The sequence below is a fragment of the Saccharibacillus sp. CPCC 101409 genome (assembly GCF_030518235.1).
Classification (GTDB): Bacteria; Bacillota; Bacilli; order Paenibacillales; family Paenibacillaceae; genus Saccharibacillus.
Window position 1 is genome coordinate 115344 of the sequence record NZ_JAULSA010000010.1, and the last position, 93577, is coordinate 208920.

Annotated in this window: 73 protein-coding genes and 2 pseudogenes (1 of these 75 running past the window's edge); 17 read left to right on the forward strand and 58 right to left on the reverse strand. The window is 59.4% G+C overall.

Features of this window, described 5'->3' with window-relative positions; genetic code table 11:
• The 5 genes from QWJ34_RS19355 to QWJ34_RS19375 all read right to left on the reverse strand — a co-directional run.
• Window positions 1-2240 carry the 5' portion of a putative Ig domain-containing protein gene (locus QWJ34_RS19355; RefSeq protein WP_302730491.1) on the reverse strand. It extends 1042 nt beyond the left edge of the window, so 2240 of the gene's 3282 nt are visible here — the first part of the coding sequence; it begins with the start codon at window positions 2238-2240; its stop codon lies off the left edge, out of view.
• A 314-nt stretch (window positions 2241-2554) separates the two neighbouring features.
• Complete coding sequence (locus QWJ34_RS19360; protein ID WP_302730382.1) at window positions 2555-3514, reverse strand: diacylglycerol kinase catalytic domain-containing protein; 960 nt, start codon at window positions 3512-3514, stop codon at window positions 2555-2557.
• Window positions 3511-4548 (reverse strand): SPFH domain-containing protein, encoded by a 1038-nt coding sequence (locus QWJ34_RS19365; RefSeq protein WP_302730384.1) that lies wholly within the window; start codon window positions 4546-4548, stop codon window positions 3511-3513. The genes QWJ34_RS19360 and QWJ34_RS19365 overlap by 4 nt, the downstream gene beginning before the upstream one ends.
• A gap of 158 nt (window positions 4549-4706) precedes the next feature.
• On the reverse strand, window positions 4707-5465 hold the full coding sequence (locus tag QWJ34_RS19370) for an alpha/beta hydrolase (protein WP_302730386.1): 759 nt from the start codon (window positions 5463-5465) through the stop codon (window positions 4707-4709).
• 78 nt (window positions 5466-5543) lie between these two features.
• Window positions 5544-6929 (reverse strand): HEAT repeat domain-containing protein, encoded by a 1386-nt coding sequence (locus QWJ34_RS19375; protein WP_302730387.1) that lies wholly within the window; start codon window positions 6927-6929, stop codon window positions 5544-5546.
• Window positions 6930-7266: 337 nt separating this feature from the next.
• Between QWJ34_RS19375 and QWJ34_RS19380 the strand changes: the two genes are divergently transcribed.
• Complete coding sequence (locus QWJ34_RS19380; protein WP_302730389.1) at window positions 7267-7737, forward strand: hypothetical protein; 471 nt, start codon at window positions 7267-7269, stop codon at window positions 7735-7737.
• 125 nt (window positions 7738-7862) lie between these two features.
• Here the strand turns inward: QWJ34_RS19380 and QWJ34_RS19385 are convergent, their stop codons facing one another.
• Window positions 7863-9362 (reverse strand): MDR family MFS transporter, encoded by a 1500-nt coding sequence (locus tag QWJ34_RS19385; protein ID WP_302730390.1) that lies wholly within the window; start codon window positions 9360-9362, stop codon window positions 7863-7865.
• A gap of 138 nt (window positions 9363-9500) precedes the next feature.
• On the reverse strand, window positions 9501-10289 hold the full coding sequence (locus QWJ34_RS19390; protein WP_302730391.1) for an SDR family oxidoreductase: 789 nt from the start codon (window positions 10287-10289) through the stop codon (window positions 9501-9503).
• A gap of 139 nt (window positions 10290-10428) precedes the next feature.
• Between QWJ34_RS19390 and QWJ34_RS19395 the strand changes: the two genes are divergently transcribed.
• Complete coding sequence (locus tag QWJ34_RS19395) at window positions 10429-10980, forward strand: helix-turn-helix domain-containing protein (RefSeq protein ID WP_302730393.1); 552 nt, start codon at window positions 10429-10431, stop codon at window positions 10978-10980.
• 46 nt (window positions 10981-11026) lie between these two features.
• Here QWJ34_RS19395 and QWJ34_RS19400 read toward each other — a convergent pair whose 3' ends face one another.
• The 5 genes from QWJ34_RS19400 to QWJ34_RS19420 form a co-directional block, all read right to left on the reverse strand.
• Entirely contained in the window at window positions 11027-12292 is a 1266-nt protein-coding gene (locus QWJ34_RS19400; protein ID WP_302730395.1) for a DUF418 domain-containing protein, read from the reverse strand.
• Window positions 12293-12436: 144 nt separating this feature from the next.
• A complete protein-coding gene (locus tag QWJ34_RS19405; RefSeq protein WP_302730397.1) occupies window positions 12437-12859 on the reverse strand; it encodes a MaoC family dehydratase in 423 nt (140 codons plus the stop codon).
• Between the two features lie 387 nt (window positions 12860-13246).
• Window positions 13247-14677 carry an NAD-dependent succinate-semialdehyde dehydrogenase gene (locus QWJ34_RS19410; RefSeq protein WP_302730399.1) on the reverse strand — a complete coding sequence of 477 codons (1431 nt, stop codon included), beginning with the start codon at window positions 14675-14677 and terminating at the stop codon, window positions 13247-13249.
• A gap of 158 nt (window positions 14678-14835) precedes the next feature.
• Window positions 14836-15990 (reverse strand): saccharopine dehydrogenase NADP-binding domain-containing protein, encoded by a 1155-nt coding sequence (locus QWJ34_RS19415; RefSeq protein ID WP_302730401.1) that lies wholly within the window; start codon window positions 15988-15990, stop codon window positions 14836-14838.
• Window positions 15987-16952, reverse strand: a complete 966-nt coding sequence (locus QWJ34_RS19420) for a class I SAM-dependent methyltransferase (RefSeq protein ID WP_302730403.1) — start codon at window positions 16950-16952, stop codon at window positions 15987-15989. Before QWJ34_RS19420 ends, QWJ34_RS19415 begins: the two co-directional genes overlap by 4 nt.
• Window positions 16953-17149: 197 nt before the next feature.
• On the opposite strand from QWJ34_RS19420, the gene QWJ34_RS19425 reads away from it, so the two are divergent.
• The gene (locus QWJ34_RS19425) at window positions 17150-18244 is read left to right on the forward strand and encodes a helix-turn-helix transcriptional regulator (RefSeq protein WP_302730405.1); all 1095 of its coding nucleotides are present in this window, start codon (window positions 17150-17152) and stop codon (window positions 18242-18244) included.
• Between the two features lie 142 nt (window positions 18245-18386).
• Here the strand turns inward: QWJ34_RS19425 and QWJ34_RS19430 are convergent, their stop codons facing one another.
• The 4 genes from QWJ34_RS19430 to QWJ34_RS19445 form a co-directional block, all read right to left on the reverse strand.
• On the reverse strand, window positions 18387-19571 hold the full coding sequence (locus tag QWJ34_RS19430; protein WP_302730407.1) for an acetoin utilization protein AcuC: 1185 nt from the start codon (window positions 19569-19571) through the stop codon (window positions 18387-18389).
• Between the two features lie 22 nt (window positions 19572-19593).
• Window positions 19594-20226 (reverse strand): GNAT family N-acetyltransferase, encoded by a 633-nt coding sequence (locus QWJ34_RS19435; protein ID WP_302730409.1) that lies wholly within the window; start codon window positions 20224-20226, stop codon window positions 19594-19596.
• A gap of 446 nt (window positions 20227-20672) precedes the next feature.
• Entirely contained in the window at window positions 20673-22190 is a 1518-nt protein-coding gene (locus QWJ34_RS19440) for an extracellular solute-binding protein (protein WP_302730410.1), read from the reverse strand.
• Between the two features lie 186 nt (window positions 22191-22376).
• A complete protein-coding gene (locus QWJ34_RS19445) occupies window positions 22377-24659 on the reverse strand; it encodes a helix-turn-helix domain-containing protein (RefSeq protein WP_302730412.1) in 2283 nt (760 codons plus the stop codon).
• A gap of 450 nt (window positions 24660-25109) precedes the next feature.
• Between QWJ34_RS19445 and QWJ34_RS19450 the strand changes: the two genes are divergently transcribed.
• Together QWJ34_RS19450 and QWJ34_RS19455 are read left to right on the forward strand one after the other, a co-directional pair.
• Window positions 25110-26039: an ABC transporter permease gene (locus QWJ34_RS19450; RefSeq protein ID WP_302730414.1), complete on the forward strand. Its 930-nt coding sequence runs from the start codon at window positions 25110-25112 to the stop codon at window positions 26037-26039.
• A 196-nt stretch (window positions 26040-26235) separates the two neighbouring features.
• Entirely contained in the window at window positions 26236-27108 is an 873-nt protein-coding gene (locus QWJ34_RS19455) for a carbohydrate ABC transporter permease (RefSeq protein WP_302730416.1), read from the forward strand.
• A 369-nt stretch (window positions 27109-27477) separates the two neighbouring features.
• On the opposite strand, the gene QWJ34_RS19460 is transcribed toward QWJ34_RS19455, so the two are convergent.
• A complete protein-coding gene (locus tag QWJ34_RS19460) occupies window positions 27478-30609 on the reverse strand; it encodes a beta-galactosidase (protein ID WP_302730418.1) in 3132 nt (1043 codons plus the stop codon).
• A 91-nt stretch (window positions 30610-30700) separates the two neighbouring features.
• A pseudogene (locus QWJ34_RS19465) lies at window positions 30701-32136 on the reverse strand (alpha-L-fucosidase).
• A gap of 278 nt (window positions 32137-32414) precedes the next feature.
• Between QWJ34_RS19465 and acsA the strand changes: the two are divergent.
• From acsA to QWJ34_RS19480, 3 genes are all read left to right on the forward strand, one after another.
• Window positions 32415-34175, forward strand: coding sequence for an acetate--CoA ligase (acsA, locus tag QWJ34_RS19470; protein WP_302730420.1), 1761 nt, complete (start codon window positions 32415-32417; stop codon window positions 34173-34175).
• 261 nt (window positions 34176-34436) lie between these two features.
• A complete protein-coding gene (locus QWJ34_RS19475; RefSeq protein ID WP_302730422.1) occupies window positions 34437-35033 on the forward strand; it encodes a hypothetical protein in 597 nt (198 codons plus the stop codon).
• Window positions 35034-35236: 203 nt separating this feature from the next.
• Entirely contained in the window at window positions 35237-36106 is an 870-nt protein-coding gene (locus QWJ34_RS19480; protein WP_302730424.1) for a hypothetical protein, read from the forward strand.
• A gap of 33 nt (window positions 36107-36139) precedes the next feature.
• Here the strand turns inward: QWJ34_RS19480 and QWJ34_RS19485 are convergent, their stop codons facing one another.
• From QWJ34_RS19485 to QWJ34_RS19545, 13 genes are all read right to left on the reverse strand, one after another.
• Window positions 36140-36514: a hypothetical protein gene (locus QWJ34_RS19485; protein WP_302730425.1), complete on the reverse strand. Its 375-nt coding sequence runs from the start codon at window positions 36512-36514 to the stop codon at window positions 36140-36142.
• 146 nt (window positions 36515-36660) lie between these two features.
• Window positions 36661-37395 (reverse strand): Bax inhibitor-1/YccA family protein, encoded by a 735-nt coding sequence (locus QWJ34_RS19490; RefSeq protein ID WP_302730426.1) that lies wholly within the window; start codon window positions 37393-37395, stop codon window positions 36661-36663.
• Between the two features lie 124 nt (window positions 37396-37519).
• A complete protein-coding gene (locus tag QWJ34_RS19495; RefSeq protein WP_302730427.1) occupies window positions 37520-38272 on the reverse strand; it encodes a MerR family transcriptional regulator in 753 nt (250 codons plus the stop codon).
• A gap of 186 nt (window positions 38273-38458) precedes the next feature.
• Complete coding sequence (locus tag QWJ34_RS19500) at window positions 38459-39301, reverse strand: endonuclease/exonuclease/phosphatase family protein (protein WP_302730428.1); 843 nt, start codon at window positions 39299-39301, stop codon at window positions 38459-38461.
• Window positions 39302-39501: 200 nt separating this feature from the next.
• Window positions 39502-40203, reverse strand: a complete 702-nt coding sequence (locus tag QWJ34_RS19505; protein WP_302730492.1) for an ABC transporter ATP-binding protein — start codon at window positions 40201-40203, stop codon at window positions 39502-39504.
• Window positions 40204-40238: 35 nt separating this feature from the next.
• Window positions 40239-41357, reverse strand: a complete 1119-nt coding sequence (locus QWJ34_RS19510) for an ABC transporter permease (protein WP_302730430.1) — start codon at window positions 41355-41357, stop codon at window positions 40239-40241.
• A gap of 120 nt (window positions 41358-41477) precedes the next feature.
• Window positions 41478-42875, reverse strand: coding sequence for a sensor histidine kinase (locus QWJ34_RS19515; protein WP_302730431.1), 1398 nt, complete (start codon window positions 42873-42875; stop codon window positions 41478-41480).
• Complete coding sequence (locus QWJ34_RS19520; RefSeq protein ID WP_302730432.1) at window positions 42872-43549, reverse strand: response regulator transcription factor; 678 nt, start codon at window positions 43547-43549, stop codon at window positions 42872-42874. The genes QWJ34_RS19515 and QWJ34_RS19520 overlap by 4 nt, the downstream gene beginning before the upstream one ends.
• Window positions 43550-43575: 26 nt before the next feature.
• Window positions 43576-44355, reverse strand: coding sequence for a TIM barrel protein (locus QWJ34_RS19525; protein WP_302730434.1), 780 nt, complete (start codon window positions 44353-44355; stop codon window positions 43576-43578).
• 210 nt (window positions 44356-44565) lie between these two features.
• Window positions 44566-45552, reverse strand: a complete 987-nt coding sequence (locus tag QWJ34_RS19530; RefSeq protein WP_302730435.1) for a glycoside hydrolase family 43 protein — start codon at window positions 45550-45552, stop codon at window positions 44566-44568.
• Window positions 45553-45914: 362 nt separating this feature from the next.
• Entirely contained in the window at window positions 45915-46811 is an 897-nt protein-coding gene (locus QWJ34_RS19535; protein WP_302730436.1) for a carbohydrate ABC transporter permease, read from the reverse strand.
• Between the two features lie 36 nt (window positions 46812-46847).
• A complete protein-coding gene (locus QWJ34_RS19540) occupies window positions 46848-47726 on the reverse strand; it encodes a carbohydrate ABC transporter permease (RefSeq protein ID WP_302730438.1) in 879 nt (292 codons plus the stop codon).
• Between the two features lie 165 nt (window positions 47727-47891).
• The gene (locus QWJ34_RS19545) at window positions 47892-49154 is read right to left on the reverse strand and encodes an extracellular solute-binding protein (protein WP_302730440.1); all 1263 of its coding nucleotides are present in this window, start codon (window positions 49152-49154) and stop codon (window positions 47892-47894) included.
• A 276-nt stretch (window positions 49155-49430) separates the two neighbouring features.
• On the opposite strand from QWJ34_RS19545, the gene QWJ34_RS19550 reads away from it, so the two are divergent.
• The gene (locus QWJ34_RS19550) at window positions 49431-50333 is read left to right on the forward strand and encodes an ArsR/SmtB family transcription factor (RefSeq protein WP_302730441.1); all 903 of its coding nucleotides are present in this window, start codon (window positions 49431-49433) and stop codon (window positions 50331-50333) included.
• Between the two features lie 142 nt (window positions 50334-50475).
• Here the strand turns inward: QWJ34_RS19550 and QWJ34_RS19555 are convergent, their stop codons facing one another.
• The 4 genes from QWJ34_RS19555 to murQ all read right to left on the reverse strand — a co-directional run bounded on the left by QWJ34_RS19555 (window position 50476) and on the right by murQ (window position 54982).
• On the reverse strand, window positions 50476-51342 hold the full coding sequence (locus tag QWJ34_RS19555; RefSeq protein WP_302730442.1) for a MurR/RpiR family transcriptional regulator: 867 nt from the start codon (window positions 51340-51342) through the stop codon (window positions 50476-50478).
• A gap of 101 nt (window positions 51343-51443) precedes the next feature.
• The gene (locus QWJ34_RS19560) at window positions 51444-52511 is read right to left on the reverse strand and encodes a MupG family TIM beta-alpha barrel fold protein (RefSeq protein ID WP_302730443.1); all 1068 of its coding nucleotides are present in this window, start codon (window positions 52509-52511) and stop codon (window positions 51444-51446) included.
• A gap of 61 nt (window positions 52512-52572) precedes the next feature.
• Complete coding sequence (locus QWJ34_RS19565) at window positions 52573-54075, reverse strand: PTS transporter subunit EIIC (protein WP_302730444.1); 1503 nt, start codon at window positions 54073-54075, stop codon at window positions 52573-52575.
• 19 nt (window positions 54076-54094) lie between these two features.
• Window positions 54095-54982, reverse strand: a complete 888-nt coding sequence (gene murQ, locus QWJ34_RS19570) for an N-acetylmuramic acid 6-phosphate etherase (protein ID WP_302730445.1) — start codon at window positions 54980-54982, stop codon at window positions 54095-54097.
• 205 nt (window positions 54983-55187) lie between these two features.
• Here murQ and QWJ34_RS19575 point away from each other — a divergent pair, with 205 nt between their 5' ends.
• From QWJ34_RS19575 to QWJ34_RS19585, 3 genes are read left to right on the forward strand one after another with little or no spacing between them, the layout of a single operon-like run.
• Window positions 55188-55739, forward strand: a complete 552-nt coding sequence (locus QWJ34_RS19575; protein WP_368046897.1) for a sigma-70 family RNA polymerase sigma factor — start codon at window positions 55188-55190, stop codon at window positions 55737-55739.
• On the forward strand, window positions 55736-56089 hold the full coding sequence (locus QWJ34_RS19580; protein ID WP_302730446.1) for a hypothetical protein: 354 nt from the start codon (window positions 55736-55738) through the stop codon (window positions 56087-56089). The genes QWJ34_RS19575 and QWJ34_RS19580 overlap by 4 nt, the downstream gene beginning before the upstream one ends.
• Window positions 56079-58385 (forward strand): hypothetical protein, encoded by a 2307-nt coding sequence (locus QWJ34_RS19585; protein WP_302730447.1) that lies wholly within the window; start codon window positions 56079-56081, stop codon window positions 58383-58385. The genes QWJ34_RS19580 and QWJ34_RS19585 overlap by 11 nt, the downstream gene beginning before the upstream one ends.
• Before the next feature lie 145 nt (window positions 58386-58530).
• Here QWJ34_RS19585 and QWJ34_RS19590 read toward each other — a convergent pair whose 3' ends face one another.
• Window positions 58531-59481, reverse strand: a complete 951-nt coding sequence (locus tag QWJ34_RS19590) for an AraC family transcriptional regulator (protein ID WP_302730448.1) — start codon at window positions 59479-59481, stop codon at window positions 58531-58533.
• Window positions 59482-59722: 241 nt separating this feature from the next.
• On the opposite strand from QWJ34_RS19590, the gene QWJ34_RS19595 reads away from it, so the two are divergent.
• Together QWJ34_RS19595 and QWJ34_RS19600 are read left to right on the forward strand one after the other, a co-directional pair.
• Window positions 59723-60469: an SDR family oxidoreductase gene (locus QWJ34_RS19595; protein ID WP_302730449.1), complete on the forward strand. Its 747-nt coding sequence runs from the start codon at window positions 59723-59725 to the stop codon at window positions 60467-60469.
• A gap of 807 nt (window positions 60470-61276) precedes the next feature.
• The gene (locus QWJ34_RS19600; RefSeq protein ID WP_302730451.1) at window positions 61277-62086 is read left to right on the forward strand and encodes a MurR/RpiR family transcriptional regulator; all 810 of its coding nucleotides are present in this window, start codon (window positions 61277-61279) and stop codon (window positions 62084-62086) included.
• Window positions 62087-62247: 161 nt separating this feature from the next.
• Here the strand turns inward: QWJ34_RS19600 and QWJ34_RS19605 are convergent, their stop codons facing one another.
• The 5 genes from QWJ34_RS19605 to QWJ34_RS19625 all read right to left on the reverse strand — a co-directional run bounded on the left by QWJ34_RS19605 (window position 62248) and on the right by QWJ34_RS19625 (window position 67899).
• On the reverse strand, window positions 62248-62964 hold the full coding sequence (locus tag QWJ34_RS19605; RefSeq protein WP_302730452.1) for an N-acetylmannosamine-6-phosphate 2-epimerase: 717 nt from the start codon (window positions 62962-62964) through the stop codon (window positions 62248-62250).
• 6 nt (window positions 62965-62970) lie between these two features.
• Entirely contained in the window at window positions 62971-64557 is a 1587-nt protein-coding gene (locus tag QWJ34_RS19610; protein WP_302730454.1) for a maltose/glucose-specific PTS transporter subunit IIC, read from the reverse strand.
• A gap of 130 nt (window positions 64558-64687) precedes the next feature.
• Window positions 64688-65518, reverse strand: a complete 831-nt coding sequence (locus QWJ34_RS19615) for an energy-coupling factor transporter transmembrane component T family protein (RefSeq protein WP_302730456.1) — start codon at window positions 65516-65518, stop codon at window positions 64688-64690.
• The gene (locus tag QWJ34_RS19620; RefSeq protein WP_302730458.1) at window positions 65518-67221 is read right to left on the reverse strand and encodes an ABC transporter ATP-binding protein; all 1704 of its coding nucleotides are present in this window, start codon (window positions 67219-67221) and stop codon (window positions 65518-65520) included. Before QWJ34_RS19620 ends, QWJ34_RS19615 begins: the two co-directional genes overlap by 1 nt.
• Before the next feature lie 117 nt (window positions 67222-67338).
• Window positions 67339-67899: an ECF-type riboflavin transporter substrate-binding protein gene (locus QWJ34_RS19625; RefSeq protein ID WP_302730459.1), complete on the reverse strand. Its 561-nt coding sequence runs from the start codon at window positions 67897-67899 to the stop codon at window positions 67339-67341.
• A gap of 255 nt (window positions 67900-68154) precedes the next feature.
• On the opposite strand from QWJ34_RS19625, the gene QWJ34_RS19630 reads away from it, so the two are divergent.
• Window positions 68155-68988: a CPBP family intramembrane glutamic endopeptidase gene (locus tag QWJ34_RS19630; protein WP_302730461.1), complete on the forward strand. Its 834-nt coding sequence runs from the start codon at window positions 68155-68157 to the stop codon at window positions 68986-68988.
• 160 nt (window positions 68989-69148) lie between these two features.
• Here QWJ34_RS19630 and QWJ34_RS19635 read toward each other — a convergent pair whose 3' ends face one another.
• From QWJ34_RS19635 to QWJ34_RS19665, 7 genes are all read right to left on the reverse strand, one after another.
• A complete protein-coding gene (locus QWJ34_RS19635; RefSeq protein ID WP_302730462.1) occupies window positions 69149-69643 on the reverse strand; it encodes a GNAT family N-acetyltransferase in 495 nt (164 codons plus the stop codon).
• Window positions 69640-70323 carry a DUF1266 domain-containing protein gene (locus QWJ34_RS19640; protein ID WP_302730464.1) on the reverse strand — a complete coding sequence of 228 codons (684 nt, stop codon included), beginning with the start codon at window positions 70321-70323 and terminating at the stop codon, window positions 69640-69642. Before QWJ34_RS19640 ends, QWJ34_RS19635 begins: the two co-directional genes overlap by 4 nt.
• Complete coding sequence (locus tag QWJ34_RS19645) at window positions 70320-72989, reverse strand: tetratricopeptide repeat protein (protein WP_302730466.1); 2670 nt, start codon at window positions 72987-72989, stop codon at window positions 70320-70322. Before QWJ34_RS19645 ends, QWJ34_RS19640 begins: the two co-directional genes overlap by 4 nt.
• 3 nt (window positions 72990-72992) lie before the next feature.
• Complete coding sequence (locus QWJ34_RS19650; protein ID WP_302730468.1) at window positions 72993-74690, reverse strand: molecular chaperone HscC; 1698 nt, start codon at window positions 74688-74690, stop codon at window positions 72993-72995.
• Between the two features lie 101 nt (window positions 74691-74791).
• Entirely contained in the window at window positions 74792-75709 is a 918-nt protein-coding gene (locus QWJ34_RS19655; protein ID WP_368046906.1) for a metal-dependent hydrolase, read from the reverse strand.
• 141 nt (window positions 75710-75850) lie between these two features.
• The gene (locus tag QWJ34_RS19660; RefSeq protein ID WP_302730472.1) at window positions 75851-77587 is read right to left on the reverse strand and encodes an ABC transporter ATP-binding protein; all 1737 of its coding nucleotides are present in this window, start codon (window positions 77585-77587) and stop codon (window positions 75851-75853) included.
• A 147-nt stretch (window positions 77588-77734) separates the two neighbouring features.
• Window positions 77735-79168 carry an amino acid permease gene (locus tag QWJ34_RS19665; RefSeq protein ID WP_302730473.1) on the reverse strand — a complete coding sequence of 478 codons (1434 nt, stop codon included), beginning with the start codon at window positions 79166-79168 and terminating at the stop codon, window positions 77735-77737.
• Window positions 79169-79480: 312 nt separating this feature from the next.
• Here QWJ34_RS19665 and QWJ34_RS19670 point away from each other — a divergent pair, with 312 nt between their 5' ends.
• Window positions 79481-79918 (forward strand): PH domain-containing protein, encoded by a 438-nt coding sequence (locus tag QWJ34_RS19670; RefSeq protein WP_302730475.1) that lies wholly within the window; start codon window positions 79481-79483, stop codon window positions 79916-79918.
• 105 nt (window positions 79919-80023) lie between these two features.
• Here QWJ34_RS19670 and QWJ34_RS19675 read toward each other — a convergent pair whose 3' ends face one another.
• From QWJ34_RS19675 to QWJ34_RS19710, 8 genes are all read right to left on the reverse strand, one after another.
• Complete coding sequence (locus QWJ34_RS19675) at window positions 80024-81094, reverse strand: Gfo/Idh/MocA family protein (protein WP_302730496.1); 1071 nt, start codon at window positions 81092-81094, stop codon at window positions 80024-80026.
• Window positions 81094-81819: a ThuA domain-containing protein gene (locus QWJ34_RS19680; RefSeq protein ID WP_302730477.1), complete on the reverse strand. Its 726-nt coding sequence runs from the start codon at window positions 81817-81819 to the stop codon at window positions 81094-81096. The genes QWJ34_RS19675 and QWJ34_RS19680 overlap by 1 nt, the downstream gene beginning before the upstream one ends.
• 49 nt (window positions 81820-81868) lie before the next feature.
• Window positions 81869-83014, reverse strand: a complete 1146-nt coding sequence (locus QWJ34_RS19685) for a Gfo/Idh/MocA family protein (RefSeq protein ID WP_302730497.1) — start codon at window positions 83012-83014, stop codon at window positions 81869-81871.
• A 358-nt stretch (window positions 83015-83372) separates the two neighbouring features.
• Entirely contained in the window at window positions 83373-84359 is a 987-nt protein-coding gene (locus QWJ34_RS19690; RefSeq protein WP_302730479.1) for a LysR family transcriptional regulator, read from the reverse strand.
• Window positions 84360-84643: 284 nt separating this feature from the next.
• Window positions 84644-85669 (reverse strand): FecCD family ABC transporter permease, encoded by a 1026-nt coding sequence (locus QWJ34_RS19695; protein WP_302730480.1) that lies wholly within the window; start codon window positions 85667-85669, stop codon window positions 84644-84646.
• Window positions 85659-86672 carry a FecCD family ABC transporter permease gene (locus QWJ34_RS19700; RefSeq protein WP_302730482.1) on the reverse strand — a complete coding sequence of 338 codons (1014 nt, stop codon included), beginning with the start codon at window positions 86670-86672 and terminating at the stop codon, window positions 85659-85661. The genes QWJ34_RS19695 and QWJ34_RS19700 overlap by 11 nt, the downstream gene beginning before the upstream one ends.
• Window positions 86672-87724: an ABC transporter substrate-binding protein gene (locus tag QWJ34_RS19705; protein WP_302730484.1), complete on the reverse strand. Its 1053-nt coding sequence runs from the start codon at window positions 87722-87724 to the stop codon at window positions 86672-86674. Before QWJ34_RS19705 ends, QWJ34_RS19700 begins: the two co-directional genes overlap by 1 nt.
• Before the next feature lie 159 nt (window positions 87725-87883).
• Complete coding sequence (locus QWJ34_RS19710) at window positions 87884-89521, reverse strand: AraC family transcriptional regulator (RefSeq protein WP_302730485.1); 1638 nt, start codon at window positions 89519-89521, stop codon at window positions 87884-87886.
• Between the two features lie 349 nt (window positions 89522-89870).
• Between QWJ34_RS19710 and QWJ34_RS19715 the strand changes: the two genes are divergently transcribed.
• Complete coding sequence (locus tag QWJ34_RS19715) at window positions 89871-90737, forward strand: alpha/beta hydrolase (RefSeq protein WP_302730487.1); 867 nt, start codon at window positions 89871-89873, stop codon at window positions 90735-90737.
• A 19-nt stretch (window positions 90738-90756) separates the two neighbouring features.
• Here the strand turns inward: QWJ34_RS19715 and uvsE are convergent, their stop codons facing one another.
• Window positions 90757-91758 (reverse strand): UV DNA damage repair endonuclease UvsE, encoded by a 1002-nt coding sequence (gene uvsE, locus QWJ34_RS19720; protein ID WP_302730488.1) that lies wholly within the window; start codon window positions 91756-91758, stop codon window positions 90757-90759.
• Window positions 91759-91935: 177 nt separating this feature from the next.
• Window positions 91936-93577 (reverse strand): annotated as a pseudogene (locus QWJ34_RS19725) (DUF5704 domain-containing protein); the annotation flags it as partial.

A 93577-nucleotide genomic window follows, 5' to 3' on the forward strand; every position in this document is an offset into this window, starting at 1 on the left:
GTATGTGTTCGATCGACCGCATTGCCGTAAAAAGCAAAAGTGTCAGGCGCTCCGTCAAGCAGCTTCGGAAGCTCGCTGCCGACCGTTGACGAGGCCACCAGGTCCGAATAATCCATGCTGCCGTCTGGCAGAAGCGGCGTCAACTGGCGCAGCTCTTCGGCAGCCTGACGCAGTTCCGCCAGCTTGAGCAGGAAGTCCCCGTCTGCGGCGCTTCCTGCAAGCACACCGGCTTCGCCGTGAATGCGCAGAAACTTCTCGCGGGTCGCAGATACATAGCTTGTATGTTCCGAGTACAGCGAAGCGGCCGCTTCGATCGCCGCTTGCCGATTCTCGCTTACGCTCAGCAGTACCGAGCGGGCCGTGACCGACACCCCGTCCGAGACGCTCACCGTGAACGCATGCACGCCGGAATGAAGCGGCTGCCAGGATAAGATACCGCTTGCCGAATCGAACGAAGCCCCGTCGGGCAGATCATCAACGTGATAAACCAACGCATCTCCCTCTCCGGCATCGTCCGCCGCAAAATCATGGATTAGCGGAATCTGCGAATCAGCGTATGTGAACAGTTCAGTCTTCCCGCCTCCGTCCCGGAATACCGGTGGGGTCAACACCTGACCGGCATTCAGGCGGATATGATCGAGATCGACCTGCGTTCCCGGGCCGGTTACGTTCAGATACGTCAGATCGCCCAGTCCTCGGAACGCATTCATTCGGTAAACGACTGTCCGCCATTCGCCCTCCGTATTCGGCAGTACAAGCGCATCGTCGCTCCAGTCGTTAACCTCAAGCTTCGCCGGACCATTCGTGCGAATACGGAACCCAATGGTCTTCTCCGCCGTCGCTGCCGCGACCAGCGCAACACGGCTGCCTTCTTCTGCTGCCTGTATTCGCACGTAGAAGACGCCTCCTTCTTGCTCAACCGAGGAACGACCGTCCAGGCTTGTCGCCCGATATTCGACTTCGTTCAAATTGGAATCGGTGGACATTCGGGGCAGCGTCTGCGTGCCTTCGGATGCCGCTTCCGCCGGAATAAACAGCCAATAATCGGCTCCGCCGTCCGGCGACTCCCAGTAGAAAGGCAGCCGCTTGTCGAACATGTCCGCGAAATAAGGCGCTTCCGCTTCAATATTCAGGCCCGCTTCGTATTTATAATGATAATATTGGCCGTACACATTCCCGCCGATCCGGCCTCTGTAGCCCGACGCCGGCGCTTTGTATACAATTGTCGGATTGCCCGCCGGGTCGGTATGTGCAGCAACCGGCGTCCATGGAATATCGTAGCCCAGCATGAAGCGAGCAAAATAATCCGAAGCCGCCAGAAGGCGATGGTCCAGAAACTCATACGCATCGACAGCGTTATGCGCCTCGGATACCGTTCCGTTCGCCGGATCGACTCGGGTTCCCTGGGCCTGAAGTAGTCGGGCCAGAATCTCCGCGTTGGTCAGATCGCCCGCACCGTGTGCCTGATCGCGTCCCATCTCCACATGCTGCACGCGCGGCGGATCAACCGGCTCACCGGTCAGAATATCTTCATCCACCAGGCGGAACAGCTGCTTGATCGAACCGTTCTGCCCCTGGTCAACGGCCGATTCATTAACCGTAAACCATTCGACACCTTCCTCATAGCGTTCCTGATTACCTGTGAAGATATAGCCGGACATCGCCCCGAGCAGCGGGTATAGATGCTGATTCATGAAATACCCGTTATGATGCAAAAAAGTTTCCGTGGTCGGTACGATCAAATTGTCCGTAAACTTCTGTGTATCTTGATCCGTCCACTTCAATTCCGCCTGGTTCGTATCTGTATAGCGCAGAATTTCCGCCGCGACGACCATCCGATTCAGGGGAATGCCCATATGGATATGGGAATCGGCAAAATACGTATATTTAGCCGGATCCATCTGTTCCCAAATGCGAATAATTGCCAGCGCATTCGCCCGGTAGACCTCGTCACCGCTCAGTACATACATCAGAGCCTGCGTATAGGCCTTGAGACCGTCCGCCACAAATGCGCCCTTGCTGTTGACGGCGTCCGTCTTGGGCCGAGTCGAATCAGCCGGGTCGGCATTGCTCGACGCCGCACTGCGAGCGGCCGCTGGCGATTGACTCATCCGCTCGAAATAACTCGCCCACGGCTCTTTTCCTTCGGCAACCTGGGTTCTGGCATTCTCCAGCACATCCTTCGTTAAACCGATGCCCGGATGGATAAAGCCAGCTGCATCCACTTCTTCGCGGATCACCGGCAGCAAAGCGGCTTCGTTCCTCTTTGACGAAAGCGGTGGTTCATCCTGAGCGTAAGCCCTCGCATCAATGACAGTCATACTTGCAGCCAACGCAAAAATTAACCCTGCCCGAACCATCTTTCTTAAGTAGAACGCTTTCATTTTTCTCAAGACTCGATTCACCTCTTTTTCGATATTGGCGGTGTCGCCTTATCCAACATCGCAGATATGGAAGTGAATTTCCATTTCAAAATCATTCGATTTTGTGTATTCCTTTTCGAAATCGATTGGGGAAGCTTTGTTTGGGCACTATCGTCATGGGTTTGCACCTCCTATACGACAATCCTCCCCCGCCGCTCCGCCAGCTTAATCGTCGCTTCCACGCCGGAGCCGAATTCCAGATAATCGCTTTCTACGCCGTCGCTGAAGATCACGCCGCTTTCCGGCATCTGCGATACGATCTTGAGCGGTCCGCCTTCGTCGATCCGGCCGAACACCAGATTCGCCGCAGTCGAGCGGCTCGGATACGGTTCGCGCACCGTAAAGTACAAATACGGCGAGTCCCAGCCGAACGAAGCGTCCGGCGCAAGCGGCGCCGCCGGCTGCCCGGCCGCGCCGGAGGCGATGCCGGCCGCGCCGGCGAGCACGCTGCGCAGCCAGCCCGTGGAGCCCATGCCGGTCGAGACGATAATCCCGCTCGACGACTGCTGCTCCGCCGCTCCGTTCAGGCGCAGCACGTACCGGGCGGACACATGCGTCCGCCGCCCGATAAACAGGTCGTTGACCGCGACGAGCACCTGTCCGTCGTTCAGCTCGGCCTGCGCCAGCCGCACCTCGCGCAGCGGCCGCCGGCCGCGCAGCAGGTCGCCCACCACCGCGCTCAGATCGCGGACGGTAAACGGCAGCAGCGCGCCGTCCCAGCGCTGCGGATCGGGATTGACGCCGATCAGCGGCTGATCGGCCGCATATTTCAGCGTATTCGCGACCAGACCGTCCTGGCCGAGCACCACCACCAGATCCCGTTCGCCGAAGATGAAGTTCGGCACGAATTCCCGATCCACCTGCTGCACCCGTCCGATCCGGCCCAGCACTTCCGCCGCTTCGGCCAGAGCGGCCTGATATACCCGGTCTTCGCGCACATAATCGCCGAAGTCCGCTCCGAGACGCTCCACGTAGAATTCGGCCTGCTGAATCGTATTGTAACGGATCACCAGCTCCTGCAAACGCGTCTGCCGCTTCACCAGCACGATCTTCGTTTCCGTGGACGGCTCTCCGGCTCCTATCCTGCTCATCTGCGTTCCGCTCCTTTCGCTCCCGATCCGCTCATCAGGCCCTGCAGCAGATCCGGCGTAATATTCAGCTGGCCGATCTTCTCGGCGTTGCCGGCCATTTCCTGGAATGCGATCGCGATCAGCTTATCCGGCTTCATATCCATATTCGCCATCGCTTGAAGCACGCTCGGTTCGACGCCTTCGAGCGATTTCATCACGGCGGTCAGCTCGTAGGCTTTGGCGTCCGCGGCGGTTTTGAGGTTCGACGTTTCCAAACCGATCAGTTCCTGTCTGCGCTCCTCCATCCCGATATCGAAGCGCAGCTGCTCGTCTTCCATCTCGTGCTTCTTCTGGTTTACCAGCCGTTCCGCATTCAGCTGGGTTTCGCGGATCTGGCGTTTCTTCGTTTCGACGGCGATCTCCGTGTTGAGCTCGTTTTCCTTGACCAGACGCTCCTGCTCGATCGACGCGTTGCGGCGGCGGTACAGCGCTTCGTCGGCATCCTGCAGAATTTCTTCGCGCGCCCGCGCTTCGAGCGCCCGCATTGTGTCTTTGTTCGGCAGAATCGCCAGAATCGACAGTCCCATCAGTTCGACGCCGAGCGCCGACAGTTCTCCGTCCTGCGTAAGTTCCTGCCGCATCGTCTGGGCGAGACGTTCGCTGGATTGGATCGCTTCGCGCAGCGGCATCCGGGCCAGATCGCGCTTGATGCGCACTTTGACGATATTGACGACCCGCTGGCTGAGCAGGGCGGGGTCGTCCGAGAGGTACCGGTTTTTTTTGAGATCGTAGGTGTAGTTCAGCACTTCGGTCATCCGGCGGTATTCGGCGATCCGGTAGATCAGCTGTCCCTGTACGGTGATCTTCTGATAATCGCTTGTCATCTCGTCGAACATAAACGGCACGTCGATCGACGAGATCGGCACCACCACGACCGACGTGGTCGGCGCGTAGTAGTGAAAAGCCAGGCCGACTCCTTCTTTGACGACCCGTCCGTTCTTGATCTTCATAACGTATTCGCTGGGCTGGAATTTGGCGAATCGGAATCCGAACATATGGCGTTCCCCGCTTTCTTTTTCAATATTGTCATTTCGACTTTAACGAAACAATAACATATCAATTCGATATTTTCAATACGACATTTATAAAAGATCGAATTTTTTCTTCGCGCACAGAAAAGATCCCGGAATCGACGCGATCCCGGAATCCGCTTTTAAACTTTTTCGATTTCGATCGGGCGCTCCCGCTCCGATTTATATAAAGACGCCGTCTCGCCCGCCGCGGGTACGGCCGCTTCATGGGAACGTTCCTGCGACGCCGTCTCGATCCGCTCCTGCACCGCTTCGAACAGCCGGAGTTGGTCGGGCGAATGGCAGACGAGGTGGCCGCTCAAAGGCAGTTCCAGCAGAATCTTGTCGGACGAACCGAGATGTTCGCGCAGATAAGCGCCGCTGCGGCGTTTGACGAGATGATCTTTCATTCCCTGCACGATCAGCGCCGGCGCTTTGGCTTCTTCGTACCACTCCAGCGACTCGTCCACGATCCGGTAAAACTCACGCGCAGCCCTCGGCGGCACCGCGAACAAATTGCGGATATAGCGTCCGACCATTTTCGGCTGCGCAAGCGTTCTTGCGATCGCCGGGGGATTAAGCGGAAACACCGGAGTCGACAGCAGGGACAGGGACGCGATCCGCTCGCCGTAAAAAGCGGCCAGCCGCGTGGCGATCAGCGCGCCCGTGGAGAAGCCGATCAGATGGACCCGGTCGTGTTCGGCCAGCAGCAGCTTGAGTTCGCGCTCCGCGCTCGCGATCCATTCCCGGCCGCCCGCTTCCTGCATCTCTTTCCGGCTGCCTCCGTGTCCGCTCAGGGTAAACGTTTGGACTCGATAGCGCTTGGCCGTCAAGAAATCGGCCAGCGGCGCCACCTCGTGCACATCGCCCGTAAAACCGTGAATCAGCAGGCAGGCTTCCATGCCTCATCATCTCCCGTCCTTTTCGTTTCCGTGCTTCCTTTTATTATACAGCGGAAACCGGGCATCGGGAAACCGTATTCACGGCTTGTTCACTTTCGGTTCGGTCTCGCTCAGGATGCGCCGTACCTCCCGCCGGATCTCCGGATCGGAATCGGCGGCGGCCCGCTTGAGCAGCGACTGCGCTTCCGCGCCGAATTCCCTCAGGCGGCGCAGCACCGCGCGCCGGACGGCCGGTGTCTCGTCGGCGTCGGCCGACAGCATCCGTTCGTAGCGCGGCAGCAGTTCGGCGTTGGGCAGTTCTTCCAGCGCGCCGACGGCGGTCTCGCGCACCGAAGCGTCTTTGTCGTCCAGCGCCTGCCCCAGCTCGCGGATATACGCTTCGCGGCCCGGCAGCCGGCCGGCATGGAAGACCGCTTCGCGGCGCAGATCGCGGTCGGGATGCGCAAAGAAAGGCACCAGCAGCTCCAGCGGATTGTCCGGTCCCCGTTCGAGCAGCTGCGTCATCAGTCCGAATACGCGGGCGTCCCACTCCAGCGGAAGCAGCTTTGCCAGCAGCGGCGCGAACGCGCCTCCGCCCGGTTCCCCGCGCTCTTCGATCAGGCGAAGAGCGTTCAGCCGTTCTTCCGCCAGTCCGCTGTGCAGCGCGCGCTCCAGAAAAGGCGCGGCATGGACGTATTCTTTTTGCGCCAGGATCTCCAGCGCCGCCCGGCGCACCGTGGACGAAGCGTCCGAACACTGCTCCCGCAGGAAACCGATTCCTTCGGGCTTGAGTTTGGGCAGTTTATCCATTCCCCGAATCGCGCTGACTTTCACTTTCTCTTCCAGCGTCGACAAATACAGATCGGCCGGAAGCCCGCTTTCGCTCCGCCGCTCCACCGCAAACCATCCGGTATCGTAACCTCCGATAATCTCGTCCAGCCAGTGCTCGTACCATTCCAGAAAATTCGCTTCGTATGTAAAAAAAGGAACCTGGTGGCTGCGGTCGATATATACGACTCTGCCCCGGTGGCGGCCCGTTACGACCAGCATCATCTCGAACGTCCAGCCCATCGGGCCGATCTTCAACATCCCCCGGTACAGCTCTTCTTCCAGAGTCTTTTTCTCTTCCGCGCCGAAACCCGGATCGCCGAGAAAAAACGTCATCGCGCTCCACTCGTCCTGCGGCATATTGGGATACAGCCGGCATTCCCGGTCGATCCCGCGCAGTTCTTCCGACGCTTCCGGCAGTCCGATCCCGTAATAAGGTCCCGCTCCCCCCGCGCCCACCGTCAACAGAAAAGCCGCGAATTCCGCCGGCAGCGTCGCCTCCATGCGACGTTCGAACGCCGACAATTCCTCTTCCGTCATCGGCTCGTTCATTCGGTAGCGGTGTCTCGCCGCGCCGAATTCCTTACATTTGTCGTCTTTCCTGGCGGCCATTTTGAGCTTCCATACAATCCGCTCCAGCTGCGCCTGCTTAATCACTTTCCGATCCCTCCTTTTAATGACGGCTTGTCTCGTTCCGATATCCGGTTTCGTAAGACAAGCTGCCGGTCTGCCCTGCTTCGCGTTGTCGCAACCGGTTTCCGATGTATGCTATAATGGCAAATCGAACTCGCGCCGCAAATTTAAATTTTTTCCTGCCTGAATTTGATTGTAACTCGTTGGCGTCTTTTATGCAAAATTCCATATTTCCTTTTTATCTCATTCGACCAAAAGGAGAAAATGCTTAGAATAAGCAACCTTTTCCTGTTCGATCTCGTCTGAAGGTTAAACAGGGGCTGCCGAAAACTCCGGGCGGCTCGAACGGGAGGAATAAAGAATGAGCAAAATGATTGCCGGGTTGTCCGCGCTGCTGGTCGCGAAGATGCGAATCGAAGACCCGTACCGGTCGGACGGCAAGTATCCGCGCGGAGTGGTCGGCGCAAGCGTGCTCGATGTGCTCAAGGGCGGGCAGCCTCGCAGCACCATCGGAATCGTTCAAAGCGGCGCCGATCTCGAAGACCGGACGGACGTCGGTTCGTCCGGTGCCGGCCCGTATTTGCACGAAGGCGACGAAGCGATCGTTTTTCTGAAAAGCGTATCGTCGGGGACGCCGGGCATGCTGTACTACACGTCCGGCGAATACCAGGGACGCTTCGGCATCGCGGACGGCAAAGTCCGGGCGCTGTCCGCCCTTTACGGATCGAGCCTGCTCGAAGCTTCCGGCGAGAAAGTTCCGCCCGAGCTTCGCTACGAAGACCGCGAAGAAGTGGACTCGTTCAAAGCGAAAGTTCGGGGCATGTCGCGGTAAGATTCATCGAGAAAAAGCGGCGGTTTACCGGCATGCAAAAAGGCTGTCCAACGTCATAATGAATGACGGGGACAGCCTTTGTGGGTTCGTGCGCCTGCGAAGCGTTAAGCCGCCGGGCAGCGGAATCAGTGTCCGCCGTCCGAGCCCGCTTTGGCTCCGCCCATCAAAGCGACGGCGACCGCGGCCAGCGCGATCGGGATCAGCGCGACGAGGAACATGCGCGTGATCGAATCGGACATCGCGTTCACGATCTTGTCGAGAATATCCGGCGGGATCTTCGCGCGTACATCCGCCTGGAACACCTGACGCAGATCGCTTCCGCCGAACTGCGAAGCCGAAGCCTGGCCCGCAAACGCGTCTTTGAGCCGGTTCGCCATCACGCTGCTCTGGATCGCGCCGAACACCGTGATTCCGAGCGTCATGCCGAACGAGCGCAGGAACGAATTGGTGGAGTTGGCCGTGCCGCGGTACTGCAGCTCCAGATTGTGCATCGACGCCGTCGGCAGCATCGAGAACGAGAAGCCGACGCCGAAGCCGGCCAGCATCATATAGATCGTCAGCAGCACGCGCGACGTATCCGGCGTCATAAAAGCAAGCAGCGCCATGCCGGCGAAGAACGCGATCACGGATACGGTCATCAGGCGCCGGAACGGAACCTTCGTCTGGAAAATACCGCCGAGCGCGCTGCCCGCCACGGATCCGAGCATCATCGGCGTCAGGATAAAGCCGGCATTGGTCGCCGACCCGCCGTACACCGCCTGCACAAACAGCGGGATATAGACGGTCAGGATAATAAACGTGCCGCCGTACAAAAACGCGAGCACCTGCGACGAAGCGAACAGCCGCCGCTTGAACAGCCAGAACGGCAGAATCGGGTCCGCCGCTTTGCGTTCGGCGAAGACGAACGCGATAAAGAATACCGCAAACGCCGCGAACAGCAGCAGGATCTTCGGCGAAGCCCAACCGTAGTCGCTTTCGCCGCCGAGTTCGAGCGCGAACATCAGCGACACGATCGCGACGACGAGCGTAACCGCTCCCGTCCAGTCGATCCGCTGTTTGCGGTGCACGGCCGATTCGTGATAAAAGCCGAGGATAAGCGCCAGCGACACGATGCCGATCGGCACATTCACGTAGAACACCCAGTGCCAGCCGATCGTATCGGTGATATACGCGCCGAGCAAAGGTCCCAGCACGCTGGACAGGCCGAATACCGCGCCGAGCATCCCGGTCATCTTGCCCCGTTTCTCCGGCGGGAACATATCGAAGATGATCGTAAACGCGATCGGCATCAGCGCCCCGCCCCCGATTCCCTGAACCGCCCGGAACAAACTGAGCTGGGTCATCGTCTGCGCAAGTCCGCACAGCGCCGAACCGAGCAGAAACACGATCAGCCCGAATACGAAAAACTTTTTGCGGCCGTACATATCGGACAGCTTGCCGAAGATCGGCATGCCCGCCATGGTCGCGACCATGTAAGCCGACGTGACCCAGACGAACTGGTTCAGCCCGCCGAGATCGGCGACGATGGTGCCCATCGCGGTCGCGACGATCGTGTTGTCCATCGCGGACATCAGGATGCCGAGCAGCAGCCCCGTCACGACCCATTTTGTATTGGTTCCTTTCATTCAAGCACCAGCCTTCTCTTGTTGTCACCGCTTCCGCGCGAAGGATTTCCGTTCCCGCAGCCGAAGCAGACTTTATGATAATAGTGGAATATAAGCCGGTGCGCAAGCTTTTTCGGAACGCTGGATTCCCTTGTCCATTTACAGGGCTTTGACCATTCCTCCGTCGACTAGCAGCGACTGTCCGGTGACATACGTATTGGCGAACGAGCCGTAAAAAGCGGCGATCCGTCCGAACTCGTCGGGCTCCCCCAGACGGCCAAGCGGAATCTGTTTGACATTGTCTTCGCGGACGGTTTCAACCGGCCTGCCCAGCTTCTTCGCCCGGTCTTCGTCCAGCTCGCGGATCCGGTCGGTCGCGATCTGCCCCGGCGCCACCGTATTGATCAGGATACGGTCCGCCGCAAGTTCCGACGCGAGGCTTTTGGTCAGCGCTTGCACGCCGGCACGGAATACGTTCGACAAAATAAGCCCGTCGACCGGCTGCTTGATCGAAACGGAAGTCACGTTGACGATACGTCCTTCGCCTGCGCGCCGCATGTACGGCAGCGCTTCGCGGATCATCCGGATCGTGCTGAGCAGATTGAGTTCGAATGCGCTCTGCCAGTCTTCGTCGGACATATCGCCGAAGCCTCCCCCGGGCGGCCCTCCCGCATTGCACACCAGCACGTCCAGTCCGCCGAACCGCTGCGCCGCTTCCGCAATCGCCCGCCGCACCTCTTCCTCGCTGCGCACATCCATCACCGCGGCGGTGACGGCCGTTCCCGTCTGTTCGCCTATCATCCGTTTCGCTTCCGACAGTTGTTCCTTGCTGCGGCTGGCGATCGTCACGTTCGCGCCTTCGCGCGCAAATTCCAGCGCGGTCGCGCGCCCCAGTCCTTTGCTGGCCGCGGCGACGAAGACCGACTTGCCTTTCAGCCCCAGATCCATGTGCCATTCCTCCTTTTTCCTTCTATTCTCTTATACCCGGACGCTGGCGGAATGTTCGGAAGATTGATACGATGAGACCGGGTTTTCTTTTGCAAATAACGGAGCATCGACCGCCAACCAAGAAAAGGAGAGCGCTCATATGGATATCGGTTCCTCGATTAGGACGATTCGCAAACGCAAAGGGATCACGATCGCCTCGATCTGCGCCGCCACCGGTTTGTCGCAGGGGTTTATGAGCCAGGTGGAAAACAATAAAACGTCGCCTTCCATCTCCACGCTGGAGCAGATCGCCGCCGCGCTCGACGTTCCGCTCGCCTATCTGCTGCTGAGACAAGAAGAGCGCATGAAGGTCACCCGGAGGGAAGAACGGCGTGTGACCTCCGGCGGCGCGGAACCGTTCAGCGTTTCGCTTCTCGGCCGGACGCCCCATCTGCGCATGACGCTGGTGGAACTTGCAGCCGGATCTTCGACCGGCGAAGCCGCGCACGCGCACGAAGGCGAAGAAGTGCATATGGTCGTGCGCGGCGAGATCACGGCCCGGCAGGGCGAAGACGTGTACGAGCTGCGCGAAGGCGACTCGTTCAGCTGGAACGCGTGCGTGCCGCACCGCGTCTGGAACAGCGGGAACGAGCCGGCCGTTGTGCTGATCGCCGTTTATACCGATACGCGGCGGGAGCCGGAAAAGATTTGATCGGTTTTTGATGATAGGCAGGCAGAAGTCCGCGCTTGCGGCAAACTCAGACCGTTCCGCCGATGTCCGGTCTTTCCGCCACTGTCCGCCCGGCATCCGTTCGCCGGATCGCCGGCAGTTCCAGATTGGTGCCGATGCGCCACAGCCATTCGAACGGACCGTAGCGGAAGCGCCGCAGCCACAGATGACTCAGCGCCATTTGAAGCGCAAAAAACAAAACGGCCGCCGGCAGCAGCACACTGTACGGAAGCGGGTCGATCCAGCCGAACGCGGAGAAGATCGTCCGGCCGGACTGCGAGAAAATCGAAACGAACACCAGCGACTGGAACAAATAATTGCTGAACGCCATACGGCCGGCGGCGGTAAACGGTTCGAGCAGCCTTTTGCCCGGTCCGTTTCCGATCAGAATAATCGCCATCGCCGCGCCCAGCGTCACCGCGAAGCAGGCAAACTGATAGATTACCGATTGCGTATCGCCGAAATAAGCGTTCACATACAAGCCTTTGCCGAGCAATCCCGCGAGCAGCAGCAGAAGCGACGTCGTCCAGCCGATCGCCGGATGTCTCGGCAGCCCGGCAAACAGTCCTCCCCGGTAAGCGGCCATGCCAAGCAGGAAGAACGGCAGATGCTCCAGCGCAAGCGCCAGTTCGCCGAGCGCTTCCACCAGATGCGGCTGAGCGAACAAAACCTCGGGATCGATAATCCTGCCGAGTCCCGCGAATATCCAATAGCCGGGATCGAGCACGACTCCGCCGATATGCGGCAGGAGCATCTGCGCGATCTGCGGCACCAGCGCAAAGCCGAGCAGTCCGAGCGCAGTTAGAACAGGCGCCGGCAGCCGGACAAAAAGCAGAAGCAGCAGACCGTCCAGCGCATACATAAACAGGATATCGCCTTCCCAGACGCCGTACAGATGCGCCGCGCCGATCAGCAGCAGCATCAGCATCCGGCGCAGCAGCGTCCATTGCGGGCTGCGGCCCGATCGTCTGCGGCTGTCGTAAATCAGCAGCATGCTGATGCCGAACATAAACGCAAACAGCGGGCGGCTGCTGTTGCCGAAGAACAGCCGGACCAGGCTGTGCAGTTCGTTGCCAAGCGTCGTATCGCCGATCAGCGTCAAACCTTCTCCGTACTGTCTCCCCGTCAGGCCGGGCAGATTGCACAGGAAGATAGCCAGCAGCGCAATGCCCCGCATCTGATCGAGCACCCGGATACGGCCGGGATCGCGCCCGGTTTGCTGCGGCTGCGGCCGCTGCGCGGTGTGAAGTTCTCCGGATTCTGCCGGAGCGGAACTGGAATCGAATAACGGCACGGAATCCCTTCTTTCGAATAAATGGTCAGGGTGCTTTTATCGTTTGGGAAAAACAACCTGTTCTTTCTTACCCGATAGACGCGCTGTTTTTGCGATTCGTTGGCTGGGATTCGATGTTTTTCGAAAAAGAACCGCTCTCGGCGGCTATACTTCGACGAGAGCGGACAGTTCGCCGGTGAACACTTTCTCGTTTGCGGCGTTGAAGGTGGACAGACGCACGGTCACGATGCCGCTGCGTCTTCTCGGTTCCAGCCGGATTACTTCGACTTCTACATGCAGTTCGTCGTTCGGGTAGACCGGCTTAATAAAGCGGATATGGTCCATGCCCGTTCCGGCCACGACTTCTTCGCCGTAAATGCCTGTTTCCACCCACAGTTTGAACGATACGGCCATGGTTTGAATACCGGAAGCGATCAGACCTTTGAAGCGCCCGGCGGCGGCTTTGGTTTCGTCCAGGTGCATGTACTGGGGATCGTATTCGGCGGCGAAACACATGATATGGTCGCGGGTCAATGTCAGGGAAGCGGTATGGAAAGTTTGTCCGATAAAAAATTCGTTGAATTTCATGAGGTCACCTCTTGAGTGTGAATATTAAAGAAAACGGAAAAAAGCGGCTTCTTGGGTGAAGCCGCAGTAAGTCCTATTCGTAAACAAGCCTGGTAGGCTGCGAAGAAAATTCGTTAGCGTAGGCTTACGAGGTGTCTTTCTTCGAAAGACTTTAGGTCGCGTGTTGAAACCAGGAAGATCGATTGGATTCCAGTGGAATCTTCCCGGTTTCAAAGGCGAACGCTATCGCTCCTACACTGAATTTTCTCCTCCGCCAATCGGCTTTTTTAACAAGACTTTTCACGGCTTCGAGGCGAAGCCGCTTTTTGCGTTTAAGTGGGCGTGGTAGTGCGTGCCGGGTTCTTAACTCCCGGCACGAGTACGAAAGATCGTTAAAGTCTCCAAAACTTAAAGCCCCAGGGAAATATACTTCACTTCCAGATATTCTTCGATCCCGTAACGGCCGCCTTCGCGGCCGAGGCCGCTTTCTTTAAAACCGCCGAACGGGGCCTGGGCGGTGGAAGGAAGAGGATCGTTCAGGCCGACGATGCCGAATTCGAGACGTTCGGCGATACGTACGGCTTCGCCGATATGTTCGGTGAACACGTAGGCGGCCAGGCCGTAAGGGCTGCGGTTGGCGCGTTCGACGGCTTCGTCGATCGTCCGGAACGAAGCGATCGGGGCCAGCGGGCCGAACGTTTCTTCGTTCATGCACAGCATATCGTCGGTCGCCCCGGCGACGAGGGTCGGCTGCACGAAGTGTCCGCCGCCCGCTTCGGAAGCGCGGCCGCCGCCGGCCAGCACTTTCGCGCCTTTGGACCGGGCGTCTTCGATCTGCGCAAGCACTTTGTCGGCCGCCGCAGCGTTGATCAGCGGCCCGATCTCCGTGCCTTCTTCCAGTCCGTCTCCGACTTTGAGTTCGGACACGCGCTGCGCGGCAAGTTCCGAGAAGCGCTCGAACAAGCTTTCGTGCACGTAAACGCGGTTGGTGCAGACGCAGGTCTGGCCGCCGTTGCGGAATTTGGACGATATCATGCCGTAGACGGCTTTTTCCAGATCCGCGTGTTCCGTCACGATAAACGGCGCGTGTCCGCCGAGTTCCAGCGAAATCTTTTTCATGGTATCGGCCGCGCCTTTCATCAGCTCTTTGCCGACGCGGGTCGAGCCGGTAAACGACAGCTTGCGCACGCGCGAATCGCTCTGCCACGCTCCGGCGATCTCCGCCGGATCGCCGGTGACGACGTTCACGACGCCGTCCGGAATGCCGGCTTCAACCGCCAGTTCGGCGAGGCGCAGCGCGGTAAACGGCGTTTCTTCCGACGGCTTGATAACGATCGTGCAGCCCGCCGCCAGCGCCGGCGCGGCTTTGCGCGTAATCATGGAAGCCGGGAAATTCCACGGCGTGATCATCGCGGCCACGCCGACGGGCTGCCTGGTTACCCAGATGCGTTTGTTCGGCGACGAAGCGGGAATCGTTTCGCCGTAAACCCGTTTGCCTTCTTCGGCGTACCATTGAATAAAGCTGTTGGCGTAAGCGATCTCGCCGGCGGCTTCTTTGAGCGGCTTGCCCTGTTCCAGCGTCATGATGCGCGCCAGCTCGTCTTGATGCGCTTCGATCAGCTCGTGCCATTTCAGCAGGAGTTTCCCCCGCTCGATTGCCGGCAGCGCCGCCCAGTCCGGAAATGCGGCATAAGCCGCGTCCACCGCCGCTTCCGCGTCGGCCGCGTCCGCTTTGGCGGTCGTTCCGATCGTTTCTCCGTTCGACGGGTTGACTACGTTTATCTGTTCGGCCGTTTCTTTCCAGGAACCGCCGATCAGCAGTTTGCCATGCTTGTTCATCTTTCTCACGTCCTTATCGGGCAGGTTGATGGAACACAGACAGGGCCGGGCGCTCCCGCCCGGACCCTCTCTTCTTCATTATACATGACCGGGCGCGCCGGCCCAAATCGGCTCCGGCTGCAGGCCCGGAATGGATTCGGAACGCAGCCGGCGCCTGCTCAATGGTTTTCGCGTTGATTTTGCGTTGAAAATGCTGGGGGTTGAACCGATTGGTCGGCACTGTCCGCCCGGCCGCACCGTTCGAATTCAAGCGCGGACGAAGCTTCCGTCCGGACAGCGGACCATACCTCGTCCGCGTCCAGCCACTGCTCGATATGCAGCACGCCGCGCAGGTCGGGGCGCGCAAGCATCTTCTCGGCCGCGTAGGCCGCGACGCGGGCGGTGATCTCCGATTGGCGGATACCGCGAATCGTGCACGATGCTTCCGCCGCTTGGCCGCCGAGCCGGCCGTAGGCTTCGACGCGAGCGGCGAAGCGCTCGCTGCCCGCGTGCAGCGCGCCGGCGAGACGAACGGCCGCGCTTTGCGCGGACGGGCGGCGCAGCAGCCGGAAGAAGCCGGCCCGCCGCAGGCCGGCGGCCGTGCGGGCGACGCCGTTTACATCGAATCCGAGACGGGTCGAGACGCTGCGCACGCCGAGCGTGCCCGGCAGCGTGCGCTGGTCGGAAAACGGAAAGCGGTAAACCCGCTTGCGGCCCGTATCGCCGCCGAAGTCGGCGGTCCGCCCGCCGGTCATGCTTCGAACCGTGCGCGGCGCCCCGCTGTCGGCAAGCTCGAATTCGGCCCCCATCTGCCGCAGCGTCCATTCGATCGCGGCCCGGCCGTGATGCTCGCCCAGGCCGAGCATCAGCGAAATCTCGATCCGCTCCGTTTCGTCCAGCGCCCGCGCCGCTTTGGCGGCCAGCAGATTGGTCAATCCCGGCGCCAATCCGACGCTGAGCAGCGCCGCCGAGCGCACAGGCTGCGTACTACCGGTTGCGGCGGCCCACAGCAGGAAATCCGTTTGCGCCGTAATATCGAGATAATGCGTGCCTTCCTCCAGGCACTGCCGCAGCAGATCCGGTTCCGCCTGATCCAGGCACATCACAATCAACGCAATCCGGCTCAGATCGCGGCGCGGCGCATCCGGTCCGATCGTCCAACGCATCGCTCCGACCGCCCCGCCCGTCGCAGCGGCAAAGCGTTCCGCCGCTTCCAAATTCCGCCCCGCCGCATACACCCGGCCCGGCAAACGTTCCGCCAGCAGGCGGCAGATCTCGCCGCCGACGCTGCCGTAGCCGCCGATTACGACAATATCGGTTTTGTTATTCGTCATCGAGTATCCGCCTCCCGTTTGAAAGTGATCCAGCCGCCGACCAGGAAAGAAGCAAAGAACGGCGCCGGGTCGTAAAAACCGCATTCTTCGAGCAGCTGCAGCACCACCGGTCCCGGCAGCGGATCGGACGAACGTCCGAGCGAGTCCGCAAAACGCAGCCATTCCTCCTCCGAAATACCGCCGCTTAGCATATGCAGTCTCCAGGCTTCCATCCGGACGGCAAAAGCCGGAGATTCGTAATCCGCATTCACGGAAGCGATCAGCAGCGGCGCACCCGGCGGCAGCCGGTCGGCGATCGCCCGAAGCAGCGATTTCTTTGCTTCGATCCCTTGCACAAAATGCAGCACAAGCAGGCAGGTCGCGCCGTCATGCAGCCGGGGTTCGAGAGCCGGCAGCTTCTCGATTTCCCCGCGCACCAGCGCCGCGCGGGCTTCGATGCCCGTTCCGGCAATCCGCCGGCGCGCCGCCTCCAGCATCCTCTCCGACGTATCGACGCCGGTGAACCGCCAGCCGGGCTCCCGGCCGCCCAGCGTTTCCAGTTCCTGTCCGCCGCCGGCGCCGACGATCAGGATATGCGCGCTTTGCTTATCCAGCGCCGCTTTCAGCAGACCGGCCGCCATTTCGTACAGATGGAGATAGCCGGGGATTTTCGCGGCAATCGCACCGCTGTAGTTCGACGCCTGCGGATGCTCCCAGTGCATCGGATCGTTCTCGCTTGCGCCGCGGCCGGGAACCGGCTGAGCGGAATTGTGCTCGAACGATTTATCGTATAAGCCCGGACTCGCTTGTTCCGGTTCCGTTGTCTGTGCGCTTTGCCCGTTCTGCGCCGGGCCGTTCTCGGCCGGATCGTTCTGCGCCGAATCCGTCTGCACCGAACCGTTTACGATCGAACCGTTTATAATCGAACCGCCGCTTTTCAAGCCGCTTTGTATCGGGCTGCCCGGCATCGAATCGTTTCTCATCGGATATGACCCCCTTCCCGTTGTTTCGTTCGCGGCCCGCTGCGTTCCGCCTGCGCCGGGCTTGGTTCGGCGCGTATTTGAAAAGTCGCCTTCATATCGCGGATAATAGAAGCAGCAGGCCCGGAACACTCCTTCATTATAGGCAGGTTCGGCGGAATGCCCATCCCAGAAATCGGGGAATTGCAAGGAGGAAGATTATGGAGCGTACGATCATCAACCGCCTGGCGGATCGGCTGCGCCGGCTCGCGGACAAGCAGCCATCCGCCCGCGCCTACCGAAGCGCCTGCCTGTCGCTGCTCGCCGAAATGGTACCTTTCGACGGCGGCTGCTTGACCGGAGTCGACGGAGATACCGGCCTGAGTACGGGTTCGGTCACCGATATGGTTGTCGAGGCGATTCACCCCCGCCTGTTCGAATACGAATACCGCGGCGAAGACTTCAACCGCTACGAAGCGCTGGCCGCCGCCGAGCCGCCGGCCGCCGCGCTGTCGCTGTCCACGGGCGGACGGCCCGAGCTCAGCGAGCGCTACCGCGATATCCTGTCGCCGGCGGGCTTCGGCGACGAACTGCGCGCCGTGCTGATCGCGCGCGGCCGCCGCTGCGGCCAGCTGTCGCTGCTGCGCCGCCAGGATCATCCTCCGTTCACGGAGGATGACGTGCGCCGCGTCGCCGCGCTGCTGCCGCAGATGGCCGCTTATCTGCGGCAGGCGCCCGGCTCCGAAGACGAAGCGGAGCTGAGCGCCGGGGTCCAGCCGGCGCCCCTTCCATCCGAAGCCGGCGTCTTCGTCCTGTCGGACCGGCTGGACCTGCTGGCCGCGAGTCCCTCGGCCGAAGACTGGCTCGCCGTGCTGCGCGGCGCCGAGCGGATCGAACCGGACATCGTGCCTCGTCCGGTCCGCGCGGTCTGCACCCGCGCGCTGTCGCCGCCGCGGCCGGGCGGCTCTCCCGCCGAAAACGCCGCACGGGTCTGCGTCCCCGTGCCCGGCGGCTTCTACATCGGCATCCGCGCCAGCCGCATGGAAAGCCTCTCCGGCGGCGTGCAGCTCGCCGTCACCGTCGAGCGCGCCCGCCCGGCCGATATTCTGCCGGTGCTGGCCGAAAGCTTCGGCCTCACGGAGCGCGAGCGCGAAGTGGTGGACCGGATCGTCCACGGCCTGTCCAGCAAAGAAGCCGCGCTGTCGCTGTGCGTGTCGGAGTACACGCTGCAGGACCATCTCAAATCGGTCTTCCGCAAGACCGGCACCAAAAGCCGCCGCGAATTGGTCTGGCAGCTGTACTCGCGGTTCAGCTGAACAGCCAGGTAATCGGCGATTCGAAATTTGCCATCCCGGCTTTCCCATACACGCAAACCACTCAAAAAAGAGCCGTCCCAACCGCCGTAAACGGCGGGGACGGCTCTTTTCTTTTTCCGCATTTCCCGTATTCTCCACGCTTTCACCGCAAATACATCGACGCCAACTCAGCCGCTTGACGATTCTTCGCTTCGATCTCCGCGCGCCGCGGCATCGGGGTCCACAGCGACGTGTCGTCGAGCCAGGTTTCCGGCAGTTCTTCGGGGCTTTCCGGCGTCCAGCGGTCCAGCCATTCCTGCGGCAGGCGCAGATGCGGATCGGCGTCGAGCCGCTTCAGCAGCGGATTTCCGGTCATCTCCATCCACAGCAGCGCCCAGGCCCGCGGCACCACCCGCCAGATATCGTAACCGCCTCCGCCGAGCGCCACCCAGCGTCCGCCGCAGTAGCGGTGCGCGGCTTCGTGCAGCATTTTCGGCATCTCCCGGTAAATCCGCATCGAGCAGTGGACGTGCGCCAGCGGATCGAGCGCGTGCGCGTCGCACCCGTGCTGGCTGATAATAATGTCCGGCTTCGCTTTGCTCAGCACATCGTCCAGCACGCTGCCGAAGCATTCCAGCCAGGAGTCGTCTTCGGTATACGGCTCCATCGGCAGATTGACGGTGCAGCCGAAACCTTCGCCTTCTCCGCGCTGCTCCACCAGCCCCGTGCCGGGAAACAGATATTTGCCCGTTTCGTGAATCGAATACGTATAAACCCCGGGATCGCTGTAGAACGACATCTCCACCCCGTCCCCGTGGTGCACGTCGGTATCGACGTACAGCACCCTTGCGCCGTAGTGTTTGCGGATAAACGAAATCGCGATCGAGGCGTCGTTGTACACGCAAAAACCCGAGCCGCGCTGCGGCATCGCGTGATGCAGGCCGCCCGCCAGATTGACCGCGTGCCGGGCTTCGCCGTCCATCACCAGTCTGGCCGCTTCCACGGAAGCCGCCGCGATAATCTCCGCGCTCTGGTGCATCCCCGGAAAAAACGGCGTATCTTCGGAGTCCAGCCCGTATTTTTGCGCGTCGCTGACCGCCCGGTCGTCCGGCAGCGGCTCGCTGAGCGCTTTGACCCGCTCGACGTACTCGGGGATGTGCACCGCATGCAGCAGTTCTTCGTCCAACCGGTCTTCGACGGGCAGAATTTCGGCGGGGGTCGGGAATGCGCCCGCCGTCCGCAGCAGATCGCGCGTCAGGGTAATCCGGCGCTGATCGAACGGATGGTCTTTGTGGAACACGTAATTCAGGCTGTTCGGATGAAACAAATAAACCGCATCCCGCGTCATCGGGCTCTCCTCCTTCCCATTTTCAGTACATAAACCGCTGCCGGAACCGGAGACGGTCGAACGCCTCCACCGATTCCTGCGGCACCTTTTTACCGACCCGCACCATCAGGCAGTTGGCGGGATGGCTGCAAATCTCCGGGTCGTCCGTGGCGAACCAGACCATATCCACGTTCTTCATCAAGTCTTCCATCATCTTGCGGTAATCCCAGACGCTGAGGCCCGTGCTTTCCAGGTCCCAGTGCCAGTAGTACTCCGTCGTAAACACGATCGCATTGTCGAGCTGGCCGCCGAGAAACGCGACGTCGAGCAACTTTTTGCTCAGTCCCGCGCCTCTGTAATCGTTTGCAACTTCGATCGCGCCCAGTTCCACCAGATCGTCCATCTTCCCTTCCGACCAGCGCTCGTATTCGTCGGCGTAGTGGAAAGTGACGTAACCGACCACCGTGTCGCCGTCCGTCGCCGCGATAATCCGCCCTTCGGGCAGCTCCGCGATCTCCACCAGCGCCTCGTGCTGCTCTTTCGGACGGCGAAAAGCGTCGAGCTGATCGTGCAGCGTCATATTCTTGAGCGTTTCCGGCGGCACCGGTCCCTGTACGATCAGATTTTTTCCGTTTTTGACGACCGTTTCTTCATGAAAAAGTTTGAGATGCTCCATGCGGCCTCCTTTTGACCGGAACGGCATGTATTTGAAAAAGGCGCCCGCCGGATGATCCTCCGTTTCCGAAACGGCCCGCCCGCTTGTTCTTTTCTTATCATATCTTTTTTTACCTGCAAAAACCATCTTTTCACTTCGCTCGGAGACGGCCAATCCTGCATATCCGCATCAATTTGCGCACAATTCCTCCACTCCTTCGTCATTATTGCAAATCCGCACAAAAAAAGCGGCTAAGTCCGAAAATAACGCCTGTTCGGATCCTCCGCTTTGAAAATTGATGCCAATATGCAGCAATGCGGGCGTCTGACGCGCAAACCGGCCGAACATACTGCCGATTCGCACAATTGCCCGCCTGCTCCATATTCCCTGCCGGATTATCGACTGCTCATTGCCCGCTGTTATGCCCGTTCGCGTGCAATTTATTGCTTCACCTTCTCGCTCGCTTCTTACTGCTGGCTGCTTCTCCACGCGTCGAACTGCTTCTTGTACTCCTCGACCACCGTGTCCAGACCGGCGGATTTCATATTCTGGATCGCGCCGGAGAAGCCGCTTTCGTAGGGCACCACGCCGTACATCAGCGGCAGGATGCTGGTTTGCAGTTCCGCGACGCTGTTGGCGTAGGCGCTCGCGACCGGCGTCGGATCGAAGCTGAAGCCGATCGTCACGCTGTTGACCGCGTCTTCGGCGACCGTCGTTCTACGCTCCAGGCGGCCCGGGTCGATCGTCGAATTGTAACGGTTCATCTCGACGTTGCCGAGCAGCCAGGTGGACAGCTCGTACTTGGGACCGCCGGCGTCGGTGAACGCGAGCGTTTCTTTCATATTCTTGCCGGCGTCTTTCCAGTGCGTGCCTTCGATGCCGCTCTGCACCAGGTCGAAGTTCTCCTGGCTGGAGAAGACCCAGTTCAGGAACTGTACGCCCGCTTCCGGATGCGGCGAAGTCGCCGAGATGCCGTTGGAATTCCGGATCGCGTACGAGCGGAATTTTTTCTGGTCGCTCAGGAAATAGATGCCGACTTCCGCGCCCGGGAACGTTTCGCGGATCTTGTCGTCGATCCCCACATCGCCCGGACGGTACAGATAGCGTCCCGCCAATTCTTCTTTGTTGAGCACTTCGCCCGGCGTGGTCAGCACGTCTTTGAGGATCAATCCTCTGGAATACGCTTCGTTCATGTATTCGACGTCTTTTTTGAACTCGTCGGTTTCCAGCCACGACTTCACATTGCCGTCCTGATCGACGTAGATCAGGTTGTCGATCACCGCGAACGGATACGTGTCGTACGTCGTATGCAGGAACGTCGCCGGCTCGCCGAGCAGCTTGATATAGACGTTCTTGTTATCCTGCGGCCAGTTCTTCTGGAACGTCTCGGCGACGTTCAGCAGATCTTCCGGCGACTTCGGCGCGTCCAGCCCGTTCTTCTCCAGCAGGTCGGTGCGCAGCGTGACCATGCCGTCGTTGAACGCCGTATCGAGCCAGAAATTCGGGACGTAGTAGATTTCGTTATTGATCTTGGCCGAATCCCAGATCCAGTCCGGCATCGACTTCTTCAACTCCGGACCGTATTCGTCCAGCAGCTTGTCGATCGGCAGCAGCGCCCCGTTGCCGGCCAGCACGTTCGGTCCTTTGATATCGTGCATGATCGCGATCAATTCGAATTCCTCGCCGGTGGACATCATCAGGTTGGTCTTCTGATCCCAGGCGTCGCCGGGAATATACGTCGGTTTGTACTCCAGATTCAGCCCGTCCGCTTCCAGCTTCTCGTTGACCGCTTTGACGACGGCGTCCAGGTCTTCGGGCGCGTTGCCCGGCAGCAGATACCGCACCGGCAGCTTGCCGCCCGAATCTCCGCTTCCTCCGCTTGTGCCCGTGTCTCCCGCGGTGCCGCCGCCCGAACAGCCGGCCAGCATGCCTAACGCCAGAACCGGCGCTATCCAGCCCATCGCTCTTTGCTTCCATGTCTTCATTCGGACATCCCCTCTCGATCTGAATTGATGCTCGGTTGAATCGACGCTTGAATGCAACTGACGGTTCAAGCGTAAACGGAGGGGCCTGCGCCGGGATAGTGCAATAATAAGGAAAGCGCGGATTTGAACGGCCGAACGCCCGCCCGGCCGCGCGTCCGGCATCCGAATGCGCAATATCGAAGACGATTACGCTTTGCGTTTCTCCAGCAGCATCCGGCTGCGGTACTGGGCCGGCGACTGCTGGTTGTATTTTTTGAACAGGGTATAGAAGTAAGTCGTATTGAAAATGCCCACCTGTTCGCTGATCGCCTGGACCGGTTCGTCGGTGCGCAGCAGCAGTTCCTTCGCTTTCTCCAAACGCACCGCGTTCAGGTAATCGTTGAAAGACGTTTCGCAGTGCGCTTTGAACAGCTTGCCCACGTAGCTTCTGGACAGCTTCACCTCGCCCGCTACCAGCTCCAGCGACAGGTCCGGGCGCGCGTAATGCCGGCCGACGTATTCCTTGATAAATTCGACCACTTCGGCGTGGCGCTCAGCCCCGCCGGCCTCCCGGTCGATCGACAGCTTGTCCGCCAGTTCTTTGAGCGCTTCCTTGAATTCCTGCATCGTCTCGAACGACGAGATGCGCCGGGTGAAGGCCAGAAACAAATTGTTGATCTCCTGGTTCTCGGACCGCGAAACTTGAAGCTGTTTGTACAGGCTGCTGACGAACTGGTTCATGCAGAACAGCGCTTCGTGATAATCCCCCGTCGACATTTCTTTCACCAATAATTCGATCTCCCGGTTGATGCGCGCGCGCTGCCGCAGCCGGATGGCGTCGATGACCAGCTTTTCCTGTTTGGACGGATAAACGAGTTCGCGCCCGCCGGATACCGTTTCGGCAGGGTCGGCGCAGTCGAACACTTTTCCTTTGCCCGCAAAAAACCGCTTCTGCACGCCCGCCTGCGCCCGTTCGAACGACAGCCGGACGCCTTCGTGCGTGCGCTCCGCCTTTCCGATGCACGCCGTCAGCGACAGCCGCAGCGTATGGCGCATGCTGCGCTGAAGCTCCTGCAGCAGCGACTCGAGCGGCATGTAATCCCGCGGCTCCGCCGTTTCCGGTACCGGCAGGATCAGCGCGATCAAGCCTTCTTCGATCACCGCCGCTCTCGCGCCATGCTGCCCGAACAGCTCCGATGCCGCGCGCAGAATCGCATCGTGCGCGAAAGCCCGCGTCGGCGCGTCCACTTTGGCCCGGAATTCGTCCAGTCCGTCGATTTGCAGCGCGACCGTGGTATAACGAGGGCCGGGACAGTTCTGTACAAAGCGCTCGAACGCGCCGGGTTCCCCGCTTTTGAGCAGCTGGAGCACTTCCGTTTCCTGCCTGCGCGCCGCCACGCTTTCCAATGAAGACAGCTTTTCCGTCATTTCCGCGTACGAGACGTTCAGCAGCTCGAATTCGTTGACCCGGCGCGAGCTTTGCTTATGCCGCTGCATCGCCGAGATCTTCTCCAGCACGCCGCGGATCGGATTGTAGGCATTGTTCGTCAGCCACACCGACAGCAGCAAACTCGCGGCGAAGATCGCCAGCGCCAGGCACAGCGACGACCAGCGCAGCGCGCTCATATTGAATAGCAGATTGCGGTATTCGCTGTGGCTGACGAAGATCCAGTCGAGATCGGCGGATTTGACGTAGGTAATCACGTTTTTATGCCCGTCGATCTCGTCCATGAAGTAGCCGCTGCTTTTCTGCGAATCCAGGATCCGCTGCACATAAGGCGTCGACGAAATATTTTGCATGAATTGAGACGAATCCGAGTGCGTCAGCACCGTTCCTTTGGAGTTCAGCACAAACAGCGAATCCGCCGTATCGTTCTTGTAGCCGCCGATCAGCTTCTGAATATAATCCGTATCCATATTGATGACCATCGCGCCCTGGGCGGGCAGCAGCGCGTAATATCCCGGCAGCAGCACGAAAGTCAGCACACTGCTTTCCCTGGAGTTGCCGGGATCGACGATCCGCCGCGGAAACAATTGAAAGTAACTTTTATTTTTGGCTCCGATCTGCTTGAGCAGCGGCTGCTCCTGTTCCAGCGTCGCCCCTTTCGTATCGAGATAGGTCCCCGTCAAACCGTTATAGATACCGATCGATTCGATAAAAGGATACGTGGTCTGCATATTGCGCAGCACCCGCGAAGCGTGATACTGCTTGATCAGGTCGTCCTCCCGGTCGAACAGCGCGGCTACCACCGTTTTGTCGTTCAGCATCAGGCTGCCGAAATTGTACACCTGGTCTTTGATCACGTTCGCCACTACGCTGTTTTGCTTCAGCATCGATTCGGAGATCTTGCCGACCTCGCGGGCCGTGCTCCAGGAAAACAAAGCGTACAGCACGATCGTCACCAGCGCGATGATCACGGCGGTGAGCAGCACGAAACTGAGAAACATATTCCGGTATACCGTGTAGCGCAGCAGTCGATTCTTGAGCATTCGATATCCCCCCGATTCGTTCGTACGTGCCCAATACACATGATACGTCTGCAAAAGTAAGCTTCCCGCTTTTTAAATGTTCGTTTTTATATCGCGGTCTGTTATTAGTTAACGCTTACATCTCAAACCTACAGGTTATTCCCATTATAAATAATGACAGAAAGATATCAATACCTGCCGTATTCTGTCGAAAAGGCGAACAACCTGCCATGAGTCTGACGAATTCGCAGCCGCTTCTTGATTTATAAAGGACGAACCCACTCAGCCGGCGGCTCTGCAAAAGTTTCGATTTGGCGCCATGTCGAAGCTTTTCGCCAATTTTGAAGCCCGAAATTCCGGTTTAATCCGACGCCGCGCCATTTTCGAAGTTTACCGCGCCCTTCCGCGCTCCTTACACTGGGATGGACAGAAGGAGCATTTACAAACGAGCGAAAGGACGTGCCATTTGCGATGAAAAAGAAAAAGAAAGGCTCCATGCTGCGCGAGCTCAGACAGAACGGCTCCGCTTATCTGCTGGTGATACCCGCGGCGCTGTATACGCTGGTCTTCGGTTACTTCACGCTTCCCTACATGCTGATCGCTTTCCAGAAATTCAATTTCAAAACGGGCATCTTCAACTCGCCCTGGGTCGGCCTGGACAACTTCGAGTTTTTCTTCTCCTCGCCGAGAGCCTGGGAAGTCACGTTCAACACCCTCAAGCTGAACTTCCTGTTTATCGTCGTCGGCACGCTCGCCGCCATGGCGCTCGCCATCTTGTTCAACGAACTGCGCAGCAAATTGTATTCGCGGCTGACGCAGTCGACTATCTTGTTTCCGCATTTCCTGTCCTGGGTCATCGTCAGCTATATTCTGTACAGCCTGCTGTCCACGGATTACGGGATGATCAACCAGCTGCTGGAGCGTCTGCATATCACGCCGATCAACTGGTATTCGTCGCCGCAGTACTGGACCACCATTCTCGTCATTACCGCGGTCTGGAAAGACATCGGCATGAACCTGGTCATCTATCTCGCCGCGATTACCGGGATCGACGACAGCTATTACGAGGCGGGACGGATCGACGGAGCCACGCGCTGGCAGCTGATCCGCCATATCACGATTCCGCTGATGATGCCGACGATCATGATCCTGTCGCTGCTTGCGCTCGGCAAGATCATGTACGGCAGCTTCGATATGATCTACGCCATCATCAAAGACAACGGCCTGCTGTATCCGACGGTGGACGTTATCGATACCTACGTGTTCCGCTCGCTGCGCACCATCGGCAATCCGGCGCAGGCGATGGCGGTCGGCCTGTATCAGTCGGTCGTCGGCTTTATCCTCGTCTGGGGAAGCAACAAGATCGTGCGCAAAGTCAATCCGGATCATGCGCTGTTTTAGTACCCTTTCAACTCTTAATCACAGGTTTACGTTTTCCTAAAACGCACACGCTTTAGGTGCGATTTAGGAGAGCGTATTCCTACCTCTAGTGTTGACAAGGTACTAGACTTGACGCCGTAAACGGTATACCCGCGGCGGAGCGCAGGATTGTATGCAGGTCTGCGTCCGCCGCTTATCCGAAAGGAGGAGTCGGCTTATGAATAAATCCAGATTGTTCGAGACGGCCAACGCGATCTTTATCGGCTGTATCTCGCTGCTCTGCCTGGTTCCCATGCTGCTGGTGCTGATGGTGTCGTTCACCTCGGAAGCCAGCATCCAGCAGTACGGCTACCAGCTGCTGCCCAGAGAATTCTCGCTCGACGCCTACAAGCTGCTGCTCGGCACGTCTCCGCTGTATCGCAGCTATCTGGTATCGATTATCGTGACGGCGGTCGGAACGTTTTTCGCCGTGCTGATTACCGGCATGGCCGGCTACACGCTGGCCGCCAAGCATATCCGCTACCGCAACGGTCTGGCGATCTTCTTTTTTATCACGATGGTGTTCAATACCGGCCTTGTGCCGTGGTACCTGATCAACCTGGAGCTGGGCCTGCGCAACAATATCTGGGCGCTTATTATCCCGTCGCTGATCTTCAGCCCGTTCAACCTGTTTCTGGTGCGCAACTATATGTCGCAGATTCCGGGTTCGCTGAGCGAAGCGGCCAAGATCGACGGCGCGAACGATATCTATATCGCGTTCCGGATTTATTTCCCGCTGTGCATGCCGGTGCTTGCGACGATCACGCTGTTCTACGGCATCGGCTACTGGAACAACTGGTTCAACGCGATCATGCTCGTGGACAACCAGAATCTGTACCCGCTCCAGTATCTGCTGTTCAAGCTTAATTCGGAGATCAACATGATCCAGCAGATGCAGAGCTCGGGCGTGCTGGTCAGCGACGCGGTCATGCCGCAGGAATCGGTGAAGATGGCGACCGCCATTCTGACGATCGGGCCGGTCGTGCTGTTCTATCCGTTTCTCCAGCGCTACTTTGTCAAAGGCCTGCTGATCGGGTCGCTGAAAGAGTAGGGCGAATCAGGAGGAAGAACTGTATACGCCTCTATTCCGATTCGCGTTCTCCTGTTTGCCTGAAACCGATGCTGGAGTGCAGAAATCCATCTTATCCGGTCATTTGACGCTTCCTGCCAAACATCTAATGCGAAAATCCACTTTACTCTCCCGCGGAAAGCCCTAAAAGGCCGAAACGCGGGAATAAAGTGGATTTTCGCATTTGTTTGGTCGGTTTGTATCTTACTCGGAAAAATAAAGTGGATTTCTGCACGATAAAAAAGCGAGGGCAGAACGGACGGGTTGCACGGTCCGTTCGCCTTCGCTTTTTTTCGCTTCGTCCCTTTTCGGTTCGGGGATCGCAAAGCGGTCATGCTATTCTTATACTTTCTATCCAATTATGCGCACGCCGCCGTCTTCCGGCCGATAAACGGTGCGCAGCGCGCCGTCCTTGTCCACCGTGAACATCGCGATGCGGCCGCGGGGCAGCTTAAAGCCGTACGCTTTGCCGGTCGACACGTCCCGAAAGGAAATATCGGTATCGGCTCCGTATTCCGAAACGAAAATATACAGACTGCCTTCCCGGAACTCCAGCTTGCGTCCGTACACGCCCGGCAGATCGCCGCCTTCCAGCCAGTCCAGCGGAGCTTCCACTTCCGCGCGCCGCAGCGCGTAGTCGTACAGAGCGCGAATGGGTTCCCGGCGTTCGTTCAGCTCGACCGGCAGCGGGCAGTAGATAAACCGTCCGCCGCCGAGCGGGGCTTCCAGCAATTCGACTTCGCCAAAGTTCCCTGCCGGCCGCTCGATCTCCAGGGTGTCGATCTTGCGCTCGTTGAAGCCCGCATGATACTTGTCTTCGCCGATCTTCAACGTTTCCTCGCGCAGCACATTGCCGTTAGCCAGATCCCCGAACTCTTCCGTCAGCCGTTCCCGGGCCGGTCCCCAGTGGGCGTCCAGCCGCAGCGGTCCGGTCCACAGCACCGTGCTGCCCGCGCGCGCCAGCTCCAACAAATGCTCGAACGCCTGGTCGTCGAAGTTGTGGGCGCTCGGCACAATCACCAGGCGAGGCGGCCCGGACGCCGCGCCCCGCTCCGCGTCCGACAGCTCGCCCAGATGATACTCCCCGATTCCGCGCGGGTGCACGTTCATGCCGAGCGTCAGCACCCGCGCCGCCCGCGTCGTCGCTTCGAACGCCAGATTGCGGTTGGAGAAGTCGTTGGAGAACGGGTAAACGATCGCCACGTCTTCCGGTTTGCGATCCTCGAACAGTCCGGCGGCTTCCGTCATAAAGCGGCCGAAGTCGTACGACACGTCCGCTTCCGGTTTCTGCGTGCCGTCCGCCCGCAGCGCGCCGATATTGGATTCGTTGGCATTGTTCATAAAATAATTCGTATTCCAGATCCACTGCACCGCGCCGGCTCCGCCCGTGGAGAAGGCATACGCATACTTCCGCTCCAGGATATCGCGCAGTTCTTCTTCCGTCCGTTTGGCTCTCCCGTCGGGATGCTGGACGTGCATGATGCCGGTTTCCTGGATCAGATTCGGTTTATGCGGCGTTTTGGTGAAGATGCCGTCCCAGGCCAGACTGTCCATCTGCCACCAGCTGTGCACCGTGGTATAATCGACCGCTTCGGCGTAGAAAAAAGGCGACGGCCGCTGCGAAGCGATGCCTTCGTCCTGTCCGACCGTGACCATCTGCTTCGGATCGCCGCGCCGGATCGTACCGATCAGCTCCGACGCCCAGCGGTTGTGCATAGCCGTGCTGAACAGCGTATAATCCAGCCAGCGCAGCCACTTCTTGGGCTGGACGACGCTGCGGAAATACTTGTCGTCCGGGTCCGGGGCCTGCGCGGACTCGAACGACGGAAGCTGCTCGGGCGTCATGTTCCAGCGCTCCTGGAGACGGCGGATATCGCCGCCGAAGCGATCGCGCAGCCATTCGCTCCAGGCGCGGCGCTCGAAGTCGTCCCCGGCCGTAACCGGACCTTCGAACACGCGCCGCGGGTGAAACAGCGACGGCTCGTTGATCAGGTCCCAGTGCACGCGGGTGCTGCCGCGATGCCGGGAAACGATCGACGCGATGAAACGCTTCTGCGCTTCCACCGAACGGGGATCGAGATACGGATTGTCGCCTTCCCACGCTTCCGGCGCGAACGAGAAGAACGTAAACGTCACTTCCAGATCGTGCCGCGACGCCGTGAGCACAAAAGCGTCGATCGCCCGCAGCGCGTCTTCGGCGGCATGGCCGTCGGCGAACATCATCATCCGGTAGCCGGTCCAGACGCCCGTGCGGATCAGATTGATGCCGGCCCGCTTCATCTCGGCCATATCTCGGTCCCAGCGCTCCACATTCGGCAGATGCAGGAACTTGCGCGCCACGTCCGAGGTCATATACGTCATGCCGACGATCGGAACAGGTTTGCCGCCGCGCCGGAAATAATCGCGCCCCGCCGTCAAAGGCTCCCCGCTCGTCAGCAGTTCGCGATCCATGCCCCAGAACGCCTGCGTCAGCACCCGCCGCTCGCCGGCGTCCGATGCGGCTTCGCACACAATCCGGTACAGTCCCGGTTCGACGCGCAGCGGAATCGGCAGCCGCACAAACCGCAGGTCCGGCGAAGCCGGTCCGGCCGCAAGCTGGGCTTCCCCGCTCCAGAGCGCCGAAGCCCCTCCTTCTCTCTGGACTTCAAACCGAAAATTCCAATTGGCCTCCGGCGCCGACGTCCGGCCGAGCGACTGCAATTGCAGCGTGACCGACGGCTGTTCGCCCGGCTCGTAAGCGGCAAACGTGTTTTTGAGCCAGATCTCCGCCGCGCCGCGCGCCGTATAATCGGCCAGCTCCAGCAGCAGCTCCGCGCCGCCCCGCCGCCAGAAGTTCTCGTCCAACTGCTGGTTGACCAGAATCCATCGTCCGCCGGCATATTCGCCTTTATAAGATTCCAGCAGCACGACCGGAGCCGAGCGCTCCCGTCCGTCTTCGTCCACGCCGGTCAACAGCGGATAAATAAACAGGTCCATCGGACCGCTCGAACCCATTTCTTCGGGAATATCGCTTTTCTTCGACGGATGCAGGGTCAGCCCCCAGGTCGGCGCGGCGCCGAACAGCGACTCTTTTCCTTTCAGCAGCGGAAACTCGTCCGACGCTTTGAAGAAGCGCACCGACGAAGAATCCACTTGCAGCGCGTCGTGGATATTCAGGTTCTGATGATACGCGACCTGGGGACGCTCGATGCGCAGCCCGCTTTGCGCGGCGTCTTCGCTCACCGGCTCGCGGTAAGGCGCGCCGCCCGCGTTCACCAGCCCGCCGCCTGCGCTCAGGTGCGTGCGAACAGCGCTCCAGGCGTTTTTGGGAAAATAAGAACCGTGCAGCTGTACCAGCGCGTCCCATTTCCGCTCCCGCAGGCGCTGTTCCAGATTCGAGGCGTCCGCAAGCTCGGCCCGGCCGGTCAGCGCGTTCAGCGCATCGGCCGACGGACGAGCGCCGGCGTAAGGGAAATCGGCATCGTAAAAAACGAGAATATTCATGGGGACGATTCGCCTCCTGTTTTTTTGTTGCGTCTGTTCGGATGAATGCGTTGTGAACGGGAGTTCCGCTTTCGGCGTCCGGACGGTTCGTTCAGCGCTCGCGCCCGTCGGCAAACACGGACGTTCCCCGCCGGCGCGCCCATTCCGCCACTCTCGACGGGTCGCCTTCCCACAAACGCTCGCGCCCCCACTGATTGGCCGCCGGACGGCCTTCGCATTCCACGCGGATCACCGGAAACAGCCGGGTCGGCGCTTCCGCCGGCAGTCCGTCGATCACCAGCTCGCCGCCGGTCTGCTCGAAGCGAAGCTTCTGGCCGGTGGTCAGCAGCGTCACGCTTTTGACCGGCGTCGTCAGGTCGGCCAGCCTCATCTGCGGACGGCCGTCCCAGAAGCGGATAATGAGATACAAATGATTCCCGCTGACGGTCTGCCGGCCCCGGGTCACGAATTCCGTCACCGAACCGCCGTCCGAGCCGTATACCGCTTCCCCGTGCACATCCAGCCATCTGCCGATTTCCAGCGCGCGCTCGACAAACTCCGGCGGAAGCTGGCCGTCGGCCGTCGGGCCGCAGTTGAGCAGCAGATTGCCGCCGTGCTCGCCGCCTTTTTCCGCGCATTCGCACAATAAATCCAGCAGCACGTCCGCCGGACGCCAGCGCTCGCCGATCACATGGCTCCACAGCCTCCACGTACTGACCTGGCACGATTCCCACAAACGCGTGCGGTCGGTCTCGATCAGATGCTCCGGCGTGCCGAAATCGCCCAGTGTATCGGAATCGCCGGCTCCCGCGCCGCCGTCCGCCCGGTAACCCTGACGCTCCATCGAATAGCCGAGCCGATTGTTGACCAGGATATCCGGCTGAAGCCGGCGCATCTCCTCCACCAGTTCCACGCTGCGCAGCTCGTCCGCGTTTCTCGGCCAGACGCCGTCGAAAAAGAAATGGTCGATCCGGCCGTAATTGCTCAGCAGCTCTTTCACCTGATTATGCAAATAGTCCCGCGTCTTCTCCCAGCCTTCGGGATCTTTGGCCGGACCGTCGAAATAAGCGGGCAGACGCCAGTCGATCCACGAATAATACAGCCCGATGCGCAGGCCCGCTTTGCGGAAAGCTTCGACGTATTCGCGCACGAAATCCCGCTGCGGAGCCTGCTTGGCGCTCGAATAATCGGTAAACGCGCTGTCCCACATGCAATAGCCGTCGTGGTGAAGCAGGCGTATTTGAAACCCGCCTTTTTGGCGGTGTCCGCCCACAGCTCGGGATCGAAATGCGCAGGATTCCAGGCCGAAGCCCGCTCCGCGTACTGCCGCTGATCCAAATGTTCGCGGAACAGCACTTGTTCGCCGCGTCCGTACTGCGCATAAGGCCCCCAGTGCAGAAACAGGCCGTAGCGGCTTTCGGTAAACCATTTCCAGCGATCCGGGACGATAAATGTTTGTGTGCTCATATGTCGCTCCTTTCCGATCTTGAACGATTCGGCTTTTCTGCGGCGGCGGTGCCGCTTCGTGCTCACCGGCCATTGTAGCATCGGGCGCCGAAGCCCCGCGATTCACTTTTGGACACTGCCCCTTTTCAAAGTCCATAAAAGCAAAAGGCGGAAAATTGATTTCGATTGTGCTATACTACAGAAAATTCGACGGTTTCCGCTTTGGAGCGCGCAGACCGGTTTCCGGATGCCTGCCCGGGAGCGGCGCACTGTCGAAGCTTTCTGTTTGACCGTTTTTCTTGTAAGCGCTATATCTGTAAGACGGGTAAAGTTTGCGGCTTGGCGAAGCACGTACTTCTCTTATGCGACTGGAGGCTCTTATGGAAAAGGACACGGTGGAAATCATTGGCGTAGAAGCGAAGCAATCGAATCTGGGCGATTACGAAGAGGCCCGGCGCGCATTCGATTGGGCGGAAGAGGAGAAACGCTTCAGTTGGCACGAAAGCGGCCGGGTCAACCTGGCGTACGAAGCGATCGACCGGCACGCGAAGTCGGGACTGGCCGACAAGATCGCCCTGCTCTACAGCGACCCCGAACGGGACGAATCGTACACGTTCGAGCAGCTGCGGCAGGAATCGAACCGGGCGGCCAATATGCTGCGGTCCTTGGGAATCGGCCGGGGCGACCGCGTATTCATTTTCATGCCGCGCACGCCCGAGCTGTATTTTACGCTGCTGGGCATCGTCAAGATCGGCGCGATCGCGGGGCCTTTGTTCGAAGCCTTCATGGAAACAGCGGTGCGCGACCGGCTGCAGGACAGCGGCGCGGTCGCGATCGTCACGACGCCCAAGCTGGCCGAGCGGGTGCCGGCGCACGAACTGCCGGAACTGAAGCACGTGATTCTGGTCGATACTTCGAAGCAGGAAGGCAAGCCGGCGGAGAACGACAGCCTGCTGCCGGACGATTCGCCTTTCGCCGACTTCAACAAGCTGATGAGCGAAGCGTCGACCGAAGCGGAGATCGAATGGGTCGACCGCGAAGACGGCCTGATCCTGCACTATACGTCGGGCTCGACCGGCAAGCCCAAAGGCGTGTACCATGTGCACGGCGCCATGATCCAGCAGGGTTATACCGGACGGATCGTGCTCGATCTGCGCGAAGACGACATCTACTGGTGCACGGCCGATCCGGGATGGGTCACCGGTACTTCGTACGGGATCTTCGCTCCGTGGATCAACGGCGTGACGAACGTGATCCGCGGCGGCCGGTTCAGTCCGCAGGACTGGTACCAAACGATCCAGCGCTATAAAGTTACGGTCTGGTACAGCGCGCCGACGGCGTTCCGCATGCTGATGGGCGCGGGCGACGAAGCGGTCAAAGACTACGATCTGTCTTCGCTGCGGCATGTGCTGAGCGTCGGCGAGCCGCTGAACCCGGAAGTCATCCGCTGGGGATACCGCGTCTACGGCCACCGGATTCACGACACGTGGTGGATGACCGAAACGGGCGCGCAGCTGATCTGCAACTATCCGTCGATGGAGATTCGTCCCGGCTCGATGGGCAAACCGATCCCGGGCGTCGAAGCCGCCATTATCGACGATCAGGGCAGCGAGCTGCCGCCGCTGCGCATGGGCAACCTGGCGATTCGTACGCCGTGGCCGTCGATCATGCGCAAGATCTGGAACAATCCGGCCAAGTTCGAGGAGTATACGCGCATTCCGGGCTGGTATATCTCCGGCGACTCCGCCTACATGGACGAGGACGGCTACTTCTGGTTCCAGGGCCGGATCGACGATGTCATCAATACATCGGGCGAGCGGGTCGGCCCGTTCGAAGTCGAAAGCAAGCTGGTCGAGCATCCGGCCGTCGCCGAAGCGGGCGTGATCGGCAAGCCGGACCCGGTCCGCGGCGAAGTGATCAAAGCGTTTATTTCGCTGCGCGAAGGCTACGAAGCGTCCGACGAACTGAAAGCGGAGATTACGAAGTTCGTCAAAGAAGGCCTGTCCGCCCACGCCGCTCCGCGCGAGATCGAGTTCAAAGACAAGCTGCCGAAGACCCGAAGCGGCAAGATCATGCGCCGGGTACTCAAAGCCTGGGAGCTGAAGCTGCCGGCGGGAGATTTGTCGACGATCGAGGATTGACGGACGGAGAATCGCAAAATCGCTGTATGGTGCACGACGAAAAGCCCGTTCCGCCGATGGCGGATACGGGCTTTTGGCGTTATCGGGCGCATTTCCCGAATGAGGACACAATCCGATCGCGACGAATACCGGTTCGTTCATTCGGTGCAGCGACCAAACTGCCAAAATGTAAAATATTTTTATTTAAACCTTTTTGTGTTTCTAAAAAAAGCCCCCTGTTTATTAAAGCACTAAAATACATATTTCAGGAGGAATGTCCAATTGAATAGCCGTGGAACCAAAATGCTGCTGAGCTTTGCTTCGGCCTCGTTGGCTGTGCCGCTTCTGCTCGCTCCGCTTCCGTCCGCTTTTTCCGATGCTTCCGTTTATGCCGCCGTCAATGAAGCGCCTGCTCCGATGGAAGATCCCGTTCGCGCGCAGCTGCTGTATGAAATTGCAGTCTTTAAAGAAGGCGCCGAGTTAATGACTCCGTCCTCCAACCATGGAAACCTGCCCCCTTTGTTTGAAGAGAAATATAAAAATCGAATTATCGCCGAGACGACTGCTATCGCTCAGAACGAGAGCTCTACACCGACGCAGTTGGCGAGAGCGCTCCACTACGTAGCTTTTTCCTTTCACGACTTTTTTGACAAAGGTAATCCGTACACCTCGTATATCCTGAGTAAAATGAGCGGCTATTTTAATATGAATTTCCCAAAAAGTGATGAACCCGGCAGATATTCTGAAGAAAAAGTAAAAGCTTTGGTCGATAAATTTGTAGCTTTAAACCAAAGACTCGGTACTGGAGAAGACGAATTTACGATTTACAAAGAGTTTGTTGAGACCCGGATGGACTTCTACGCTCATCCCAATCCTTGACCAGGGAGGTATATCTATTGAATATGTTCAAGCGTCAAAAAAGCGTAAGAGCTTTGCTAGTGATTCTTGCGGTGTTGCTTTGTTTCGGCTCTTTACCGGTATTTGCTCAGGCGGAAAGTCCTTCGGCTGCGGTCAATCGGCTGCCTTCGGGTATTGGTCTTCAGGATGCCGACCGCAATCTTATTTTGCAAAAAGCAAGAGCGATGTATCAGTTTAACGAATTCCCCAAGCATGCCGAAGACTACTCGGAATCTTATGCGCGCTTCAAGAAGACCAGTCTTGCCACGTTCAACGCGGCTTTCGATCCCGCTTCGACGCGCGTCGATCTGACTTCCGCTTTGAAGCAGATGGAAGGCTTCCCTCCGTACGATCTCTACAGCGGCGAATATAATGTCACTGTCGACGAACTTCTTTTCGAACAAGAATTACAGCTTCATCTTTATACCGAATTCGGAAACGAGCCGGGTCAATGGACCGAGGCGAACGCCGAAAAGCTTATGAACAAAATCGCGCTTGTACGCGACGACCTTTTTCCGCTGATTTCATGGGATGGTTGGAAGCCGGCTGTGTGGCACATCTTCTGGGACTATTTGAATGCCATGGCGGACTTCGAAGACCTGCGCAACGGCCGGACGGAACTTCTGGAGCAAACGTTCCAATACCGTACCGACGTGCTGAACCGTATCGCGGACGGACGGCTCACTTCGCAGCAGGCCGCAAGCTTCGATGCCGCCGTGCAGGAATTGGAGACGCTGCTTGCAACTTCCGCCCAACCGGAACCGATCACTTCGGCGTTCGCCAAAGTCAAAGCCGCTTACGAAGCGCTGCCGCAGGGCGGCAGTTCGTCTTCGGCCCTCGCCGCCGATATCGCCGCCGCGCGCGAGCTCCTGAATCTGCCCAAAGGCATCCGCTCGGGCCAGTATCCGGCTTCGGCGTTCGGCGATCTGAGACGGGCGATCAACGAAGCGAGTCTCGTGTTGAATCGTAAAAGCAGCACAAGCGCCCAGCTGGAGCAGGCCCGGACCAAGCTGGTCGCAGCCGTTGCGCAATTCCATAGTCGGAAAAAGCCCTGAGAGAAGCCGCGTTTTTATCGGACTCGTCCTGTCTCAACCCAGCGGAGGGAAGGTGAATCTTGCAACGACGGAACACACCAGCAGAAACGCCAGCAGCAGCAGCGATACGGCGTACTGCCGCGATCCTTTTAAAAATCTCCACTCCAGCCACGCCTGCAGTCCCATTTGAGCCGCCCAGTAAGCAATAAAAAACCAAAAAACGAACCAGCCCGACGTGATATCCGCTACGAAATACAGCATATACAGGACGCCAAGAGCCAATACAGTCAGCAGGAGCAGGCCGATCTTCTGGACTCGGACCCCTGGCGGATCGGAGATTGCCACACTCCGGCCGCCCAGCAGCCAATGACTCAGTCCAAAGTAAAGCAGGATAAACAAAACGCCAAACCCGATAACCCATACGATCATGGTCTTCCTCCTTATCCCGATCATGATTCCAATAAGCCGAAAGCCCGGAGCAATCGCTCCGGGCTTTTCTTATACCTGTTAAACGCCGAATCCGCACATTTCGTTTTGCCGAATCAGCAAATTTTGTGAATTCTCTTGTATCGTTCTTACCGCTTCGCCAGCTTCGACAGCAGCTTCAGCACTTCCAGATACAGCCACACCAGCGTGACCATCAGGCCGAACGCGCCGACCCATTCCATATACTTCGGAGCTCCGCCCCGCGCGCCGCGTTCGATAAAGTCGAAGTCGAGCAGCAGGTTCAGCGACGCAATCACGACCACGAACAAACTGATGCCGATGCCGATCAAGCCGGATTCGTGGATAAACGGAACGTTTACGCCGAAAAAGCCGAGTACAAAGTCGAACAGATACACGAGCATAATCGAAAACGTCGCCATCATAATGCCGGTCCGCAAACCCGGGGTGACTTTGACGATCCGGGTAACGTACAGCAGCAGCATCGCAAACAGCGTCCCGACGGTAATCAGCACCGCGTTCAGCACAATGCCGGGATACTGAATTTCGAACGCCGCTGACACCGCGCCGAGCGCCAGGCCTTCAAATATTGCATACAGCGGGGCGGTGATAAAAGCAATCTTCGGCACGAAGATCGTGACCAGCGCCGCGATCAGCGCAAGCACAACGCCCGCGATCATCATGCCGTACACGCTCGCGCCCGATTCGAAGCGGGACCAGGTATAAGCCGCCCCGCCGAGCATCAAAGCCAGCAGAATAAACGTCCTGTACACCGTGCCGCCAAGCGTCATCGCTCCCGTGCCGACCAGATCTTCGCGCGCCCGATCGAATAGTTTTTGCCCGAATACCGGATTCCTCGATTCCATCTTTACATCTCATCCTTTTTCGCAGAGTAAGTCCGGGCTGCCTGTTCGTGCATCGGTCCGGATTTACCGGTAATACGCGATCCGGAGCGATAAGGTGGCAAAAATATTAAAAAAAGAGAAGCGATCAGCCCGGTTTGCGTTCCGAGAAAATCGTCATCGCTTCGCTCATCCAGGCCGCCAGTCCTTCGCCGCAGCGATCGATATTTTGCGTAAAACGTTCGTCCTGCACATACATTCGGCCGAGGCCGGCGAATGCTTCATGCGAGTAACTGCCGAAGGTTTGCAGATAGTCGTACCATCCCCCGATCAGCTTCTGCGCGCGCGGGGAAGCGGGGTCTTCATGCCGCGCCTGCGCCATCTCGTTCATGCGGCGGTCCCATTCTTCCTGCAGATCGGCGCGCATTTCCGGCGTTTGCGTCCGCTGCTCCAGCCTGCGGTTCGCATCGTCGACCGCCGCGTCTCCCCAGCGCTCCCTTGCTTCCTGTTCGTACGGATTATGCGTAAAGTCCATGCCTTCGAATCGCTGCTTCTGCGTCATCTGTATCTCTCCTCTGGCGTGCCGGATGGTCCGGCCGATATTTTCGATCATGCTGCGCGTTTGCTCCAGCTTTTCTTCCAGCATGCGCCGCTGAAGTTCCAGCGCTTCGATCCGGTCGAACGAAGGGCTGTCCATCATCCGCTTGATCTCTTTCAGTCCAAATCCCAGCTCCCGGAAAAACAAAATTTGCTGCAGCCGCTCCAGGTCCTCTTCCGAGTAAAAACGGTAACCCGATTCACCGACCTGGGCGGGCTTGAGCAGGCCGATCTCGTCGTAATGGTGCAGCGTGCGAACGCTGACGCCGGCGAGCTTCGAGACTTCTTTGACTTTAAACGACACTTTGGTTTCCTCCTTTCGAGTTGAGCATAAGGGCTCACGTAACGTGAGGGTCAAGACGTTTCGATAAAAAAATCTTCCGGATTTACGCAAAACTCGCATAAATCCGGAAGACTCGTTTTCAGTATAGGAGCTTGCAGCTTGTCTTCCTTCAATAGAAAGAAGAATCCCATTCGGCCAAGCCGGCGGTTAAATGCCGGGCAGCACCAGTTCGGCGATAACCGGATAATGGTCCGACGGATATTTGCCCGAGAAATCGCGACGGTCGACCACGGTACGGGAAACTTCAAGCGGCGCTTCGGCGAAAATGTAGTCGATCGGTTCGCCTTCCAGCCCGCCGAGGAAATCGTGGAACGTGCGGCCGACTTCGCCCGGGAGCGCGGTGTACGCGTCGACCAGGCCCGGCGCAAGGCCGGCTTCCGCCAGCTCGCCGCGCAGATAGCGCAGCGGAGCGTCGGACGGTCCTCCGTTCATATCGCCCATCAGGATGCCGAAGCTGCCCGGACGCTGCTCTTTGTGCCGCAGCATGGCCGCCGCGACCAGCTTGGCGCCTTCGATCCGCGCCGTCTCGCCGATATGGTCGAGATGCGTGTTGTACACGCGAATCTCCGAACCGGACGCGAGGTGCCGGAACCTTCCCCAGGTGCAGATGCGCGGATAGTCGCTGTCCCAGCCGAGCGAGCCGACCGACTCCGGCGTTTCCGACAGCCAGAACTGCCCCTGCTCCAGCGGCTCGAATTCGTTTTTGCGATAAAAGATTGCGCAGTGTTCGTCTTGGATTCCCCCGAGCCGCCCTTCGCCGATCCGGTCGTACCCCGGCAGCTCGCGCTCCAGCTCCTCCAGCATAATCAGATAGCCTTCCTGCACGCCTGCAAAAGACGGCGCGTGCGCCGCGATCGTTTCCGCCGCTTGGGATGCCCGGTGCAGCCATTCGTTCCCCGCGTCGTTCGCCGTATGCGTGCGCAGATTGAAGGTCATGATCTTCAAACCGTTCTCCCCCGCGTTTCCTGTCGTGCCTGCTTGTTCAGTCATTGTCCAGTCCTCCTGTTTACTGCGGTCCAACGCTCCGGGTATTCGTTTCCGCCGGAAATCCGGCTTTGTTCGAAACGTTTCTATACTCTTGATGATAACCCTTTCACTTTGATTTGGACAGCTTATTTTTATCTATGGTAACACAAAAAGAGCAAGCGGTTTCGTGACGAAACGCGCCGCTCCGGGTTGATGCAGTGCCGTTATTCCTGCCGCAGCTTTCCGCTCTCCAGGCGCAGCACCCGGTCGCAGTACGGCAGAATCCGCTCGTCGTGCGTCACGATCACGCCTGCTTTGCCTTCGGCTTTGACGCGCTCGGCGAGCAGGCGCGTCACGTCGCGGCCGCGGTCCGCGTCGAGGCTTGCGGTCGGCTCGTCGGCCAGGATGACCGACGGATCGTTCATCAGCGCCCGCGCGATCGCGACGCGCTGGCGTTCGCCCCCGGACAGCTTGTCCGGGTAATACCTGCGCCGCTCGCTCAGGCCGAGCCGCTCCAGCAGCTCGGACGCGCGGCGCGCGGTCTGCGCTTTGTCGGCGCCGCCGAGCTTCGCGACGAGGCGCAGCTGCTCTTCGACCTTCAGGTAGGGCAGCAGATTCGCCCCCTGGAAGATAAACCCGATCTGCCTCAGCCGCAGATCGGCCAGCCGCCGGGGATTCAAGCCGGCCAGATCGCGGCCGCCGACCGCCACGGCGCCGCGCGTGGGCGTCAGCAGCGCGCCCGCGATCGAGAGAAACGTGCTCTTGCCGGAGCCGGACGGCCCGACCACGGCGACCAGCTCGCCGGCCGAGACCGCAAGGGACAATCCGTCCAGCACGGTCAGCACCGCTTCCCCGTCGCCGTAAGTATGCGTCACCGCGTCGAGCAGCAGCCGGGTTTCCGCACCGTGCGGAGAATTTGCGGACATCCCGGCTAAATCGGTTCTTTCCATCGTGTCCTTGTTCATGCTCCGGCCCTCCCTATGGCGTCAAGCGCGTCCGTTCTGGCTACTTTGACGATCGAGACCAGGCCGCCGAGCAGCGCCACGCCGAGAAACAGCGCGCAGCTCAGCAGAATCGTTCCCCCGCTCAGGGCGAACGGCATGGCCGCCGGCAGCATCTCTTTCATGACCAGCACCAGCGCGACGCTCAGCGCCAGACTGCCCGCCGAAAGCACCAGCACCTGTCCGGCGACGCTTCCGGCCAGATAAGCCGTGCGGGCGCCGATCGCTTTGAGAATGCCGAACTGGCTTGTTTTCTGAATCGTGATGACGTAGAAGAAGACCGCCAGCACAAAAGCCGAAATGATATACAGAAATACGATCATCATCAGCAGCGAAGACTGCTCGGCTTTGTGTCCCGGAATCGCGGAGATCGCCTGCGCTTTGGTGATGATATCGGCGTCCGTCAAAGACGCGGCCAGTTCGTTCGCCCGGCTGCCGGAGCTTCGCAGCGCGATCGCGTTGAACGCCGTATCCGGTTCGCCGCCGCGCGCGGCCATCAACTCCGAGCGGTAAGACGCCCAGTCCGCGGCGTTCATCCAGACCGCGGGCATATGGCTGTAGGAATTGTTTTCGATAAAGCCGTTTACCCGCCACTTCAAGCCGGTCGTGCCGTCGACGATCGTGTCGCCGATCCCGACGCCGGAATCGGCCAGGTCTCGATCCACCACGACATCGCCGGTTTCCGATGCGTCCAGCGCGCCGCCTTCGACGGTTTCCGGCATCAGCCAGCTTCCCGCTTCCGCGCCGAACAGCGCAATATCGATCTTGCCGCTTTGTCCGTCTTTGGTCACCGTCGTCATCTGCACGCCGAGCGGTTCCGCGCTGTCCGCTCCGACAATCGCGCGCGCATCCTCCACCTGCTGCGCATGCAGCTGCGAACGCGCAAAGCGGTCGTCCGAATCTTTTTGCACGGCAAAATGATCGGCTTTCATGCTCCGCACCGCCGAAGACGTCGCGCTGCCCAGGCCGTTGGCCAGTCCCGTCACGAACAGTACCAGAAACGAAACCAGCAGCATGATTGTGACGATCAGCACATAGCGGGTCCTGGAAAAGCGTATTTCCCGAAGCGCCAAAAACATATGTTTACCCCTCCCCGTTTTCCCTTCCGGTTGCATCCCCAGTCTAGGAAGGGAAAATGAACGGAGTATGAACGTTAAATTACAATTGCCGCCTGCCGGCCCGCCGCTCTGCTGCTTCGTTCAGAGCCGGGGAAGTTTGACGATAAACGTCGAACCCTGGCCGGGCTCGCTCTCGGCCGAGATCGTTCCGTCGTGCAGCTGCACGATCTGGCGCGAGATCGCAAGACCCAGCCCGGTTCCCCCGCCCGAACGCGCCGGATCGCCGCGGTAGAAGCGCTCGAACAGCAGCGGCAGCTTCTCCGGCGGGATGCCGTCTCCGGTATCGGCGAAGCGGACCTCGCACCAGCCGTCCCGGGCTTCGGCCGCGACCGAGATCGACCGTCCTTCGGGAATATGCTTGACCGCGTTGGACAGCAGATTGATCCAGACCTGGTCGAGCAGCGTCGCTTCGCCGAGCACGAGCAGGCGGTCCGGCACGGCAAGCTTCAGCGCGATGCCTTTCTCGTCGAGCTGCCAGTCCAGCACTTCGGCCGCGCGGCGGATCTCGGCGCGCAGGTTGAGCGGACTGCGCACCAGGCCGTCTTCCATCCGGTCGAGCGAAGACAGCAGCAGAAGCTGGCGGCCGAGCGCGGACAACCGGCGGCTTTCTTCGCCGATAATGCCCGCGTAGCGAACCCGTTCTTCGTCGGGCAGCCGACCGGCCGCCAGTTCCTGCGCAAAGCCCTGGATCGACGTCAGCGGCGACTGGATCTCGTGCGACACATTCGCGACGAATTCGCGCCGCGATTGTTCCGCCCGTGACAGGCTGCGGCTCATCGTCATAAAGTGTCCGGCGAGCTGCCCGATCTCGTCTTGGCGCCGCGTCGGCAGCTCGATCCCGTAGCGGCCGTCCGCAATCTGCTGCGTCGCCGCCGTCATCCGGGTAATCGGTTTGACCAGATAGCGCGTCGCAATCAGGAAGATCGCAATGCTGAACGCGACCGTAAGCAGCCCGATCATCGCGAAGAAGCTGCGCAGCTCGCCGAACTGCAGGATCACGTCCGGGCGCAGAAACAGGGCCGCCGGCTTACCGCCGATCGTCAGCGGCACGCCGACCGTATTGCTGAGCCGGTTGTCGAAGAAGCCGGTAATAAACGGCCGGTTCGGAAAGGCGGCCACGCCGTGATACTCGCCGCCGTCCAGCACTTTTCGCGCCGCCGCTTCGTCCAGATCCCGCTGACGAAAATCCCTGCCGTAGAACCGTTCTTCGCCCGCCCCGTCGGTGACGTACAGCTCGTAACCCAGCGCCGCCGCGCTCGCCAGATAAATATCCGCGTCGCCGGGACGAAGCTCCGCCGTGCGCTGGATCTCGTAAGCGATCCCGGTCAGCTTGGCGTCGTTGTACGGCTTGAGGCTCGCGTGATAATACACGTTCGACACCAGAAAGCCGAGCAGCGCGCTGACCGCGACGGCCAGGATCGTCGTCAGGCACACGCGGATATACAGGCTGCGGTTCAGCCGCGCAAACCGGTTCTTCACGGCCGGCCCGCTTCCAGCTTGTAGCCGATTCCGCGCACGGTACGGATTGCAAAGTCGTCTCCGTAGTCGGCGAACCGCTGGCGCAGCCGTTTGATATGGACGTCCACCGTGCGTTCGTCCCCTTCGTAATCCGCTCCCCAGACAAGGCGAATCAGCTCGCCGCGCTCGAACAGGCGGCCGGGATACTGCGCAAGCTGGGCCAGCAGCTCGAATTCTTTGAGCGGCAGCAGCAGCGTCATGTCCCCGTCGGTCACTTCGTGATTTTTGCGGTCCACGGTCAGCCGGTTCAAGCGGATCTTCTCGCTCGACGCGAGCGAATACCGGCGAAACAGCGCGTTCATGCGAAACAGCAGTTCTTTCGGCTCGAACGGCTTGGTCATATAATCGTCGGTCCCGCTATCGTAACCGGCTTCCTTGTCCGTCAACTGTTCGCGCGCCGTCAGCAGAATCACCGGAATATCGTAGCGGACGCGAATCAATTCGCACAGCTCCAGCCCGTCTTTTCCCGGCATCATCACATCGAGCACAGCCAGATCGACCGGCGATTCTTGCAGTTTGCGCGCCGCTTCGTCGCCGTCGCGGGCTTCGATCACCCGGTACCCCTCCTGGGTCAGCACCGTACGCAGCAGCGCGCGAATATGGGCGTCGTCGTCGGCAACCAGCACCTTTTTCATCTTCCGTCCCTCCCGTTTACAAGCGTTCAATCCTCGATTCCGGCAAAGTAACGCGCGCTGTCCATCATCGGCGAGCAGTCCGTATGGTCTCCGCCCAGCTCGATTTCGAAAATAAAATCTTTACCGCGCACCAACGGCTTGACCATGCGCCAATCGATCAGCCCCGCGCCGAGCGTCAGCGAGTCGTGCCGTTGTCCCATGCTGTCCACCAGATGATAATAGCGCGCATACGGGGCGGTCCGCTCCAGCACGCCGCGCAAACGCTCGTTGTCCCCGCGAAACCCGATAAACGCATGGCTCACGTCCACATTGACCGGCAGATTCAGCGGCTCGATCAGCTCGTCGATCAAGTGCGGATTGCCGTAACAGAACAGTCCTTCGGTCGAGTCCTCCCACAGCAGCAGTCCGCTGTCGTATCCCGGAACGGCGCGGATCGCTTCGCGCAGTTCGATCGTCCGCTCCCGGTTGACGGGCAGATCGCCCAGTCCCACATAATGCGCGTGAATCACGCATTTGGCGCCTTCTTCTTCGCAGATCCGCAGCAGATCGCCGGTCGATTCCCGATAAAAGCGCCGCATCTCCGCGTTTTCGCTCAAAATATCCAGAAAAGCGCCGCGGTATCGGGAAGGATGGTGCATATAGGCTTTAATACCGCGCCGATTCAGTTCCCTCACCCGCCCGCGGATCAGCTCCGTGCGCTCCATATCCTGTTCGGTCAAAAACAGTTCCAGAATTTCCGGTTCGCAGCCCAGGCGGTTGCCGAAACTTTTGTCGTCGATCCCGCCTTTTAACCTGATGTAATCCATGCGTTTCTTCGATCTCCTTTCGCCTGCCGGTCCCGGGGCGCGTATTCGGATTCCGGTGCCAATCCCAAAACGCGCCCCAAACACCCGTCTTCCGTATTTTAACGAAAAGCGCGGCGGCAGACAAAGAAGGATTTTCGCCCATCAAAAAAAGCTTTCCGGAAACCGTTTGTGCGGCGTTCCGGAAAAGCTTCGTTGTCAACTGTCTGGTCGTTATGAAGAAATCCGATCGAGCTCGCCGCAACCTGTATCCGGCCGCGGCAATCCGAAGTTCGGCGTGCCGTCTTCGTTCCATTCGATGATCTGCACGCGCGCGTGGCGGTTCGGATCGTAGAGCGGATCTCCGACCACTTCCTTGTAGCTTCTGCCGTGGTAGACGAGCAGATCGAGCGTCCCGTCTTCCGATACGGTGAAGCTGTTATGCCCCGGTCCGTACTGGCTGTTGGCTTCCGAGGTGGCGAAGACCGGAATCGGCGTTTTGACCCACGAGTTCGGATCGAGCAGGTCGCTGTCTTCGTCCGCGGTCAGCAGTCCCATGCAGTAGTTGAAGTCGGTCGCGCTGGCCGAGAACGTCATAAAGATCTTTCCGCTGCGCTTGAGGATTGCCGCGCCTTCGTTGACGAGGAAGCCGATCTTCTCCCACTCGTATTCCGGCTGCGACAGGCAGACCTGCTCGCCGCGCAGCGTCCACGGATTCTCCATCTCGGAAATGTACAGGTTGGAGTTGCCCGGTACTTCGGGGTCTTTCTGCGCCCAGACATAATAGCGGGTGCCGCGGTGTTCGAACGAGGTCGCATCCAGCGCGAACGTTTCCCACCAGGTGACGATCTGTCCTTTTTCGATCCATTCGCCTTCAAGCGGATTCTCGGAATCGGTTTCGAGCGCGAACATGCGATGGTCGAACAGCCCTTCCTTGGTTTCCGAGGTATGGGCGGCCGCAAAGTATACGTACCATTTATTGTCGATGTAATGGATCTCCGGAGCCCAGATATTGGCGCTCATCGGTCCGCTGTCGTGCTTGGTCCAGATGACCTTCGCTTCCGCTTCGGCCAGCCCGGCCAGAGTGCGCGAGCGGCGCAGTTCGAGCCGATCGTATTCCGGCACGGACGCGGTGAAGTAATAGAAGCCGTCGGTATGTTTGTAGATGAAGGGATCGGCCCGTTGCTCGATCAAAGGGTTGGGAAGGTCGAATGTCGTCATGGCTTGCAGCTCCTAATCGGGAATTTGAATTCCGGGTTTTCCGTGTTGCTTCGCAGATGCGCGCGGGACGGTGGTGGTGGTGGTGGTGTCGCTGCGCGTATTGAAGGGCTTTCGATCGCTTGTTGAATCCGCTCCGCTACAGTTCCGTCGGCGCATGGCGATAAGGGAAGAACTCGGAATTTTTCGGTGTGGTTGGGGTGAAGATCGAGTTTTCTTCTATTAGAAAACTCAAGAAAGATCAGGTAAGCAACAGGATTGTGCGTAAAGCGGGATTCATGTCGGATTGTACGGATTTCTTCGGGAAATATTAAGTATGAAATACCGTCTATCCGTGACTCCGCTCAATCATCGGGAAGCTGACATCAGCCCTTGATACCGGAGTTCAGGTTGATGGACTGGACGAAATATTTCTGCGCGAACAGGAACAGGGCCAGGGTCGGGATGATCGCGAGGATCGCGGAGCCCATCAGCTGTCCGATCATGCGGTAGTTGCCGTAGATATCCTGCAGCAGCAGCAGGCCGGCGGTGACGGGCATCTTGTCGACGTCGGTGTAGACGATGACCGGCCACAGGAAGTCGTTCCACGAACCGGTGAACGAGAACAGGGCGCAGACGATCAGCACCGGCTTGATCAGCGGCAGCATGATCGAGAAATAGATGCGGAAGTCGCTGGCGCCGTCCACTTTGGCGGATTCGTCCAGGTCTTTCGGGATGCCGAGCATGAACTGCCGCACAAGGAAGATATTGCCCATGCCGGCGAGGCCCGGGATCACCATGGCCCAGGCGGTGTTGACCCAGCCGAGCGCGTCGATAATCTTGTAAGCGGGAATCAGGTTGACGACGCCCGGGAAGAACGAGATGCCGAGCAGCGTGAAGAACATGACGTTGCGGCCTTTGAAGTTCATGCGCGCATAGCCGTAGCCCGTAATCGAAATCACGACGACGACAAGAAACGTATGCGAGGTCGCGATAAAGATCGAGTTCGTCAGCCAGCGCAGAATCGGCGCGGTCGACGTGTTATCCAGAATCGCTGTGTAGTTGTCCATAATCCAATTGACGGGCAGCAGCCGGAAGCCGGTGCTGACGACTTCGGTCTGCGAACGGAACGAAGTCGTAATCCCGAACACGACCGGAACGATCCAGATCAGGCACAGCGCGGCGAGGAAGACGTAAGCCACGACCTGCGAAACGCTGATCTTTGCGCGCTTGCGGCCGACGGCCACGGCGCTTTTATCCAAATTCATTACCTGGTTTGACATGATTGCACCACCCTTTTCCGTTTCCTGCGATTCAGGTCAGTTCGTATTGCGGTTCATGACGTAATACTGCAGCGCCGAAATGACCAGAATGACGAGGCCGAGCAGAACCGCCATCGCCGAAGCCATCCCCGCGATCGATTCGCCGCTGCCGAAAGCCAGCTGGCGGATATACATCATCAGCACCGCCGTGCTCTGCTGCGGACCGCCGTCGGTCATCATCAGCGGTTGGCCGAATACGTTGAACGCGCCCGCCGTCGTCATGACGAACGTGTAAATCAGCGGGAAATTGATCGAAGGCAGCGTGATGCTGAAGAACTTGCGAATCGGGCCCGCTCCGTCGAGCTCCGCCGATTCGTACAGCTCTTCCGCCACCCCGCTGATGGAAGCGCGATAGATAATCATGTTACCGCCGATTCCGCCCCAGATGGTCAGCACGATAATGGTGATCCAGGCGTAAGGCTGGTGAGTCGCCCAGGCGACGGTGGAGCCGAATACATTGCCGGTGATGCCGAGCTGTTTGTTGAAGATCAGGGTGAAGATCAGCGCCGCGGCCGAAATCGAGATCAGGCCTGGCACGTACAGCACGGACTGGATAAACGTTTTGCCTTTGACTTTCTTGTGCGACAGCGCCACCGCGATCATCAGCGGCAAAATAATAAGCGGCGGTACGGTGAGCAGCACGAACAGCAGCGTATTTTTCAAACCGTTGAAGAACTGGTTGTGGAATGTCGAGCTGGTATCGAACAGAATCGTATGGTAATTGGCGAAACCGACCCAGTTCGGCGCGCCGGACAGATTCCACTGCGTAAACGAAGCATATATCCCGTAAACGGTCGGAATCACGACAAACACCAGGAACAGGATCAAATGCGGTCCCACGAAAAAGGCCGGGGCCAAATTCAGCTTTTTCTTCATAAGCGTTCAGCTCTCCTCTCATAACCGCCAAGATGCGGATCGGCGGCGCGCATTTGAAGCGCGAACGCCGTCCGCCTCCCGGAAAAAGCAATATGCCCGAACCGGGCATATGCTTGTTTCCTGCTTTGCGGCTCGCTCAAGCGCGTCTTTTGCGCTTGCAACCGTTTATTTGCCGTCCGTTTTCGCTCCGGAATTCGCTTCCGCGATCTTGTCTTCGACGGTTTTCTGCATCGTTTGCAGCCCTTCGTCGATCGGCGTATTTCCGCGGACCAGGTCGTTGATGTATGTGTCGAACGCTTCCGCTACGTACGGATAGTACTCGTAAGTATAGATGTAGAGCGATTCAATCTCTTTTTCATCCGTTGTGAAGAACGACTGCATGTAGTTTTTGAAGTCCGGGCTTTCCACGACTTCCTTACTTGCCGGAATCTGGCCGGCTTTGGCCCATTCGATCGAGTTCTCGCGGATGAATTCCAGGAAAGCGGCTACACCCTGTTCTTTCTCGTCCGAACGTTTCTCGTTATTGAACATCGCGAACAAGTGCGACGAAGCGCGGTTGGTGAACTTGTCCGGGCTTACGGAGTAGACGTTGGTCACGCCGAAGTTCAAACCTTCGACCGACGCGTGCGCCGTGGAACTCCAGGTACCGTCCGTCGAGAACAGCACGTTGCCGGATTGGAACATCAGGTAACCGTCTTCGCCGAACGGAGTCATCAGGCCGGCGTCGTTCACCTGCTTCACGTCTTCGATCGCCGTTTTGATGATATCGGTGTTTACCGTCGGCTTGCCGTCCTGCTGGATATCACCGCCGAGATTCTGCACCTGGGCCAGCATGACCCAGCTGAGCAGCGCGTCGTTGACGGCGAAATCGCCTTCGGCCAGCTTGCCTTTGAGCGAAAGGAGTTCGTCGACCGTTACGTTGCCGTCGTCGAGGAAGCTTTCCGCGTCGTATTTTTTCAGCAGGTCTTTGTTGTAATACATCACGTTGCTGTGGATGTCGAGCGGCACGGTGTACTGCGTTCCGTCGATATTGCCCGCTCCCCAGGCTTGAGGCAGATAGTTGTCTTCTTTCAATTCCGGCTGCGCCTGCATCACCGTCGACATGTTCTCGAGCTGGTTCTGCTTCACGTAACCCGGCACGCGGTCGGCATGGATGATCGCCAGATCCGGCACGCCTTTGCCCGAGCTCAGCACCGTCGAAATCTTCGTGTACATATCGGCCGTTACGACGTGCTTGACTTTGATGTCCGGATTGGTCGCGTTATACTCTTTGACCAGATTATCCATGTACGCCCCGTCTTCGCCGGTCAGCGGCGTCCAGAATGTGATCGTCTTCGGATCGCCCGCGTTGCTGTTGCCGCAGCCCGCCAGAACCGTGGCCGCCACCGCGATACCCGTAATTAATGCCCCCAATTTTTTCTTCAACATATTCTCCTCCTGTCTTTGCAAACCCTTGGATCGGGTTTAGTATATCCCCTATCTGAAAGCGGTGTCAATAACTTTTTAATAAACCTAAATCAATTTTATCATACTTGATTAACTTTTTTATTTACTTAATATCACGTTGTAATCGGTATCATGACAGGAGAATATCCTATACACTAATTTATGTACATGTTAATAATCTTTATGGTATTATATTCACAACCTTAACGCTCTCGCGGCGTAAGTCCATGAAACCAAGCGAAAGAAGTGGGATAAAAGATGCAGTTGGAAATCGATCAGTCCTCTCTCGTCGTCTATGAAGCACTGGCCAGCGAAGTACGTATCAAGATTATTCAGCTGCTGTCCAAAAACAAGATGAACATTAAAGAGTTGGCGGAAGCGTTGAAAATCAGCAGCCCCATCGTGATTAAACACATCAAGAAACTCGAAGACGCCGGCATTATCAAGACGGAGAAAATTCCCGGCAAGTCCGGTCTCCAGAAGATTTCCATCCTGAAAGTGGACCATATCGAAATCAATTTCCCGAAAAAGATCTTCCATTCCTTCGATTCTTACGAAACGTCGGTCCCGGTCGGCCATTATACCGATTTCGATCTCAAACCGACCTGCGGCCTGGCGTCGGACAAAGACTTTATCGGCCCGGTCGACGATCCCAAGTATTTTATGGACCCCAAGCGGATGGACGCCGAAATCCTGTGGTTCACCCAGGGATTCGTGCAGTACAGCGTCGCGAACTTCCTGAAGCCGGAGGAAAAATTGCAGCAGTTCGAGATCAGCATGGAGCTGTCGTCGGAATTTCCGTTCTCGAACGATGTCTGGCCGTCCGATATCACGTTTACGCTGAACGGAATCGAGCTCGGCACCTGGACCAGTCCGGGCGACTTCGCCGACACGCGCGGCAAGCATACGCCGGACTGGTGGCCGCACAACCTGAATCAGTACGGGCTGCTCAAAACGCTGCGGATTACGGGCCACGGCACGTACGTCGACGGCGATCCGATGTCCGACGTATCCGTCGCCGACCTCGATACGAGCTGCGACCGCTGGACGCTGCGCATCGAAGTCAAGGAAGACGCCAAGAACGTGGGCGGCGCGACCATTTTCGGCAAAAAGTTCGGCAATCACAATCAGGATATCGTGTTTAAAATGTATTATTTATAAAATCTCCCGGCATCTTTGCAGAACGCACGAAAAAGCCTTTCCGTATGCAGCCGCATCCGAAAAGGCTTTTTCGTATTCCGATTGTTCGGTTTGCAAACAAATTCTTCCGCCGCTCAAGTCCTCCGCGCCAGCGCGTCCCGCTTCAGTCCGCCGAGTCCGATTCGTTCACTTCTTTCACCGCGCGCCGCGTTTTCTCGATATAATCGAGCGACGCATCCACATGCTGCGAGGCGTACACATAATACAGCACATCGATAATAAAAAATTGGCTGTGCTTGGAGCTGCTTGCGGTGCTGCGGACTTTGGCTTCCGGAGCGAGCGACGTGAACAGGCTGATATCGCTGATATCCGACATCTCGCTGCGGCCGAAACCGGTGAAGCTGATCGTGACCAGACCGCTGCTTTTGGCGAATTTGAGCTGACGCAGCACTTCGCGCGTGCGCGCGCTGTAGGAAATCCCGATAAACACGCTGCCGGGCGGCGCGGACGCCATGCTCATGGTGAGGATATGCGAATCCTGGAACGCGTAGGCGTTCTTGCCCATCCGCAGCCACTTCTGCGCGATGTCTTCCGCCACCAGCGACGAAGCGCCGATTCCGTAAGCGAAAATAGCCGGGGCTTCGTAGAGCTTCCGCGCGGCCAGCTCGATATGCCCGGTATCGACCTGGCTGACCGTATCGCGCAGCGACTGGATCGCGTTGGACAGAAGCTTATCCACCAGATCCGTCGTGTTCTCGTTGCGGTTCAGATCGTAATAGCCGGATTTCCGCTCCTGTCCCAGATCGGCGGACAGCGCCACTTTGAGTTCGGGGAAGCCTTTGAGTCCGAGCGAGCGGCAGAACCGGACTACGGAAGCGCTGCTGGAATCGGACTGCGCCGCAAGCTCCTGCACCGACATAAAGACCACGCGGTCGGGGGCGGACAGCGCGAAGCGCGCCACTTTCGCTTCGGACCGCGTCAGTTTGGGCAGGATGCTTTCGATTCGGGACAGGATCTGGCTGACTTCCATCTGCAACGCCTCCATTTGTGCGGGCCGTCCGGGATGGGGCCGAAGAGATCGTCCCGCCATCCCGGCGGCGCCGGATTAACCGTCCTCTCCATGGTACCATATTATTCGCGCGGTTCGCCCGTTCCGCCGGCGGGCCGGCCGAGCTCGAACGCGAACGGATGCCCGCTGCGCTGCAGGAAGCGCAGCAGCGGCAGATCGCGCTCCGCCACATAGCCGAGCACATTCACCCGTTCGTCTGCGGGCAGGGGATTCAGCACGATCTGGAATTCGCCCGCGTAGCGCGCGTACAGATCGTTGTCCACCGTGATCGCGCCTCTCGGCCGCTGAATGCAGCGCCGCGGCTCGATCGGCTCCCTCGCGCGCCGCCGCGCTTCTTCCGAGCGAATCGCATCTCGGGCGATATCCGGCCGGTTACGATGCGTGTCCGCCCACAGCGGCGAATCCAGCCAGTCCTCCGCTTCGAGCAGTACGCGGCCTTCGTTCAACGCTTCGAACCGCCGCCGCGTGCGCTCCGATACGGACAGATCGGCGACGATCACCCGGTCCGCTTCATTTTCGTGCTTCAGCTCCAATGCCGCCGCGAACGGCGACATGCCGCGATGCCGTTCCAGCGTGGGCAGTCCTTCGCGCAGCGGGCCGCGCAGATTGCCGTCGCCCGCGACGAACGCCGCCACTTTCAGTCCCCGCTCGCGCAGCCACCGATTCCTTTTGCGGAAATCTTCTTCGTCCAGCCCCGTTTCCGGTCGCGGATAATAATTGTGCCAGGCTTCGAGGGCGTCGAAGTTCGCGTCCAATCTGCGCAGATCGTCCAGAAAGTCGTCCCCGATCGTACTGGCATTGAACGCGACCGTCCATTCGCGCGACAGCGCCGCGATCTGCGCGTTATCCAGCCCGTAATCGATCCGCAGACCCGTTACCCCCGCTTCCCGCAGCTTCCCGGCGGAAAAGTGCTTGAACGCCCGCGGCGACACATCGGCCATCAAAGTCATTCCGCGCTCCCGCGCAAAGCCGCCGATCCGCTCCAGCGGAGACAGCAGCCCCGCCGGATCTTCTTCCGGCATTTGCAGGGAAGTGAAGATCGTATCGAATCCGATGCTCCGCATCTCCTCCAAGTAATCCAGCGTTTTCTCCACGCTTTGTTCCGTCAGCGAGACCAGCACGCCGTCCATATTTCATCCTCCTTAAACAACTTGTCTTTTTTTGCAAAAACGAATCTCGGCTGTCGGCCGCTCAGGCTTCTTTCGCTTCCCTCGCTTCTTTCGGCACCCCGAACAGGAACGTCCAGAGAAAGCCGAAAATATACGCGGTCACCAGGCCGAGCAGGTAAATCCACCATTTGCCGTTTGCGATCAGCAGCAGCATTTCCACGCCGGAAGCCCCGATCGCGATCGCGCCCACATTGCCGAAATACCCCAGCACCGCGCCGCCGAACGCGCCGCCGATACAAGCGGTGACGAACGGCCGGCCGAGCGGAAGCGTCACGCCGTAGATCAGCGGTTCGCCGATGCCCAGCACGCCGACCGGCAGCGCGCCTTTGATCAGGTTGGCGAGCGGTTTGTTGCGGGAGCAGCGCACCCACAGCGCCAGCGCGGCGCCCACCTGTCCGGCTCCGGCCATCGCCAGAATCGGCAGCAGTACGGTTACGCCGGTCTGGTTGATCAGCTCGATATGAATCGGCGTCATGATGTGATGCAGGCCGAGCATGACCATGACCAGCCAGATCCCGCCGAGCACGAAGCCCGACAGCGCGCCGCCCACTTCCAGAATCCAGTTGACCGCGATGAGCAGGTAATCGGCCACGAAGCCGGCGAACGGCATAATCAGGAAAATGGTCAGCAGCCCCGTAATCACGACGCTCAGAAACGAAGTCACGATCAGGTCGATGGAATTCGGAATCACGCGGTGCAGCCGTTTCTCTACTTGAGCCAGAATCCAGACGGCAAGCACGACCCCGATAATTCCGCCCTGTCCCGCAATCAGCGGTTCGCCGGTAAACAGATTGAGAATCGGCTGTTCCGGCTTCATGCCGGTCAGCAGCGTCGCGCCTCCGATCAGGCCGCCGAGCGACGGACTGGCCCCGAATTCGCGGGCGGCGTTGATGCCGACGAAGATCGCCATATACGAGAATACCCCGTTTTTGATGACGCCCAGGATCAGATTGAACTGCGTCCACACGTCGCCGGTAATATATCCGCCCGTGATCAGATTGCCGATGACCGAGGTGATCCCGGCCAGCAGGCCGGCGGCCACGAATGCGGGAGCAAGCGGAATAAAGATATGGGAAATCGATTTCAAAAACCGTTTGGCCGGCGTGTCGCTGCGCTTCTTGTACTTATCCCGGTTCTCGGCCGCGATCCGCGAGACTTCTTCCCGGTTCGAACCGCCCGGACCGACCGCCGCTCCGGCGCCGGACGCGCCGGAACCTTCGCCGCTGCCCGTTTCGGCTTTTCTCGCGGCCTCAAGCGGAATTTCTTCTCCCAGCGCCACGCCGCTGGCCGCAACGATCTCGCCCGCCACTTTGTTGACCGTGCCGGGGCCGACGACCACCTGGAGCGTCGAGTCTTCGATCACGCCCATGACTCCGGGCACGCGCTTGAGCCCTTCCAGATCCGCGGCGGCATCGTCGCGCAGCGTCAGCCGCACGCGGGTCATGCAGTGCGTGACCGTTTTGACGTTATCGATTCCGCCGATATGATCCAATATCCCCTGCGCCAGTTCTTTTTCTTTGCTCATCTCCCGATTCCCCTTTCGCTTATTGAAGCGCCCGGCGTATAAACCCTCCGGATTCTTCCAGTTTGCGGTCCGCTTCTTCGGCGCTCAGGCCCAGCAGCAGCATGACGACCGCGTGTTTGACCCGGTGTCCGCTCGCTTCGTAATACCGCGCCGCGGTATCTTCGTCGCAGCCGGCAAGCTCGGCGATCATCGCGCAGGCGCGCGCTTCGAGCTTGACGTTGGTCGGACGGACGTCCACCATCAGATTGCTGTACACTTTGCCGATGCCGATCATCGAAGCGGTCGAGATCATATTGAGCACCAGCTTTTGCGCCGTGCCCGCTTTGAGCCGGGTCGATCCGGTCAGGATCTCCGATCCCGTCTCGATCTCGATTGCATGATCGGCATGCCGGGCGATCTCCGACTCTTTGTTGCACGAGAACGCGATCGTATAAGCTCCGGCTTCGCGCGCCGCTTCCAGCGCCCCGATTACATAGGGCGTGCGTCCGCTGGCCGCGATGCCGATGACCGTATCCGCCGCATTTACCGCCAGCCGCTCCATATCGCCGCGGCCGAGCTCCAGCGAATCTTCCGCGCCTTCCACAGCCAGCCGGATCGCCGTTTCGCCGCCCGCGATGACGCCCTGCACCATATCCGGCCCGGTCCCGAACGTCGGCACGCATTCCACGGCATCGAGAATGCCCATCCGTCCGCTCGTGCCCGCCCCGGCGTAAATCAATCGTCCTCCCTGCCTGAAACTGCGGATTGCGCCTTCCACCGCCCGCTCGATCTCCGGCAGCTTTTTCTTGATCGCCTGCGGGACCTTTGCATCCTCCTCCTGCATCAATTCCAGCACTCCGCGAATCGGCAGCGTATCCAGCTCCCGCGTACGCTCGTTTCTTTGTTCCGTCGACAGTCTGTCCAACACAGGCAGCGCCTCCCTTTCCCTCTCCGTTTGAAAACTTTTCTTTATGCCTACAGTCTAACCGTATCGTAAAATAATTTCAATATATTTAATTTATTTTGTAATTTAATTTCATGATTGATTTTGTATCTGTTCTTTTTCGAAAAAAATATTCTTCCTCCTGCAACCATCTTCCCGCTGCCCGCATCCTATCTGTATAAAGGGGGAGTTGCACCTGGACCTTATAGACAGAATCAGGAACAAGGAGGAAGCCGCGCTGCGCGAGCTGATGGACGAATACGGCGACCTGCTGCTGCGCACGGCCTGCCTGCTGGTCCGCGACCGGCAGACCGCCGAGGAAGCGGTGCAGGACGCGTTCGTCCAGGCGTACACGAAGATCGACCAGCTCCGCGAACGGGAAAAACTGAAATCGTGGCTGTTGACCATCACCGTCAACCGCTGCCGGATGCGGCAGCGGTCGTGGAGCTGGCGGAATATTTTCCCCGGCGGCGGCGCGGACGAACTGCCGGAAGCCGGACGCAATGCGGCGGCCGGAGCGGACGAGATCCTGCTGAAAGATTGGGAAGCCGGCAGTCTGACGCAGGCGGTGCGCGGTCTCGATTATCTCTACCGCGAAAGCATCGTCCTGTATTATTTCCACGAACTGACCACCCGGGAGATCGCGGAGCAGCTGAACGCCAACGAAAGCACGATCAAATCGAGGCTGTCCCGCGGGCGAAGCCTGCTGAAAAACATACTGGAAAAGGAGGAGCGGAGATGACCGTGCAGGGCAACGAACAACACGAACGCGAGACCGTCAAACGAAAACTGGACGAAGAACTGAACGCCGTGAACTTCCGCGCGCACGACAACGTGCTGCGCCGCACCCACCCCGCTTCGCTGCGGGCGAGATTGTCGGCGCTGTGGAACCGGGAAGTGGAAATTCCGCTGCGTCCCGCCGGTATCGCTTTCGGCGCGGCGGCGCTCGGTCTGGCGCTGATTCTGCCGTATGCGGCCAGGCCGCCCCGCGATGTACAGACGACTGCGCCGCAGCGGCAGATGATCGAAGCGGGCGGAAGCTTTTACTGGAAAGATCTTTACGAAAAGGCGGTGAGCGAACATGACCGTTAAGCTGAAAATTAAACACCTCGTTTTGTATATCCTGGTCCCGCTGCTTGTGCTGTCGGCCGCGGCGATCTGGGCGCCGGGCGCCGTGCAGCGCTATCGGGCGGCGCAGGAACCGGAAGCGGTGCACAGCCGAATGCTGGATGAGATTCAAGCAGCGAGCGGACAGGCCCGGTTGAAACTGATCGGAAGCGAGATTGTACAAAACGGCGAGTACGATCCGTACCGCTTCAACGTATATGCCGGTTCGAGCATGACGCAAAGCTCAAGCGAAGACGAAAGTCTGCTGACGCCGCAAGAACGGCTTCCGCTGCTGGAACAGTACGTCCGCGAAGCCTCGCCGGACTCCGGTCTCGGCCGGGCGGCGGAGCAGCTGGCGTACGAGTACGACGCGCTGGGACGTTCCGGCGACGCCGACGCCATGCTGGCCGAAGCGGAGCGGCGCATGAGCGAGTATTCGTACGAACGCCGCTCGCTGGCGCTGACCCGGGCGGAGCGGGCGCTCGCCGCAGGCGACGCGGCGGCGGCGGAAGAACTGCTCGACCCGCCGGGCCGTCCGCACGAAGCCGACCGGTCCGAGCCCGAACTGCTCGGACGGCAGAGCTGGGTTCGCGCGCGGCTGCTGTTTGTGCGGGGACAGCCGGAAGCCGCGCTTGCCGAAGCGCAGCGCGGGCTGAAAGAGTATAACGAGCTTGAACGCAAAGCGATGGGGCTGGCGCAGCCCGAAGAAGAGAGCGGCGCAGAAACGGCGGAAAGCGAGGAAGAATCGTTCGGTCAACGTTTCAATGCGCTGACCGCCAATCAGCTCGACGCTTTGGCGGGCGCGCTGCGCACCGCGATTGGGCGCGGCGGCGATCTCGCTCCGGCCTCGCTGTCCGGTACGCTCAAGCGCAGCGACGGCACGCCGGTCGCGCGGGCGGGAATATTCCTGCGCAGCGCGCGCGAGGTTAACCATAGTGAATGGGAAAGCGAGCCTTACCATGTCGTGACCGACGATGAAGGTCGGTTCGAAATCCGCAATCTGGTGCCGGGCGCTTACCAGATCCAGCTCGGTTTCGGCTACGGGCAGGTGGACGGCTGGAGCTGGCCGGTCGAATCGGACGACTGGCTGCAATTTGCGGGCGGCGGCGATCAGGAACGCGATATTACCCTGCAGCCGCTGATCCAGTTGAAGTCGCCGGTCAACGATCAACAGCTGACCGACGATTCGATCGAATTCAGCTGGGAAGCGGTAAAGGGCGCCGCTTATTACACGTTGACCGGAACGATTCCCAGTTCGGACGGCGGCGGTTCATCCAGTATAACGATCCGCGAGCATATCAGCGGCAGCCGCATAACGCTGAGCGCCGAAGACCTGTACAGCATTCAAAATATTCTCTTCTTCTCGGGAAGCGGGGAAGATTGGGAAACCGCCGATACGTCTTCGCTGCTGGGCTTCCTGAATCCGCAGGCCCGGTTCTCATGGAGCGTGCAGGCGTACGACAAGACCGGAAACCGGATCAGCCAGAGCAACGGCTACCGGCTGAATCCAGGCAGCATGGGCAATCTGCCGTTCTTCTACATGAAGCAGCGGCAGTTGAGCGAAGCCGACCGGCTTGTATTGGACGGCAAACTGGTCAAAGCGCTCGAAGCTTATCGGGCAAGGGTCGAGGCCGATCCGCAGGACGTCGAAGCGCTGCGCATGCAGCTGCGGCTGACGCAGGCCGAAAGCTCGCCTTCCGATACCCCGTTCCCGAGCCGAGAAAATATCGCGCTGCTGGAACGCTTGATGGAGCTGTCGCCGTCTTCCAATACCGCATCGCAGCTGGCCGATTATTTTTACGAACAAGCCGATTGGAAAGAATACGACCGTTATTACGGGATTTATCTGGATTCCGCGCCGGACGACTCGGAGGCTTACGCTCTTGCCAAACACGCCTCCTCCCTGCTGTATCGAGGGGATCCGGGGGGAGCCCACAGCGAATTCGCCGCGGCGATGGCAAAAGACGACTCCCACCGTTTTATCGGCGCTTATCTATTGGCCGAGCTGGCGGCGGATCGTGCGCTTGCTTCGGTGCGGGAACTGGCGCAGCGCTATCCCGATCTGGATACCCCGACGGACAGCGACCGCTGGCGGCGCATGCTGGACGCGATGGACAAGGAGCGTTCGGCCGAGCCGGCCGCGTTCGACAAGTCGCTGCGCAAAGCGCTGGACCTTTATCTCGCAGCGCGCGCGAAGGACCCCCGCAGCGGAGCTTCTTCGCAGAAAAGCGGCTTCGCTTCGATCGACGCTTTCCTGCTCGCGGCCGGAGAAGTGCGCTAGAGTTGGACCGGAATCCGCGCCGCCGGAGTCAACCAAACCTGGACGACAACTATTTTTCAAACACAAAAAGGAGGCCGGAACCCAATCAGGTTCCGCCTCCTTTTTCTATTTTCCGCGATAAACAAACGATTGAGCCGCCCTGGCGTCAACCGCCCGCCAGCTCCTCGCGCATCCGCTTCATATCCCGCGCCGGCGGCAGTCCGAACATGCGCGAATACTCGCGGCTGAACTGGGACGGGCTCTCGTAGCCCACGCGAAAAGCCGCTTCCGCCGCTTCGCTCGTTTCCGACAGCAGCAGACGCCGCGCTTCCTGCAGCCGGATGCGTTTCTGGTACTGGATCGGGGTCAGGTTGGTCACTTCTTTGAAATGGGCGTACAGCGACGATTCGCTCATATGCGCCTGCTCCGCCAGTTCGTCCACGCGCAGCGGCTCGGCGTAATCGAGCTGAATCCGGCGCACTACGCCCGCGATCCGCTGCGACAGTGTGCCGGCCGCGGCGAAGCGCCGCACCTGTCCGCCCAGTTCGCCCCGCGTCACCCGGTACAGCAGCTCGCGGATCATCAGCGGCGACAGCGCTTCGATATCGTCGGGCGTATCCAGCAGCCGGAGCAGACGCAGCAGCGAATCCAGCAGCATTTCGTCCATTCGTCCCACGCCGACACCCCGGCGCAGCACGGATGCTTCCGGTTCGCCCTGTCCGGGCTGCTCCGCCCCGCCGCCCGCGCTCACGATCTGATCCGCGGTGAAATACAGCTGCGCGCTCAAATAAGGCTGCTCCGGCGAGGCCTGCACCACGCGCCCTTTGATCGGCAGCTCCACCGAAGTGACCAGATAAGTCGCGGGATCGTACGTAAAGCTTTCCCGGCCGACCAGCACTTCCTTGGCTCCCTGCACCACAATGCACAGAGACGGCCGGTACAGCGAATGCGTCGGTCCGTTCGGCCGGTCGGCGCGGATCAGGTTGAGCGAAGGAATCGCCGTGCGCTGCGGCCCTTCCACCGATGTATGTTTGACGATCAAACGGGCCAGCTCGCTGCGTTTGGCTTCCAGGCCGTTATCCGGCATCGTTTGGATTGCGGAATCCTTTTCTTTCATTGTCCTCGTCCTTTCCGGCTTTATTCGATCTGTTCGTGCATCTCACTGTCTTTATCATGCCCTTTTTTACCGCTTTTCGCTACTTTCCGCTGCACAATTGGAGAATTAGGCAAGGATGCTCCGGCATCGGTCTACCTTTCAAACGACTGAAAAAGGCATAATAAAGCTACAGCATCCGTATTCTATCCCACCTGCTTTTCCGATTTGCACATTCTTCCGAACCTAAAAGGAGCGATCATCAATGACACATTCCGATTTCAACGCAAAAACAGTTCTGGTTACCGGCGCTTCCCGCGGCATCGGCCGCGAAATTGCCCTGGCTTTCGCCGAGCGCGGCGCTCAGGTCGTCGTCAACTACAGCGGCAGCCGCGATAAAGCGGAAGACGTCGTCCGGCAGATCGAATCCGGCGGCGGCAAAGCGATCGCGGTTCAAGCCGATATCGCCCGCGTTTCCGAGATCGGCTCGCTGTTCGACCAGGCGATCGAAGCGTTCGGCGGCGTCGATATCCTGATCAACTGCGCCGGCCTGATGACTACCAAGCCGCTCGCGCAGATCACCGAAGACGACTTCGACCGCCAGTTTGCCGTCAACGCCAAAGGCACCTTCTTCGCCTGCCAGGAAGCGTTCCGCCGACTGAACGAGCAGGGCCGCATTATCAATTTCTCGACTTCCGTCACCGGCGCGATGTTCCCCGGCTACAGCGTCTACGCCGGCACCAAAGGCGCGGTCGAACAATTCACCCGCCAGCTCGCCAAAGAATTCGGACCGAAAGGCATCACGATCAATGCCGTCGCTCCGGGTCCCGTCAACACCGAACTGTTCATGGAAGGCAAATCCGAACAGCAGATCGCCGGCATCGTCGGCATGAACTCTTTCGGCCGCCTGGGCGAAACGGAAGATATCGCCGGCACCGTCCTTTTCCTCGCCAGCGAACAAGCCCGCTGGATCACCGGCCAAACCGTCCGCGTCAACGGAGGATTCGTTTAAGCCGCTTTCCTTTTCTCTCAGTCCGTATACTTACGCCGCTTCGCTGCCGGCAGAAGATTTATCCGTTCTATGTTATCGAGTCTATATTGGAAAATAAAAACCAACAGCCGCCGTATGCCATATACGGCGGCTTAATTCGTTGAAAAAGTTCATTTCTAAAAAGGCATAAGACCGAGACAAAATCCCACGTAACACGCGCAGACTCCTGAAGAAACCTACTTTAGAAATGTGCAATAGACTTTCGAAAAAAATCGTAAATTTTCTTCGAAAGTTTTAGGTTTTTGAAGAAAACTGACTTTGCAAGAAGCTAATAAGTCATAGATGTCGAGAAATTCCGGTTTTAAAAAGAGCCAATAAGCGGAGGGAGAAATTCAGTGAAGTCAAGACTTTCGGAGAAAGTCACTTCGGAAGCATATGCTTGTCAGCGTTCGCCTTTGAAATCGAGAAAATCCCACTTTAATTTGATTCCTTTTCTCGATTTCAACACGCGACCTAAAGTCTTTCGAAGAAAGACACATCGAAAGCCTACGCTAACGAATTTCTCCCGCAGCTCTTAATCTGATTTTGCGAATAGGACTTTCTCGACAACCTGAGTCTTTCGAAGAAAGACTCCTCGCAAGCATAGGCTAACGAATCTTCCCCGCAGCCTTTACAGTCTTTTACGAATAGAAATTTCTCAAATCCCCCCTCAAATTGCCACCCTCGCCCGCCTGGCTTTATAATAGTCGTAGCGTCATATTCCCGGAAAACGCGTACATAGTCTCACCATCGTCTATTCCCGCAGCCCCCGAAGGAGGACACGTCAACATGGCACTCAGCGCGCTGGACGAACTGCAGCTGAAATATCAGCAGCTTTCTGCCAAAGAAAAAGAAATCGCCGATTACGTGATTCGTCACAAGAATTCGATCCACAATATCAATATCCGCGATCTGTCCGGCTTGACCCAGGCTTCCATGTCCACCATCACCCGCTTCTGCCGCAAGATCGGCTTTGCCAGCTTCGTCGATTTCAAGATCAGCCTGAACCGCGAAGCGGACGAGCCCAGCGGCGAACAGAACTTTTTTGCCCGGACCCAGCATATTTACAACGAGATCATCAACGCCACTACCGAACTGATCCGCCCGGAAATGATCGAAGAAGTCGTCCGGCTGATCCGGCGCGCGAAGCGTATTTACGTGTACGGTCTCGGCAACTCGGGCTTTTCCGCGCTGGAATTCAAATACCGTTTGATGCGGATGAATATCCTCATCGACGCCGTCAACGATCCGCATATGATGCTGATGAACGCTTCCCTGATGAACGAGCACGACCTGGTGTTCGGCCTGTCCAACTCGGGACGCACCGAGGAAGTCAACGCGGGACTGCGCCAGGCGAAAAAGCTCGGCGCGACGGTGGTCGGCATCACCAACTTCGACCGGACGCCTTTTACCGAAACGACCGATCTCTGCCTGTTCACGCCGGCTTTGCAGCGAATCGGCGACGTTCCGTTTATCAACAGCCAGCTTGCGATCATCTATGTACTCGATATGGTGTCCATGCTGCTGCTGGAAGACGAATCGCTGCTGGAAGCGAGACGCCGGACGATCGACGCGCTGTATCCCCCGGATAAAAAGTAACCGGAAGCGGACCGAACGGCGGAGACGCATACGCACGAAAAAAAGGCGGGAAGTCCGGCCGCTTGTCTTATTCCATTGAATGGAGACAAGCTGCGCGCTTCGCGCCTTTAATATATCCGTTATTTATTCCTGCCGCTTATTTATCCCGAAACTTCCGCCGTTTACCGCCCCGCCGAAGACAGGCCGCTGCCGCGCTTCATCTCCGCCACGAACCGCTCCGTGATCTGCTGCGGACGCGTGATCGCGCCGCCCACAACTACGCTGTATACGCCGATTTCCAGGCAGCGGGCGGCCATCTCGGGCGTCATGATATTGCCTTCCGCCACGATCGGCGTTTCGATCTCGCGCACCATTTCTTTCAGAATCGCAAAGTCGTCGGCGTACAGCTTCTGTGCCTGCGTTTCTTCCGTATAGCCGACCAGCGTCGCCGAAACGAGGTCGAAGCCCAGCCGCTGCGCCTGCGCGCCTTCGCGCACGTTCGATACATCCGCCATCAGCAGCAGCTCGGGATACCGGGCTCGGATCTGCCGGACCAGTTCGTCCAGCGCCATGCCGTCCGGGCGCGGCCGATCCGTCGCGTCGAGCGCAACGATCTCGCAGCCCGTCGCGGCCAGCTCGCCTACTTCGCGCAGCGTCGGCGTAATAAACACCGGGTTCTCGCCGTAATTGCGCTTCACGATCCCGATCACCGGCAGATCGACCCGGCGGCGGATCTCCGTCACGTCTTCTGCCGTATTGGCGCGGATGCCGGCCGCCCCTCCCTGTTTGGCCGCCACGGCCATTTTGCCCATCGTCTCGGAGCCGTGCAGCGGTTCGTGCTCCAGCGCCTGACACGATACGATCAGACGCCCCGCAAGTCCCAGTGTGTCCAGTTTCACGTCGCCTCACTCCGTTTCCATATATTCTTCGATCTCGTTCTTGATGACGCTGACCTGCGGACCGTAAATGACCTGTACCCCGCTGCCGTTGACGAACACGCCTTTGGCTCCGGTCGCTTTCAACCCGTTCTGGTTTACCCGCTCCGGATCGTTGACCGAGACCCGCAGCCGCGTCGCGCAGCAGTCGAGGTCTTTGATATTATCCATCCCGCCGAGCGCGTCGAGGATCACTTTCGAACGCGGCTGCGCTGAAGAATCCGATACCGCCGCCGCTGCCGGAATACCCGCGCCCGCCGCTTCCGCCGCTCCGTTTTCCACGGCTGCTTCGTCTTCGCGCCCCGGCGTTTTCAGGTTGAATTTGCCGATCAGGAAGCGGAACGTGAAGTAATACAGCGCGAACCAGACGGCTCCGATCACGGGCACGTACATCCAGTTCGTTTTCGCTTCGCCCTGCAGAATGCCGAACAGGATAAAGTCGATCAGGCCGCCGGAGAACGTTTGTCCGATCGTGATCTGGAAAATATGCGCCAGCATAAACGCCAGACCGTCGAACGCCGCGTGAATGACGTACAGGAAAGGCGCGACGAACAGGAACGAGAATTCCAGCGGTTCGGTAATGCCGGTCAGGAACGAAGTCAGCGCCGCGGACAGCATCAGGCCGCCGACGACTTTTTTGCGTTCCGGCCGCGCCGTGTGGTAGATCGCCAGCGCCGCGCCGAGCAGACCGAACATCATGGTGATAAAGCGGCCCGACATAAAGCGCGATGTGCCGATAAAAAACTTCGACGTCCCGGGATCGCCGAGCTGGGCGAAGAAAATATTTTGCGTGCCTTCATACACTTTACCCGATACTTCGAGCGTGCCGCCCAGTCCGGTCTGCCAGAACGGCAGATAGAAGATATGGTGCAGGCCGAGCGGTCCCAGCATCCGCAGGAAGAAACCGTAGAACAGCGTTCCCGCATAACCGGTCGCATCCACGATGCCGCCCAGCTTCATAATGCCCAACTGGATCGTCGGCCAGACCAGGTACATCAGCAGACCGACGAAGATCGCCGCAAACGACGACACGATCGGGATAAAGCGCGAACCCCCGAAAAAGCCGAGAAACTGCGGCAGTTCGATCTTGTTGTAGCGGTTATGCAGGAAAGCGGTGACAAGACCGATCACGATGCCGCCCAGCACGCCCGTTTGCAGCGACTGGATGCCGAGTATGACGCCCTGCCCCGCGGCGGCCAGATTGTCTTCGGCCAGCCTGCCGGAGTTCGCCAGCATCGCGTTGATCGAAGCGTTCATGACCAGATAAGCGAGCGCCGCCGCGAGTCCGGCCGTACCTTTATCCGAACGCGCCAGTCCGACCGCCACGCCGATCGCGAAGATCAGCGCCAGATTGTCGAACACGATGCTGCCCGCGCTGCTCATCACGGTGAAGATATGCTGGAGCCACGCGATCTGAAGGACCGGGTACGTTTGGACCGTATTGGCGTTCGACAGCGCGCCGCCGATACCGAGCAGCAGCCCGGCTGCCGGCAAAACGGCGATCGGGAGCATAAAAGACTTGCCGAAACGCTGGGCTTTTTCAAAAAAGGTTTTCATTGTTGTTTCACCACCAGAAATTATTTTCTTTTAAATATACTTTTAGAAAATAGTTTTCGTCAAGATCATTCTTTTGAAAACACAAAAAAACATGCCGCCGGAGTCGGCTCCGGCCGGGCATGTTTGCAGGTTATACAAAAATATTGTAAAAGCGCGATCCGTCCCAAAACGTGACGGTAAACGCCGCTGCCGACAGCAGAACCGCCGCGGTCAGAACGGCTGCATCGGTTGTCGTAAGCGGACGCGTTTTGTACCAGGTGCGCCGGCGCCCCCGTCCGAAGCCGCGCAGCTCCAGCGCCGCGCTGACTTTCTCGATCCGTTCCAGCGTCGAGAGCACAAGCGGAAACAGAATCGAGACTGCGTTTTTCAATCGCCGGCCCGGCTTTTCTTTGCGCGACAGATCGATTCCGCGCGCCTGCGCGGCGGTCGAAATATTGACGAATTCCTGCTGCACATCCGGAATGTAGCGCATGGTCAGCGAGATCGCGTAAGCGATCTTGTAACTCACGCCGATCCGGTTCAGCGAGGAAGCGAATTCGCTCGGATCGGTCGTCAGCAGAAACAGCAGCGCCAGCGGGACGACGACGGCGTACTTCAGCATAACGTTGAACTGGTAAAACAGCTGCTCTGCCGTCAGCGAGTAATGTCCGGCGATATGCAGCAGTTCGTGGCGCGTGCCGTAGATCAGCGTGCCCTGCTCCGGCGCAAACAGAAAGATCGCCAGCTGATTGAGCAGGGAAAAGATCAGGATCAGATACAGGACAAACGAATACTGTTTGAACGGAACTTTCGACAAGTAAAAAGCGGTCAGCGATACGGCCAGCAGCGCCAGCAGACAGCGCGTGTCGTAAATGACCATGCCCGTCACCGAGCCGATTATAAAGCAGAGCAGCTTGGTGACGCCGTTCAACCGGTGGACGGGCGAAGCGATATCGGAGTACGCGAGGAGTTTAACCGCCATCAGCTTGTCAGCTCCTTTTCCGATCGGATGAACCGGGCGACGAACTCGTCTTCCGGCGATATGCCGGCCCGGCGGGCCAGAAGATGCAGCGACGTTTCGCTCAGATGCGCTTCTTCCACGAGCGCGGCGTCGCCGAGAATACGGGCCGGCGCGGCGTCGGCGATCCGGCGTCCTTCGGACAGAACGATCGCGCGCTGTCCGTATTCGAGCATCAGGTGCATGTCGTGCGTAATCAGGATCAGCGTCATGCCGCCGCGGTTCAGCTCCAGCAGAAACCGCATCATCTCGTTGTAATGGCGAAAGTCCTGTCCGGCCGTCGGTTCGTCGAGAATCAGGATATCCGGACGCAGAACGAGAATCGACGCGATCGTGGCGCGCTTCTTCTGTCCGTAGCTGAGCGCGGACACCGGCCAGCCGCGAAACGGATACAGGCCGCAGACGCGCAGCGTTTCGTGCACCCGCTCGCGAATCTCTTCCGCCGGCACGCCGCGATTCAGCAGTCCGAGCGCCGCTTCGTCGTACAGCAGCGGCTTGGACAGCATATGATTGGGATTCTGCATCACAAAGCCGATCCGCTGCGCGCGTTCGCGAATCGAGTCGTCGAGCAGATCGCGCCCTTCAAGGCGAATCGAACCTTCGATAGGCTTGTGGAAGCCGCAGATCAGGCGCGAAATCGTCGATTTGCCCGCTCCGTTGCGTCCGGCGATGCACAGAATCTCGCCGCGGCCCACCGACAGCGATACATCGCGCAGCACCGGGCGGGCGGGATCGTAGCCGAACGTAATTCCGTTCAGCTCCAGCAGAGGCTCCCGTACGGCAGTCTCGGGCGCGGCCGCATTCGCTTCGTACCAGCTTCGCAGCCGGCCGGCGCCGGGCTCAAGCTCGATAGTCTCGACGCTGCGCGGGCGCATCTCCGGCGTCACTTCGCAGCCGGCATAGCGCAGCGCGGTCAAATGCAGCGGCTCGCGAATGCCTTTTGCCCGCAGCAGATCCGAGCACAGCAGCTGTTCCGGCGGCAGATCGGCGGCGATGCGTCCGTCGTCGATCACGATCACCCGGTCGACCGGACAATGCAGCATCTCTTCCAGCCGGTGCTCGATAATCACGATCGTGCGCTTCGATTCGCGGTGCAGCCGGTCGATCAGCTCGACCGTCGACCGGCCGGCGTGCGGATCGAGGCTGGCCAGCGGCTCGTCGAACAGCAGAATCGGAGCGCCGCCGACCAATCCTCCGGCCAGTGTCGTTTTCTGCTTCTGGCCGCCCGACAGTTCCTGCGGCGAAGCGTTCAGAAAGTCGAGAAAATCGACTTCCGCCGCCGCTTCTTCCACCCGCCGCACCATCTCCGCATGGGCAACGCCGTCGTTTTCCAGCTTGAACGCGATATCTTCCGCCACCGTCAGGCCGACAAACTGCCCGTCCGGGTCCTGCATCACCGTCCCGATCCGATCGGACAGCTCCGCGATGTTCCAACCGTCCGCGGGTTCGCCCATGATCTTCAGACCGCCCGAGCGCTCGCCCGGATAGAAATGCGGCGCCAGACCGTTGATGCAGTGCGCAAGCGTGCTTTTGCCAGAGCCCGACGGACCGACAATCAGCACCTTTTCTCCTTCATAAATGCTCAGATCGATTTCATGCAGCGTAGGTTCGCTCTGGGCGCGGTATTGAAAAGTAAAACGTTCGAATTCGATGACCGGTTTTCTCATGGGATTCCTTTCTGCTTCGTCGTGCTCGTTATTTCGCGTCGTCGCCCGCGGGGCGGACACAGGAAAAAGCCGGCTGCGAACACCGGCTTTCCTCTATTCCGCCTCAATTTTCACATGCTACGCTTCTCGCGTCAAGCTTCCCCGCTTGGTGCGCGTTTTGGCGTAGGCCGCCGCGAGCAGCGTCCCGAGCACGGCCACGACGAGAATATTCAGACCGCCGGCCACCAGGCCCTGCGTGAACACTTTGTCGCCCGGTTCGGCATAGATCAGAATATCGAGCACCGGAGCCGCGACGAACCAGGATACCGCGTTGGCAATAATCTGCCCGATATTGAAACGGATGATTTCTTTGATGCCGAACTGCCCTTCTTCGATCCGGGCGCCCCTGTTAAACAGCCCGTACAGCAGCCCCGCGATGCCGGAAGCGATGACCCAGCTGAACCACGGCGCGCCGTAGGAAATCAAATCCGCCAGCGTATGCCCGATCAGGCCGATCAGCAGCCCGGCCCACGGACCGTACAGCAAAGCGAACAGTGCGAGGATCGCATAGTTCGTTTGCAGATTGGTATTCGCAATACCGGTCGGAATCGAACCGAAGCGCGCCAGCACGATAAACAGTGCCGCCCCGATCCCGATCGCGACGATCGTGCGTACCGAAAATCCTTTTGAAGACCGCATAATTTTCCCTCTCTTTCGTAAACGTATCGAGCCGCCTATCCAGGTCTTCGTCCTACCCGGGCGTTCGGTCTTGTTTGCGTTGATTATAACGGGTGACAACCCGCAAAGCTATAGTTTTTTCAGCGAAAACATATTTTATTTATCGGAATTGTTTGTTTTGATTGATATTCGTTTTTTCTATAGACATCATTTTCAACAAAAGCTAAAATCAAGTTGGCTTACTCGGTAACTTTTTATAAAAGGAGAAGATAAAAAATGAATGCCAAAGCAGCCGCCTTTTTCCGCTACCCGCTTGTGTGGGCGATCCTCGGCTTTCTGCTGCTGGTGCTCTGCAACGGCCTGCTCGCCCCAATCCCCGGCTCTTCCGGAGGAGCGGCGCTAATCGTTCTGCTGTCGCTGTTAAGCATCGCCGCTTACTCGGCCGTCTACCTGCTCGTCATGAAAAAAATCGCCCGCCGGCCCGTTCCCGAACTTTCGACGCAGCGGGCCGGACGCGAAACGCTGCTCGGGATCGGAACCGGCCTGCTGTTTATCGGGCTGTCCGTGCTCGTGATCGCGATCTTCGGCGGCTATTCGTTTCGCTGGGCCCCGGCGGACGCCGCGGGCAGCCTGATCGCCGGATTGGTCCTGTTCGCGAGCGCGGCGCTGTTCGAGGAAATGATATTCCGCGGCCTGCTGCTTCAAGCGATCGAACGCATCGGCGGCAGCTGGATCGCGCTCGCGGCGACTTCGCTGTTCTTCGGCGCCGTCCATCTCGCCAATCCCTCCGCCACCCTGCTCAGCGCGGCCGCAATCGCCGTCGAAGCCGGCCTGCTGCTCGGCGCGGCTTTTCTGTGGCGCCGCAATCTGTGGTTCGTCACCGGACTGCATTTTGCCTGGAACGCTTCCGAAAGTTTGCTGGGCATCCAGGTTTCCGGTCTGGACGTTTCCGGCCTGTTCGAAGTCCGCGTCGGCGGTTCGGCCTGGCTGACCGGCGGAGACTTTGGCCTCGAAGGCTCGCTCGTTCCGGTTGCGATCGGGCTGCTGCTGGCGGTCTTCATGCTGTCTCGCGCCAAAAGAGCGGGGCAGATCAAGCCGATGCGCCGATAAAAATATTTTTCCGTTATAAGGAATTCGAAATGTAACCGGCGAAGACGCATCAATGGGCATACATCCGCAATAAAAGACAAAGCAGGCCCGAAGAGCTTCGTTAGAAGCTTTCGCGCCTGCTTTTTCACGACGTTCTTTTTACCGATCGGCTTTGCCCGACTTAACCAAGCGCCAACCTGTAGAACTTCTTATCCACTTCCATCACCGGAAATCTTTCCGGCAGTTCGCCGCGCGGCACTTCGGCAAAACCGTTCTTCTCGTAAAAACGGTGCGCCGCTTTGAACGCCGGAGTCGTTCCCAGCCAGATCTCCGATATTCCGCGTTCGGCGGCCCAGCTTATCGCGCTTTGCAGCAGCTGCCGCGAAACCCCGAGTCCGCCGCCGCGAAAATCTTCCGCCACGAACATTTTGCGCAGAGCCGCGCGGCCGTCACCGATATCCAGCAGCGCAATCGTGCCGACGACCCGCTCCCCGTTCAGCGCCGTCCAGAAGTTTCCTTTGCCCCGCCGGTAAAAGTTCTCGATCTCCAATAGGTCCGGCTGATCTTCCAGGGTGATCGGGATGCCGTATTCGTCCTGTTGAATACTCAGGATCAGGTCGGCGACCAGGCTTTGATTGACAGACGCGTATTCACGGACTTCGACCCGGGTCTTCATCGTTCATCCCTCCCGTACTCCGGCAGATTCGGCGGCTCCGGCAGGTCGATCTCCCATTCCAGCTCCCGCCACAGGCTGCGCCTGCCGATCAGCAGGCTGCGCAGCTGGCCCAGATTGATCTCGGACCATTCTTCCGAAATATCCCGGCGCCAGAACTGGCGGCCGGCCATATAAGCGACCGCGTAGTCGGGCCAGCTCCGGTACGCAAAGCGCGCGCGAAGCGCGGTATTCAGCAGATAAGCATTCTCTTCCGCTTCGCCGATCAAGCCGGTCATCCGCGCGCAGCGGACATAGAACGCAAGCCGGCCCCAGTCCCAGGCGGCGATGCCGGCCGGCGGCAGCCGGTCCATATACAGATTGACCGTATAGAAATCGGCGTAACGATCGGTATTCCGGTCGATCCGGCCGATATAAGCGCGGCGCTCGGCCAGGGTCATGCCGCCGAGCAGCAGCCGAATCTCCTGGAAAGAAGGATTGTGCATCCCGGCCCACATCCGTTCCGCCAGATTCCGCACATCGTAGGCTTCGGTGACGCCCCACTGTTCTTCCAGCATACCGCCTACGCCGAAGTCGCAATCTTCGAACGCATAAGGAGGCTCGGCATCGTTCGATTCCAGCAGCGGCGCGCCAAGCGCCATTGCCCACTGCAGGGCACGTTTGTACGCAGATTCGTCCATCATGTCCATACTACCTCCGTATCGTAAGGCGGTTCGTCTCGCGGGGCGAACAGCAGCGGGCGAAGCTTGACGCTGAACGGCCAGGATTCCCGGTTCGGCCGCCCCTGGAGCAGCCGCAGAATGCCGGAAGTTTTACTTTTGCCTTCCATGCGCTCCAGTCTCGCCCGATAATCGGCGTGTTCCGGCTCGGCCGCCAGAACTTCACGCGCCAGACGAAGCGCTTCGTCCGCCATTCCGGTCTCGAAGCGGGCGATCGACAGCAGGCTGGCGGTATCGTCGCGAAGTCCCGCGTCGTACGCGTATTGAAGCTGCTCCGCCGCCTGCGCGTATTCCCTGCGGTCCAGCAGCAGCGTGCCGGCATAATGCCGGATATACGGATGCACGCCGCCGGGCGAAACGCGGTCCAACATCTCCGCCAGCGCCTGCCGCGCTTCGGCGGTCCGTCCGTATTCGAACAGAATGCTCAAGCGCCGCATCTGCGTCTCGATATCGTCCGGCGAAGCCTCCAGAATGCGCTCCGCGTAAGTCAGCGCGGCGATGTCTCCGCCTGCCGCCAGTTCGTCCAGCGCAAAGCGGGCGGCGCGAAGATCGCGCGGCGCAAGATTCGCCGCGTCGACAAAGCAGCGCAGCGCGTCGCCGCGCCGGCCCAGCTTGCGGCAGGCATAACCCAGCAGAAGCAGCAGCGCGTCGTCTTTATTCGGCACGTCTTGAAGTTCGGCCGCCGCTTCTTCGTACCGTTCAAGCCTTATATACAGCTCGGCCAGCCGGTAGCGCACGGTGACCGAATCGTCCAGGCTTCTCGCCCGGCTCAGATATTCCATCGCTTCTTCGTACTGTCCGATCTTCATATGACAAACGCCTTTCATCCAGAATACGGGCATCGGCTCCTGTTCGAAATCGAGCCGCAGATCGAGCGGCGCGATCGCTTCCTCGTAACGCTTCAGATCGTACAGGATATGCGCCCGGAAATGGTGGTACCGGCTGTCGGGCTTGCCGTACAAAGCCTCGTCGATATAAGCCAGCGCTTCTTCGCAGCGCCGCGCGCTGTGCGCGCAGACCGCCAGGCCCGCCGCCAGTTCGTGACCGCCGGCGCCGAGCGAAGCCGCCGCAAGAAGGTCGGCTTCCGCCCCCTGCAAATCCCGCAGCCTTAACCGGAACAATCCGCGGCGCAGCTTTGCGTAACAGCCGTCCGGCCTTTCGGAATCCGCCGTTTCGACCGCCTGGTCGAACAGCGGCGCAGCTTCTTCCGCACGATCCAGCTCAAGCAGCGCGCGGCCGAGCAGCGCCTTCATCCCGCTCGTCAGCCCGTACAGCGGAGCTTCCGTCATCAGCGCCTCGCATTCTTCGTAGCGCTCCAATTCGAGCAGCAGTTCGCCGGCGGCGAAGCGCGCTTCCCGGTCGCCGGGATACCGCTTCAGGACCCGCAGCAGCCCTTCCAGCTCCAGCTCCCGGAGCTCCAGCAGCCGGATGCGCAGCTCGATATCCGACGGCTCCAGCAGCAGGGCAAGCTCGCAGCTCTGACGCGCTTCCGCGAAGCATTCCAGCTCCCGCAGGCAGCGCGCCAGCGCCAGCAGCGCCGCCGGATCGTTCGGCAGCAGATCCAGCGCACGCCGGATCAATCCGAGCGCTTCGGAAGCCCGCTCCGTGTCCAACAGCCGGTCCGCCAGACGCAGCAGCGCGTCGCGCTCGCCGGGATAGCTGTGCAGAATCGCGCGCCAATCTTCTTCGGCCCGCAGATCTTCACCGAGCAGATGCAGCGCGGTCGCCCGCAGCCGCAGCAGATCGGGGTCGAAGCCGAACATTTCGCACGCCCGGTCGAAATCCTCCACCGCTTCCCGCAGCCGCCCGCTTCTCAGCAGACTCGCTCCGCGCGATCTCAGGCCGAGAAACTCGTCGGGATCGAAGTCCGGCGCGGCCGGCAGGAATTCGAACCGCAGCTCCGAAGGCTGACGGATCGAATCGATTACGAAAGCGGCGAATTCCGGCGGAACGAGACGGGTTAGTCCGATCTCGTCTTCGGTCCAGTAGAACAGCCGGTCGAGCATGCGCCAGACCGGAAGAGGCAGCTGGTAATGAGCCGCCAGAAAGCGCAGCAGTTCGGGCTGAATCTCCTGTTTGAACGCCAGATCCTGCAGCTGCCCGCTTTCGAGCAGCTCGCTCCACGCCTCGATGCGGATGCGCGAAGCATAATCGTTATAGATCGAATGAAGACGCCGCATAAACGTTTCGACTTCGCCGCTTCGCCCGGCGCCCGGGGCTTCCGGCGAAGAAGCCGTGCCGGACGCCCCGGGCTGTTCTTGCCGCCGGGTCGCGGGCTCCGACGGATCGCGCTTTTCCGTCCGCTCCGATTCCTCCGGCGCTTCCCGACTTTTGCGGCGCAGCGCCAGACGGTTGGCTTCTCCCCAGGCGGGAAGACGCGCCCCTCTCTCCGGCCGACCGTCCTGCGCTTCTTGTCCGGCCGCTCCGTCCGCTTCGCCCGTGGCATCCGCGGCGATCGCTTTCGCCTGCTTCAGCGCTTCGTCATAAGCTTCTCTTAGCCTTTGAAATCCTTCCGGGTCGTCTTCCGGACTCGTCTGTTTGAGCAGCGCCGCATACGCCCGCTTGATTGCGCGGGCGTCTCCCGTCGGCGCGAGGCCGAGGACCTGCCAGACTTCCGTATCCATGCTCATGTTTCAGTACCGGTTCCGCTCGAATTGATTCAAAAAATGCTCCAGCCGCTGCGCTTCTTCTTTGATCTCGTGCTCGTCCTGGCGGTTCAGCGCCGCTTCGAACCGCTGCATGGCGAGCCCGATCCATTCGCGCTCGTCGCCGAGCCGTTCTTCGTACAGCCGGTCGCCGCGCGCCAGCAGCAGACGGTTGCGCTCCTGGTCGCGCGGGTGCATCTTCAGCGCGGCCAGCCCCGCCAGTCTGCGTTCGATCTCCTCGCGGCTCATCACGCCCGGATTCTCTTCGATCACGATCCGGTGCACATCGTCGATGCCGACGGTCTTGACTTCGACTTCCAGAATGCCGTTGATATCGTACGTATACCGGATATCGACTTCGCGAATCCCCGTCGTATCCGGCGGAAATTCCACTTCCAGTTCGCCCAGCAGCAGATTGTTCGCGGCCATCCGGTTCTCGCCCTGATAGATTTTCACGATAATCTTGCGCTGCTCTTCGTTCATGGTGGAAAAGCGCTTCACGCGGCTGACCGGAACAAATGTATTGCGATCGATAATCGGGCTGAAATGCCCGCCTTCGTATTCGCCCGTCGTGTGCGAGATCGCCACTTCGGTGCCCAGCGTATACGGGCAAACGTCGGTCATCACGATATCCTGCAATTCCTCGCTGCGCTCTTTCATGCCCGCCTGCACGCCCGCTCCGGCGGCGACCGTCTCGTCCGGATCGATATTCGCGGCCGGCAGGCGGCCGAACATCCGGCTCAGCATGGAGTAGACGACCGGCATGCGCGAAGCCCCGCCGACCATCACGATTTCGTCGATGGACGCAGCGTCGATCGAGGCGTCGAGCAGCGCGCGTTCGATCGGCCGGCGCAGCCGGTCGACCAGAGGCTGGACCAGCTGCTCGAAGCGGTCGCGGTCGATCCGCAGCTCTTTCGTTTCGCCGCCGATGCCCGCTCTCATGACGATCGGCTGCCGGCGAGACAGATTCCGTTTGCCCGCTTCCGCCTGATCCCGCAGGAAAGCCAGCGTTTTGCGCTCCAATTCGGACGACTGCGTGCCGAAAGCGTTCAGAAAATGCTCGACGATCGCATTTGTAAAGTCCTCGCCGCCGAGATAGTTGTCGCCCGCGATCGCTTTGACTTCCATCACGCCGTCGAACAGCTCCAGGATCGACACGTCGAACGTTCCGCCGCCCAGGTCGAATACGAGAAACTGCGTTTCCGGCCGCTGCTGATGCAAACCGTAAGCGATCGCGGCGGCCGTCGGCTCGTTCAGCAGACGTTCCACCTGGAGTCCCGCCAGTTCGCCGGCCATCCGGGTCGCTTTGCGCTGCGTGTCGTTGAAGTATGCCGGGACGCTGATTACGGCTTCCGTTACCGGTTCGCCCAGATAGCTTTCCGCGTCCGCTTTCAGCGCCCGCAGCACCAGCGCCGACAGCTCTTCGGGCCGGAAGCGGCGGTCGCCGAGACGGATTTCTTTAGCCGTGCCCATATGACGCTTGAACGCGCCGGCCGTCAGCAGCGGATGCGTAAGCAGCCGTTCCTGCGCGATCCGCCCCACCAGAATATCGCCGTTGTCGTCGACTCCGACGACCGAAGGCGTCAATTTATCGCCCAGCGCGTTGGGAATCAGCAGCGAACGGCCTTCTCTCCATACCGATACGGCGCTGTTGGTCGTGCCCAGATCGATTCCGATAATGGTCATTTGTTTTCTCCACCGTTTCTTTTAGGTCTGCTCGTTGTGTTCTCAGTTTAACAGGAGACGAGCAGACGGGACAAATCCGCGTGGACGTTTCGAGCGATTGCCTATAAAAATCCCCATTTTCCCTTCCTGAATATGAACCAACGACGGTTCCCCTCCCTGTCGCGCGCCACGATGAGAACGTCATTTCCATCCTTTTTCTCTTCCAGCACTTCCAAAAGAACCTCGTTTTCGGAAGACGGCCGTCGATAGACGACTTCCAGTCCGTCTTTGCCCGTCCTTTCGACAACCACTTCCCCTTCCGCCCGATAGATTCCGTTCAGGTTCCAACGCATCTGCCCGCTCCAGACCGGAACGGTCCCTCTGACGATTCTTTGCGAATCCGTCGCGTCGAAACCCAGCGTCCAGAAATCCGCAAACGTCTTCATCTGATTCTCCTCCACCGGATGAACCTGCACGACCGCTTCCGGCGTAAAAGTGAACTCTCGCGCAAGCTTTTGTTCAATTTGGCCAACCCGAACGATTTTCAGACCCAGATAAACAAGGACAAACAGGAGCAGCAGAACGTTCAACCCCGATCTGCTTTTCATTTTTACCGGAAACATAAACGCCAGCGTCCCGAGCAGCATCGGCATCCACAGCGTGGGGTCGCCCAGGTAGATTAGCGGCAGGGTATAGGCTTGCGGGGAAAAAGGATAGATCAGATGCACGCCGTGCCCCAGATAATCGACCAGAATATGCGCAAAGACGCTTCCCGCAAAGCATACATACAATTCGATATAAGAGCGTTTTTTGAAAAAAAACCGGAGTAAATAGACAAGCGGAAGCATGAGCGCCCCCATGACAATCAGCGAATGCGACCATGGCGAAGCATCCCGCGGCCCCAACAAATCGGGCAGAATCCCGAAGCAAGACGAAGCGCCCAAAATAAAGATTTTCTCCATAAAAGAAATTTCTTTACGCGCAAGCGCAAGCGATGCGACAAAGCAGCCTGCGATCAAGTGAGTGAAAATATGCATCATCAATATAAGCGGCAATCGGGACGCCTCCTTTTAAGTAAGACAGGCTGCCTGGACGAGCAGCCCGTTTGCCAAATTTGCGGCAGGTCGCACGCAAAACGCGGTTGGCGTTATCCTCTTTAACAAACGGGGAGGCCGATCGGTTCACTCCGATTTTTCCCTGCGCTCGATTCCGGCAATTCTCCCTTCGCGCATCTGCACAATCAGATCCGCTTCCGCCGCTTCTTCCGGCCGGTGCGTGCTGACGATTCGCGTGGCTCCGTTCAGCGTCCGGATCGTTCGCCAGACGGCGGCCGCGTTGGCGGGGTCGAGTCCGGCGGTCGGCTCGTCCAGAACCAGCAGATCCGGCCGGCCGAGCCAGGCGCGCAGCAGGGCCAGACGTCTCCGCTCGCCGCCGGAAAGTTCTCGGCCCGAGCGGCTTTCCGCTATCGGAGCGTTTTGAATACCTTGAGCGCCGATACCCGGCAGCCCTTCCGCCTGCACCGCCGCCGCGGCGAGCAGCAGTTCGCCGCGCGTAAATCTGCGGCCGAGCTTGGCGTTTTCCTCCGGACCGACAGCGAACAGATGCGGTTCCTGCGCGACGAAAACGGCGGGGCCGTTCAAGGCGGCGTTTCGAATATCGACCGTTCCTTCCGTCGGCGCGTACAATCCGGCCAGCACATGCAGCAGCGTCGACTTTCCGCAGCCGCTTGCTCCGACCACGGCAACCAGCTCGCCCGGCCGCACCTCCAGATCAACCTGCCGCAGCGCCGGCTTTTCGCTGTTTTTATAAGTGAATCCGACTCCCCTCAGACTCATCCCCTGCGTCCTTTGCGTGTCTTCGATCGCCTGCGTCTCATTCGTCTCCATGCACGCCTTCTCTGCTGCAGGCTCATCGAGAAACGCCCACATTCGCCGCGCCGAAGCGGCGGACCGGTGCAGCTGCGCCAGAAGATCGCTTCCGTAGCGGACGGGGAAAAAGATCAGCTCGATCGTCCCCAGAAAAGCAACCAGTTCGCCGATCTCCAGCTTCCCGCCCGACACCTGCGCGCCTCCGTAAACGACTACAAGCACGTAAGCGCACACTTCGGACGCGCCGCCCGCAATCCGCAGCAGCGAACGGGCCCGCGCGGAAGAGACTTCCGCCGCTCCCGCTTCTTTGCACGCCGCGCTTAACCGGCGCTCCGCCCATGTCTGCGCGCCCGCGCTCAGCAGTTCCTTGATTCCGCGCGACAGGTCCGCCGCGCATTCGGAAACCGAGGACGCGCGGTGCTGCGCTTCCCGGCCTAGCGCAACCAGCCTGCGGCCGCTCAGAACGGGAATCGATCCGCTCAGCAGCAGAAAAGGAAGTAGCAGCAGCGCAAGCGTGCGATCCAGACCGGCCAGCGCAAGCGCCGCGCCGGCAAACTGCGCCGACGCATGCACGACTTCGGCCAGCAGCGTTCCGTAGAGCCTGGCCCAATTCGGCAGGTCGGACAGCAAATGCGATTCCAGCCGGCCCGCTGGAATCGTTTCGCTGCGCTTCACCGGCAGCTTCAGCAGATGGCGGAACGTTCGCATCCGCAGGTTCAGCAGGATCTGCTGCTCGGCCCCGGCCGATACCCGGTCCAGGGCGTACGACATCAGCCAGGTGCCCAGCCAGCTCAGCAAAAACAGCCCGGCGGCGATCCGCCATCCGGCTTCCTGCGGCCGCGCGGTCAACCCGCCGACAATCATGCCCAGCAGCACCGGCCGCGACAGATTCAGCAGCGCCGACAGCAGTCCGATCAGCACGGACAGCGCCGCCCCGAACGGTTCGGAAGCCAGCGGTTCTCCCAATCTTCGCAGCGTCGATAGAGGCCCGGCTTGGTTCCTCCTTGCCGTTTCCGTCCGTTTGCCCGGGCCAAAGTGTTTTTTGTTCATGATTCGCTCCTTCCCGAAGCATCCGAAAGCACACCAAAAAGGACAGCCGCTGAGCGGCTGTCCTTTTGATCGTGTTTCGTTCTTCGTATACGGTTGTTTGTCACCCTGCGGCTGTCCGTTTTCGTTGGTACCGATCGATCCATGCCGTTACGAAACTTTCCGGTCTCCGGCCGCTTCCGTTTCCGACGCGCGAAGCTGCCTGCGCAGCAGAGGATAGAACACGATACCGCTCGCCAGCAGCAGCACGCCGAACAGGAACGTTTTCCAATCCGACGTGCCCGCGTAAATGACCCAGACGGAGTACACGGTCGCAAGCGCCGCCACGGCGCCGTCCATCCGGCGCTCCCGCAGCCGTGCGTAGCTTTCGCCGGTCAGCGTCAGCTTGAGCTGGTAGACCGAAGCGATCAGGTATGGGACCAGATAGGCAAGCGTCGCCACCACGATAATAAAATCGAACGCCTGCGAGATCGAGCCCGACACGGTCGAGAAGATCAGCAGCTGGCCCAGGCCGTTCGAGATCCACAGCGACAGCTTCGGCATGCCGCGGCCGTTCTCGCGCCGGAACGGCTGGAGGAACACCCGCTGCCGGGCCGCTTCGTACGGCACTTCCGCGCTGAGCAGCACCCAGCCGATCGTCGATCCGATCAGGCTGACCAGCCCGAGGCCGGCCAGCAGATAGCCGCCGTACGAGCCGAGCACCGCCGTCATCGCGTCGACGAGCGGATTCTGCGAGTTCACCAGATCGGCCTGCGGCAGCAGGCCCATCGTCAGGATGCTGATGCCGACGTACAGCACCAGCGAGATCGCAAGCCCCGCCACCGTCGCCCGGCTGACGTCGGCTTTGCGCTTGGCGCGCGCCGCGAATACGGTCGCCGATTCGACGCCGATAAACGCCCACAGTGTCACGACCGCCGCGCCGTTCACCTGCGACGGCAGCGCTGCCGCCCGCCCCGCTTCGTTCAGGTGCGGTCCGGCGAACGGACCGATATTGGAAGCGCGGAACGCGAACAGCGCGATCCCGATAAACACCGCGAAACCGATCACTTTGGTCGCCGTCGCGATCAGGTTGATACGGCCCGCGCCTTCGATCCCGCGCAGCGCCAGGAAGTGCGTCGCCCACAGCAGCAGCGAACAAACGGCGAAGTTCAGCGCATGTCCGATCGTCAGCTCGAAACTGCCGAGCGTCAGCAGCACGCCGCCGTCGTTCATCGCCGGCACGAACGTCGACAGATAGCTGGCGAACGTCGTGACGACCGCGACAAAGCCGGCGATATTGCCGATCCAGTAGCCCCAGCTCGACATAAACCCCGACAGCAGCGACAGCGCCGGCCGGCTCGCGAACAGCTCTTTGGCGTAAATCTGCGGCCCGCCGTTCAGCTCCGGCTTGCGCAGCGCCAGATTGCCGAACACAAGCGCCAGCATCAAGACGCCGAAGCCGGTCACCGCCCAGGCCAGCACCGTACCGGCCGGACTGGCCGCTTCGGCCAGCGATCTCGGCAGCATGAAAATGCCCGATCCGACCATATTGCCGACGACGAGCGCCGTCAATATCCAAAATCCCAATTTATTTGCCCTGCCCAATTGAATGTCTCCTCCCGCTTTGCAATCCGTTTATTTATCTCTTTACCAGGGAGTCGCGAAAAAGCGCCCCGATCCCTTACTATACTCTTTTCTCTGGTAAAGCGAAAGAGTAAACCGCACTTTCTTCTATTCTTTGCTTTTGAGGTATGGGTTTTCCCGACGGGATTCTGTAGAATAAACGGGAGACTAATACTTTGTCAACTCTTAATCAATGGTTTATGTTCGCCTGAAACGCACACGCTTTAGGTGCGATTCAGGCAAGCATAACCTTACCTTTAGCGTTGACAAGGTACTATTTATTCGGAGGCGGGTATGCACAAATACAAAAGCGACAAAGATCCAATTTTCTTTATTTTGCACTGGGCGACGGTTCTCGTACTGCTGATTCTCGTCTGGATGGCGCTTTCCGCCGGTTCGCTGCTGTTTATTCCGGTCTGGCTGCTTATTCTGATGTTTATCGTTTCGACCTGGTATTTGACGCGCTACGAGATCCAGGGCGGCCACCTGCTGATACGCTCGGGCCCGCTGAACTGGAAGATTCCAATCGACCGGATCGAGACGGTCCGCCGCAAGCGGAGCCTGAGTTCGGGTCCGGCCCATGCGCGCGACCGCCTGGAGATCGTGTATGCGGGCGGAAGCGTGCTGATTTCACCGGAAAAAGAACAACAGTTTTTGTCCGATATCAAGTCGGCGAACCGCAAGATCAAGGTAGACGTTCCTATTGTAAAAAAAGATCCCGCGTCCAAGTAAAAAAGACCGTCTTCACCGGTCAAAATGTCAAAGCGCTCGACAAACAGCCTCCGGCGGATAACCCGTCCGAGGCTGTTGCCGTTTCCGAAGTCGTCGTTTCCGCAGCTACAGCGGCATCGCTTCCGGCCGCTTGCAGGTGCTCCGCATCGTATAATGCCGCCCTTCGGCCGAAGCGTCGTGGATGCCGTGCATCGCTTCCAGCACATGATACGCCAGTTCGCCGCTTGCCCGGTGCGGACGGTCCTCCTCGATCGCCTGCGCCAGGTCGATCACGCCGATGCCGCGGTTGTTGTCGGTAAACCCATAGCGCAGCGGCACGCTCGTCCAGTTCTCTTCGCCCGCCCGCTTGAGCTTGACCTCGCCGCCGAAATGATTCGGGTCCGGCACCAGCAGCGTCCCGGCGCTGCCCTGGATCTCCAGGTTCGGCAGGCTGGTGCCGGCTCCGGTGTCGAAGCTGGTCACGAGCGTCGCTACCGCGCCCTGCGCGAAATCGAGTACGGCCGCCAGATGCGTCGGCGTCTCCACGGCGATCTTCTGCCCGCGCTTCGGTTCACTCGTAATCGTGCGCTCCGCATGCGTAATCACGGCCGAACCGGTCACCCGGCGCAGCGGGCCGAGCAGCGACACCAGCGCCGTCAGGTAATACGGGCCCATATCGAACAGCGGACCGCCGCCTTTGGCGTAGTAGAATCCCGGATCGGGGTGCCAGCTTTCATGCCCGCCCGACAGCATAAAGCCGCTGGCCGCCACCGGCGTCCCGATCGCGCCTTCGTCGATCAGCGCGCGGCAGGTCTGGAGCCCGCCGCCCAGAAACGTTTCCGGCGCGCCCGCCACTCTCAATCCGCGCTCCCGCGCTTCGCGCAGCACCTCAAGCCCTTCCTCGCGCGAGACCGTCAACGGCTTCTCGACATAAACGTGCTTGCCCGCCCGCAGCGCGCGCAGGCAAATATCGGCGTGTGCCTGCGGCACGGTCAGATTGACGACGATATCGATTTCCGAATCGTCCAGCAGCTCTTCGACCGTGTACGCTTTGCCGATGCCGAATTCGTCCGCCCGCTCCCGCGCGCGCTTGACATCCAGATCCGCGCAGGCTTCGACCTTAACATCCGGCGACTTCGTCAAATTTTCCAGATAGATCCGGCTGATGGTTCCGCAGCCGATCAGACCGATCTTCATCACAGCTGATTGTCCCCCATTCCCGTATACGCAGCCTGCTCGATTCCGGCTTGATCCGCCGCTTCTTTGCCCGCGGCCGCCCACAGGAAGCCGCGGCGCATCATTTCTTTCACTTCCGGCATATCGACGATATTCGCCACGTGCCCGAGCGAATTGTAGTAGACGCGTCCGGCGCCCCAGCGTTTGCTCCAGGCGACCGGCATATCGACCGGCCCGTTCGCCGCGTGCGGCCCGGGCACCGTCGGAAAGCGCGTCGTCGCCAGCACTTCCACCGCCGGATCGACATGCAGATAATACTGTTCCGATTTCACTTCGAAGTCCTGCATGCCGGACACAAGCGGACTGGTCGTATTGCGGATATTGACCGTGTACGCCACGCCGTCGTTGCCCGGATGCGCCACCCAGTTGCCGCCCGTCATAAACTGCCAGTCCACATTGTCGCGAAAAGCGTCGCACATCCCGCCGTGGCAGCCGGCCAGTCCCGTTCCCCGCTGCACCGCGGCCGATACGTTGTCGACCAGCTTCTGCTCGATCCGGTCCATCGTCCATACCGGGATAATCAGGTCCAGCCCGAGCAGTTTGTCGCCGTCGGCGAAGACTTCAAGCTCGGCGGCCGTTTCCACTTCGAAACCTTCTTCTTCCAGAATGCCGCGAAAAATCTCCGCAACCTGCTCCGGCTCGTGCCCGAGCCAGCCTCCCCATACGATCAAAGCTTTTTTCGTCATTGCCGTTCTCCTTCCGACCCGTTCGTCTATTGGATTCAAATTTCCGGATTCAAGCATCGAACTCCGCCAGCTTCACCCAACGTTTCTCCGCCGCCGAACGCTCGACCGCTTCGAGCACCGCCTGGCATTTCACGCCGTCGACGAAGTTGGGCGCGGGCTGACGGTCTTCGCGGATCGCGTTCATCAGCTCGTGCACTTCGTGCGTGACCGTATGCTCGTAGCCGATCGTATGTCCCGCGGGCCACCAGGCGTGCATGTAGTCGTGCGCCGCGTCGGTCGCCAGCACCCGCCGGAAGCCCTGCACGTCTTCGGCGTCGTCCGAGAAGTACACCTCCAGCTCGTTCATCCGCTCGAAGTCGAAGCGCACGCTCCCCCGGCTGCCGTTGATCTCGAACGAGTTGGTGCTGCGATGGCCGTTGGCAAAACGCGTCGCTTCGAACGTGCCGAGCGCGCCGTTTGCGAACCGGGCCATAAAGACCGCCGCGTCGTCCACCGTCACCGGCCCGCGAGGCCCGTCCGCGTTTCCTTTGGCGGTCAGCCCCGTCATCTCGGTCGGCAGCGGACGCTCTTTGATAAACGTCTCGCTCATCCCGACCACCTCGTCGAATTCGCCGACCAGATAGCGGGCCATATCGATCGAATGCGCGCCGAGGTCGCCGAGCGAACCGGAACCGGCGACTTCTTTTTGCAGCCTCCAGACCAGCGGAAAGTCCGGGTCCATAATCCAATCCTGCAAAAAAAGCGCGCGGAAATGATAAATGCGGCCCAGCCGCCCGTCTTCCGCCAGCTTTTTGGCCAGGCGCACGGCCGGCGCGAAGCGGTAATTGAAGCCGACCATGTGCTTGACGCCCGCATTCTCCGCCGCTTCCAGCATCTCGCGTGCATCATTGAGATTCAGCGCCAGCGGTTTTTCGCAGAAGATATGTTTGCCCGCGGCGGCCGCGGCCAGCGCGATTTCTTTGTGCGCGTCGCTCGGAGCGTTGATATCGACCAGGTCGATATCCGGCCGCGCGATCAGTTTGCGCCAGTCGGTCTCGACGTCTTCCCAGCCGAACTGGACGCCCGCCCGGCGCACCGCTTCTTCGTCGCGGCCGCAGATGACTTTCATAGCCGGCTTCGGCGCGTCCGGCAGAAACATCGGCAGCGCCCGGTAAGCGTTGCTGTGAGCTTTGCCCATAAATTTGTAACCGATCATGCCCACGTTGACGAAATCGTTGATCCTTTTCTCCAAAAGTTTGTCCACCTTTCATTAAGATGCGGCGCCGATGTCGATCGCAGCTTTCGGAAGCTTATGCTTTCGGACCGCTTTCAGAGCCATTTTATCGGAATGCGCTTTCAAAAGAAAGCCGGGCCTATAAAAGGAACAAAATACAGGGCTTGCAGCCTGCTCGGGAAAACACAACAAAAAACGGCTTCCGCTATGGAAAGCCGCCAGATGCGAAGCCGATATCAACCTGAACCCGGCATACGCCGCCCGCGCCGGCAGCAGATTCCGTACGACTCGGGTGAAAATCGCGTTCGGATTCGCCCCGCCAATCACGAGCCCGGCTTCCTCACCGCGAAGCCGCTCTCGCCAAGCGAATATATTTTTCCGTCACGAGTTTTTCCGCGACGCGTTCTTCCCCAATCTTCGTTTCCAGCGGCGACAGCGCGAATTCCCGCTCCCGCACCAGCTCGCCGAACACTTCCGCCAGATGCTGCGTCACCTGGGAATCGTCCTGCCTCAGCGCGACCAGGCTCGTTTGCAAAGTAAACTCGGCCAGTTCCCGCACACGCACCGGAAGCAGACGTCCGCTGCGCACCTCGTCCCGCACGCACACCGCCGGCAGGAAACCGATCCCCGCGCCGCCGAGCACAAGCTTTTTCGCCGTTTCCGAATTGTCGACGTGGAACGCGATCTCCGGCGGCGAGTCGAGCGCTTCGAACGCCCGGTGAATGCGCAGCCAGTCCAGCGTGCCGCATTCGAAAAAGACCAGCCGGCGATCCTGAAGTTCTTCGATCGATACCGATTCTTCCTGCGCGAACGGATGATCCGCCCGAACGTACAGATGAATCGGGTCTTCGTAAAAAGCGGCCGTTTTCAGCGACGGGTGCATGACTTTGCGGATAAAGCCCAGATCGATCTCGCCCGCCAGCAGTCTGCGCACCACTTCGTCCGTTCCGCCGGTGCTCAGCTTGACGTGCAGGCCGGGGTAGCGTTCCTGCAGCCGGGGCAGCAGTTCCGGAATCAGGTAGTTGGACACGGAGATGGTGCTACCGATCCGCAGTTCCTGCGGCAGCTTCTCCGAACGGCGGATATGCTGCCTGCCTTTTTGCAGCGTTTTGAGCATCTCCTGCGCGTACGGGAGAAATTTGCGCCCTTCTTCCGTCAGCACCACCTGCTTGCCGATCCGGTCGAACAGCCGGCAGCCCAGCTCGCGTTCGAGCGTCTGGATGCGCGCGGTGACCGAAGGCTGGGACAGAAACAGAGCTTCCGCGGTTTTATTGAAACTTCCGTAATGGTTGATGTAGACAAAAGACTCGATGTTTTCGATATTCACACGTGCGCCTCCGTCCATTCGCTGATTTATCCGATTAATTAGGTCGGTTTAATGTATCATAGTGTGCTTATTGAAGGAATGTCAATCTATTTCGGCGCAGCGAACACAGCGAATTTGGAATCGGGAGAAACAGTCGGTTATCGAAAAAATCTATGGATCGAATCTTTTTGCGGACAAAAATGCGGACAAAAATCTTTAAATCTTTATTCCAAAAGACTTTCATAGGGATAGTTTTTTTCTATAGGTTTTTCGTCACCGGCGAAATCGAAGAGATCTTCGCTGATTTACATCTTGGTTTTGAACAGCAAATAAACGAAATACGGCACGCCGATAATCGAGATCACGACGCCGGCGGCAAGCTGCGCCGGAGCGAAGAGGGTCCGCCCGATGAAGTCGCCGGCCGCGACCATCGCCATTCCGACAAGACCCGCCACCGGCAGCATGCGCCGGTAGTGCATGCCGACTAGCCGCCTTGCGATATGCGGCGCGATCAAACCGACGAAGCCGATGCTGCCGGAGACCGACACGCAGGCGGCGACAAGGCCGACCGCCGCGAGTACGAGCCGCTTGCGCTGCCGGGCCAGCTCGACGCCGAGGCCGAGCGTGCTCTCGTCGCGCAGCTGCATCACATCGAGCACATGCGACTTGAACCAGACATACGGCGTCAACAGCAGCAGCCACGGCAGCATGGCGGCAATGTAGCGCCAGTTCGAACCGTGCAGGCTGCCAGCCAGCCACACGGCCGCCGCTTCGAAATCGTTCGGATTCATCTTGAGCGACAAATACAGCGTGATCGCCCCGAAGCCGGAACTGACCGCGATCCCTACCAGGATCAGCTGCTGCGGATCGAGCCGGCCGCGCGACTGCGCGAACAGGAAGATCAAGGCGGCGGCGGTCAGACCGCCGGCCATGCCGAGCAGCGGCATCATCATAAACGACAGCCAGCCTTCGGTAAAGTCGAGCCGGTCTTTGAGCACCAGCATGAACAGCACGATCGCCGTTCCCGCCCCGGCGTTGATGCCGAGCAGCCCGGGATCGGCCAGGCCGTTGCGCGTAATCCCCTGCACGACCGCGCCCGCGATGCCGAGGCCGAAGCCGACCAGCAGCGCGATCACGATGCGCGGCAGCCGGAAATCGAACACGACCAGATCGTGTTCATGCCGGGGATCGATGCGCAGCAGCGTTTTCAGCACATCGGCCACCGACATATCGAACGTGCCGTTCGTAACGCTGACATATACGACGGTCGCGATCAGCAGCAGGACCGCCGCCACGACGAGCGCCAGACGGCGCGGCGAATCAGACGGCATGCGTTCGCCCTCCTTTGCGCTTGATCAGATAGAGGAAGAACGGCACCCCGATCATCGAGGTTACGACGCCGATCGGCGTTTCGAACGGCGCATTGACGAAGCGGCTTCCGATATCGCACCACGCAAGGAACAGTCCGCCCAAGAGAGCGCTGCACGGAATCACGAAGCGGTAATCGACGCCGACCAGAAAGCGCACGATATGCGGCACCAGCAGGCCCACAAATGCGATCTTGCCGGCCAGCGCGACCGATACGCCGGTCAGAATAACCACGCACAGCATCGACAGGCCTTTGACCAGCATCGTCCGCTGGCCGAGCCCGGCCGCGATCTCGTCGCCCATCGACAGCAGCGTGATCGACTTCGACAAGCCCAGCGCCAGGATCAGCCCAGCGGCGGCAAACGGAATGACCAGCTTGATCAGCGCCGGGTCCATCTGGTTCAGCCTGGCGTTATACCAGAAGCTGACCGACTGCGAGACCTGGAAATACATCGCGGCCGCTTCGGCGGCCCCGCCGAGAAACGTGCCGACAATCGTTCCCAGAATCGCCATGCGCACCGGAGAAGTCCCGTTCGGCAGCAGCCAGGCTAGACCGAAGACCAGCAAAGCGCCGAGCGCCGAACCGGCGAGCGAACACAGAATCAAGCCGAGCTTCGACGTCGCCGGCAGCAGGATCAGGCAGAGCGTCACCGCGACGACCGAACCGTCGGAGACGCCCATAATAGAAGGCGAAGCGAGATAATTGCGCGTCATCCCCTGCATGATCGCGCCGGAGACGGCCAGGAAAGCGCCGATCAGCAGCGCGCCGACAGCCCGGGGCATGCGGGACTGGGTGACAATCTGATGATCGATATCGGACGGATCAAAATGAAAGACCGCCTCCACGATTGTGGAGGCGTCGATGTTTTTGGCTCCGTACAGAATCGATACCGCCAGTGTAACGGCAATCAGAACGGGCGCGACCGCCATCAGCGCCAGCGGATGGATTCGTCTTGTGCCGCGCATTATTCCGACAGCTTCTCGGCCGCCGTCTGCATAAACAGATCGCGGCTCCACGCCGGCCCGCCTTCGGACAGCGGGTCGATGACGTTGACGAAGACATGCCCTTCTTTGAACGCGGCCGTCTGCCGGATAATCGGATTGTTCTCCAGATCGTTCAGCGCTTCCGGCGTATCGGCGTTCTCATTGCCGGAGAACTGGACGAATACGTAATCCGGATCGATCTCGGCAAACTGCTCGACCGAGATTTCCTGCTGGGCTTCGGTCGATTGAATCAATTCCGGCACTTCGATGCCCAGATCGCCGTACAGCGCAGCGTTGACGAAGACGTCCGACGGGTACACGCAGATCGCGCCCTGGCGAATCCGTACGGCCAGCAAAGTTTTGCCGTCCAGCTTTTGCCCCAGAGCCGTTTTGGCCGCTTCGACATCCGCATCGTATTTTTCGATCGCCGCTTCCGCTTCGGACGATCTGCCGGTCAGTTCGCCCATCAGGTTCAGGTTATCCCGCCAGTTGGACGAAATATGCGAAACGAGGATCGTCGGCGCGATCTTTTGCAGCTGCGAAACCACTTCGTCGCCGAATTTGGTCGTGCCCAGAATCACGTCCGGCTTGAGCGACAGAATCGTTTCGAAATTGGGTTCCGTTTTCTCGCCGATCGACCGGGCGTTATCGGTAATCGATGCAAACTGCTTCGGAAATTCTCCCGCGTATGTAATAGCGCCGACGGGATGCACGTCCAGCACGAGCGCATCTTCCATCGCTTCCATCGAACCGGTAATCACGATGCGCTCGGCGGATGCCGGCACCGTGTATTCCCGGTCCAGATACGTGATCGTGCGCTCGGCGGAATCGCTCGGCGCGTCCGAAGCCTGTTCGTCCGTTTGCGAATCCGCTTCGGCCGCGGCGGCCGTGTCCGAAGAATTTGCCGTCTCCCGAACCGCGCTTTTCGTTTCCGCCGAAGTTTTCGACTCCTGCGCTTTGCCGCAGGCGGCCAGCAGTCCCACGGTCAGTACCAGAATAAATAATACGGATAGCGTTTTGAACCCTTTCTTCATTGCAAATGCTCCCCTTTCAAACCCTGTGTATTTGATAACGATTCTCATTACCAAATCATAAAGGTTCGCCGCCCGACCGGCCATAGACGATTCTACGGAAAAAGATGGACGATCGCATACTGAGCCGGAATATTGTCCATCGAAGCGGCCGCGGACGATTCAGAATATGCGCGCCGCTTCCCGCAAAATGCGTTTATGCGCGCTGGGCGAGCATTCCCGCCAGGGATCGGAAGACAGCAGATGCAGAAGGCCCGAACGGACGGCGGGCAGTTCCAGCCATCGTTTGCACTGCCGCACGGCTTCCCAGCCCGGCAGCGTTTCGTTTTCCTGGCAGACCATCAGCAGAATACGATCCGCCCGCGCGGCTTCCAGCTCTTCGAGCGGAATCGGAACCCGGCTCCAATCGGCGGGACCGCGCAGCGCGGCCAGATGGATGCCCAGATCGCCGCTCAGCACATCCGCGGCCGAAGAATCGCCCGCCGAATAGAAGTGTCCGCGCCGGAAGCGCAGCAGCAGCGTGCGTTCGCCGAGACGGCGGCGGCCGATCGAACCGCCGATCGTCGACGCGGCTTCGGCATAGGAGTCCAGCCAGCTTTTCGCTTCGGCCTCGGCTTCTCCTCCAAGCGCGGCGGCTATATTCCGCAGCGAAGTCCGCCAGTCGTCGGACGAACGAATATAGCAAACGCGCGCAATCCGCTCAAGCCCGGCTTTCTCCTCCGCGGAGACGCGGTCCGAACAAACGATCAGCTCCGGACGGCTGCGTTCGAGCCTGTCGAGATTGCCTTTCCAGTCCTGCCCGAGCTTGTAACCGTCCAGATGGACCGGAATATCGCCGCCGTAACGGCTGTGATAATAGCCCGCCCATTTGGGATGCAGCGGCGCCGCATGCGGGACGATGCCGAGCGCCAGCAGATAGCCGGTCGAAGCCTGGCAGTAAGCCGCGATCCGCCGGGAACGGCTTTTGACGTAAGCGCTCGGCGTTACGCCGGTTTCTTTCTTGAAGCGGCGGCTAAAGTAAAACTCGTCGTTATAGCCCACCTGCTGGGCCACGTCGCGCATCCGCAGTCCGGGATTGGTCATCAGCCGTTTGGCGCGGCGAATACGCAGGCCCGTCATATATTCGACTACGCTTTTGCCGTAGCGCTTCTTGAACAGATCGACGTAATAGTTACGGCTCAGCCCGGCCATTCCGGCCAACTGCTCAAGCTTGATCGGCTCGCGATAGTGCTCGTCGATAAATACTTTGGTTCTTTGCAGCAGAGCGAGGGAATCGCTTTCCGGCGTATCTTCGCAGGCGGCCAGTTCGCCCAGCAGCTCCAAAAAATCGGCGCCCGCTTTCATCCGATCCGCCGGATTTGTTCCGTTCCAGCGCCGGTTCAGCGATTCGCAAAGCGCCTGCAGCCTTCCGGCGGGCAGGTACGCTTCGCCGGCATGGCGCCAGATCTCTTCCGATACCGCGTTCAGCCGCGCCGGATCGTTTTTCTCCTCGCGAAAAGCTTCGAAAGCGAGTACAAACATCTCGAATCCGTCCCGCGTTCCCGGCTCGATGCCGAACGCCCGGTCCGGCGGACAGAGATGCAAACCGTTTGCGCGCAGCGGCACAAGGCCGTTCTCGCGCACCACGGTGCCTTCGCCCGAGGCGCACGCAATCAGCACGTACGAGGACGTGTTTCGCTGCGGCAGTCCCGCTTCCGGCTCGCAGGCGATCCGTTCCACGCTTCCGAGCCGGAACGTCAATTCAGCGGGATCGGCGGCGAAGCTTTCGTGCGACGGTACGGCTTCTGTTGTCCATGTCATGATCATTGTTCCTCCCCGATCGCCGAGTATGTTGATCGAAAAATCTTTTCCGCGGCCGGCTTTGAAGCCCGCCCGGCAGATTGTTTACTCTGCATATCCCAAATGATAACTATTCTCAATTGAACCTGCTTTTACTGTACCCCGCAAAACCCGCTTCCGTCAACGCCTCGCAGATTTTTTTCGTGGATCGTCCATTTTTCGGCTGAATATCGTCCATGTCGCTCGGCCCGCTGCGGCGATATACTCGAAGTCACGGACCGCGTTCGACGGCCGGATGTGTTCCGGCTCAAAGAACCCGTCCTGAGAATATCGATTTTTCCATCCAAAACGACAAACAGGAGGCTCCCCCTTGAATTCTTCCCACTCTTCACACTCTTCCGAGCATACGGAACCGGGCCGCTCCGCCAAAAAACGGCCGTCCGAAATCTCGCTGCCCGGCACCCGCCGCTTTGCGCTGCATTCCGCCGAAGGACGGCAGTATGAGATTCTGCTGTCCCTGCCGGAAAACGATCCGCCTCCGCAGGGCTATCCGGTCATTTATCTGCTCGACGGCCACGCGCTGTTCGCCACCGTGTTCGAAGCCGAGCGCGCGCAGTCCAGACGCGCCGAAAAGACCGGCGTCGCTTCGTCGGTCATTGTCGGGATCGGTTATCCGTCGGGACTGCCTTTTTCGCCGGAGCGGCATTTCGATTACACACTGCCCGTACCCGTCGAGAATTTGCCGGCTTCGCGCGACGGACAGCCGTGGCCCGAACACGGCGGCGCCGATCTGTTCCTGGAGTTTATCGAAACGGTGCTGAAGCCGCGCATCGAAAGCGAACTGCCGATCGACCGCGGACGGCAGACGCTGATGGGTCACTCGTTCGGCGGATTGTTTACGCTCCATACGCTGTTCACGCGTCCCGGCGCTTTCCGCACGTATATCGCCGGAAGCCCTTCGCTGCACTGGGCGCATCCGCAGATCGGGCTGGAGGAAGAAGCGTTTGGAGCCGCTCTTCAAGCCCGGTCCCGCACGCTGAATCTGCTGATTGCGCTCGGCGAGCTGGAAGACGACTCCAGATTTCGCATGGTCAACAACGGCCGTATGTTGGCCGAGCGGCTCGAAAAGCTGCGCGATTGCGGTTTGAACGTACAGTTCCGTTTGTTCGAAGGCGAGAACCACGGTTCCACACTGCCTTCGCTCGTCAGCCCGGCGCTGCGCATGGCGGTCCTTTGACGTTTTTACCGCCCGGGTATTAAGGCGCGACCTCGATGCTCGCTCCGTCCAGAATCTTCACGCCGTCGCCTTCGTAAGCGCGCAGGTCGTTCATCAGGTTCAGCAGCGCGCGGTCTTTGTGCTTCGCTTCCAGCATCACGTCGATCCGTTCGGACGTCCGCGCCGCCTGCCGCAGAAAATCGAGCAGCGGTCCCGCTTCCACGCCGTCGGCATGGCTGCGCCGGTCGCTGTCGCTTTTCGGACTGGATGCGTGCACTTTGGGCGGCAGCGTCTCCCCGTCCGGCACGTCCGCGCGGGACAATGGCGATTCCCACGTCTTCGCGACTTCGGGCCACCAGTCCGACGCCGGTTCGCCGGCGCTGTTGACCCAGTGATGATGAATATCCAGCACCATGGGCAGTCCGGTCCGCCGCGCGGTGTCCAGCGTTTCGCCCGTCGTAAACGTTTTGTCGTCGTTTTCCAGTGTCAGCCGGCATTGAATATCGGGATCGAGCTGCTCGAAATGTTCCACAAACCGATCGGCGGCTGACGGCTTGTCTCCATACGCGCCTCCGATATGGATATTGTTTTTCGAGCGCGCATCCAGTCCCATCGCTTTCAGCATCTTCACATGGTAGCGCAGATCCCGCACCGACGAGACCAGCACTTCGGGCCGGGGCGTGCTGAGCACGGTATAGTGATCGGGATGAAAAGAAACTCGCAGATTGTGCTTGCGCACATATTCCCCGATCTCCGCAAAAGGTTCGGCCAGCGCGGCGAACGGGTCCCAACCCTGCAGGTCGGCATGCGTGGCGAGCGGAATCAATTTGGATGAAAAACGATACATTTGAATACCTTCGGCAACGTTATGACGCAGCAGCCGCAGCGTATTATGCAGATTGACGGATGCAATCCGTTCCAGCGCCCGCAGCCCTTCCTCCCGATCGGGAAGTTTGGCGAACCGGGCCATCGTCATCGTTTTGGACGGCGACGAATCCGGGATTTCAAGCGACATAGCGACATATCCGAAACGTACGATCATGATGTAATACTCCCTCTCTTTCGGTTCTCCTTCAACACATACCGCAATCCGGCGCGCGGTAATCAGCTAGCGGAGCGAAAGAAAGTTTTCTCGATTAAAACACTAAAAAGAAAACAGGGCGTCCCCGCCATATTTGTGGCTTTCGGGGACGGCCCTGCTTTATGCTGCTGATGCTTTTTAATGCGGCACTTCCACCTGGAAATCGTCTTTGTACGACTTGTCGGCGTTGAAGAATACGATATCTCCATCTTTCAAAGAGAAGGCATTTCCCCACGAATCTTTTACGCTGCGCTTGAAGCCTTCCAGGCTCCACTGGTTCATCAGCGGCGCGTTGATGTACTGCAAATGCGGATCTGCGAGGTCGCCGTTTTGGATGCTTTCGATATTGAAGTTCAAAATAATATAGCCGTCGCGCAGGAAAATCGGGTCGCGCTTGGTCAGTCCGCGGTGCGTCCGGCCGTATTCGGCCAGGTTGGTGCCTTTCGCCACCACATACGGATCGCCCGGCAGACTGTATTCCCCGTACCATTTCTGCACCGACGCGTTCGCCCGGGCGTAATCCACCGAAGCCGGCAGAACGCTTTTCGGTCCGATCAGCGTGCGGATCTGCTCGGGGAGCAGCAGCAGATCGAAACCGCCGACCGGCGTTTTGAGCTTGGTAAAGCGGCGGATATAGTCGCTGATGTACATCTCCCGGCTGACGCCGTTCATTTCCGCAAAGCCGTAATCGTGATCGTATTTGTACCGCGCCGTGTCGGTCAGCTCGATCTCCGGGACGTTGCGCAGCCGATCGTTCAGAATGACGTAGCGCTCCTGCGTATCTTCCGGCGAACCGACCTGGATAAACGTTCGATGATCGTCGTTGTAATACAGATTGACCGGGGTTTTCGTTTTTCCGTCCCTGCTGACAAAGGTAAAGCTCGGTTTGACGCGGATTCCGTCCTGCTTGCCGAACATATTCCCTTTCGTTTTCAGGTCGAATTTGATGTGGTAGCCGGTCTTGACCGCAATATTCTTCATTCCCTGGAGCGGATTGCTGCCCGGCAGGATCGGGAGCGTGAACGGAGCGGCGCTGCCGCGCGCATCGCCGTCGATGCCGAGCAGCCCGGTCCAGTAGGTACTGCCGGTGTGCGTCGCGCTGCCTTCCATGGTGCGGAAAACACGTTCCCAATTGTAATCAGCGATATCGGTGATGTGGAAATCGTACAATCGGCCGATGACTTCGACGTCCACCGTGTCGGTTGCGGCATGATTGTTCAGATCCAGGTTGGCATCCTGCTGATACGGCAGATTGTCCGGCGCGTTTTCGGCAATATTGCGGAAATAGACCGTGTAGTCGCCTTCGTCGACCCAGGCCGGCAGGAAGAACGTTGTGTCGAGCTGGTTCACCGGGATATCGATCCAGGTGTCTTTGGGATAGAACGTCGATTGGTCGGCGGTATACACATCGAACGGAAAGCGTACCTGCTTGGCTCGGAAGTATTTTGCATAATCGCGACTGCCGTAGCCTGGATAATTCGTATGCTGTCCGGCGGTTGGGACGGTGACGGTAAACGGTCGGTCCAGGATAAAGGCCATGCGGCCGGCATTCGGCTGCGTTTTCTGGTTGTGCGCCCGGTCATCGGCAGCAGAGGAGTAGTTGACGACCGGGGTGTGGACGGTGACGGGATTGATATCGTTGATCGGGTACGTTTCCCCATCATCCGCATTGACATTGCTGCTTAAAGCACTGTAAGTAATCGTTCCGCTGCTTGGTGCGCTCTGCCGATTGGTTTTGGTATTCGAGATCCTGTTGTTCGGACTGTAAAGGACATCCCGG

Excerpts from the sequence above, each read along its gene's own strand:
- QWJ34_RS19360 (WP_302730382.1), bottom strand. The coding sequence starts at position 3,514 with ATGAGCAGGATAGGAGCCGGAGAGCCGTCCACGGAAACGAAGATCGTG.
- QWJ34_RS19365 (WP_302730384.1), bottom strand. The coding sequence starts at position 4,548 with ATGTTCGGATTCCGATTCGCCAAATTCCAGCCCAGCGAATACGTTATG.
- QWJ34_RS19370 (WP_302730386.1), bottom strand. The coding sequence starts at position 5,465 with ATGGAAGCCTGCCTGCTGATTCACGGTTTTACGGGCGATGTGCACGAG.
- QWJ34_RS19380 (WP_302730389.1), top strand. The coding sequence starts at position 7,267 with ATGAGCAAAATGATTGCCGGGTTGTCCGCGCTGCTGGTCGCGAAGATG.
- QWJ34_RS19385 (WP_302730390.1), bottom strand. The coding sequence starts at position 9,362 with ATGAAAGGAACCAATACAAAATGGGTCGTGACGGGGCTGCTGCTCGGC.
- QWJ34_RS19390 (WP_302730391.1), bottom strand. The coding sequence starts at position 10,289 with ATGGATCTGGGGCTGAAAGGCAAGTCGGTCTTCGTCGCCGCGGCCAGC.
- QWJ34_RS19395 (WP_302730393.1), top strand. The coding sequence starts at position 10,429 with ATGGATATCGGTTCCTCGATTAGGACGATTCGCAAACGCAAAGGGATC.
- QWJ34_RS19405 (WP_302730397.1), bottom strand. The coding sequence starts at position 12,859 with ATGAAATTCAACGAATTTTTTATCGGACAAACTTTCCATACCGCTTCC.
- QWJ34_RS19410 (WP_302730399.1), bottom strand. The coding sequence starts at position 14,677 with ATGAACAAGCATGGCAAACTGCTGATCGGCGGTTCCTGGAAAGAAACG.
- QWJ34_RS19415 (WP_302730401.1), bottom strand. The coding sequence starts at position 15,990 with ATGACGAATAACAAAACCGATATTGTCGTAATCGGCGGCTACGGCAGC.
- QWJ34_RS19420 (WP_302730403.1), bottom strand. The coding sequence starts at position 16,952 with ATGAGAAACGATTCGATGCCGGGCAGCCCGATACAAAGCGGCTTGAAA.
- QWJ34_RS19425 (WP_302730405.1), top strand. The coding sequence starts at position 17,150 with ATGGAGCGTACGATCATCAACCGCCTGGCGGATCGGCTGCGCCGGCTC.
- QWJ34_RS19430 (WP_302730407.1), bottom strand. The coding sequence starts at position 19,571 with ATGACGCGGGATGCGGTTTATTTGTTTCATCCGAACAGCCTGAATTAC.
- QWJ34_RS19435 (WP_302730409.1), bottom strand. The coding sequence starts at position 20,226 with ATGGAGCATCTCAAACTTTTTCATGAAGAAACGGTCGTCAAAAACGGA.
- QWJ34_RS19440 (WP_302730410.1), bottom strand. The coding sequence starts at position 22,190 with ATGAAGACATGGAAGCAAAGAGCGATGGGCTGGATAGCGCCGGTTCTG.
- QWJ34_RS19445 (WP_302730412.1), bottom strand. The coding sequence starts at position 24,659 with ATGCTCAAGAATCGACTGCTGCGCTACACGGTATACCGGAATATGTTT.
- QWJ34_RS19450 (WP_302730414.1), top strand. The coding sequence starts at position 25,110 with ATGAAAAAGAAAAAGAAAGGCTCCATGCTGCGCGAGCTCAGACAGAAC.
- QWJ34_RS19455 (WP_302730416.1), top strand. The coding sequence starts at position 26,236 with ATGAATAAATCCAGATTGTTCGAGACGGCCAACGCGATCTTTATCGGC.
- QWJ34_RS19460 (WP_302730418.1), bottom strand. The coding sequence starts at position 30,609 with ATGAATATTCTCGTTTTTTACGATGCCGATTTCCCTTACGCCGGCGCT.
- acsA (WP_302730420.1), top strand. The coding sequence starts at position 32,415 with ATGGAAAAGGACACGGTGGAAATCATTGGCGTAGAAGCGAAGCAATCG.
- QWJ34_RS19480 (WP_302730424.1), top strand. The coding sequence starts at position 35,237 with ATGTATCAGTTTAACGAATTCCCCAAGCATGCCGAAGACTACTCGGAA.
- QWJ34_RS19485 (WP_302730425.1), bottom strand. The coding sequence starts at position 36,514 with ATGATCGTATGGGTTATCGGGTTTGGCGTTTTGTTTATCCTGCTTTAC.
- QWJ34_RS19490 (WP_302730426.1), bottom strand. The coding sequence starts at position 37,395 with ATGGAATCGAGGAATCCGGTATTCGGGCAAAAACTATTCGATCGGGCG.
- QWJ34_RS19500 (WP_302730428.1), bottom strand. The coding sequence starts at position 39,301 with ATGACTGAACAAGCAGGCACGACAGGAAACGCGGGGGAGAACGGTTTG.
- QWJ34_RS19505 (WP_302730492.1), bottom strand. The coding sequence starts at position 40,203 with ATGTCCGCAAATTCTCCGCACGGTGCGGAAACCCGGCTGCTGCTCGAC.
- QWJ34_RS19510 (WP_302730430.1), bottom strand. The coding sequence starts at position 41,357 with ATGTTTTTGGCGCTTCGGGAAATACGCTTTTCCAGGACCCGCTATGTG.
- QWJ34_RS19520 (WP_302730432.1), bottom strand. The coding sequence starts at position 43,549 with ATGAAAAAGGTGCTGGTTGCCGACGACGACGCCCATATTCGCGCGCTG.
- QWJ34_RS19525 (WP_302730434.1), bottom strand. The coding sequence starts at position 44,355 with ATGGATTACATCAGGTTAAAAGGCGGGATCGACGACAAAAGTTTCGGC.
- QWJ34_RS19530 (WP_302730435.1), bottom strand. The coding sequence starts at position 45,552 with ATGACGACATTCGACCTTCCCAACCCTTTGATCGAGCAACGGGCCGAT.
- QWJ34_RS19535 (WP_302730436.1), bottom strand. The coding sequence starts at position 46,811 with ATGTCAAACCAGGTAATGAATTTGGATAAAAGCGCCGTGGCCGTCGGC.
- QWJ34_RS19540 (WP_302730438.1), bottom strand. The coding sequence starts at position 47,726 with ATGAAGAAAAAGCTGAATTTGGCCCCGGCCTTTTTCGTGGGACCGCAT.
- QWJ34_RS19545 (WP_302730440.1), bottom strand. The coding sequence starts at position 49,154 with ATGTTGAAGAAAAAATTGGGGGCATTAATTACGGGTATCGCGGTGGCG.
- QWJ34_RS19550 (WP_302730441.1), top strand. The coding sequence starts at position 49,431 with ATGCAGTTGGAAATCGATCAGTCCTCTCTCGTCGTCTATGAAGCACTG.
- QWJ34_RS19555 (WP_302730442.1), bottom strand. The coding sequence starts at position 51,342 with ATGGAAGTCAGCCAGATCCTGTCCCGAATCGAAAGCATCCTGCCCAAA.
- QWJ34_RS19560 (WP_302730443.1), bottom strand. The coding sequence starts at position 52,511 with ATGGACGGCGTGCTGGTCTCGCTGACGGAACAAAGCGTGGAGAAAACG.
- QWJ34_RS19565 (WP_302730444.1), bottom strand. The coding sequence starts at position 54,075 with ATGAGCAAAGAAAAAGAACTGGCGCAGGGGATATTGGATCATATCGGC.
- QWJ34_RS19580 (WP_302730446.1), top strand. The coding sequence starts at position 55,736 with ATGACCGTGCAGGGCAACGAACAACACGAACGCGAGACCGTCAAACGA.
- QWJ34_RS19585 (WP_302730447.1), top strand. The coding sequence starts at position 56,079 with ATGACCGTTAAGCTGAAAATTAAACACCTCGTTTTGTATATCCTGGTC.
- QWJ34_RS19590 (WP_302730448.1), bottom strand. The coding sequence starts at position 59,481 with ATGAAAGAAAAGGATTCCGCAATCCAAACGATGCCGGATAACGGCCTG.
- QWJ34_RS19595 (WP_302730449.1), top strand. The coding sequence starts at position 59,723 with ATGACACATTCCGATTTCAACGCAAAAACAGTTCTGGTTACCGGCGCT.
- QWJ34_RS19600 (WP_302730451.1), top strand. The coding sequence starts at position 61,277 with ATGGCACTCAGCGCGCTGGACGAACTGCAGCTGAAATATCAGCAGCTT.
- QWJ34_RS19610 (WP_302730454.1), bottom strand. The coding sequence starts at position 64,557 with ATGAAAACCTTTTTTGAAAAAGCCCAGCGTTTCGGCAAGTCTTTTATG.
- QWJ34_RS19615 (WP_302730456.1), bottom strand. The coding sequence starts at position 65,518 with ATGGCGGTTAAACTCCTCGCGTACTCCGATATCGCTTCGCCCGTCCAC.
- QWJ34_RS19620 (WP_302730458.1), bottom strand. The coding sequence starts at position 67,221 with ATGAGAAAACCGGTCATCGAATTCGAACGTTTTACTTTTCAATACCGC.
- QWJ34_RS19625 (WP_302730459.1), bottom strand. The coding sequence starts at position 67,899 with ATGCGGTCTTCAAAAGGATTTTCGGTACGCACGATCGTCGCGATCGGG.
- QWJ34_RS19630 (WP_302730461.1), top strand. The coding sequence starts at position 68,155 with ATGAATGCCAAAGCAGCCGCCTTTTTCCGCTACCCGCTTGTGTGGGCG.
- QWJ34_RS19635 (WP_302730462.1), bottom strand. The coding sequence starts at position 69,643 with ATGAAGACCCGGGTCGAAGTCCGTGAATACGCGTCTGTCAATCAAAGC.
- QWJ34_RS19640 (WP_302730464.1), bottom strand. The coding sequence starts at position 70,323 with ATGATGGACGAATCTGCGTACAAACGTGCCCTGCAGTGGGCAATGGCG.
- QWJ34_RS19645 (WP_302730466.1), bottom strand. The coding sequence starts at position 72,989 with ATGAGCATGGATACGGAAGTCTGGCAGGTCCTCGGCCTCGCGCCGACG.
- QWJ34_RS19650 (WP_302730468.1), bottom strand. The coding sequence starts at position 74,690 with ATGACCATTATCGGAATCGATCTGGGCACGACCAACAGCGCCGTATCG.
- QWJ34_RS19655 (WP_368046906.1), bottom strand. The coding sequence starts at position 75,709 with ATGATGCATATTTTCACTCACTTGATCGCAGGCTGCTTTGTCGCATCG.
- QWJ34_RS19660 (WP_302730472.1), bottom strand. The coding sequence starts at position 77,587 with ATGAACAAAAAACACTTTGGCCCGGGCAAACGGACGGAAACGGCAAGG.
- QWJ34_RS19670 (WP_302730475.1), top strand. The coding sequence starts at position 79,481 with ATGCACAAATACAAAAGCGACAAAGATCCAATTTTCTTTATTTTGCAC.
- QWJ34_RS19675 (WP_302730496.1), bottom strand. The coding sequence starts at position 81,094 with ATGAAGATCGGTCTGATCGGCTGCGGAACCATCAGCCGGATCTATCTG.
- QWJ34_RS19680 (WP_302730477.1), bottom strand. The coding sequence starts at position 81,819 with ATGACGAAAAAAGCTTTGATCGTATGGGGAGGCTGGCTCGGGCACGAG.
- QWJ34_RS19685 (WP_302730497.1), bottom strand. The coding sequence starts at position 83,014 with ATGATCGGTTACAAATTTATGGGCAAAGCTCACAGCAACGCTTACCGG.
- QWJ34_RS19695 (WP_302730480.1), bottom strand. The coding sequence starts at position 85,669 with ATGCCGTCTGATTCGCCGCGCCGTCTGGCGCTCGTCGTGGCGGCGGTC.
- QWJ34_RS19700 (WP_302730482.1), bottom strand. The coding sequence starts at position 86,672 with ATGCGCGGCACAAGACGAATCCATCCGCTGGCGCTGATGGCGGTCGCG.
- QWJ34_RS19705 (WP_302730484.1), bottom strand. The coding sequence starts at position 87,724 with ATGAAGAAAGGGTTCAAAACGCTATCCGTATTATTTATTCTGGTACTG.
- QWJ34_RS19710 (WP_302730485.1), bottom strand. The coding sequence starts at position 89,521 with ATGACATGGACAACAGAAGCCGTACCGTCGCACGAAAGCTTCGCCGCC.
- uvsE (WP_302730488.1), bottom strand. The coding sequence starts at position 91,758 with ATGATCGTACGTTTCGGATATGTCGCTATGTCGCTTGAAATCCCGGAT.